This window comes from Klebsiella sp. WP3-W18-ESBL-02 (genome assembly GCF_014168815.1).
Lineage (GTDB): Bacteria > Pseudomonadota > Gammaproteobacteria > Enterobacterales > Enterobacteriaceae > Kluyvera > Kluyvera ascorbata_B.
In genome coordinates this window covers 1,376,734-1,492,076 of sequence record NZ_AP021972.1, presented here as the reverse complement: position 1 = coordinate 1,492,076, position 115,343 = coordinate 1,376,734, and the positions used below count along the sequence as shown (strand labels likewise).

Genomic DNA, 115,343 nt, shown 5'->3' with positions numbered 1-115,343 from the left:
CTGCAGCTGCTGCTGCCGTTCGTTCTTGGCCATCTCTCCCGCCCCTGGACTGCCGCATTTGTCAGCAAACACAAAAAATGGATCGCCAAAACCGACCAGACGTCAATTTTACTGGTGGTTTACTCCGCCTTCAGTGAAGCGGTGGTTAACGGGATCTGGCACAAAGTCGGTCTGGGGTCGCTGCTGTTTATCGTCGTGGTCAGTATCGTGCTGCTGGCGGTGGTGATTCTGATCAATACCGTGGTTGCCCGCCGTCTGGGCTTCAATAAAGCCGATGAAATTACGATTGTTTTCTGCGGTTCGAAAAAGAGTCTGGCCAACGGCATTCCGATGGCCAATATACTCTTCCCGACGTCAATTCTGGGGATGATGGTGCTGCCGCTGATGATCTTCCATCAGATTCAGCTGATGACCTGCGCGGTGCTAGCGCGCCGCTACAAAGCGCAGACTGAAAAACTGCAGGCCAAAGAGCAGGCCCGCGTTTAAGGCTAGCGTTTAAGGGGCTGCACCAGTTGGGTCAGCCCCTCGGTTTTAATCAACAGCGTCAGCTGCATCAGCTCGCCAAGGTGGCCCGCCGGAAACTGATCCTTGCGGGCAAACCACAGCAGATACTCCTCCGGCACGTCGATTAAACGTCGGCCTTTATACTTGCCGAACGGCATCTCGGTGTTGGCAATCTCAATCAGCTGCGCTTTATCCACGTCACACTCCTAGCAGCCGCAGCATTTCCGCTTCATCAATCACCGCGATGCCAAGCTCCTGCGCTTTGGCCAGCTTCGAGCCTGCCGCTTCGCCGGCAATCACCAGGTCGGTTTTCTTCGATACGCTGCCCGCCACCTTCGCGCCCAGCTCGACCAGCCGTGCTTTGGCGTCATCACGGGACATCTGGCTCAGACTGCCGGTCAGCACCACGGTTTTACCTGCAAACGGGCTGTCTATCTCTTCAACGTTGATTGCCACCGGCGCAGGCCAGCTGACGCCTTCTTTCAGCAACTGTTCAATGACTTCGCGGTTGCTCGCTTCGGCAAAGAAGTTAAACACGTGGTTAGCCACCACGACGCCGACGTCCGGCACTTTTTGCAGCTCGTCAATCGACGCGGCCTCCAGCGCATCCAACGTACCAAAATAGGCCGCTAGCCCTGCGGCAGTGGCTTCACCCACTTCACGAATGCCGAGCGCATAGAGGAAACGGGCAAATGTCGTTTGCTTCGCCTTTTCCAGCGCATTCACCACGTTCTGCGCCGACTTGGGCCCCATGCGGTCCAGGCCGGTCAGTTTGCCTGCCGTTAAGGTAAACAGGTCGGCTGGCGTATGGACGTACTCTTTTTCCACCAGTTGATCGATGATTTTATCCCCCATGCCGTCCACGTCGAGAGCGCGGCGAGAGACAAAATGCTTCAGCGACTCTTTGCGCTGCGCACCGCAGATCAGGCCGCCGGTGCAGCGCGCCACCGCTTCCCCCTCTACGCGTTCAACGTCGGAGTGACACACCGGGCAGTGGGTCGGGAAGACAATTTCCTGCGTGTCATCAGGGCGCTCAGAAACCACCACGTTGACCACCTGCGGAATAACGTCCCCAGCGCGACGAATCACCACTTTATCGCCGATACGCAGCCCCAGCCGCGCAATTTCATCAGCGTTGTGCAGCGTGGCGTTGCTGACCAGCACGCCCGCCACCTGGACCGGCTCAAGCCGTGCAACCGGCGTAATCGCGCCGGTGCGCCCGACCTGGAATTCAACGTCGCGAACAAAGGTCATCTGCTCCTGGGCCGGGAACTTGAACGCGACCGCCCAGCGAGGGGCGCGGGCAACGAAGCCCAGCTGTTCCTGAAGCGCCAGCGAGTTGACCTTGATCACCACGCCATCAATATCAAAGCCCAGCGTTGGGCGATCTTCTTCAACTTTATGGTAGTAAGCGAGCACTTCCTCCGGCGAATCGCAGAGCGTCACGCGGTCGCTCACCGGCAGGCCCCACGCTTTAAACTGCATCAGGCGACCCAGATGGGTATCCGGCAGCTCGCCGCCTTCCAGCACGCCGACGCCATAGCAAAAGAAAGTAAGCGGTCGCTTCGCGGTGATGCGCGGGTCCAGCTGGCGCAGCGAACCGGCCGCCGCGTTACGCGGGTTGGCAAACACCTTGCTGCCGGTCCGGCGGGCGTCTTCGTTGATCTTTTCGAACCCGGCCTGCGGCAGGAACACTTCACCACGGACTTCCAGCCGCGCCGGAATGTTGTCGCCGTGCAGCTTCAGCGGGATCGCACGGATGGTACGCACGTTAGAGGTAATGTCCTCCCCGGTAGTGCCATCACCGCGCGTGGCGGCGCTGACCAGCACGCCGTTTTCATAAAGAATGCTCACCGCCAGCCCGTCGAGCTTCAGTTCACAGCACCAGGTCAGCTTGTCGCTGCTGTTGAGGCGGTCCTGCACGCGTTTGTTGAAGGCGAGGAAACTCTCTTCATCAAACACGTTATCCAGCGACAGCATCGGCACTTCATGACGAATCTGGCTAAAGGCGCCCAGCGGCTCAGCGCCGACGCGCTGGGTCGGTGAGTCAGCGGTAACTAACTGCGGATGCTGCGCTTCCAGCTCGCGCAGCTCGCGCATCAGGCGGTCGTACTCGGCGTCCGGTAGCTCCGGCGCATCCAGAACGTGGTACAGATATTCATGATGGCGAAGCGTCGCTCGCAGTTCATTCAGTCGTTGTTCTATAGATTGCATATCACACCATCAATGATAAAAAACCCCCGACAGGCGGGGGTTCAGGAGGGGTTGAAAACGCACGCGCCGAATCAGGCGTTGGCGTCTTTCACTTCGCGAATACGATCCTGATACTCGCGCAGCTTTTGCGGGGTCATCATCCGACGCTGATCGTCGAGCACCACGCCGCCGACTTCATCGGCAATATACTGTGCCGACTGGAGCATCAGCTTGAAGTTTTGCAGCTCATCACCGTAGCCCGGCACCTGCATGAAGATAGTCACGCCTGGCGTTTGCATATCGCTCATGTTGTCCGGATCAAACGTCCCCGGCTTGAGCATATTCGCCAGGCTAAACAGCGCCGGGCCGCTTCCGTCCGGGCTGAGATGGCGATGGAAGATGTTCATATCGCCAAACTTGAATCCGGCCTGTTGAATGCTGTTGAGCAGCAGTTCACCGTTAATGTATGAGCCCTGGTGAGCGGACACGTTCATGACGATGACCGTCTCTTTGCGCTCCGGCTTAACCGGTTCGGCGGGTTCTGGCGCTGGCTGTGCAACCGGTTCTGGCTGCGGCGGCTGCACCGGCTGCGGCTGGGCCGTCGGCGCTGCTACCGGCGCGGCAACGTGCGGCTGCGGAGCAACAGGCTGAGGCTGATGTACCGGCGGCACGGGCTGCGGTTGTTCGACAACCGGCGGGCGCACGGGCTGCTGCACAGGCTGCGTCGGTGGCACCGGAGCGTGCTGAGCAGGCTGATAAGGCTGTTGAACGGGCGGCTGCGGTACCGGCTCTTGCGGACGCACAGGCTGAGGAGCCTGTCGCTCGTAAGGCGGCTGGTACTGGTGTTGAGGCGCGTGACGGGGGGCTTCATGCTCCCCAGCGGCCCCAGGGGCGTGATTAACCTTGTGGACACGAACTTCACCCACGCCTTCAACATTGTCATCAACGTCGTCTTCCGACTCATCGTCGGCATCGCGAGACTTCATACGCTTGATTGGGCGATCGCGGAACATCGAGGAACGCTCTTTACGGCTCGTCCAGAAACCATGAACCAGTAAAGCGAGTATGGCGATCGCGCCAACAATGATTAATATCAGACGCAAATCCTGCATCATTATATTCTCTGTTGTTCTAACACCTTGCCACCACGGCAAACATTTACTCACTAAGAGTATTTGCCCATCACGTCAAGTGCAAGTGTGCACATGACATTCACCGCAGAAAGATGCGTTAAATCGTACTTTTTGCTTGTTTTTCGAACATTTCTTAACTGGTGATTGTCCAACAACTCGCTAATATAGTGTCGTCTTTTCAATGTAGTCAGACAAAGGAGCTTCACCTGACCATGGTTTCATCGTCCACCCCTGCCGCACGCAGCGGCGTTTACTATTTCTCTCAGGGCTGGAAACTGATCGGCTTGCCGGGCATTCGCCGATTCGTCATCTTACCGCTGTTGGTCAATATTGTGCTGATGGGCGGCGCCTTCTGGTGGCTGTTCAGCAAGCTGGAGAGCTGGATCCCCTCGCTGATGGGGCGTATTCCCGACTGGCTGCAGTGGCTGAGCTATCTGCTTTGGCCGGTGATCGTGATTTCAATTCTGCTGGTTTTCGGCTATTTCTTCTCAACCATCGCCAACTGGATAGCCGCGCCGTTTAACGGTCTGCTGGCCGAGCAGTTAGAGGCGCGCTTAACCGGCGCCACCCCGCCGGACACCGGTATTGTCGGTATTATGAAAGACCTGCCCCGCATCATGAAACGCGAATGGCAAAAGCTGGCGTGGTATCTGCCGCGCGCCGTCGTGCTGCTGCTGTACTTTATTCCGGGCATCGGCCAGACGGTCGCGCCGGTGCTGTGGTTCCTGTTCAGCGCCTGGATGCTGGCGATTCAGTACTGCGACTATCCGTTCGATAACCACAAGGTACCGTTTAAAACTATGCGTGAAGCGCTGCGCACCCGTAAGGTCACTAACATGCAGTTTGGCGCGCTGACCAGCCTGTTCACCCTGATCCCGGTGCTTAACCTGGTGATTATTCCGGTGGCGATTTGCGGCGCGACGGCGATGTGGGTGGACTGCTATCGCGATAAACACGCGATGTGGAAATAACCTCACTTTCAGGCGTAATGCTTAACTGACGTTGTAGGCCGGATAAGCGCAGCGCCATCCGGCAACGTGTATGGGCTCTGCCGGATGGCGCTGCGCTTATCCGGCCTGCCGTTTCCCGTTATGCCTTGCCTTATTCCATCACGATAGCCATTATTTCCCTTCAGTATATAGATATGCGAAATCCTTACTTCCGCAGAATCTTTAAGCAGGTATGCTGGTCCAGCACCCCAAATTTCATACAGTTAAGGACAGGCCATGAGTAAGATTTTTGAAGATAACTCCCTGACTATCGGTCATACGCCGCTGGTACGACTGAACCGCATCGGTAACGGGCGCATTCTGGCGAAGGTTGAATCACGTAACCCGAGCTTCAGCGTCAAATGCCGTATCGGTGCCAATATGATTTGGGATGCCGAAAAACGTGGCGTACTGAAACCGGGCGTTGAACTGGTTGAACCGACCAGCGGCAACACTGGGATCGCTCTGGCCTACGTCGCCGCCGCTCGCGGTTACAAACTGACGCTGACCATGCCGGAAACCATGAGTATTGAACGCCGTAAGCTGCTGAAAGCGCTGGGCGCCAATCTGGTGCTGACCGAAGGTGCGAAAGGCATGAAGGGCGCAATCCAGAAAGCGGAAGAGATCGTCGCCAGCAATCCGGAAAAATACCTGTTGTTGCAACAGTTCAGCAACCCGGCGAACCCGGAAATCCACGAAAAAACCACCGGCCCGGAAATCTGGGAAGATACCGACGGCCAGGTTGACGTATTCATTGCAGGCGTCGGCACCGGCGGTACTCTTACCGGCGTCACGCGTTATATTAAAGGCACCAAGGGCAAAACGGATCTCATCTCCGTGGCCGTTGAACCAACCGATTCTCCGGTCATCGCGCAGGCGCTGGCAGGTGAAGAGCTGAAGCCAGGCCCACACAAGATCCAGGGGATCGGCGCGGGCTTCATTCCCGGCAACCTCGATCTGAAACTGATCGACAAAGTGGTCGCCATCACCAATGAAGAAGCCATTTCTACCGCACGTCGTCTGATGGAAGAAGAAGGTATTCTGGCCGGTATCTCTTCCGGTGCTGCCGTTGCCGCCGCGCTGAAACTTCAGGAAGATGAAACCTTTACCAATAAGAATATTGTGGTTATCCTACCGTCTTCGGGTGAACGCTATTTGAGCACCGCGTTATTTGCAGATCTCTTCACCGAGAAAGAACTGCAACAGTAATGCCAGTGCGTTAAAATCGTGTAAAAAAGCACCCAGCCGGGTGCTTTTTTGTGGCGTACGTCAAACTTTTACCCCCCCTGGCATTGCTTCACCTCCTTAGGTCTGGTATTTAACCATCATATTTATTTTGAGCCGCGAAATTATTCATTACAGGTTTTCCTGTGCTGAATCGATTTTATGATTTGGTTCAAATCCTGCTTTCGCGGCATAATGTTTAATGATAAGCGAAACGTCAAAGGCCAGAAGCGTCTGCGTCGGAAGGTTTGTCGCCGATGGTAGCGCTGATTTGTGGACGTCGCTTGAATTGAGTAATACAGGCTAAAGTCTAGCCACCAGGCTAGACTTTAGTTCCACAACACTAAACCTATAAGTTGGGGAAATATAATGTTCCAGCAAGAAGTTACCATTACCGCTCCGAACGGTCTGCATACCCGCCCTGCTGCTCAGTTTGTTAAAGAAGCGAAAGGCTTCACTTCTGAGATCACTGTGACCTCCAACGGCAAAAGCGCTAGCGCGAAAAGCCTGTTCAAACTGCAAACTCTGGGCCTGACTCAGGGTACCGTTGTTACCCTGTCCGCAGAAGGTGAAGACGAGCAGAAAGCAGTTGAGCATCTGGTTAAACTGATGGCTGAACTCGAGTAAGTTCAACGAGTTCTTTTAAATATCAGTCACAAGTAAGGTAGGGTTATGATTTCAGGCATTTTAGCATCCCCGGGTATCGCTTTCGGTAAAGCATTGCTGCTGAAAGAAGATGAAATTGTCATCGACCGGAAGAAAATTTCTGCCGATAAGGTTGAGCAGGAAGTTGAGCGTTTTCTGAGCGGTCGTTCTAAAGCGTCCGCGCAGCTCGAAGCTATCAAAACTAAAGCTGGCGAAACTTTCGGTGAAGAAAAAGAAGCCATCTTCGAAGGGCATATCATGCTGCTCGAAGATGAGGAGCTGGAGCAGGAAATCATAGCCCTGATTAAAGATAAGAACATGACGGCTGATGCAGCTGCGCATGAAGTTATCGAAGGTCAGGCGACTGCCCTGGAAGAACTGGATGATGAATACCTGAAAGAACGTGCGGCTGACGTACGTGACATCGGTAAGCGCCTGCTGCGCAACATCCTGGGTCTGGCGATTATTGACCTGAGCGCGATTCAGGACGAAGTTATCCTGGTTGCCGCAGACCTGACGCCGTCTGAAACCGCACAGCTGAACCTGAAGAAGGTGCTGGGCTTTATCACTGACGTCGGTGGCCGTACTTCCCACACCTCCATCATGGCACGTTCCCTGGAACTGCCGGCAATCGTGGGTACCGGCAGCGTCACCACTCAGGTGAAAAATGGCGACTATCTGATTCTGGATGCCGTAAACAATCTGGTTTACGTCAACCCAACAAACGAAGAAATTGAAAAACTTCGCGCTGTACAGGAACAGGTTGCCTCCGAGAAAGCCGAACTGGCAAAACTGAAAGATCTGCCGGCAATCACCCTTGATGGCCACCAGGTTGAAGTTTGCGCCAACATCGGTACCGTGCGTGATATCGACGGTGCTGAGCGTAACGGCGCGGAAGGCGTAGGCCTGTACCGCACTGAATTCCTGTTCATGGACCGCGATGCGCTGCCGACTGAAGAAGAGCAGTTTGCCGCGTACAAAGCCGTTGCTGAAGCCTGTGGCTCTCAGGCGGTCATCGTCCGCACCATGGACATCGGTGGCGACAAAGAGCTGCCGTACATGAACTTCCCGAAAGAAGAGAACCCGTTCCTGGGCTGGCGTGCCGTGCGTATCGCAATGGATCGTAAAGAGATCCTGCGTGACCAGGTTCGCGCAATCCTGCGTGCTTCTGCTTTCGGTAAGCTGCGTATTATGTTCCCGATGATCATCTCTGTTGAAGAAGTGCGCGCACTGAAGAAAGAGATTGAAATCTACAAAGCGGAACTGCGTAGCGAAGGTAAAGCATTTGACGAATCCATTGAGATCGGTGTGATGGTGGAAACCCCAGCCGCAGCGACCATTGCGCGTCATTTAGCCAAAGAAGTTGATTTCTTTAGTATCGGTACCAATGATTTAACGCAGTATACTCTGGCAGTTGACCGTGGTAATGATATGATTTCACATCTTTACCAGCCGATGTCACCGTCTGTCCTCACTTTGATCAAGCAAGTTATTGATGCTTCTCATGCTGAAGGCAAATGGACTGGCATGTGTGGTGAGCTTGCAGGCGACGAACGTGCTACACTTCTGTTGCTGGGGATGGGTCTGGACGAATTCTCTATGAGCGCCATTTCTATCCCGCGCATTAAGAAGATTATCCGTAACACGAACTTCGAAGATGCGAAGGTATTAGCAGAGCAAGCGCTTGCTCAACCGACCACAGACGAACTGCTGGCGTTGGTGAACAAGTTCATTGAAGAAAAAACAATCTGCTAATCCACGAGACGCGGCCCAAATTACTGCTTAGGAGAAGATCATGGGTTTGTTCGATAAATTGAAATCTCTGGTTTCTGATGACAAAAAAGACACAGGAACAATTGAGATTATTGCACCGCTCTCTGGCGAGATCGTCAACATCGAAGACGTGCCGGACGTAGTGTTTGCTGAGAAAATCGTTGGTGATGGCATTGCTATCAAACCAACCGGCAACAAAATGGTTGCGCCGGTTGACGGCACCATTGGTAAAATCTTTGAAACCAACCACGCTTTCTCTATCGAATCCGATAGCGGCATCGAGCTGTTCGTTCACTTCGGTATCGACACCGTTGAACTGAAAGGTGAAGGTTTCAAACGTATCGCAGAAGAAGGCCAGCGCGTTAAAGTTGGCGACACTGTGATTGAGTTCGATCTGGCCCTGCTGGAAGAGAAAGCGAAGTCTACCCTGACTCCGGTTGTTATCTCCAACATGGACGAGATCAAAGAGCTGACCAAACTTTCTGGCAGCGTAACCGTTGGTGAAACCCCGGTTATCCGCATCAAGAAGTAATGCTTGCTGCATAAAAAATGGCGCCGATTGGCGCCATTTTTTTGTCCGCAGGCCGGAGCGGGCGCTTACGCCACCATCTGGCCACCAGCCGCAGCCTACAGCGCCGAGGTCACCGGGCGAAAACAAGGCTCGTGCATCAGGACTTTCATCCCATCCGGGCCGCTTTCCAGCACCCGACGTTCGGAATCGGACACCCACAGCTCGCACTGATACCCTCCGGTAACGCCGAATACTGCCCGCGCCACGCAAGCATCTTCCAGCGCATCCTTGCCGCTGGTATCAAAATGCCCCACCAGCCGACCATTATGGCGTACAACCAGACGATAGCGCTTCATCACGCCTCCCCTGCCGGTGGCAGAATTAACTCATCGCAGCCGCACGTTTGCGTCCAGCGCATCACTTCCAGAACCCGCTGCGCGGCATCGTGTGCGGCATCAGAAAGCGATTTTTTCTGCACTATGCCGCTGATAAGCTCCGCACAGAACAGATCGCCGGTGCCCTTAAGGTCCGTTTCCAGACGTGGGTGATCGATGACCGCCGTCGATTCCGCCGTCACCACCACTACGGTAATGTTATCGGCCGTCTGGGCCGGCGCGCTGGTGATCACTACCCATTTCAGGCTGTCAGAAAGCAGCGACTGCGCGGCGGCTATCGCCTCGCCCAGCGTGCCGCAAGGCTTACCGCTCAGCATTTCCAGCTCGAATACGTTGGGCGTTAACCCCTGCGCCAGCGGCAGCAGATGAGTGCGATAGGCTTGCGGAATTTCCGCTTTGACGTAGACCCCGCTGTCGACGTCGCCTATCACCGGGTCAACCAGGATGCAGATATCCGGATGGGTGATCTGTACCGTTTTTAGCCACTCCGCCAGCAGTGCAATCTGCTCCGCGCTGCCCATATAGCCGGTGGTGACCGCTTTCAGCTCGCGCAAGGCATCACGTTCATTCAGCGCCTGGAGGTACCCACCGAACCACTCGCCGGGGATAATCCCGCCGTAAAACGTGTCGTAGTGCGGCGTATTGCTAAACAGCACCGTCGGCACGGCGGTCACCCGCAGACCGTGGGCCTTGATCGCCGGGACGGCAATACTGTTGCCGACGCTGCCGTAGACCACCAGAGACTGCACGGCCACGATGTCCGTTTGCAGCGCACGGTGCGTATCGTGGAACAGCACCGACTGTATTTCACTATCCTGCCCCATCTCCTTCTCCTTATGACTCTGGACAGCGGGCTGGCGCCTCACTATTATCGTCATATGCTAAAATTCATTTTGTCATAGGTCAATAATGATCGACGGAAAAAGCGCCAGTGAAATTTTTGACAGTATTCGCCAGCATATCACCAGCGGACAGTTGGCGAAGGGGGAAACGCTGCCGCCCGTGCGTTTCCTGGCGATGCGTCTGGGCGTTAACCGCAATACGGTTGCCGCTGCCTATAAAAGACTGGTGACCTCCGGGCTGGCGCTTAGCCTTGGCCGCAACGGCACGGTGATTAAAGCCACGCCAACGCCGGTAGCGCTGGAAGGTGGCAACCCGCATACCCCGCTCACCGATCTCTCCGGCGGCAATCCTGCAACGGATAAATTACCGGATTTGGGTCGTTATCTATCACACATTAGCCGAACGCCGCGCCTGTATGGCGATGCGCCGGTATCACCCGCGCTGTATGACTGGGCCCAGGGCTGGATGCAAGAGGCGATACCCACGGCGGGCGAAATAGATCTGACCAACGGTGCCGTCGATGCCATCGAACGCCTGCTGAGCGCTCATCTGCTGCCCGGCGATAGCGTCGCCGTGGAAGACCCCTGCTTCCTCAGTAGCATCAGCATGCTACGGTACAGCGGTTTTCACGCCAGCCCGGTTACCATCGACAGCGAAGGGATGCAGGCGGACGCCCTGGAACGTGCGCTCGCCGCCGGCGCTCGCGCAGTGATCCTGACACCACGCGCCCATAACCCCACCGGCTACAGCCTCAGCGCGGCACGAGCCGCCGCTATCCGCCAGGTGCTCAGCCGCTACCCGCAGGCGCTGGTTATCGTCGATGACCACTTTGCGCTTCTTTCGGCAGCCGACTGGCACCCCGTGCTTACGTCGGATACCCGACACTGGGCGGTGATTCGCTCGATGTCCAAAGCGCTGGGTCCGGATCTGCGCCTGGCCTTTGTTGCCAGCGATACGGCCACGTCGGCGAAGCTGCGGCTGCGGCTCAACGCCGGGAGCCAGTGGGTAAGTCATCTGCTACAAGATTTAGTCTACGCCTGCCTGACGGATGAGGCGTTCCCACAACAGCAGGCGCTGGCTCGTCAGTTTTACGCCAGCCAACAACAAAAGCTGGCACGGGCGCTACGCAGCCGTGGCATTGAAAATGCGCCCCCCGGTGATGGTCTGAACCTGTGGCTTCCGCTCCCCGCCGCCAGCCAGACAGCGGCGTTTTCGCTGGCAAAATCAGGCTGGCTGGTGCGTGAAGGCGAGGCGTTTGGCGTCAGTGCCCCTGCGCATGGACTGCGTATTACCATTTCTACACTTAGCGATAACGACATCACCCGACTAGCGGCCGATATTCATCAGGCGCTTAGCCTCTATCAGGAGTAAAACAGTGCGAGTCCATTTTGTTATTCACGAATCGTTTGAATCTGCGGGCGCTTACCTGCCGTGGGCCGAGTCGCGCGGCCATGAGATCAGTTGGACGCACGTCTATAACCATGAGCGCGTCCCCGCCAACGCCGATGGTTTTGACATGCTTGTCGTCTTTGGCGGCCCTCAGTCGCCGCGCACAACGCTCGCCGAATGCGCTTACTTCGATTCCAAAGCCGAACAGCAGCTCATTCGTCAGGCCATTGACGCCGGACGCACGGTGGTCGGCATTTGCCTCGGTTCGCAGCTGATTGGCGAAGCCTTGGGTGCGGCCGTAGGCCAGAGTCCGGAAAAAGAGATTGGTCACTACCCGATAACCCTCACCGAGGCTGCGCTTCAACACCCGCTGTTCAACCATTTCGGTTCGCCGCTCACCGTCGGCCATTGGCACAACGACATGCCGGGGCTGACCGATAGCACGGTCGTTCTGGCCACCAGCGCCGGCTGCCCGCGCCAGATAGTGCAATATACCGATAAGGTGTATGGCTTCCAGTGCCACATGGAGTTTACCGCCGACGCGGTTGAAGGATTGATTCAGCACTCCCAACAGGAGCTGGATGAAGCCAAAGGTAAGCCGTATATCCGTAGCGTCGATGAGATGCGCGCCTATGACTATCGCGAAATGAATGAGAAGCTATGGGGATTTCTTGATAAGTTGACGCAGTAACCCACCACCAATGCGTTAAGGAGAAGACATGCCAGCGTCATCGCTTAAAGCGGTTATCGAAGCCTGCGACCGCGCCATCTCGCAGGAAGACTACGCCACGCTGATGGAATATTACGCCGAGGACGCCACGCTGGTGGTGAAACCCGGCATGATGGTCAGCGGGAAAGAAAACATTCGCAAAGCGTTTATTGCCATCGCCGATTATTTTCAGCATCGACTGACGGTGACGCAGGGCAGAATGGAGATTATCGAAGGTGGCGATAACGCGCTGGTGATCATGGAGACCCGGCTGGATATTGCTCAGGAAAACGGTGAAACAACGCAGGTCACGCGCCGCGCGACCTACGTATTTCGCCAGCAGGCAGGGCGTTGGCTGTGTACGGTAGATAACTCGTACGGCACCGACCTGCTGGACAGCACGGTGACTTAAATCCCCGCCCCCTGGCTGAAGTGTTCTTCACCAAATACCCCGGTAGACAGATAGCGATCGCCGCGATCGCAGATGATCGCTACCACTACCGCACCCGGGTTTTGCTCGGCCACGCGAATCGCGCCCGCCACCGCGCCGCCGGAACTCACGCCGCAGAACACGCCTTCTTTCACCGCCAGCGCGCGCATGGTGTTTTCCGCGTCGTTCTGGTGAATATCCAACACCTGGTCAACCAGGCTGGCGTTAAAAATCCCCGGCATATATTCCGCTGGCCAGCGACGAATACCGGGAATACTGCTGCCCTCTTCCGGCTGCAGGCCAACGATAGTGACCGCTTTTTCCTGTTCACGTAAAAAACGTGACACGCCGGTAATCGTACCGGTGGTGCCCATACTGGAGACAAAATGGCTGATACGCCCTTCCGTCTGCCGCCAGATTTCCGGACCGGTCGTGGTGTAATGCGCGTACGGGTTATCCGGGTTGTTGAACTGATCTAACAGCTTGCCTTCGCCTCGCTGGGCCATGTCCAGCGCTAAATCACGCGCCCCCTCCATGCCCTGCTCCTTGGTGACCAGAATCAGCTCAGCACCGTAGGCACGCATCGCCGCACGGCGTTCCTGGCTCATATTGTCCGGCATCAGCAGCTTCATCTGATAACCTTTCAGCGCGGCGATCATTGCCAGCGCAATGCCGGTGTTGCCGCTCGTTGCCTCAATCAACACGTCGCCCGGCTTAATCTCGCCACGCTTTTCCGCCTCGACAATCATCGACAGCGCGGCCCGATCCTTCACCGACCCGGCGGGATTGTTGCCTTCCAGTTTGACCCAAATTTCACTGCCGTTATCCGGCCCCAGACGTTGTAATTTGACCAGCGGCGTGTTGCCGATCGTTTGTTCTAATGTATTCACTTCTGCTGTCCAATAAAAAGCCCGGCTGCGTTTCGCTTACCGGGCCTGTCAATATTGTTTTGTAGGCCGGGTAAGCGTAGCGCCACCCGGCAAAACCACGTGCGATTAAGCTATCAGGCCGTTTCTGCCAGAGCAAGCGTCTCATGGGACTCAATACGCTGGTCACCATGATAGAGGCGTGCATTCTGCAAGCCCACAAACAGACGATCGCCACGCAGCGGCGCATCGTCCCCGCGCATCACCACCGTTAACGGCTCGTGATACCACCCCAGAGGCTGGACAACTAATTGGGTGTAGTGACCTTTCGGGCTGGCTTCCAGTACCTGAACCGGCAGCGGGGAATCGAGGCTGGTACGGCGGCTCACATCCACTTCCCACGGGCGCAGGAACAGATCTACCGGCCCCTGATAAGACGGCGTATAGCCCAGCGGCCAGCGGTGCGCGCCAACGTGGAACTGCCCGCCGCGAATGGTCCCCTGCAGACGGTTCACTTCGCCCATAAACTCCAGCACGAAGCGGGTGGCGGGCTCGCGCCAAACCTGATCCGGCTCATCGGCCTGTTCGATATTACCCTGGCTCATCACCACCACGCGGTTGGCGACTTCCATCGCTTCTTCCTGATCGTGGGTGACGAAGACGCTGGTGAATTTCAGCTCTTCATGCAGCTGACGCAGCCAGCGACGCAGCTCTTTACGTACCTGCGCATCCAGCGCGCCGAACGGTTCGTCGAGCAGTAAAATCTGTGGCTCCACCGCCAGCGCACGAGCCAGCGCTACGCGCTGTTTTTGTCCGCCAGAAAGCTGTGCCGGATAGCGGTCTGCCAGATGAGCAAGCTGCACCATCTCCAGCAGTTTGGTGACTTTTGCTTTAATGGTCGCGGCGTTTGGACGCTCGCGGCGCGGCAGCACCGTCAGGCCAAAGGCGATGTTGTCGAACACCGTCATATGGCGGAACAGCGCGTAGTGCTGGAATACAAACCCCACTTTACGATCGCGCGCGTGCAGGCGGCTGACGTCGGTGCCGTGGAAGCGAATATGCCCGCTGGTCTGGTGCTCCAGCCCGGCAATAATGCGCAGCAGCGTGGTTTTCCCGGAACCGGACGGCCCCAGCAGTGCGACCATCTCGCCGGAAGGGATATCCAGAGAGATATCATTCAGCACCTGGGTGCGACCAAAAGACTTCTTAATATTGGCAATCTCAATGCTCATGATTTCCCTCCTGTTGCGCGCGTTTTTCCTGATTATGCAAACGCCACTGCAACGCACTCTTTAAAAATAAGGTCAGAATCGCCATCAGGGTCAGCAGCGCCGCGGCGGTAAAAGAACCGACGGTGTTGTAGTCCTGCTCCAGCAGTTCAATCTGTAACGGTAACGACAGGGTCTCGCCGCGAATCGAGCCGGAGACCACCGACACCGCGCCAAACTCACCGATAGCACGAGCGTTGGTCAGCACCACACCGTACAGCAACGCCCAGCGAATATTTGGCAGCGTAACGCGTTTAAACATCTGCCAGCCGGAGGCACCGAGCAACACCGCCGCTTCGTCTTCCTGACTGCCCTGGCTCAGCATTACCGGTACCAATTCACGAACCACGAACGGGCAGGTCACAAAGATGGTGACCAGCACCATGCCCGGCCAGGCAAACATAATTTGCAGGTTATGCGCTTCCAGCCAGCCGCCGAGTGGGCCGTTGGAACCGTAAAACAGCAGATAAACCAAACCCGCGACGACCGGCGAGACGGCAAACGGGATATCCAGCAGCGTCAACAGCAGCTGGCGCCCCGGGAAGTTAAAGCGCGTCACCAACCATGCCAGCAGCACGCCGAACACCAGGTTTACCGGCACGGTAATCAGCGCAATCATCACCGTCAGCCAGATGGCGTGCAGCATGTCCGGGTCGGCCAGGTTTTGCAGCACCGGCATCAGCCCTTTGCTGAACGCCTGGACGAAGATATAGATCATCGGCACCAGCAGGATAAAGGCCGAAACCAGCATCCCGGTACCAATCAGAAACCATTTACCCCAGTTGATGCGGGGTGCGTCATAGCGCTTCAATTGAGTAACTTCCGCCATTAGTGACCTACCACACGTCGACCAAAGCGACTTTGCAAGGTATTGATGGAGAACAGCAGCAGCAGAGAGGCCGCGAGGATAACCGACGCAATCGCGCTCGCCGCTGGATAATCAAACTCCTGCAGGCGAATAAAGATCATCAGCGAGGTCACTTCCGTCTTCCAGGCAATGTTCCCGGCGATAAAAATTACCGCGCCAAACTCGCCAAGGCTGCGGGTGAACGACAGCGCGACGCCCGCCACCAGCGCCGGGGAAAGTTCCGGCAGCACCACTTTACGGAAGCTCTGCCAGCGCGTCGCGCCCAGCGTTTCCGCCGCTTCTTCATATTCAGGGCCTAACTCTTCCAGCACCGGCTGTACGGTACGCACCACGAACGGGATGCTGGTAAACGCCATCGCCACCGCAATGCCGAGCCAGGTGTAGGTCACTTTGATATCAAACTTCGCCAGCCACTCGCCGTAGAAGCCGTTCACCGAGAACAGCGACGCCAGCGTCAGGCCCGCCACCGCCGTTGGCAGCGCAAACGGCAGATCCATCAGCGCGTCCAGCAGCGTACGGCCCGGAAAACGGTAGCGGGTTAACACCCACGCCATCAGCAGGCCGAACACGCCGTTAAAAATCGAGGCCACAAACGCCGACAGCAGCGTCACTTTGTAGGCCGCCACCACCTGCGGGTTGGTAATCACGTCCCAGTACTGCGACCAGCTCATCTGCGCCAGTTGCATCACCAGCGCGCTCAGCGGCAGCAGCAGAATTAAACAAACAAACAGCAGACTGGTGCCAAGGCTCAGGGTAAAGCCCGGCAGCACGCGTCTGGAAGAAACAGCAAACATTACTTACGCCCCGCCGCTAACAGCTTGTCTAACTCACCACCGCTGGCGAAATGCGTTTTCATCACTTCAGGCCAAGCGCCAAATTTGTCTTCCACGCGGAACAGTTCGGTCTGCGGGAATTTGTCTTTCAGCTTGTCCATCACCTGCGGGTTGTTCACGCGGTAGTAGTAGTCGGTGATGATGGTCTGCGCCTGCGGGCTATACAGATAGTTCAGGTAGGCTTTCGCCGCCTTCTCGGTACCGTTGGCCTTAACGTTTTTATCGACCCAGGCGACCGGGAACTCCGCCAGAATGTTGACCTTCGGCACCACCACTTCGAAGCCCTGATCTTCATACTGCTTACGGATGTTGTTCACTTCCGATTCGAAGGTGATCAGCACGTCGCCCAGACCACGCTCCACGAAAGTGGTGGTCGCGCCACGGCCGCCGGTATCAAACACTTCGACATTTTTCAGGAACTGGGTCATAAACTGCTGCGTTTTGGCTTTATCGCCGCCGTCAGCCTGATCCGCCGCGCCCCACGCCGCCAGATAGGTATAGCGCGCGTTACCGGAGGTTTTCGGGTTCGGGAAAATCAGCTTCACGTCCGGGCGCACCAGGTCGTTCCAGCTATGAACATTTTTCGGGTTGCCCTTACGGACCAGGAACGCCATGGTCGAGTAGAACGGCGAGCTGTTGTTCGGTAAACGCGCCTGCCAGTCCGCCGGAATCAGGTTGCCTTTATCATGCAGAATCTGCACATCGGTCACCTGGTTATAAGTTACAACGTCTGCTTTTAAGCCCTGCAAAATAGCCAGCGCCTGCTTGGAAGAACCGGCGTGTGACTGCTTAATCGTCAGCTTGTCACCCGCATTATCCTTCGCCCACTGCTGTTCAAACGGCGTATTCAGGGCGGCGAACAGCTCACGGGAGACGTCGTAAGAGCTGTTTAGCAGCTCCGTCGCCTGTGCTTGTGCCACCAGCAGCATTGAAGCGGCCAGCGCCAGGTATCTTTTTTTCAGTAACGTCATAGCCATTGCGCACCCTATCGTTTGGAGACTCTCTGAGCACCAGTGTATTTATAACGGAGACCAAAGGAGTAACGGTTTTATATACCGTTTGGTGATTTGGAAGTTGAAAAGGGAATAAGGATTTTTAACATGCCAGGAATATCTGGATAACGACTCGCAAAAGCATTATCAACGGCTTGTTCGGGCTGTTAATCCAGGGTCAAATAACCATACATAAACAATGGACATGTGTGACATCATCAGGAGAGTGCCATGAGAATAATCAGCGATAGCGAAGCCCGGCAAAACCTATCCACAACGCTACGGCAAGCGACGGAAGACCGCGCCCCTATTATCATCACCCAACAAAACGGTAAGGCATGCGTGCTGATGTCGCTCGAAGAATACCGTTCGCTGGAAGAAACCGCTTATCTGATGCGATCACCCGCAAATGCCGGACGACTCATGGATGCGATTGAGGAGCTAAAAACTGGAAAAGGTATCCAAAGGGATTTGATGGAGTGAAACTTATCTGGTCAGCACAGGCATGGGACGATTATCTGTACTGGCAAGATACGGATAAGAGCATGATAAAAAAGATAAACGAGCTTATCAGGGAGATTAAACGCACGCCCTTTGTCGGCAAAGGTAAGCCAGAACCGCTGAAATTTGATCTGGCGGGATTTTGGTCCCGCCGGATCACATTAGAGCATCGACTTGTCTACAAACTTGATAACGATGCTCTACTGGTTGCGGCATGCCGGTATCACCATCAGACGGCCCGTTTTATGGCATCTGAAGAGAATGCACCTTACAACGCCACTAACTTATCCAGCGAAGGCGCAAAGTAATACCCACCGGTCACCGGCTTAGTAAAGCGCAGCATCGCATCGCGCTTACCGTCGGTGTCGCCAAACATGCTCAGCAGCTGCTGCTCAATGTTATGCAGACGCGCGCAGTACGCGCAGAAGTACAGGCCGTGGGTACCGCTCGCCGTACCATAAGGCAGGCTCTGACGCACAATTTTCAGCCCTTTGCCGTCTTCTTTCAGGTCAACGCGGGTCAGGTGAGAGGTTTCCGGGCGATCGTCGCCGTCGATCTCTTCGTTGGCTTCTTTGGTACGGCCAATCATCATTTCCTGATCCGGCACGCTCATGCGGTTAAGCTGCTTGAGGTTGTGCTCCCAGCGCTGTACGAACACGTAGCTGCCGCCCGCATCAACGCCGTCTTTAATCACGGCCACTTCGCGGCGCGTTTCTTCACCCGCCGGGTTCTCGGTGCCATCAACGAAACCGCTCAGGTCACGTTCTTCAACCCAGCGGAAACCGTGCACTTCTTCCTGCACGTCCAGGGAATCACCGAACGCCGCCAGTGCAGCCTGAGCAACGGAAAAGTTCACGTCGTGGCGCAGCGACAGAATGTGGATAAGCACATCAAACTGCGTGGAGGGTGCAAGTCCTTTACCGTACGGAGGGAAATCTTTCAGCTCTTCTGCACCTACGCCGCCGCTCAGCTCGCGCCAGGTGTTGTGGCCAAACGCGACAACCGCGCCTAAATGGGCTTCCGGGAATTTATCCTGAAACGCCGCCAGCTTTTCGGCAAAAATTTTGCTGCCGGCACGCAGGGCGTTAACGTCCCCTTTAACATTGGCTTCAATCCAAATCGCCGCGCGGCAATGTTCCGGCAAAATGCCGCTCTGAACCTGAGACATCGCTCCTCCTGAAATAAAATGCCACGACATCGTGGCATAGAAAAACCTTACACATTGTACCCGCTTTTCGACGCAGCGGGTCAATTTGCCGACAAAATTAGCGCCGCCAGATTATTTTTGACAGCGTCCAGTTTTTCAACGCATCGTCCGGCGGCATTAGCCCCTGCGGCCCCTGCCAGGTGCCGGAGAACTGGTAACTAATGTGCTGGCTCTCTTTTGCTTTACATTCCACCACGTTACTCTCGTCGTCAACTGCAGGTGCACAGTTGCCGAAGGCTTTATCGTAAATAGCGTTAAACGCTGCGCCGACCTTCACGCCGTCGGCGGCTTCAACGCTGTCATCCAGGACGTCAACCCGGCTGACGCTGCCGCCATCGCCGTTAATCACCATCGCCAGCTTGTCACCGCGCAGCGCTTCAAAGTAGTGAACAATATTGCCCTGGTGCGCCTTCATGCCGCTTCGAATACGATAGCTGCTGCCCAATGCGTCGCTAATGGCCTGTTCGTTCAGCGCCGTGGTTCCGCTAATCCCGCCCACGCCCTGCTCGGTGATACCGGCCGAAGAGCCAAACCAGTTCCACGGATAGGCCGCCGACCAGTTAACCGACGACAGCGTTGAGCAGCCGGTCAACGCCAGCGGCAGTGCACAGAAGAATAAACGCAGCGATTTCATTGATACTTCCTATAAATTCAAGTCAGGCCTGTTGGAGTCCAGTAAACGCAAAAAGTGCCGTTTAATCTGTGACCTCGCGAAAACAGGCGCGTAAACGGCGATTGCTCAGCAGCCACCATAGGGCATAGATATCCAGCAAAAACAGGCTTAACCCAACGCCGGACAGCGCCTCACCGCTGAGCCACAGCCACGGCTGCCACAGCAGCAGGATAATCTGCGACACGATTAACGCCGGATGCAGACATCGCCATAACCGCGGGTAGACGTGGCGCCGCCCGCTAAGCAGAAACGCCAGTACGGCCGGTACGCCGGGCAGCAGGCCAATCCAGAAAAGCGAGTGGTCAGGATAGAACAGATTGAGCAAGGCATCGCCCTGATCGCGTGAGGCGCCGGCCATCAGGAACAGCACCCACGTCCGCGCCTGTAACAACAGCAGGCACCAGAACAAAAACGGCAGTCGCAGGCGGCCCTGCGGATCGTAGTCGGCGGGCGAGAAATCAGTACTCTTCATCTTCGATCAGACGTTTTCCTAAGCTTTGCACATCGGCATGTTCATAGCCCAGACGCTCGTACATGCCCAGCACGACGTCGTTTTCCTCACGCACCATAATGTGAATTTTCGGGCAGCCGCGGGCAATGAGCTTTTTCTCAAGACGATTGAGCAGCGCGTTAGCAATACCGCGGCCGCGGTATTCCGGGTGAACGCCAAGATAATAAGCTGAACCACGATGACCGTCGTAGCCGCCCATAATGGTACCGACCACTTCACCGTTGACCTCCGCCACCAGGAACAGGCTGACGTCATGGTTTACCTTACGTTCGATATCCATCTCAGGATCGTTCCATGGTCGCAGCAGATCGCATCGCTCCCATAGAGTGATGACCTCTTCAAAGTCCGACTGGCGAAAAACGCGTATCTCCATGGTATTGCCCGCCTTTTCAGGTTCAAAAACAGTGATTATGGCGTGAACGGCCAATTTAGCCAATATCTGGCGCGGCACAGTGAAAAAAATGGCATAATAAGGTACAGACACGTATTGAAATGAAAAGTAAAACAATTCTCATCACGAACTGTCGTAACGAAGATCGCGATACGATATAACATATAGATTCTTGTTTTTACAACTCAGGCCGGAATGAGCACTTTTAAACCATTAAAAATACTGACTTCGCGCCGCCAGGTGCTGAAAGCCGGATTGGCTGCGCTCACGCTGTCAGGGATAGCTTCCCACGCGGCAGCAAAAGACACCACCTTAAAAACCAGCAATGGTCACAGTAAGCCGGCGAAAAAAACATCAAGCCGTCGGCTGGTGATGCTGGATCCAGGCCACGGCGGTATTGATACCGGCGCAATCGGCCATAACGGTTCGAAAGAAAAGCATGTGGTGCTGGCGATTGCCAAAAACGTTCGCGCTATTCTGCAGAAAAACGGCATCGATGCTCGGCTGACCCGCTCGGGCGATACCTTTATTCCGCTGTACGATCGGGTTGAAATCGCCCATAAGCACGGCGCAGATTTGTTTATGTCAATTCACGCAGATGGTTTTACTAACCCCTCTGCCGCAGGCGCGTCGGTCTTCGCCCTCTCCAACCGCGGGGCCAGTAGCGCAATGGCAAAGTATCTGTCGGACCGTGAAAACGCCGCTGATGAGCTGGCGGGCAAGAAGGCCAAAGACAAAGACCATCTTCTGCAGCAGGTGCTGTTCGATCTGGTACAAACCGATACCATCAAAAACAGCCTGACGCTCGGCTCGCACGTGCTGAAGAAAATTAAGCCAGTGCACAAGCTGCACAGCCGCAGCACCGAGCAGGCGGCATTTGTGGTTCTGAAGTCGCCGTCGATTCCCTCCGTGCTGGTCGAAACCTCCTTTATTACCAACCCGGCCGAAGAGAAGCTGCTGGGCACCACGGCATTTCGACAAAAAATCGCCGATGCTATCGCTTCGGGCATCATCAGCTACTTCCACTGGTTCGATAACCAGAAAGCCCACGCGAAGCGACGCTGATGACCATTAACGTCGATCAGGTTAAAGCCTTTCTGCTCGGGCTACAGGACGAGATATGCCGCCAGCTTGCACAGCTCGACGGCGGCGCATTTATCGAAGATAGCTGGCAGCGCGATGCCGGCGGCGGCGGCCGTAGCCGGGTGCTACGCGACGGCGCCGTCTTTGAACAGGCTGGCGTCAATTTCTCCCACGTACATGGCGACGCGATGCCCGCCTCCGCAACGGCGCACCGCCCGGAGCTTGCCGGGCGCAGCTTCGAGGCCATGGGCGTATCGCTGGTCGTTCACCCGCGTAATCCGTATGTGCCGACAAGCCATGCCAACGTGCGTTTCTTTATTGCCGAAAAACCGGGTGCTGAGCCAGTGTGGTGGTTCGGCGGCGGCTTCGATTTAACCCCTTACTACGGTTTTGATGAAGACGCCGTGCACTGGCACACCGTCGCGCGCGACCTGTGCCAGCCGTTTGGCGATGACGTCTATCCGCGTTATAAAAAGTGGTGTGACGACTACTTCTATCTTAAGCACCGCCAAGAGCAGCGCGGCATTGGCGGCCTGTTCTTTGACGATCTGAATACGCCAGACTTTGCCCACTGCTTCGCCTTTATGCAGGCGGTAGGAAACGGCTTTACCGACGCCTACCTGCCCATCGTCGAGCGTCGCAAAGCGATGGCTTATGGCGAGCGCGAACGCGATTTCCAGCTCTACCGCCGCGGGCGCTACGTTGAGTTCAATCTGGTGTGGGACAGAGGTACGCTGTTCGGCCTGCAGACCGGCGGGCGCACGGAGTCCATTCTGATGTCGATGCCGCCGCTGGTGCGCTGGGAGTATAACTATCAGCCGGAAGACGGCAGCCCGGAAGCGGCGCTGAGCGAGTTTATTAAGGTCAAAGACTGGATCTAAGATGAAAAGGCCCCGGAATTCCGGGGCCTTTTATTTTACAGCGGCTGGGTCTGCGCTTCGACCACCGCCAACGCCACCATGTTGACGATACGGCGTACGGAAGCGATCGGCGTCAGGATGTGCACCGGCTTCGACACGCCCATCAGCACCGGCCCAACGGTCACCCCTTCCGAACTGGAGACTCGCAGCAGGTTATAGCTGATACGCGCGGCTTCCATATTCGGCATCACCAGTATATTCGCCGAGCCTTTCAGCGGGCTGTCCGGCATACGGTCGTTGCGGATGCTTTCGACCAGCGCGGCATCGCCGTGCATTTCGCCGTCAATCATCAGCTCCGGCGCGCGCGCCTTCACCAGCTCCAGCGCGTCACGCATTTTGCTGGCCGACGGGCAATCGGAAGAGCCAAAGTTGGAATGCGACAGCAGCGCCACGCGCGGTTCAATACCGAAACGACGCACGCTTTCCGCCGCCATCAGAGCGATTTCAGCGATCTGCTCCGGCGTAGGATCGTTATTGACGTAGGTATCGGCAATAAAGGTGTTGCCGCTCGGCAGCAGCAGCGCGTTCATTGCTCCGGCGGTATGTACGCCGTCACGGTAGCCAAACAGCGGTTTCACGGTGCTGAAGTGCTCATGGTAGTCACCAATGGTGCCGCAGATCATACCGTCGGCTTCCCCGCGCAGTACCATAATCGAGCCGATAGCCGTGGTGTTACTGCGCATCTCGCGCTGCGCCTGTTCCTGAGTGATGCCGCGGCGCTTCATCAGGCTGTAGTATTCCTGCCAGTACTCCTTAAAGCGCGGGTCGGATTCGTTATTGACGATTTCAAAGTCAACGCCCGGTTTAATTTGCAGCCCCAGCTTCTGAATACGCATTTCAATCACGCTCGGGCGGCCAATCAAAATCGGCTTTGCCAGCCCCAGAGTGATCAGCTCCTGCGTCGCGTGCAGCACGCGGGTATCTTCCCCTTCCGCCAGCACGATGCGCTTCGGCTCTTTGCGCGCCTGCGAGAAGATAGGCTTCATAAACAGGTTGGTTTTATAGACGAACTCGCTCAGTTTTTCGATGTAGGCATCGAAATCAGCAATCGGGCGCGTCGCGACGCCAGAGTCCATCGCCGCCTTAGCAACGGCCGGGGCGATCTTCACGATCAGGCGCGGATCGAACGGTTTAGGAATGATGTATTCCGCGCCAAAGCTCAGATCCTGATCGCCGTAGGCGGAAGCCACCACTTCGCTCTGCTCGGCATGGGCCAGCTCGGCGATAGCGTGAACGGCCGCCAGCTTCATCTCTTCGTTGATGGCCGTCGCGCCGACGTCCAGCGCGCCGCGGAAGATGAACGGGAAGCACAGGACGTTGTTAACCTGGTTCGGGTAGTCGGAACGGCCGGTACAGATGATGGCGTCCGGGCGCACTTCTTTGGCCAGCGGCGGCAGTATTTCCGGTTCCGGGTTCGCCAGCGCAAGGATCATCGGCGCGCGGGCCATCTTCTTCACCATCTCCTGGGTCAGCACTTTCGGGCCAGAGCAGCCAAGGAAGATATCCGCGTCGGCAATCACATCGTCCAGCGAGCGTTTGCCATTATCTTTCACCGCATAAGCCGCCTTGGTTTCCGCCATGTTCGGCTCGCGGCCTTCGTAGATAACGCCTTTGGAGTCGCAGACCACAATGTTGTGTTTCTGCATCCCCAGCGCCACCAGCAGGTTCATACAGGCAATCGCTGCGGCGCCAGCGCCGGAAACCACCATGCGAACATCGGAGATATTTTTCTCCACCACGCGCAGGCCGTTAAGAATAGCGGCGGTACTGATAATCGCCGTGCCGTGCTGGTCGTCGTGGAACACCGGAATGTTCATACGTTCGCGCAGCTGCTGCTCAATGTAGAAGCATTCCGGCGCTTTAATGTCTTCGAGGTTGATGCCGCCAAAGGTCGGCTCCAGCGCCGCCACCACGTCGATAAATTTGTCCGGATTAGTCTCATCCACTTCGATATCGAAAACGTCAATACCGGCGAACTTCTTGAACAAAACGCCCTTACCTTCCATCACCGGCTTACCGGCCAGCGCGCCAATATTGCCGAGGCCGAGCACCGCGGTGCCGTTTGACACCACCGCCACCAGGTTGCCACGCGCGGTATATTTGTAGGCCGCCAGCGGGTCTTTTTCAATTTCAAGACACGGTGCGGCAACGCCCGGCGAATAGGCCAGCGCAAGGTCGCGTTGGGTGGCTAACGGCTTGGTGGGAGAGACCTGAATTTTACCTGGAATGGGGAATTCATGGAAATCGAGGGCACTTTGTTTTAATTGGTCGTCCATTTAGGGTTCCTTTCACGTATCGAACTAAAAGGGTGAAGCGCAATTACGTCCTGATGCACTCCCGAAGGGAAGCGCCTAGTATCGCCTGTGGCCGCCCGGTAAACTTTGAAGGCCGCCATACTCTTGCGAACACGCCTGTCTTTGTTATCTATTTATGTCTGACATGTTATCAAGTATCGATAGTAAGATCATGATTTCCAGATATGCTTTTTTGTTATGCCAGCCATAACCTAATGGCTATGGGCAAAGCGTCTGGCCATCTCCTGGCATCATCATGCCTCACCGCGATAATGTTCAGCCATCATCCTGAATAGCTAAATTAATCATTACGTTGATAGGCTAGACGCACGAGGATATAGGGGGAATGCGCCGTCATCAGGCGGCGCAGAGGAAGGGAAAAATGTTAGCCGGAAACCCACTGTGTTGCCCAGGCGTCTGGCCCCTGCCAGTTATCACACTGCGGCTGCGCGGCGTAGCGCACCAGGCGAAAACGCTGGCCGTCGTAGCGCCAGCGCGTTTGTACACCGCAGTCGGCAAGGCCGCGGCCTTTTTCAAGCGTCACCAGCTCGCGGCTTTTTTCGTTGTACGTGAGATTGACCAGCTCAATATCACGCCCTTCGCTGCCGGAAGGCACGAACGGCAGACGCAGGCGAATCGGCGTCGTCACAAACGGTTTTTTTCGCGACACCAGCCAGGCACGGTAGAAGGTGTTATAAGCGCCAGACTCGCAGCTGGTCATGATCAGCGCCTTATCATCGGTCAGCGCCGTTACCCACACTTCACGACGCAGGGGGTCGAGTGAACACTGCACGTTGTTCATCCGCCAGGTGGCAAAATCCAGCAGGTCGTTGTACTCATCATGACCCAACGGCGTCGGCGCGGCATTCACTTTTGCCACCGCCTTAAGCGCCGGCGCGGGCGGCACGCTGAGCGGGGGCTCGTCGCCTTTTCTTACCCACGCGGTTTCATTGCCCACCCGTTTTTGGCGCGCGTCGATAAACAGCAGTGCCGCCTTCAACCCCTGCAATGAAATGACCTGAACGCCCCTCGCCAGGGTCATCGCGTGGGCATCCTGAATCAGCTGCAGGAAAGCATCGATCGTGGCGCTATCGCCGGTCGTCAACAGCTTCGGCTGAACTTTCCAGCGTTCACCATTCAGCTTCAGCGGCTTACCGTCAAGCAGCAACCGCGGTTCAATCGCCGGTACGGTCGCCACCGGATTAACCAGCCCGCCCAGCTCAATGCGCAGCTGCGCATCGGTATGCGCCCCGGCGCTACGGCTTAATGTCATCACCAGCCCATAGTGCAGGCCTACGTTGCGGGTCACGCAGAAATTTTGATTATTGCAGGTGACTAACCAATCGGAGAAAAGCTGCTGCGCCGGCGCCGCCCACGTCGACGACGTCGGGAGCCACCCGATGCAGAAGATAAAAAGGAAAACGCGGTAACGCATGGACGGTACAACCCCAGAAGAAAAAAGCATCAACTTACCAGGGCTATCCTGGATGACGAAGCGGCAACCCTCAATCGGATTTATCGGATTGAGCTACAGGCAAAATTACGCCATCAGGCCGGATGCATGAAGATACTGAAGTAAAATCACCGTCTTACCGTCGCAAATTTCGCCGCTGCGCACCTTTTCCAGCGCCTGGGAAAACGGCAGTTCCAGCACGTCAATATCTTCATCATCGACCCCGCCGCCGGCGTTATCGCGCAGGCGGTCATCGTATTGCGCGATAAAGAAATGGATGATTTCGGTCACGCCGCCCGGCGACATATACAGTTGAAAGACCTTACGTACGTGGCTCACCTGGTAGCCGGTCTCTTCGATGGCCTCTTTGCGGATGCAGGTTTCCGGATCGTCGTCGTCGAGCAGCCCGGCGCAGGCTTCAATCAGCATACCGTCGGCATTGCCGTTCACCCAGGTTGCCACGCGGAACTGGCGCACCAGCACCACGCTCTTTTTTTGGCTGTTGTACAGCAGCACCGTCGCACCGTTGCCGCGATCGTAAACTTCACGCTTATGGCGCACGACCGTACCGTTTTTCTGCGTTAAATCGTAGGTAATATTGCGCAGGACAAAGTAGTTGTCAGAGAGGATTTGATCTTTGATGACGTTGATATTAAGGGACATGTGGGCTCCACGGCGATAACGCTTTCGCGCCATATTACGCCGTGAAGCCCGGGTATCGTCAATGCGCGCGAGTCACTTTTACGCCCAGCCAGTCGAGGATCCCCTGCGCCGCATGGCGCCCTTCCGCCATGGCCGTCACCACCAGGTCGGCCCCGCGCACCGCATCGCCGCCGGCAAAAATTTTGGGGTTCGAGGTCTGATAGCGATAGCGCGAATGCACGTTCGCACGAATGCGTCCCCAGTCGTCCACCTCAACGCCCTGCGCGTTCAGCCATGGCATGCTGTGCGGATGGAAACCAAACGCCATGATCACCGCATCGGCAGGCATCACAAACTCGCTGCCGGGAATGGGTGTCGGGCGGCGACGCCCCTGGCCGTCCGGTTCGCCGAGCTGAGTCCGCAGGAAGCGCACGCCGCACACGCGGCCGCTGGTATCCAGTTCAAGGGTCACGGGCTGGACGTTGAATTCAAACTCGGCCCCCTCTTCCTTAGCGTTTTTGACCTCTTTTTTCGAACCCGGCATGTTGGCTTCATCGCGACGATAGGCGCAGGTCACTTTTTCTGCCCCGTGACGCAGTGCGGTACGCACGCAGTCCATCGCCGTATCACCGCCGCCGAGCACGACCACGTTCAGCCCCTGGGTGTTGATATACGGTTCATCAGGTAACTCGCCGAGCCCCATCACCTGCTTGGTGTTGGCAATCAGGAACGGCAGCGCGTCATACACGCCGGGCGCGTCCTCATTCGGCAAGTTGGCCTTCATGGAACGATAGGTCCCCACGCCGACGAACACTGCGTCGTAGTCATTCAGCAGCGTGTCCAGCGTGATGTCTGCGCCAATCTCGCAGTTCAGCTCAAAGCGGATGCCCATCTCGGTGAAAATTTCACGGCGGCGGGCCATCAGCGATTTATCCAGCTTGAACGCCGGAATGCCAAAAGTCAGCAGGCCGCCGATTTCCGGATGACGATCGAATACCACCGGCTCAACGCCCTGGCGCACCAGAATATCGGCACACGCCAGCCCCGCAGGCCCGGCACCGATAATCGCCACCCGCTTGCCGCTGCTGACAACATTGCCGAGATCCGGCCGCCAGCCTTTGGCCAGCGCGCGATCGGAGATATAGCGTTCAATATTACCGATGGTCACTGCACCGTGTTCGTCACGGATAGTACAAGCCCCCTCGCAGAGTCGGTCCTGCGGGCAAACGCGGCCGGTAATCTCCGGCAGCGGGTTGGTCTGATGCGACAGCTCCACCGCCGCATCGATATCGCCAGCGTTCACCCGCGCAATCCACTGTGGAATATGGTTGTGCAGCGGGCAGGTCCATTCGCAGACGCTGTGCTCGCCGCAGCTCAGGCAGCGCGAGGAGGCCTGCTGAGCCTGATCTTCACGCAGCGGCAAATAGATTTCGCCAAAACCGGTTTTACGTTCCGCCAGGTTGAGTTTATCAGCTTCGCCGCGCGCGGGCGTTTGCGCCATCTGCTGCACCTTGCTGCGCTGCGCGATTGGCGCTACGGCCCGGGTATCGCCATGCCACGGCTGCGCTTCGCGACAGGCCGTCTGCAGACGACGGGTGCGGGCAATCTCAGTTAACTGCTGGCTGGTCATCAGCTGCAGCGCGTCTGCCGGACAGTTTTCCACGCAGGCCGGTCCACCCGGACGTGTCTGACAAAGGTCACATTTGTGCGCGGTGGCTTTGACACGGCCATCGGCTGCGGGCGCCAGGACTATCTGCATGGTGCCAAACGGGCAGGCGACGGCGCAGGATTTACAGCCAATACACTTTGCCTGATCGACCTGGATGGCGTCATCGACCTGACGAATGGCGCCATTCGGGCAGCTGCGGGCGCAGGGGGCGTCCTCACAATGATGGCAGGTCGCAGCGCCACGTTGTTGATTCATTTTGACGACCGTGATGCGCGGCAAAAACTGCGCGACGTCGAGCACATGTTGCTCATCGTTATGCGACATCACACAGGCCACTTCACATGCTCTACATCCAATACATTTTTGGCTATCCACCCGAATAAAACGGTTCATACTCTCTCAGCCTATGGTTATAAAACCTTATATTTATAAGCCCTATTTATTAGCCGAGGAGCTACCGTACAGGCAATGTCCATTTGTCCAGAATTCGCGACTATTTGTCGGTTAGCTGTGGCAGATCAAAAAATTTCATCTTAAATGAAATTACGTTTCATTGGCTTTAAGCCGCTTACGTCATGCTATGCAAAGCTTTCGTAAAAACGGCATGATAATTTACATTATCTCCTTTTTTTCTCCACGATTGCTGAGAGCCTTACGGCTACAGTGTTTCTCGCAATTCTGTACGTAAAAAAAATGAACAACACGAGGTTTGGATCCTGATGGCGAATTTCTTCATCGATCGCCCCATTTTTGCCTGGGTGCTGGCAATTCTGCTATGCCTTACCGGGGCCCTGGCGATTTTTTCTTTACCGGTAGAGCAATACCCCGACCTCGCTCCTCCCAACGTTCGCGTGACGGCGAACTATCCCGGCGCGTCCGCGCAAACGCTGGAGAATACCGTAACGCAGGTTCTCGAGCAGAATATGACCGGCATCGATAACCTGATGTATATGTCATCCCAGAGCAGCGCCACCGGTCAGGCCAGCATTACCCTCAGTTTCGTCGCCGGTACCAACCCGGATGAAGCGGTACAGCAGGTGCAAAACCAGCTACAAACTGCGATGAACAAACTCCCGCAGGCTGTACAAAATCAGGGCGTAACGGTACGTAAAACCGGGGATACCAATATTCTGACCATCGCCTTCGTCTCTACCGATGGCAGCATGGATAAGCAAGATATTTCCGACTATGTCGCCAGTAACATTCAGGATCCGCTTAGCCGCGTCGACGGCGTGGGCGATATTGACGCCTACGGTTCCCAATACTCCATGCGTATTTGGCTCGACCCGGCCAAGCTCAATAGCTATCAGATGACGGCTGCCGACGTTACCAGCGCGATTAAATCCCAGAACGCGCAGATTGCCGTCGGGCAGCTAGGCGGCACGCCGTCGGTTGATAAACAGGCGCTGAACGCAACCATCAACGCCCAGTCGCTGCTGCAAACGCCGCAGCAGTTCCGTAATATCACGCTGCGCGTCAATCAGGACGGTTCAGAAGTGACGCTGGGCGACGTCGCCACCGTCGAAATGGGCGCCGAAAAGTATGACTACCTTAGCCGCTACAACCGTAACCCGGCCTCTGGTCTGGGGATTAAGCTTGCCTCCGGGGCTAACGAAATGGCCACTGCCGAGCGCGTGATTCAGCGTCTGGATGAACTGAAGGCCTACTTCCCGCACGGGCTGGAATACAAAGTCGCTTACGAAACCACCTCCTTCGTGAAGGCGTCGATTAAAGACGTGGTGAAAACGCTGCTGGAAGCCATTCTGCTCGTGTTCCTGGTCATGTATCTGTTCTTACAGAACTTCCGTGCAACGCTGATTCCAACCATCGCCGTGCCGGTGGTGCTGATGGGAACCTTCTCGGTGCTGTACGCCTGTGGCTACAGTATTAACACCCTGACGATGTTCGCCATGGTGCTCGCCATCGGCCTGCTGGTAGATGACGCCATCGTGGTGGTAGAAAACGTTGAGCGTATCATGAGCACCGAAGGGCTCTCGCCAAGGCAGGCCACGCGAAAATCAATGGGCCAGATTCAGGGGGCGCTGGTCGGTATCGCCATGGTGCTGTCGGCCGTGTTTATTCCGATGGCCTTCTTCGGCGGTACCACCGGGGCTATCTATCGCCAGTTTTCCATTACGATCGTTTCGGCCATGGTGCTGTCGGTGCTGGTGGCGATGATCCTTACGCCCGCGTTGTGCGCCACTCTCCTTAAGCCTGTACATAAAGGCGAAACCCACGGCACGAAAGGTTTCTTCGGCTGGTTCAACCGCAGCTTCGACGCCAGCGCGCGTCGCTATGAATCCGGCGTAGCGAAAATTCTGCATCGCAGCGTACGCTGGATGCTGATTTACGTCGTGCTCCTCGGCGGAATGGTGTTCCTGTTCCTGCGTCTGCCCTCTTCTTTCCTGCCGCTGGAAGACCGCGGAATGTTTACCACCTCGGTACAGCTACCCAGCGGTGCAACCCAGCAGCAGACGCTGAAGGTGGTTGAGAAAGTCGAAGACTACTTCTTTAAAAATGAGCCGGACAACGTTACCTCTATCTTTGCGACCATCGGCTCCGGCCCGGGCGGTAACGGCCAGAACGTGGCGCGTATGTTTGTGCGCCTGAAAGATTGGGACCAGCGCGACAGCACTACCGGCACCTCATTTGCCATTATCGAGCGCGCCACCAAAGCGCTGAACAAAATCAAGGAAGCGCGCGTCTACGCCAGTAGCCCACCGGCCATCAGCGGCCTGGGCAGTTCCGCAGGCTTCGATATGGAGCTTCAGGACCACGGCGGCGCCGGACACGACGCGCTGATGGCGGCACGCGACAAGCTGCTTGAGCTGGCGGGCCAGGACCCGCAGCTGACCCGCGTGCGCCATAACGGCCTCGACGACAGCCCGCAGCTGCAAATCGATATCGATCAACGCAAAGCGCAGGCGCTGGGCGTCTCTATCGACGACATCAACGACACGCTGCAAACCGCATGGGGCTCAAGCTACGTGAATGACTTTATGGATCGCGGGCGCGTGAAGAAAGTCTACGTGCAGGCCGCGGCGAAATACCGCATGCTGCCGGACGATATCAACCTGTGGTATGTGCGCAACAGCGCGGGCCAGATGGTGCCCTTCTCCGCCTTCGCCACCTCTCGCTGGGAAACGGGCTCACCGCGTCTGGAACGCTATAACGGCTATTCGGCGGTAGAGATTGTCGGCGAAGCCGCGCCGGGCGTCAGCACCGGTACGGCAATGGATGTCATGGAGAATCTGGTGCAGCAGCTGCCTTCCGGATTTGGCCTGGAATGGACGGCGATGTCTTACCAGGAACGCCTCTCCGGCGCGCAGGCGCCGGCGCTGTACGCTATTTCACTGCTGGTGGTGTTCCTGTGTCTGGCGGCGCTGTATGAAAGCTGGTCGGTGCCATTCTCGGTGATGCTGGTTGTCCCGCTGGGAGTTATCGGCGCGCTGCTGGCCACCTGGATGCGCGGCCTGGAGAACGACGTCTACTTCCAGGTAGGGCTCCTGACCGTCATCGGGCTCTCGGCAAAGAACGCCATCCTGATTGTTGAATTTGCCAACGAAATGAACCAGAAAGGCGAAGACCTGATGTCGGCAACGCTCGAAGCCTGTCGCCAGCGTCTGCGCCCGATTCTGATGACGTCGCTGGCATTTATCTTCGGCGTGCTGCCAATGGCGCTCACCACCGGCGCGGGCTCAGGCGGCCAGCACGCGGTAGGCACCGGCGTAGTTGGCGGGATGATATCCGCCACGGTGCTGGCTATCTTCTTCGTGCCGCTGTTCTTTGTGCTGGTGCGTCGACGCTTCCCGCTGAAAGAAAAGCAGGAATAAGTCCTCAGCCCCTCGCAGGAGGGGGTTCACGCAGCCACAAAAAAAGGCGACACAGGATGTCGCCTTTTATCTTTATGTGATGCTTATACTCTGTACTGCAAACAACACCGTCTTGGTTATTGAAAGAACACAGCGCCTTGTCACTCACATTGCTGAAAATTATTTACGAAGCATCACTTCGATAAAATCTTTCCAGTTCCCCAGTTCACGTTCGATCATAACTACCTCTCTTATTATTATGCGTATTTTACGTACTGTCGTATGACCTGTGAATACGGTTAATCCGATTACTTTAATTGCCGCTGCCAACATTTGTTTACTGCTTGAAGCCACTATGGGCCGGAATGTGGACATTTAATGTGACGGACAGCAATATTCTGAAATAGTTATCGAAGTGTGAATGTTATGATAAAAATTTACGCTATGTCAAAGCAAATCATCTGCGACTTTCTGCGTAATTAGCGCAATAAACTGCATGATTTTTAGCCAATTTGCGGCAGCAAAATTAAAACAGGCAGCCGCCGGAATTCCGTGTATATTCGAGTCCCTAAAACCGGTTGATATAAAGGTGGAACATGACCATCCTCTATGGAATAAAAAACTGCGACACGATAAAAAAAGCCCGTCGTTGGCTGGATGACCACCAGGTTGAATATCGTTTCCACGACTACCGCGTCGACGGTCTGACGCCAGAACTGCTGGCGTCCTTTATTGCCGAACTCGGCTGGCAAGCGCTGCTGAATACGCGCGGTACGACCTGGCGGAAGCTGGACGAGCAGGTTCGTGCGGGGATCGACAACGCCGATGCCGCCGCCGCGCTAATGCTGGAAATGCCGGCAATCATCAAACGCCCATTGCTCTACGCGCCCGCACAGCCTATGCTGCTGGGTTTTAGTGACGCCAGCTATGGTCAGTGGCTCGCGCAGACGCGTTAACGCCGTCGCCCGTTTTGACTTTTTGCAGATAACGAACAATAACGAGGTTTAGTTTATGTCTTGCCCAGTCATTGAGCTGGCTCAGCAGCTTATTCGCCGCCCTTCTCTTAGCCCGGATGACGCGGGCTGTCAGGCATTAATGATTGAACGCCTGCGCGCAATCGGGTTTACCGTTGAACCGATGGATTTTGGCGATACCCAGAACTTCTGGGCATGGCGCGGCAAAGGGGAAACCCTGGCGTTTGCTGGCCACACCGATGTGGTACCCGCCGGCGACGCCGACCGTTGGATTAATCCGCCGTTCGAACCTACGATTCGCGACGGAATGCTGTTTGGTCGCGGCGCGGCCGACATGAAAGGCTCGCTGGCTGCGATGGTGGTTGCCGCCGAACGGTTTGTCGCCCAGCATCCAAACCATCAAGGCCGTCTGGCGTTCCTCATCACCTCCGATGAAGAGGCGAGCGCTACCCACGGTACCGTGAAGGTGGTCGAAGCGCTGATGGCGCGCAACGAGCGCCTGGACTACTGTCTGGTCGGCGAACCCTCCAGCACCGAGGTCGTGGGCGACGTTGTGAAAAACGGCCGTCGCGGCTCGATGACCTGTAACCTGACGATTCACGGCGTGCAGGGCCATGTTGCCTATCCGCACCTTGCCGACAACCCGGTTCACCGCGCCGCGCCGTGGATGAACGAGCTGGTGTCTATCGAATGGGACCAGGGCAATGAATTCTTCCCGCCAACCAGCATGCAGATTGCCAACATCAAGGCGGGTACCGGTAGCAACAACGTGATCCCAGGCGATCTGTTCGTCCAGTTCAACTTCCGCTTCAGCACCGAACTGACCGACGAGATGATCAAAGAACGCGTTATCGCCCTGTTGGAGAAACACCAGCTGCGCTACAGCGTGGACTGGTGGATCTCCGGCCAGCCGTTCCTGACCGCCCGCGGTAAACTGGTTGACGCCGTAGTCAATGCCATTGCGCACTATAATGAAATAGAACCGCAGCTGCTGACCACCGGTGGAACGTCAGATGGCCGCTTTATCGCCCGGATGGGTGCACAGGTTGTTGAACTGGGGCCGGTGAACGCCACCATTCATAAAATCAACGAATGTGTGAACGCCGCCGACCTGCAGATGCTGGCGCGGATGTATCAGCGTATCATGGAACAACTTGTCGCCTGACGGCATAACATAAGAGGTAACGCGCATGGATTGGCTGACAAAATACTGGTGGATTCTGGTGCTGGTGTTTCTGGCGGGGGTCATTATCAACGTGATTAAGGATCTTAGCCGCGTCGATCATAAAAAATTCCTTGCCGATAAGCCGGAACTGCCACCGCATCGCGACTTTAACGATAAGTGGGACGATGACGACGACTGGCCGAAGAAAGACCAGCCGAAGAAATAGTGCAGGATCGTGTAGGCCTGATAAACGTAGCGCCATCAGGCAATCCGCTGCAGATTGCCGGATGGTGGCGTAAACGTCTTCTCCGGCCTACATGTTCTTATAGCATCTCGATAATATCGTCGTCTTTCGGCGTACTGCCGCTCAACGCTTCATCAAAATAGTGCTTCGGCACGGTATAGCGCAGATGGTCGAGCGCAAACTGCATGCTGCGATCGTCAATCGCGTGCCCCAGCTCGTCAACAATATCCAGCGTCACATCGCCACCGGCTGCCAGCAGCGCTTCCTGTCCGCGAACGGCCCAGGCCAGATCGATAACCCTGTCTTCCCCACCGTGAATCAGATGAACGGTGGTGCTGGTATCTGCATGTTGCGGCAGCGTGGCATAACGGCCGTTAAAAGCAATGACGCGTGAGGCGAGTCCCGGCTCGGCTTTGATGCTTTCGAGCGACATAATCGCCCCTTGAGAAAAGCCGATCAGCGCGGTGGCCTGTGGACCGACGCCGCTCTGTTTTTGCCAGTAGCGCACCGTTTCAACAAAGGTCGGCATAATGGCATCAACGCGCGCCTGACGATTGTCTTCGGTCACGCCCTGTACGGAAAACCACTGCCGCCCCGGCGCTGGGCCGCACGGCTCGGCACCGCCGATACTGACGATTAACGCGTCCGGGAACAGCGGCGCAAACCAGCTGCCGATCTCCCCCATTGCCACCGGATTATCGCCCACGCCATGAAACAACAGCAGCAGCTGTTGAGCGGGCTTCGCGGGGCTTTGAACAACAAAATGATCGTGTGTCATGGCTGTCTCCTTGGTTTTGACGGTCAGTTTACGCCGCACCAGAATAATGACCATGCCATTTAACTGAATGAGTCAGTTAAAAAAATTGCAGTTGTAGGATCTGTTCCGACAAACGGTTTGTGCGTTCGCCATCAATAACGCGCATCGCGTGTGCTGCCTCGCGGCGCATTTGCGCCAGCAGCGCCTTACGGCCCTGTACGCCCAGCTGGGCGCAGAGTGCGGCTTCACTCTCTCCCCGCAGTCGCCCACGTAGCGCAGGCATCGCACTCTCGGCCAGCTCGCTCAGCCGATGGAGATTTGCCAGCACCGCCAGCAGAGGGCGATGGGCAAACGCGAAGCCAGCCAGATCCCACCAGTCATCGTCAGTAAGCATAGCGTCTGCGGCATCCGGCAGCGGCAATTTTTCATCCACCCACTGGCTTAGCCAGCGCCATTCACGGCACAGACGCTGATGCTCATGCTGCATCAGCGCCTCCCCCGCCGCCGTCAGCGGCCGCAGGGCCATTGCCGCATAGCAGCCGCTGCTGGCTTCGCGCTGGCTGCCAATACGCACCAGCGTAAAACCACAGCGTTGCCAGAAACGCCACAGCGCGTCGGTATAGCCAAAGCTGACAGACAGGTAATCAATGCCTTTCGCCTCTTGCCATGCCTGGGTCACCAGGCGTTGCCCTATCCCCTCTCTCTGGCGCTGCGGATGTACTGCAATACGGCTGATGCGTCGCCCGATAAGCGTCGCCGCCAACGGACTGCCGCCGTGCGCTGCCAACGACTGTGCCACCAGGTTACCCCGCGGACGGCGAAAACCGGCCCACACGGCGCGGCTCAGCGCCGGCGACAGGCCACCTTCATCCACCAACCACAGCGCGCCTGCCGGGCCGCTGTCGCACTGGGCGCTGATAAAATGCTGCCCCGGTGCATCCATCATGCGTCGGAGATCCAGCGGTGAGGTACGGTAATGGGCACCAGAAAGCAGCTGATACAGCGCACGCGGCAGCGCCGGTGCACTTTGCCATGCCGATTGGGGAACGGCGATTGGCCGTACGTCCCCCTGAAGAGGAGAATTAAATGCATCATCGTCAAAAATCAGCGCCTCGTTAACCACCGCTTCCAGCGGGCATCCTGCGGCCCAGCGGATGGGCTGGCTCAGGGTAAACGCCTGCCGCTGGGGGAATGCAGCGCAAAATTTCAACAAGAAACCGCGCCCGGTGCCTTCATAACCTTGAACGGTGGTCGTCAGCAGTGCGTGCGGGAAACGGGAGATCAGCTTTTGTAACAACGGCGCCGGAATGGCGGCAGCCTCGTCAACCACCAGCCAGTCGGCCTTTTCATCGGAAGCCAACAGCGCATCGGGGGCAATAAAACGAAAGCGCTCGCCGGCAAAGGCGGCAATCACCTCCGCCGAGGCGCGGGATGGCGCCGTCACCAGCGCCGAACCGGCAATCTGGCGAATATGCATCCCGGCCAGCGCCGATTTGCCGCGACCGCGCTCTGCCGTGACCACGGAAACCTGCGCAGTCGCGTTCGCCAGCGCCGACAAAATCGCCAGCTGTTCACCGTCGGGCTGGCCGTTCGCACGTTGCCAGCGCGGGCGCGGCGTCTCGTTTAGCGGCGCAAGCGGCAGCCCCTGACGCCAGATTCGCGCCTGCGGGTTATTCTTTAGCGTGCGGCAAAAATGGTGGACAAAATGCGGCGTGGCAATAGGTTCCGGCGTATCGCTCCAGCGCAGCGAGTCCGCATCGGCACGGGTTGGCCAGAGAGAAAGGTCCGGCACCAGCAGCAACAACCAGCTACCGGCGCGCAGCGTACCGGCCAGCGCGGCAAACGCCGAAACGTCAAACCCCGCGCGGGCGTCAAAAATAGCGTGCTGGAACTCACGTCCCAGCAGCGTGGCGAATTTACCCGGTGGGCAAAAAGGCTCGGCGGCGGCCTGCGGGCCGACCCATAGCACCTCCGGACCGACGGCATTACGAAACGCCGCTGCCCGCTGAGCGCACCAGTCGGGCTCGCCGCTGACCACCAGCAGGCGGCGAATGCCCTCCTGCGCCATTCGCGCGGCCTGCGCGAGCAGCTCATCCATGACGTCCTGCATCGGCTTAGAACGATTTACTGAAGGTGTTGCACTGCGCCGGGTCGCCGCTGTCAAAGCCGCGTTTCAGCCAGGTGTAACGCTGCTGCGACGTCCCGTGGGTGAAGCTGTCCGGCACGATGCGCCCCTGGCTTTGTTGCTGTAGACGGTCGTCGCCGATAGCCTGCGCGGCGTTCAGCGCCTCTTCCAGATCGCCCGCTTCCAGAATCCCTTGCTTCTGCATATTATGGCCCCAGACGCCAGCGAAGCAGTCGGCCTGTAGCTCCATACGTACCGACAGACGGTTTACCTCTGCCTGAGATGCCCCCTGCTGCATCTGACGCACTTTCGGCTCAATACCCAGCAGTTTTTGAATATGGTGACCCACTTCATGAGCAATCACGTAGCCCTGGGCGAAATCACCGCCCGCGCCGAGCTTGCTTTTCATGTCATCGTAGAAAGAAAGGTCGATGTAGACCGTGCTATCGGTCGGGCAGTAAAACGGCCCCATAACCGATTGCCCGGTGCCGCAGCCGGTACGCGTTGCGCCGCGATACATGACCAGGCGCGGCGGCTGATAGGTTTTGCCCATCTCTTTAAACTGCTGCGCCCAGGTGTCTTCGGTGGTGGCCAGAATAACCGAGGTGAACTTAGCCGCTTCATCATCATTCGGGTTGCTGACGCGCTGAGAACTTTGCTGCTGGCTCTGTCCAACCGGCTCGCCGGTCATCAGCCCGGTTAAGTCAACGCCGTAATAGCCCGCGACCAGCACGACAATCAGCAGGATAATGCCGCCCTTGCCGCTTGGAATACGGAAACCTGGACCGCGCCCGGATAACGGGGATTCGGAACTGTTCCGCCGGTCTTCTACATTGTCGCTTTCACGACGGCCTTGCCAACGCATAACTACCTCGATCTTTTTTTATTATGACTGTTACGATCGTAGGCGGTTACGGGCGGGATTACCACTGGAAATGCGTCAGGAAGGGAGATTGTAGTCGGCCCGATAAGCGTAGCGCCATCGGGCACAATAGGCACCTTGCCGGAGTAGCGGCGTCAACGCCTTATCCGGCCTCCGCATGGCGCGAGGCCGGGAGGCATTATGACTTAGTCGAGCTTCACGCCTAAACGGTGTGCCACTTCTTCGTAGGCTTCAATCAGGCCGCCAAGGCTCTGGCGGAAACGGTCTTTATCCATTTTGTCCATGGTCTTTTTGTCCCACAGGCGGCTGCCGTCCGGCGAGAATTCATCGCCCAGCACCACTTCGCCCTTGAACAGACCGAATTCCAGCTTGAAGTCCACGAGGATCAGACCCGCGTCATCGAACAGTTTTTTCAGCACGTCATTCGCTTTGAAGGTCAGTTCCTGCATACGCGCCAGATTCTCTTTGCTCACCCAGCCGAAGGTTTCGCAGTAGGATTCGTTGACCATCGGGTCGTGCATCGCGTCGTTTTTCAGGAACAGGTCAAACAGCGGCGGATTCAGCTCAATGCCTTCTTCAATCCCTAAACGTTTCACCAGCGAGCCGGCGGCACGGTTACGCACAACGCATTCCACCGGCACCATATCCAGCTTTTTCACCAGACATTCGGTATCGGACAACAGCGCTTCCATTTGGGTCGGGATCCCTGCTTCCGCCAGTTTGCTCATAATGAAATGGTTGAACTTGTTGTTCACCATGCCTTTACGATCGAACTGTTCAATGCGGGCGCCGTCCCCTGCTGACGTATCGTTACGGAATTCGAGTACCAACAGATCCGGGTTTTCGGTGCTGTATACGGTTTTCGCTTTACCACGATACAACTCAGCTAGCTTTTGCATCTTTGTCACTCCAGTGATGATTAACCATAAATATTTGTGCTTTTCTGTCTACGCACACGTTTGCGTCACTATACAGAAAAAAGGGCCGGATTGCTCCAGCCCTGTTTAATTACTTGCTAAATGCGGCCTGGAATACGGCGACCAGGGCGTCATTCTGCGACTGCGTCAGCGTATGGCCTTTCGGATCGATGAACTGCAGGCTACTACGGTTGTCCAGATCGCCGACCTGAAGTTTGTAGTCACCGGAGACCAGACCCGGATCGCTGGCACCCAGATCTCTCCAACTGCCGTCAGACAGCGGCTTGTAGGTCACCGCGATGCTGCCCTGAGAACGCGTGCTGTCGGTCACTTTCATGCCCACTTTTTCCAGCGCGCCCGGCAGACGCTGCCAGACCTGGTTGAACGGCGCGCGCACCACCAGCATCGGCAGGCCGGTATCATCGGAAGCGCTCTGCACGTCAAAGGTGGCTCCCGCGGTGCCGCGAGAGGCCTGCGCGTCGCTGGCGTTCTTATCCAGACCGGCGGAGATCACGTTCAGCATTTCGGCGCTGTAGCGCTGCAGAGAAGCACGATCGGCGACCGGTTTACCGGCCTGTTCCAGGTTAACCAGCTTCACCATCACCGCCTGCTGGTAGCCCTGAGGCTGCACGGAGATTTGATAACGACCGCGATACTGCTGGTCTTCGTCCAGACGGTTCCACTCAACCCAGTCGGTTGTCAGCGTCTGGCTAGCATCATCACGCTTGGTAATGGCGTAGTTTTTCGCCTGAATAATGCTGACCACCTGCGGCCACAGTGAACCGCTGCGGCTGTTTTCCACCAGCAGCGTGGCGGTATCGCCCGTAAACTGCGTGCGCGCACCGGCAACCAGCGCCAGCGGCTGAGCCGGTGGGCGGATATCCAGCGCTTTACCGACGGCACCGCTGCCGTTAGCGACAGGAATGTTGTAGTCGCCATTTTCAATCGGCAGGATCATGCCAGCAGGGGCGTGAAGTTCACCTAACGGCGTCGCGTCCAGATAGGACTCATCGCCGCTCACCTGGCGCTTATAGCGCGAGTCGGAACTACAGGCCGCAAGCAGTAAAACCAGCGATACACCCGCAACCTTGGCCAGGCGCGACTTCTGTACTGAGTAAGCCATCAAATCTCCCTAAACTTTACAGCAAACCGGCATGCTTCAGTGCGGATGCCACAACGTCACGACCGTGGTCGGTGATCGGTGTCATCGGCAAGCGCATGGTGTCGGTCGCCACAAGCCCCAATTCCTTACACGCCCATTTCACCGGGATAGGATTGGGTTCGACAAATAATTTATTGTGCAGCGGCATCAAACGCTGGTTGATGATGCGCGCCTGCGCGAACTGCCCTTCGGCGGCCAGCTTGCACATTTCAGCCATATCACGCGCCGCAACGTTCGCCGTTACCGAAATAACGCCGTGCCCGCCAAGCTGCATGAAGTCCAGACCGCTTGCATCATCGCCGCTAAGCAGGATGAAATCGTCTGAAACCAGCTCTTTGATCTGATGAACGCGGCTTAAGTTCCCCGTGGCTTCCTTAATGGCGATAATATTTTTAATTTTCGCCAGGCGACCTACGGTTTCCGGCAGCATATCGCAACCGGTACGTGACGGCACATTATACAGAATTTGCGGCAGGTCAGTATGCTCGGCAATCGCTTTAAAGTGCTGGAACAACCCTTCCTGAGTCGGGCGGTTGTAATAGGGGGTCACGGTCAGGCAGCCAACGACGCCGCTGTCGTTAAAACGCTGGGTCAGGCTAATCGCCTCTGCGGTTGCATTTGCCCCCGTTCCCGCGATAACCGGAATGCGACCATCGGCCAGTTCCAGCGTGGTTAATACCACATCGCCATGCTCTTCGTGGCTCAGCGTGGCTGATTCACCGGTAGTCCCTACCGACACAATCGCCGAGGTTCCGTTGGCGACATGATAATCAATCAGTTTTTTCAGGCTTGAACGGTCGACATTACCTTTTTCATCCATCGGCGTGACAAGCGCTACAATACTTCCCGTGAACATGGGCCATCCTCTGTGCTGACGTGCGGACATGAAACTCAATGGTACGTTTGGTCCTGTAATAAAAGCAAGAGACTCAGGGCCTTCAGAATGTTGTATGCCGGTTTTTTTTATGCTTTCCTAGGATATACCGCACCTTTTTAAAGGAAGAACAGGTTTGACAGCCTCATTACAACACTATCTGGTCATTACGGCCCTGGGCGCGGATCGCCCCGGCATTGTCAATACGATTACCCGTCATGTGAGCAGCTGCGGCTGTAATATCGAAGACAGTCGGTTGGCGATGCTGGGGGATGAATTCACTTTTATTATGCTGCTGTCCGGAACCTGGAACGCCATCACGCTGATTGAGTCCACCCTGCCGCTCAAAGGTGCGGAGCTGGACCTGCTTATCGTGATGAAACGCACCACCGCCAGCCCGCGCCCGGCGATGCCGGCCACCGTATGGGTACAGGTCGAAGTCCCTGATTCGCCGCATATTATTGAGCGTTTTACCGCCCTGTTCGACAGCTGGGAAATGAACATCGCCGAGCTGGTGTCGCGAACCCAGCCGGGCGCCGACGAAGGCGCGGCGCAGCTGTTTATTCAAATTACCGCCCATAGCCCAGCTACGCAAAATGCATCAAATATTGAGCAAGCGTTCAAAGCACTATGTACAGAACTGAAAGCGCAAGGCAGTATAAACGTGATTAATTATTCACAGCATGATGAACAGGATGGAGCTGAGTAATGAACCCACTGAAAGCCGGTGATATCGCACCGAAATTTAGTTTGCCCGATCAAGACGGCGAGCAAGTAAATTTGACCGACTTCCAGGGACAACGTGTTCTGGTCTATTTTTACCCGAAAGCGATGACCCCTGGCTGCACCGTGCAGGCATGCGGCCTTCGCGATAATATGGACGAGCTGAAAAAAGCGGGCGTTGAAGTTCTGGGCATCAGCACCGACAAACCGGAAAAACTCTCCCGCTTCTCAGAAAAAGAGCTGCTGAACTTCACTCTGCTTTCCGATGAAGATCACCAGGTCTGCGAGCAGTTTGGTATCTGGGGCGAAAAAACCTTCATGGGCAAAACCTATGATGGCATTCACCGCATCAGCTTCCTGGTCGATGCGGAAGGGAAAATTGAGCACGTCTTCGACGACTTCAAAACCAGCAATCACCACGACGTGGTACTGAGCTGGCTGCAGGCCAACGCCTGACCCTTTCCCTGACGTGAATGACGTAACCCGGCTGAGCATCGCGACGCCGGGTTTTTTATCGATTATGCCGTTTCGTCTTCTTCCACCACCAGACCGTCCGGCCAGGCGTGAACCACCGCCTTAATCAGCGTTGCCAGCGGTATGGCGAAGAATACGCCCCAGAAGCCCCACAGGCCGCCAAAAATCACCACCGACAGGATAATCACCAGCGGATGCAGGTTCACGGCTTCAGAGAACAGCACCGGCACCAGCAGGTTACCGTCCAGCCCCTGGATAATCAGATACACCGCAAACAGGCTCCAGAACTCGGTGCCCAGACCGAACTGAAACAGCGCGACGCAGACAACCGGGATCGTCACAACAAACGCACCGATGTACGGAATCAACACCGACAGCCCCACCAGCACCGCCAGCAGCAGCGAGTAGTTGAGGCCAAACATCAGGAAACCAAGCCAGGTGGCGACACCTACCACCACCATTTCCAGCACTTTACCGCGAATATAGTTGGTGATTTGCTGGTTCATCTCTTTCCACACCTGCCCCGCCAGCCCACGGTTGCGCGGCAGCACGCGGCGTACGGCGTTGAGCATTTGCTCTTTGTCTTTCACCAGGAAGAAAACCATCAGCGGCACCAGCACCAGATACACGGCCAGGGTCAGCAGCCCCACCAGCGAAGCGACCGAGTATTTCACCACCGAGTCGCCCATGGTCAGCATACGCGTACGCATATTCTCCGCCATCGCGTCGATAATCCCGGCGTCCATCAGCGCCGGGTAGCGGCGCGGCAGCGTGGCGGCAAAATCGGAAAGCTTGTTGAGCATACCGGGCATGTCGCGGATAAGGTAAATCCCCTGCTGCCAGGCGATGGGCATTACCACAAAGGCCATCAGCAGCAGAATGCCAACAAACAGCACCAGCACGACGCTGGTCGCCCAGGTGCGCGACCAGCCCAGCCGCTCTAACCGTACCGTCGGCCACTCCAGCAGGTAGGCAAGCACTATTGCCACCAGCAGCGGCGCCAGCAGGCCGCTGAAGAAAAACAGAATGCAGAAACCGGCGAGCAGAATGACCAGCAGCGCGATGGCCTCCGGGTCGCTGAATCGGCGGCGATACCATTGCATCAACATCTCGAGCATAAATCTATTCCCTGAAGCCTATCGCTTTCATATAGAAGATGAATTGTATCTAAGTGTCACAAAAAAGACTTCGCTTTTTATTTTTATCTCCGCATTCTCGCGATTATCGTTTTCAAGCCGTGAGCAGATAGATACACTCCAAAAGCAGACGGTAATTGAACGTCAGATTATCCTGCTGGTCAAAACAGGCACATCCCACATTACAGGACAGAGGTTATGTTCAGGCAGTTGAAAAAAACGCTGTTGGCATCCCTTATTGCGACACTCACTTTCGGTCAGGTTGCGCCGGCATATGCCGATACAACCGATAATCTACCGGATATGGGTACATCCGCAGGAAGCACGCTCTCCATTGGTCAGGAGATGCAAATGGGGGATTACTATGTTCGACAACTGCGCGGTAGCGCGCCGCTCATCAACGACCCGCTGCTGGTTCAGTACATTAATTCATTGGGCATGCGTCTGGTTTCGCACGCCTTCTCCGTACGTACGCCGTTTCATTTTTATCTGATTAACAACGACGATATCAACGCTTTCGCCTTCTTCGGCGGTAACGTAGTGCTGCACTCCGCGCTGTTCCGCTATTCTGACACCGAAAGTCAGTTGGCATCGGTTATGGCGCACGAAATCTCCCACGTGACCCAACGCCACCTGGCGCGCGCAATGGAAGACCAGAAACGCAACGCCCCGCTAACGTGGGTCGGCGCGCTGGGTTCCATTCTGCTGGCGATGGCCAGCCCACAGGCCGGGATGGCAGCGCTGAGCGGGACTTTAGCGGGCACCCAGCAGGGGATGATCAGCTTTACCCGCCAGAATGAAGAAGAGGCCGATCGTATTGGTATTCAGGTTCTCCAGCGCGCCGGCTTCGACCCGCAGGCCATGCCTGCCTTTATGGAAAAGCTGCTCGATCAGTCGCGCTACTCTTCGCGCCCGCCGGAAATGTTGTTAACTCACCCGCTGCCGGAAAGCCGCTTATCGGACGCGCGCAACCGCGCCAACCAAATGCGCCCGGTGGTGGTTCAGTCTTCCGCCGATTTCTACTTTGCCAAAGCGCGTACGCTCGGCATGTATAACAACGGGCAAAACCAGCTGGGCACCGACCTGCTCGATAACTGGTCAAAGGGCAACATCCGCGAGCAACACGCCGCCCAGTACGGGCGAGCGCTGCTGGCCATGGAAGCCAAAAACTACGCTGAGGCCAGCAAGCTGCTGCAACCGCTGCTGAGCGCCGATCCGCAAAACGCCTGGTTCCTCGATCTGGCGACCGATATCGATCTCGGCCAGAACAAAACGAGTGAAGCCATCAATCGGCTGAAGAACGCTCGCGAGCTGCGCACCAACCCGGTACTGCAGCTCAACCTGGCGAACGCCCTCCTGGAAGGTGGCCAGGCCGCAGAGGCGGCGACGATCCTCAACCGCTACACCTTTAATAACAAAGACGATACCAACGGCTGGGATCTGCTGGCCCAGGCGGAGGCCAAGCTGGGCAACCGCGATCAGGAGCTGGCCGCGCGCGCTGAAAACATGGCGCTGGTGGGCCGACTGGATCAGGCCATTTCCCTGCTCAGCGCCGCCAGCGCGCAGGTGAAATTACGCAGCCTGCAGCAGGCACGCTACGACGCGCGTATCGACCAGCTGCGCCAGCTGCAAGAGCGTTTCCGCCCTTATCAGAAAATGTAACTGGAGAGACGATGACGGATTCAGTCACCCTTTATCATAACCCGCGCTGCTCAAAGAGCCGCGATACCCTGAGCCTGCTGAAGGCCAACGGCATTGACCCTAACGTGGTGCTCTACCTGGAGACACCGCCGGACGCCGCCACGCTACGTGAGCTGATTGCCCTGCTCGGTTTCGCCAGTGCCCGCGATCTGATGCGTCAGAAAGAAGATCTGTACAAGTCGCTGAATCTGGCCGACAGCCACCTGAGCGAAGCGGAGCTAATTCAGGCGATGGTCGACAACCCGAAGCTGATTGAACGCCCGATCGTCGTCAGCAACGGGCAGGCGCGCATTGGGCGCCCACCCGAGCAGGTACTGGAAATCGTGAGCTAACCCCCCTCATGCCGCAGCGCGTCGAGAAACGCCTGCGGCGTCATATTACCGAGTTTTTTCTGCGGCTTGCCCGCGTTAAACAGTTCACACAGCCGCACAACCAGCGCATCCGGCGTAACGGCCCGTACGGCCGGAATGATTTCCGCTAACGGCAGGGTTACCGCCACTGCCTGACGTTTTTCCCCCGCCATCGTCATACTACAGGCAATACCCCGCGCGGCCAGATGCTGGCGCAACGCGACAACATGCGCCTCATTCAGCCATTCGTCGCTTTTAATCTCAACAGATTGTATATCACCCGGAAACGCCGACAGCACGTCATCAAGCCAGTGCGTCACCAGCGGCGCGGACATCCCTGAATAGATGCGCGCCGCGCACCACCCGCTAACCGGCTCCTGCGCCCACAGCACGTGATGATCGCCGTCGTCATCCATATGCAGCGACAGAAAACGATAGTGCAGCGTCAGCATCTGCGGCCTGACGCCCGCCTTGATAGCCTTCTTTCCGCTAAGCCGCTCGGCGCTATTTTTGGGATATGAAGGCGTCAGATAGCGGCTCAGCGTCGCACGCGACAGCGGAATGCCCAGCCCCTCCACCACGATAAACAGCAGGTCATCCAGCGGCGCCTGCAAAATATGCCGCAGAACGTTAATCAATACAATCTGTTCTTGTCTCATTACTTTGTGTACTACAGAAGGTGCCGTACTGCGATCGGCCGTTTGCTCACGGTTTCGCCAGCGGCGCACCGTAGTAACGGAAATACCGAGTTCAAGCGCCAGTTCACGGTCACTTTTCGTTGAATCCTGAAGGTATTTTCTGATCCTCGGCGTAGTCGTTGCGTTGGCATGCAGCTTAATTTCCATGACGCCCTCTGAAAAACAAATAACCAATCATATGAGATTTATATGAATTAAGTCGGCGCATTGTGACCCGTTTCACCTTTCTACACCAGGCTTTCTCCGATAATCCCTCCCGCCGTTTCTATTACATAACACACACAATGTCCGTTAATCTTATACGGAGTTCACAATGAACAATGTTCTGGGATTTTTAGAAGAAAAATTAATGCCGATTGCTGCCAAAACGTCGCAGCAACGTCACCTTGGCGCCATCCGTGGCGCTTACGTCTCCTTTATGCCGTTCATTATCGTCGGCTCCATCCTGCTGGTTATCTCGTCGTTCCCGAATCAGGGTTACCAGCAGTTTATGTCCAGCATGTTTGGCGCTAACTGGAGCGCGATCGTCGAAATTCCGTTTAATGCCGTCTTCTCGACAATGTCGCTGTTTATCAGCTTCCTGGTCGCCTACCGCCTGGCGGAACACTACGGTGATGACAAAATTTCCAGCGGAATCCTGGCACTGGTCTGCTTCCTCATCCTGACGCCGTTTATTAAGGTCGCAGAGAACGGCGGCATCACCGTGATGCCGGTAGAATGGATTGGTACTAAAGGCCTGTTCGTCGCCATGATTGGCTCGTTGCTGTGGACCGAACTGTTCTGCTGGCTGAAGCGTAAAAAGCTGGTCATCAAGATGCCGGAAGGCGTGCCGCCAGCGGTACAGGAATCATTCGCCGCGTTAATCCCGGCGCTGCTGGTCATGATTCTGGTGCTGGCTATCCGCATCGGTTTTGAAAACACCCACTACAACACCATTCACCAGTTCATCTATGAAGTGGTCGCGACGCCGGTTCGCCATTTCGGCACCTCCTACTTCGGCGCACTGATGACGGTATTCAGCATCACTATCCTGTGGTCGGTGGGGATCAACTCCGGTTCGATGGTGAACGGCATCATTCGTCCGCTGTGGATGGAAAACCAGACCGATAATATCGCCGCCATCCAGGCCGGCGTAACGCCGCCGCACATTATTACCGAGCAGTTCTTTGACATGATCTGGATGGGTGGCGCAGGGGCCACGCTGTCGCTGGTCATTGCCATGCTCATTTTTGCCCGCAGCAAAAACATGCGCGAAGTCGCACGCCTGGGCGCGGGGGCCTCTGTTTTCAACATTAACGAGCCGGTGCTGTTTGGTCTGCCGGTCATTATGAACCCCATCATGCTGATTCCGTTCAACCTCGTACCGCTGGTGCTGGTGACCATTCAGTATATGGCCATGAAAATCGGTGCCGTTGCGGTCACCACCGGGGTCTTTATTCCGTGGACGCTGCCGCCGGTCATCAGCGGATTTATCGTTACCGGGCATATTTCCGGCAGCGTGATGCAAATTATTAACCTGCTGATTGGCGCAATGCTGTACCTGCCGTTCATGCGCATCGTCGATAAGCAGTACCGCAATGCGGAAATCAGTGCCGTTGAGGAATCCAGCACGCTAGCAAAACAGGAGTAAGAATATGTGGGGAATTATTGCAACCTGGCGTATGGCGCTGGAAGGGGTAAGTGAATCCGCGTCGGCGCTGGCCGGCGGCAGCGCGGCAACAGCGTCGGTCGTCGATGCCGTCGTCGCGGTGGAAGATTTTCCGTTGTATAAATCCGTTGGCTACGGCGGTCTGCCGACCGAAAACGGCGAGGTGGAGCTGGACGCGGCCTGGATGGACGGCGACACGCTGGCCTTTGGCGCGGTGGGCAACCTGGTCGATATCGCCAACCCGGTAAAAGTGGCGCAGGCGCTGGGTCGCCAGCGCTATAACTCGCTGCTGGTCGGCCAGGGCGCGCGCGAATGGGCGCTGAGCCAGGGCTTTGCCGAGAAAAAAATGCTGACCGAGCGCGCAATGCAGCACTATCGCAAGCGCTGCCGAGAGACGCTGGATAAGGGGCTGAGCCCGTACGACGGCCATGATACCGTCGGCGTTATCGCGCTCGACCAGCGGGGCTCGATGAGCGTCGCCACCTCGACCAGCGGGCTGTTTATGAAAAAACGCGGACGCGTCGGCGATTCCCCGATCATCGGTTCCGGCTTCTACTGCGACAGCCAAATCGGCGCAGCGACCGCTACCGGCGTGGGGGAAGACCTGATGAAAGGCTGCACCAGCTACGAAATCGTTCGCCGGATGGAACAGGGCATGACCCCGCAGCAGGCGGCGGACTCGGTGGTGTACGAACTGGAAGATAAGCTGATGTCGCGCTTTGGCCGCGCAGGCGACCTGTCCGTGGTCTGTATGAACCGTAAGGGTGAGTTCGGTGCGGCTACCAATATAAAAACCTTCTCTTTTGTCGTGGCCACCGCAAGCCAGCCGCTGACCGTGTTCCGCGCCGAGCGCGTCAAAGAGAAAACCCATTATCAGCCGGTGGACGACGCCTGGATGCAGGCCTATGCCGACCGTATCCGCGCCCCCATCGAGGAGTAAGCGATGATTGACTACCGTTTAGTAACGGCGCTGCCCGATAAACTGGAACAGCACCATCTCATTACCTATCCCGAAAGCCCTTTGCTCCAGCAGGGTGCGCTGCGCGACAACCCGCTGATAACTGAAATGGCAGCGCGCGCCGCACAGGGCACACTGGCGGATACCTGCTTCGCCTGCGGGCCATTTTCCCGCATTACGCTCGTACCACATAGCGCCTGGCGCGATAGCCTGACCGATACGCTACTCGGTTACCTGCGACCGCTGTTTGCCGCGCCGGTATGCCGCGAAGTGCTGCTGGACTGCTCGCAGATTGACGATACGGTGCTGGTGAAAACGCTGCGCTTTTTGTTTAACCAACAGCACCGCTTAACGGACCTTGGGCTGAAGAGCGCCACACAACGCGATGTGCGTCTGAGCCACGTCGACGCTTACTGTCCTGAGAGCGAAGTGGGCCGACTTACGCCGCTGTTCCAACAGCAACAGGCGATCGCCAACGGTATGATTGCCGCCCGCCGTCTTGCGGATATCCCCGCCGAACAGTGCACGCCGCAGTATGTGGTCGAAGAAGCCGAACGCCTGTGCGCCGCTTTCCCGGCCCTGCGCTGCGAGGTGCTTGATGATCAGGCAATCGTTGAACAGGGCCTTGGCCTGCTGCACGCGGTTGGTAAGGGCGCAAGCCGCCCGCCTCGCCTGTTGGCTATCCACTACGAAGGCGCAGGCCATGGTCCGGTACGCAGCTACGTGGGTAAAGGCGTCACCTTTGACACCGGCGGACTGTGGCTGAAAGAAGGCGCGGGCATGTATACCATGAAGTACGACATGTGCGGCGCGGCTAACGTCCTCGGGCTGATGCTGAGCATCGCCGAGCTGGCGCTACCGGTTCGGGTCATGGGCGTGCTGGCGCTGGCGGAAAACGCCATCGGCCCCGACGCGATGCAGCCGGGCAGCGTGGCTCGCGCCTGTAACGGCATGACGGTGGAAATCAACAACACCGACGCCGAGGGCCGTCTGGTACTCTCCGATGCGATTGCCTGGGCTAGCCAGCGCCATGCAAAAACACGCTATATCATTGATTTAGCTACGCTGACTGGCGCAGTCGTCAAGGCGCTGGGCTATGAGCTGAGCGGGTTAATGACGCAGGACGCTGCGCTGCGCGCTGCGCTGACCGTTGCCGGGGAACAGAGCGGCGATGAAGTCTGGCCGCTGCCGCTGGACGCAAGGCTGAAAAAACAAACGGAGAGCGCGATTGCCGATCTGTGCAACACGCCAACCAACAATGCGGCCATCAGCGCCTCCGCCGCCTGGCTGCTGCACCACTTCTGCCCGGCGGATATTCCGTGGGCGCATCTCGACGTCAGCGGGACGGCGCTGTGGCGCGAAGGCGGAAAAAGCGTCGCGTCCGGCAGACCGATCCCCCTGCTGATGCAGCATTTGCTCAATGATTTGGCGATGGAAGCGTAACGAAAATCGTCTTCAGGTAGGCCGGATAAGGCAAAGCCGCCATCCGGCAATCTGCTCGGATCCGCCAGATGGCGCTACGCTTATCAGGCCTACGCAGGGCGAGGAAACAATTCGTTCTTTAGAGTTTCAGAATCTCTTTCACAAACGGGATGGTTAGCTTACGTTGGGCGGTAATGGACGCGTGATCGAGCTGATCCAGGGTCTGGAAGAGCGTACGCATTTCTCTGTCCAACCGTTTGAGCATAAAGCGGCACACGTCGTCCGGCATCTCAAAACCGCGCAGGCGCGCGCGCAGCTGTAGCGCCTGTAATTTGTCTTCGTCGGAGAGCGGCTGGAGCTTGTAAATTTGCCCCCAGTCAAGGCGGGACGCCAGATCCGGCAGGCCAAGATTGAGCTGACGCGGCGGGCGATCGCCGGTGATCAGCAGACGCGTATTACCCGATTCCAGAATGCGGTTGTAGAGGTTAAAGATCGCCATTTCCCACGGTTCGTCCCCCGCCACGCACTCGATATTATCGATGCAAACCAGCGAAAGCTGCTCCATCCCTTCCAGCACTTCCGGAACAAACCAGGTGCGCTTGTCCAGCGGAACGTATCCTACCGCATCGCCACGCTGTGAAAGTTCGGCGCAGGCCGCATGCAGCAAATGGCTACGCCCGGCGCCTTCGCGCGCCCAGATATAGATGTATCCGCTATGCTCCTGCCGCAGCACGTTTTGCAGTGCGGCAAGTAAAGAAGGGTTATCGCCCGGGAAGAAACTGGCAAAGGTTTCGTCATCGGGAAGATAAAGTGGCAAAGAGAGCTGTGCCGGTGCGTTCAGAGGAGACCTCAACATGGGCTTACGAAAAAACGGGAAGAGTTTACCACAGAAATAACCGATGAGAGAACCGGGCGGCGATCCCGCCCGGTCGTCGGATCACGACTTCGCTTCGTCGCTGTCCGCTGCGTCCAGCACCACTTCTTCCGGGCGCAGCACGCTGATAAGTTTAAAAATCAGACTCAGACAGATGCCGACGATGGTCGCCAGCGCCATCCCTTTCAGCTCGGCAGCACCGATGTGTACCTTCGCGCCGCTGACGCCAATGATCAGAATAACGGAGGTCAGGATCAGGTTCTGCGCTTTGCTGTAATCGACTTTTGATTCGATCAGCACGCGGATACCGGACGCGCCAATCACCCCGTACAGCAGCAGAGATACGCCGCCCATAACCGGCAGCGGGATAATCTGGATAGCCGCCGCCAGCTTACCGACGCAGGACAGCAGAATGGCAATAATCGCCGCACCGCCGATAACCCAGGTGCTGTACACGCGGGTAATCGCCATCACGCCGATGTTCTCACCGTAGGTGGTGTTCGGGGTAGAGCCGAAGAAGCCGGAAATCACCGTCGACAGGCCGTTAGCAAACATCGAGCGATGCAGACCCGGGTCACGAATCAGATCTTTTTTAACGATGTTCGCCGTCACCACCAGGTGACCAACGTGCTCGGCAATCACCACCAGCGCCGCGGGCAGAATGGTGAAAATGGCAAACCACTCAAAGCGCGGGGTGTAGAAGGTCGGCAGCGCGAACCAGTGTGCCTGGGCGATAGGCGTCGTATCAACCACGCCCATCACGAAGGAGAGCGCGTAGCCCACCAGCACGCCGATCAGAATCGGGATGATCGCCAGGAAACCACGGAACAGCACAGAGCCGAAGACGGTCACGCCCAGCGTAACCATCGAAATAATGATGGTTTTAGTGTCCGCAGACTGGCCGTCCGGCGGCAGCAGGCCCGCCATATTCGCCGCTACGCCCGCCAGCTCCAGACCGATGACGGCAACGATTGCGCCCATCGCCGCCGGCGGGAACATCACGTCCAGCCAGCCGGTACCCGCTTTCTTCACGATGAAAGAAACCAGGCAGAACAGCACGCCGCACATAATAAAGCCGCCCAGCGCGACTTCGTAACCTAACGGCAGCAGCAGCAGAACCGGCGAAATAAAGGCAAAGCTCGAGCCGAGGTAAGCCGGAATTTTACCTTTACAGATAAAGAGATACAGCAGCGTCCCGATACCGTTGAACAGCAGTACCGTCGCCGGGTTAATGTGGAACAGAACAGGCACCAGCACGGTTGCGCCAAACATGGCGAATAAATGCTGCAAGCTAAGCGGGATGGTCTGTAAAAGCGGTGGTCTTTCACTTACCCCAATTGCACGGCGCGTCATTGTGTTTTCCTCTGTGTTATTAGTCAGGTTTTTTTATTCAAAAAAAAGCCGACTATCAAAGTCGGCTCTTTTTATTTTTTCGTTTACTTCGTACCAAAAATCTTATCACCGGCATCGCCGAGGCCCGGAATAATGTATCCGTGCTCGTTCAGCCCCTGGTCGATCGACGCGGTATACAGCTCGATGTCCGGATGCGCTTTTTCCAGCGCCGCGATACCTTCCGGCGCGGCAACCAGTACCAGCACCTTAATGCTGGTGCAACCCGCATTTTTCAGCAGATCGATGGTCGCGATAACAGAGCCGCCGGTCGCCAGCATAGGGTCAACGATCAGCGCCATACGCTCATCAATGTTGGACACCAGCTTCTGGAAATACGGTACTGGCTCAAGCGTTTCTTCATTACGGTAGATACCGACTACGCTGATACGCGCGCTCGGAACGTTTTCCAGTACACCGTCCATCATGCCCAGGCCTGCGCGCAGGATTGGCACAACGGTAATTTTCTTACCCTTAATCTGGTCGATTTCTACCGGGCCGTTCCAGCCTTCGATAGTGACCTTTTCCGTTTCCAGATCGGCGGTGGCTTCATAAGTCAGCAGGCTGCCGACTTCGGAGGCGAGTTCACGGAAGCGTTTGGTACTAATGTCGTTCTCACGCATCAGGCCCAGCTTGTGTTTGACGAGTGGGTGTTTCACTTCCACAATCTTCATTCTCTTTCTCCTTTGAATAGGGCAACCACAAAAAAAATCGCGGGATTATACCGCTTTTTTTCGATTGCGCCATACCTGTGATGATTGACCAGGATCAAGCAAAGCGGCGAATGGGGCCCCACTCAGTATAAGACACAATAAAAATAAACCCCGACAAGCGGGGTTTTATATTTTTAATTCAGTGAGTTAAAGCTCACCACCGTTGGTCGCAATGACCCGTTGGTACCAGGCAAAAGATTTTTTGCGGCTGCGCGCCAGCGTGCCGTTGCCTTCGTTATCTTTATCCACGTAGATAAAGCCGTAGCGCTTTTTCATTTCGCCCGTGCCGGCGGACACCAGGTCAATACAGCCCCACGGGGTGTAGCCCATCAGATCCACGCCATCCTCTACCACCGCTTTTTTCATTTCGGCAATGTGTGCAGAGAGATAGTCGATACGGTACTGGTCGTTTACGGTGCCGTCGCTCTCCAGCACGTCAATCGCGCCAAAACCGTTTTCAACGATAAACAGCGGCAGCTGATAGTGGTCGTAGAACCAGTTCAGCGAGTAGCGCAGGCCTACCGGGTCAATCTGCCAGCCCCAGTCGGACTTCTGCACGTACGGGTTAGAGACCAGGCTGGTCGTTTCGTCATAGTCGAGCTGCGGGTTGTCTTCGGTCGCCTTGGTGGCAAACGACATATAGTAGCTAAAGCCGATGTAGTCGACGCAGCCCTGCGTCAGCGCCTGGCGGTCTTCCTCAGTGATATCCAGCGCAAAGCCGCGGCGCTCGAAGTAGTTCAGCAGATGCTGCGGATATTTACCGCGCACGTGGACGTCGGTGAACCAGTAGCGACGGTGCATGGCGTTCATTGCCATCATCATATCGTTCGGCGCGCAGGTCAGCGGGTAAATCGGGCACATCGCGATCATGCAGCCAATATGCAACGCCGGGTTAATTTCGCGCGCTGCTTTTACCGCTAGCGCACTCGCTACCAGCTCGTAGTGCGCCGCCTGATACATCACCGGCTCGCGGTCCTCGCCCGGTTGGTATTTCAGCCCGGAGTTAGTGAACGGCGCGAAATCTTCGTGGAAGTTTGCCTGGTTATTAATTTCGTTGAACGTCATCCAGTACTTCACTTTGTGCTGGTAACGGGTAAAGACCACTTTGGCAAAGCGAACGAAGAATTCAATCAGCTTACGGTTGCGCCAGCCACCGTATTCGGTCACGAGGTGATACGGCATCTCGAAGTGCGACAAGGTGATAACCGGCTCGATGCCGAGCTTCAGGCACTCATCGAACAGATCGTCGTAAAATTGCAGGCCGGCTTCGTTCGGCGTCAGCTCGTCGCCGTTGGGGAAAATACGCGTCCAGGCAATGGAAGTACGGAAGCATTTGTAGCCCATTTCGGCAAACAGCTGCAGATCCTCTTTATAGCGATGGTAGAAATCGATAGCGTCGTGATTCGGGTAGTTTTTTCCCGGCAGTACGCCGTCGGTAATTTCGCGTGGCACGCCGTGCGCGCCGGCGGTCATCACATCCGCGACGCTGATGCCCTTACCGCCCTCTTTCCAGCCGCCTTCGAGTTGATGTGCCGCTACCGCGCCGCCCCAGAGAAACCCAGCTTTAAATCCAGACATATCTTTCCCTCGTTAATCAGTAAGTTGTCGCTGCGAATGCTGCTGATTGAAATGGTAAACCGCGCCTATCAGCCCGGCGTCGTTGCCGTGGCTGACGGTATCGATGTTGTCGGCAATGCCAAACCAGGCCAGGTGCTCGCGCATCAGCGCCAGAAAACCCGGGCGCTCCACAATGCCGCCGCCGATAAGAATCGTCTGTGGGTCAAACAGATTGACCAGGTTATAGAGCCCCGTTCCGAGATCGTTGAAAAACTCGGCGACCAGGCGCTGACACACGGCGTCACCGGCGTCGAAGCGGTCAAAAATGTCTTCGCCGGTCACCGCCTCCAGCGCCAGGCCAAGGTGCTGCGCATAGCGATGACGAAGCACGCGCAGGGTGCAGTTTTCATTCATCGAGTAGCGGCGAACATCGCGAGCGCCGGGACGCGACGTTTGCATATAGCCAAATTCACCGGCACGAAAGCGCGCGCCGTGCACCAGTTGGTTGTTACAGAAAATGGCCCCGCCGATGCCGGTACCGATGGTCATCACCAGGAAATCGGAAAGCTCAGCCCCTTTTCCCTTCCAGCGTTCAGCCAGCAGCACGCAGTTCGCGTCGTTCTCAATGGCCACGGGCAGCCCGGAGCGTTCCTCCAGCCAGTCTTTGATGGCAAAGCGATCGAAGCGACGAATAGCGCCGCCCATTTCGATATAGCCGGTATGGGGGTTAACGTAGCCCGGCGCGCTGATGGCGATGCCTTCACACTCGGGGTGAGCGGCAATCCAACCTTCCATTGCCGCGAGGATCTGTTCACCGTCGCTGTTGCTGATTGGCTGTTTGCCTTTTTTTAGCAGTTCACCGCTGGCGGTGACCACCCCCATTTTTAACGCCGTACCCCCAATATCAAAAGCAGCAATGTTCATTCCATTCAGTCCCTTCTGGCCATTTTGCTTCGGTTTCCCCCACGGACGCCACAAAAACAGAAACCGGTTTCAGTCACATGATGTGGATTCCGCGTGGCGGATGCAAGGACAAGGCTGTACCCGGTTTCATTTTCGTGAGCAGTATCATATTTGACCGATTTTATCTGCCAAAGTCGGTAAAACCGAGGCACAAAAAATTGGGTGCAGAATAGGCTCGCAAACGTTTGCCTGGACTGATAGAATTGCGCCGATTTTTCTTGCTATCGCAATTGCGTGGAGACTTGCAGTGACCGACAAAACCTCTCTCAGCTATAAAGATGCCGGTGTTGATATTGACGCAGGAAACGCTCTGGTTGACCGTATCAAAGGGGTGGTGAAGAAAACGCGCCGCCCGGAAGTGATGGGTGGGCTAGGCGGTTTTGGCGCCCTGTGCGCGCTGCCGCAAAAATATCGTGAACCGGTGCTGGTTTCCGGCACTGACGGCGTTGGCACGAAGTTACGTTTAGCGATGGATCTGAAGCGTCATGACACCATCGGCATCGACCTGGTCGCCATGTGCGTGAACGACCTGGTCGTTCAAGGCGCTGAGCCGCTGTTCTTCCTCGACTACTACGCGACCGGTAAACTGGACGTTGATACCGCGGCGAGCGTCATCAACGGCATCGCCGAGGGCTGCCTGCAGTCAGGCTGTGCGCTGGTGGGCGGTGAAACCGCCGAGATGCCGGGCATGTACCACGGCGAAGATTACGATGTGGCCGGTTTCTGCGTCGGCGTAGTCGAAAAATCCGAAATTATCGACGGTAGCAAAGTGGCCGACGGCGACGTGCTGATTGCGCTGGGCTCCAGCGGCCCGCACTCTAACGGCTATTCGCTGGTGCGCAAGATTATTGAAGTGAGCGGCTGCAACCCGGACGACACCCAGCTTGAAGGCAAAACGCTGGCCGACCATCTGCTGGCCCCGACCCGTATTTACGTGAAGTCCGTTCTCGAACTGATTGCCAGCGTTGACGTCCACGCGATTGCTCACCTGACCGGCGGCGGCTTCTGGGAGAACATTCCACGCGTTCTGCCGGACAACACGCAGGCCGTGATTGACGAATCCTCCTGGCAATGGCCAGCGGTGTTCAACTGGCTGCAGGATGCCGGTAACGTCAGTCGTCATGAGATGTACCGCACCTTTAACTGCGGCGTTGGCATGGTCATCGCTCTGGCTGCCGATCAGGCGGACAAAGCCATCGCGCTGATGAACGAAAAAGGTGAAAACGCGTGGAAAATCGGCTATATCAAAGCCACAGATTCCGAACAGCGTGTGGTCATTGAGTAAATGAAAAATATCGTGGTGCTGATTTCCGGCAACGGCAGCAACTTACAGGCCATCATTGATGCCTGTGAGCAGAAAAGGATTCATGGCACCATTCGGGCGGTGTTCAGCAACAAGGCCGACGCTTTTGGCCTTGAGCGGGCACGTGAAGCGGGGATCCCGCAGCACGCGCTGGCCGCCAGTCAGTTTGCCAGCCGCGAAGCCTTTGACCGTGAGCTGATGCACGAAATTGACGCCTACGCGCCCGACGTGGTGGTGCTAGCAGGCTACATGCGTATCCTGAGCGCCGACTTCGTTCAGCACTATCAGGGACGGCTGCTTAACATTCACCCTTCCCTGCTGCCGAAATACCCGGGCCTGAATACTCATCGTCAGGCGCTGGAAAACGGCGATGCGGAGCACGGCACCTCGGTACACTTCGTCACCGAAGAGCTTGACGGTGGGCCGGTTATTTTGCAGGCCAAAGTGCCGGTTTTCGACGGCGACGACGAAGCGGAAATCACCTCACGCGTACAGGTTCAGGAACACGCCATCTACCCGATGGTGGTCGGCTGGTTCCTCGATGGCCGCCTGAAAATGCATGACAATCACGCCTGGCTCGACAATGTAAAGCTGCCGCCAGCCGGTTATGCGGCGGAATAAATTCCGTCACGATAGGCCTGATAAGCAGAGCGCCATCAGGCAAGCCGCGAGCACATTGCCGGATGGTGGCGTAAACGTCTTATCCAGCCGACATGGATGACCAAAGAGGGCCTTTATGGCCCTCTTTTTTATGCCCTTCTCCCGCGGAGTCAGTATGCGGAACGGGATAAAAATGCTTACATATCAAAACAGATATGAATATTTTGTTAGGTGAAATAGGATAACTGTCATACTGAGATGACACAGTTGGACATCGCCCGGCAAAGCTAGCAATATAAACAGCAAGACGACTTTGCCGCGTCCCGTGAATTAACCGGAGTGTGAGTAGTAATGGGTCAGGAAAAACTGTACATCGAAAAAGAACTGAGCTGGTTGTCCTTCAACGAGCGCGTCCTTCAGGAAGCGGCAGATAAAAGTAACCCGCTGATTGAGCGCATGCGTTTTCTGGGGATCTACTCCAACAACCTCGACGAATTCTATAAGGTTCGCTTTGCCGAGCTGAAGCGCCGCATCATCATTAGCGAAGAACAGGGTACGACCACGCATTCCCGCCATCTGCTGAGCAAAATCCAGGCCCGGGTGCTGAAGGCCGATCAGGAGTTCGACGGTCTGTACAACGAGCTGCTGCTGGAAATGGCGCGCAACCAAATCTTCCTGATTAACGAACGCCAGCTGTCCGTCAACCAACAGAGCTGGCTGCGCCATTACTTCAAACAGCACCTGCGCCAGCACATCACGCCCATTCTGCTGAACCGCGAAACCGACCTGGTGCAGTTCCTTAAAGATGACTACACCTACCTGGCGGTCGAAATCATTCGCGGCGACGAAATCAACTACGCGCTGCTGGAAATTCCGTCGGACAAAGTTCCACGCTTTGTTAATCTGCCGCCGGAAACCCCACGCCGCCGTAAGCCGATGATCCTGCTGGATAACATTCTGCGCTACTGCCTGGACGATATCTTTAAGGGCTTCTTCGACTACGATGCCCTCAACGCCTACTCCATGAAAATGACCCGTGACGCCGAGTACGACCTGGTGCACGAGATGGAGTCGAGCCTGATGGAGCTCATGTCCTCGAGCCTCAAGCAGCGTCTGACCGCCGAGCCGGTGCGCTTTGTTTATCAGCGTGATATGCCGGACGCCATGGTCGAAATGCTGCGTAAAAAGCTGACGATCTCCCGCTACGATTCCATCGTGCCGGGCGGCCGCTATCATAACTTTAAAGATTTTATCGGCTTCCCGAACGTCGGCAAAGCTAACCTCGTCAACAAGCCGCTGCCGCGCCTGCGTCACGTCTGGTTCGATAAATTCCGCAACGGCTTTGACGCTATCCGCGAGCGCGACGTGCTGCTGTACTATCCGTACCACACGTTCGAGCACGTACTGGAGCTGCTGCGTCAGGCCTCGTTCGACCCCAACGTACTGGCGATTAAAATCAACATCTACCGCGTGGCCAAAGACTCGCGCATTATTGATGCCATGATCCACGCCGCGCACAACGGTAAGAAAGTCACGGTGGTGGTTGAGCTACAGGCTCGCTTCGACGAAGAAGCCAACATCCACTGGGCGAAACGCCTCACCGAAGCGGGCGTGCACGTTATTTTCTCCGCGCCGGGGCTGAAAATTCACGCCAAACTGTTCCTTGTATCACGTAAAGAAGGTGACGACGTGGTGCGCTACGCCCACATCGGCACCGGTAACTTTAACGAAAAAACTGCGCGTATTTATACCGACTACTCGCTGTTGACCGCCGACGCGCGCATCACCAACGAAGTCCGCCGGGTGTTTAACTTTATCGAGAACCCGTATCGCCCAGTCAACTTCGACTATCTGCTGGTGTCGCCGCAGAACTCGCGTCGTCTGCTGTACGAGATGATCGATCGCGAAATTGCCAACGCCCAGAACGGCATGGCGGCCGGGATCACCCTTAAGCTTAACAACCTGGTAGATAAAGGGCTGGTCGATCGCCTGTATGCCGCCTCCAGCACCGGCGTCCAGGTGAACCTGCTGATCCGCGGGATGTGCTCGTTAATTCCCGAACTGGAAGGGATCAGCGAAAATATTCGCGTTATCAGCATTGTCGATCGCTTCCTTGAGCACGATCGCGTCTATATTTTTGAGAACGGCGGCGATAAACGCGTTTATCTCTCTTCCGCTGACTGGATGACCCGTAACATCGACTACCGTATCGAAGTGGCGACGCCGCTGCTCGACCCGCGTCTGAAGCAACGGATCCTCGATATTATTGATATTCTGTTTAGCGACACGGTAAAGGCCCGCTTTATCGATAAAGAACTGAGTAATCGCTATGTTCCGCGCGGCAACCGACGCAAGGTCCGCGCGCAGCAGGCGATTTACGATTACCTCAAATCACTTGAACAACCTGACTAACCTATGCCAATAACAAGCAAAGCACCCCGGCCGCAGGAGTTTGCGGCGGTTGATCTTGGTTCAAACAGTTTTCACATGGTCATCGCGCGCGTGGTCGACGGCGCGATGCAGATCATCGGCCGTCTGAAGCAGCGCGTCCATCTGGCCGATGGTCTGAATGAAAACAACATGCTGAGCGAAGAGGCCATGGAACGCGGGCTGAGCTGCCTGTCGCTGTTCGCCGAGCGCCTGCAGGGCTTCTCCCCGTCCAGCGTGTGTATCGTGGGCACGCACTCGTTACGTCAGGCCGCTAACGCCACCGAGTTCCTCAAGCGGGCGGAAAAAGTTATCCCGTATCCCATCGAGATTATTTCCGGGAACGAAGAAGCGCGTCTGATTTTCATGGGCGTCGAGCACACACAGCCGGAAAAAGGCCGTAAGCTGGTGATTGATATCGGCGGCGGGTCAACCGAACTGGTCATTGGCGAAGATTTCGAGCCTAAGCTGGTAGAAAGCCGCCGCATGGGCTGCGTCAGCTTCGGCCAACAGTTCTTCCTTGCCGGTACCATTAACCGCGAAAACTTCCAGCGCGCACGCCTGGCGGCGGTGCAGAAGCTGGAAACCCTGGCATGGCAATACCGTATTCAAGGCTGGAGCGTCGCGATGGGCGCCTCCGGCACCATTAAGGCCGCGCATGAAGTGCTGGTTGAGATGGGCGAAAAAGACGGGTTTATCACCCCGGAGCGCCTGGAAAGGCTGGTCGAAGAGGTGCTGAAGTTCAAAAACTTCAGCAGCCTGAGCCTGCCGGGGCTGTCCGAAGAGCGTAAAGGCGTCTTCGTGCCGGGCCTGGCGATTCTCTGCGGCGTCTTCGACGCGCTGGCGATAAAAGAGCTGCGTTTATCCGACGGTGCGCTGCGCGAAGGCGTGCTGTACGAAATGGAAGGCCGCTTTCGCCACCAGGACGTGCGTAGCCGCACCGCCCAAAGCCTGGCGAACCAATACAACATCGATCGCGAGCAGGCCCAGCGGGTGCTGGAAACCACCATGCAAATGTACGACCAGTGGCTGGAACAGAACCCCAAGCTGGGCAATCCGCAGCTCAATGCGCTACTGAAGTGGGCTTCCATGCTGCATGAAGTGGGGCTGAATATTAACCACAGCGGCATGCACCGCCATTCGGCCTATATTCTGCAAAACAGTGACTTACCCGGTTTTAATCAGGAACAGCAGTACCTGATGGCGACGCTGGTGCGCTTCCACCGCAAAGCGATTAAGCTCGACGAGCTGCCGCGCTTTACGCTGTTTAAGAAGAAACAGTTCTTGCCGATGATCCAGCTGCTGCGCCTGGGCGTGCTGCTAAACAACCAGCGTCAGGCGACAACGACGCCGCCAACGCTGAAGCTCACGACCGAAGCGAACCACTGGACGCTGTGCTTCCCGTATGACTGGTTTACCCACAACGCGCTGGTCCTGCTCGATCTGGAAAAAGAGCAGGAATACTGGGAAAGCGTTACCGGCTGGCTGTTAAAAATCACCGAGGAGCGAGCCCCCGACGAAACTGTCGCGGCTTGATTCCACGTTTTCGCTTGTCTTCACTGCCGCCAGCTCCTCCAGGGGAGCTGGCTTGCCAATGCTGTACCCCTGCAGATAATCAATGCCCAGCGCAATCGCCGCCTGATGAATAGCGTCGTTTTCCACGTACTCAGCGACTACGCGCATTTTCTTCATCCGCGCCAGATGGCAAATTGACGACACAATCTGGTAGTCCAGACTGCTGGTCGCAATATTGCGAATAAAGCTGCCGTCAATTTTGAGAATATCGGCGCTGATGTGCTTAAGCCGCGCGTAGCTGGCATAGCCCGTACCAAAGTCATCGATCGCCACCCGACAGCCCAGCTCCCGCAGTTCGCTCAGCGTGCGCCGCGCCTGCTCAACGTTGACCAACGAATGGCTTTCGGTGATCTCAAACACCAGCTGCCACGCCTCAATACCGTGCTGTTCCAACAGTTCGGCAACCCGTCGGGCAAACCCCAGCCCGCTCGCCGTGGAGGGCGCAAGATTCAGTGCCAGACGCATCCCCGGGTGACTTTCGCGGTGGCTGGCCATAAAGCGCAGCGTATTCTCCAGCACCCACAGATCGATACGCGACACCATACCAAACTCATGCGCCACCGGCAGGAACAGCGTCGGCGAAATCAGTTCGTCATCGTCCCCCAGCATACGCAGCAGCACTTCGTGATAGTCATCGCCGCGGATGCCGACAATCGGCTGCGCCATCAGGCGAAAGCGATCGTTCTCCAGCGCTTGCTGGACGCGGACCATCATCGCGATTTTATCTTTTAGCTCCTGCTGCAGATGCTGCGCTCCGCGACGCTGAAGGTTTTCCGCACGATCGGTCACCAGCGACAGTTCAGCCACCGTATTCAGTTCTCCCAGCATCAACGAAAGATGCGCCACCGGCGATTGAATGTAGCAGTAGCTGACGCCGATCTGCGGCTGTAACGGCATCCCGTTCCAGCTGTAGCGGAACAGCTTGAGGTGCGCATAGAGATCGTCAATACGCTCTTTGTAAGACTCCGTATGCAGAAGCACCGCCAGCTCACTGCCGTTCAGCTGGTACACACCTTCGCCCGGGCGCAGCACTTCGCTCAGGTACTCCGCCAGGTTTTGTTTGTAGTTGATGCGCAGCATAATGCCGTAATGCCGCGTTAGCATCTCGAGATCCGGCATACGCAGGAAACAGAGCACCGACCACGGCGTGTGACTAATCGCCCGGCTCAGGGCCCGCATATTGGGCAGATTAACCACCGGGTCGATAAAGGCCATCCGTCGTACCCGCTCGTGAATCGCGCGCTGGCGGCTTGAGAGCATCGCCATGTAGGCAATAATAAACGAGAACACCAGGAAGCTGGACGAGGTGATCGCCAGCTGAACGCTGTAGCCCGCGCTGCGCGGCACATAGTGGTAGTGATAGTGAATGGCCACAATCAGCATAATGGTCCAGACCACCGAAATAAAACGGTAGCCAAAACGCATGGAGCCCCAGAGCATGATCGGCAGCAGCAACGAGAGCGTGTAGTTTGTGCTGAAAATGGTGCTGGCGTTGTCCAGCGGTATCATCAGCATGGAAAAAATCCACACAACCGCGCCGCACCATACCGCCATTTCCGGCCACGTGACTTTAGGGTCGAAATCGCGGCGAACCTGAGAAATAAAGCTCCGAAGATAATAAGGGTTACGAATAAGCCTAATCAGCAAATAGCAGAGCGGCACGCCGGTCAAATAGCCCACCAGCAGCGCCTGGTAGTTGATCAGGTTACGCTGCGTAAGCGGTGAGGTCCACTGAGCATCGCTAAGGCTCGGATAGACGCCGATATACAATGTGAACTGTATCAGGAACATAAACAGCGTCGAGGGGACAAACATCTGCCAGAACAGCCGGTGTGCCATTAGCTGCATGTCGCCGTGCGACACCATCTTCCGCCCGCTGTGGAAATAATGGTAACCGCCCCAAGCAATCAGCGTGGGAATCAGAAACTGCAGCGTCAGGCCAATCTCTTCGACAATGTGCAGGTCGCGCGTTAAATACAGCCCCACGCCAGCGATGATACCCGGCAGCGCGCGCCAGCCAAAAAACAGCATCATGCACAACAGAAATGGCAACGGCAGATAATAAAGGTAGGTTTTTCCGCCACCAACATAAGTATACGTATTAGCAAATTTAATTATTGGCAATATCACCAGCGGCAAAATCAGCGGCAGACACCACCAACAATCGCGATATTGCTTATATATTTTACAGAAATTCATAGATGCTCTATAGATACCCCAAATCCAGCTGGGTATTTTCAGACAGGCATCCAACCTGGCTTAAAAAATCCACGAATTGAGATAATTCGCGGGTACGGCGAAGATTCTAGTTGTCGATAGCGAATGCAGCTTGATGTGAATCAAGAAACCGCGTACATGGAAACATTAAATCACGCTTTCTTGGCGCTAATCAGATTCTTAATTTGTTTTTGTGAATACGTATAATATCTTATATAACATTAATTAATGTTTTGCCTGACGGTTTTTTACATATTCCGCAATTGACCCCTGCGCTACTCTGTGCCTTAATGTAACCATCGCCCGTCTATGGGTATGACTAAAGGACCCCTTTGTGAGCCAGGTTACCAGCCTACGAAAACGACACCGATTTAACAGTCGAATGACCCGGATCGTGCTGCTTATCAGTTTTATCTTCTTCTTCGGACGCTTCGTCTACTCTTCCATCGGTGCGTGGCATCACCACCAGGACAAAAAAGAATCCCAGCAGAGCAGCCTTTCGCAGCCGACGCCTGCGGCCCAGAACGACGATCGTTAACCGCCCGTAAGATTCCTTAGCGGATGGCTAAGCCATCGCATTTAACCATCCGCTAAGGGATCTGCACAGTCCTTCGCCCTACGCTGTTTCGCTGCTTATCTCGTTGTGTGCATCATCGTTCGCCCCAGAATGTTTTTTTCTGTTAAGGGTACTTTACTTTTACACATTTGATAAATCAGCAAAAAATGTCAAGTCCATAAATCCGACACAATTAATATCCTACGTGAATATAAATAATTAAATACATCCATCATTTATCTATATTCAGAATATATTTTCTTGCGTGACTTTTTTATAAAGAGACTATCACCCTGCTTTTCATTATGTTTAAACCCGTATCCAAAGAGAAGCCGAATCGGTGAAAAAAGTTATTTTAGGTAGCCGGAAAGTTGCCGTAAAAGAAAATCATTCCGCTCTGCGGATATTACGTCTCGCTTTGCAATAAACGCATTACCTCGACAATCCCCTTGCTGAGAAGCTTATCCTGACGCATCACGATAGCCAGCTGCCGGTGCAACAACGGTGCAAGTGAGCACACGTACAGACCTTCGCGATCGCGGGGCTTATCGACCGCCATACGGGGAATAATGCTGTAGCCGAGACCCGCCACCACCATTCGCTTAATGGCTTCAATGCTGCCAAGCTGCATTACAGGCCGCACCTCGACGCCCGCAAGCCGGAACCAGCCGTCAATCAAATCACGCGTTCCGCTGCCCGCTTCAAAGGCAATCAACGGCAGCGCCCGCAGCACCTCGGGCGTCGCCTCTGCCAGCGGCGCCTGCGAGGAGGCGGCCATAATCAGCACGAATTCCTCACGCTGCGCAGGCATCACCTCCAGACTCCGGCCACCAGCGGGAAGCGTCACCAGCCCGATATCAAGCCGGTTTTCGTCAATTGCGCGCACGATATCCGGCGTATTACCGGTGGTCACTCTCACCGTCAGCTGCGGATAGCGAGCGCGCAGCTGCTGCAACAACGGTGGCAGCAGATGAATACACGCGGTGGCACCGGTGCCCAATGAAACCTCGCCATTTACGCTGTCGCTGCATTCATTAACCGACAGAAGCGCCTCGTTCACCGCGTGTTCAATCCGTTCGCCGTGTTTTAACAGCGCCATCCCCGCCGCCGTCGGCTTGATGCCGCGCCCGGTTCGCTCAATCAGCCTGGCCTGTAAAAACTGTTCAAGCTGGCGCACCTGTAAACTCACCGCGGGCTGCGAAAGCCCCAGCAGGTCGGCAGCGGCAGAAAAGCTACCGCGCTGCACCACCAGACGGAAGGTAGCCAGATTTCCCAGATTCAGCGTCGTCATGCAAAGTTTCTCTTATCAGGGTCATAAACAAAGGGCTCTGCCTGCACAATAGCGCGCGCGTTATGCTGCCAGCAACAGCATCACTCACGAGAAGATAATGAAAACACCTGCCGCACCGTTCTCCGTTACCCTCGCCGCCGGCGTCAATCAGATGATCAACTGGGGAATCTCATTTTATATGCCGGGTACCTTTGCCCGGGCTATTGCTCAGGACACCGGCTGGCCGCCCACGCATATCTACGGCGGGCTCACGCTGGCGATGCTCACGATGGCGCTATTCTCGCCGTGGGTTGCCCGCCTGCTGGCCTATTTTGGCGGCCAGCGCGTGGTGATGGGCGGTACGCTGCTGATTGCCGTGGGCTGCCTGACGATGTCTGTCGTGCATAGCCTGGCCGGCTGGTATTGCGTCTGGTTTATTTCCGGCATCGGGATGCGTCTGGCGCTCTATGACGGCCTGTTCGCCGCACTGGTGAATCTTTACGGCCATCGGGCCAGGCCAACCATCTCTCGCGTAACGCTCGCGGGCGGGCTGGCCTCGGCGCTGTTCTGGCCGCTGGGCAGCGCACTGTTAATTCTGACCGACTGGCGCCATGCGCTGCTGGTTTATAGCCTGCTGGGGCTCATCAGCGCCCTGCTGCTGTGGCGAATGCCAAACCAAACGCTACCGAAGACGCCCGCGCGACAATCCGCATCAATTTCTTCTCAGGACCGGCGAATGGGCCTGCTGTATGCCGTATTGATTGCGCTGGTGACCTTTATTTCCAACGGCACCTCAACCCATCTGCCGGAGTTTATTGCGAGCCACGGTCTTCCCATCACCGTGGGCATACTGTGGGGAATCGGGCAGACCGGCGCACGCTTTCTGGAAGTCGCCTCAGGGTCGGCGCTTACGCCAATCAAACTGACGCTGCTCACCACGCTATTTATCCCGCTGTGCTTTGCCCTCGGTATCAGCAGCACGCATATTGCCTGGGCCGCGGGGGGGTTTATCTTTGGCTATGGGGCGATCAACGGCCTGACCACGGTGTTTAAGGCCACGCTGCCACTTCAGCTTTTCGCCGCCGAAGATTATGCCCGACGCACCGGTGTCCTGCTGATTCCTGCCCAACTGCTGGCCGCCATCTCGCCCTTTGCCTACGCCTGGCTGAACCAGACGATTGGGATTCGCGGCAGCCTTCACGTTTCCACCGTGCTGGCGCTGGTTGTCTTCGCGCTGGCGGTGACCATTGCGCTGTGCCAGACTGCTCACAGCACAAAAACGTGTGATAAATCACCCTATTCCTGATGACCTTTAGCGGGCTGCAAATTGCATAAGAAGAGATGGGTGAGATCTTAGCGGAGTGTCCTTGACCACCGCACAGTCCTCAATATAGATAAGAATCTATGCCTTAAAATTGAACAGAAGGACGGAAGTTATGCTTGAAATTGAATATCGTGAATGGCTAGAGGCCAGAGGAGCCCAAGCGTTATCTGCCCGAAATACTCGAGTTTACGCGATAAAAACGATTGAGAAAAACCTTGCGGCATTAGGTTCCCCATACAACGACCTCAATGAGGCCTATAAAGCGGATGGTTTTGCTCAATTACGTGAACGCATCAAGCAAATTCGTAACAATGCAAAAAACGGTGGCTATGAATATCGCATCTTAATGCCTGAATCAAAAAACCCGCTCAACAGATTAGTCAGTTGGAATAGCTGGCTGGGGCAATACGGTCGATTCCTTAGTGGTGATATTTCCCAAACCGATCGAATATGGGACTATGTCCGTCATCACTACATAGCACCTGCGCGTGAACGCGGTGAGAAGTCTGTGGTAATGGCCACTGATGCTCTCAATAGTGAAATGAATATGAGTATGAGCTGGACAGATATCTGCGAGACATTGGCAAACAGCGAATTCCAGGAGCTAGCGAATGTGCCCGCCCCGCTAATGGATGAAGCCGCAAAAAAAATAACATTTATACTCATGGAAGGAGAGGAAACCGTGTCCCAGGAACCATCAAATCCAACAAACCTCATTCTTTATGGCCCACCGGGTACAGGGAAAACCTATAATACAGCCCGCGAAGCCGTAGCACTTTGCGATGGGACGGCCGACTATCCGTTGACGCCAGAGGGACGAGAGGAATTAATGGACCGCTACAACGAATTGATGGCTGAAAAGCGCATCAGTTTCGTCACCTTCCATCAAAGCTATGATTATGAAACTTTCGTCGAAGGGCTTCGCCCCGAAACTGATGGCGATGAAACCTTATCAACGGGATTTCGACTTGTTCCCGTTCCAGGCATATTCCGGGAAATTTGTGCCCTTGCCGATCAGGCCCGAACCCGAAAGCGCCCCCTTCAACATACATCGGAATTTGATCTAAAAGGTCGTCATTTTTGGAAAATGGCGCAAGGTACGATTGGCTCCGAAGACGATGTCTATGAGGATGCGCAGGCAAATGGCTACATTGCTCTCGGCTGGGGAGGCGCAATAGACTGGAGCGCAGAGAAATTTTCATCCTTCGACGCGATAAAAGATGAATGGCTCAAACAAAATCCAGGCAATCAAACGCCAAGTAACTGGACGCAAACTTACCCCTTCCGTAGCGAAATGAAAGTCGGTGACATTGTCATCGTGCCATATGGAAATACAGCTTTTCGGGCTATCGCTGAAGTGACTGGTGATTATTACTTCGTTCCTTCAGCCGAAGGCTACTATGCGCATCGCCGTCGTGTCCGCTGGCTTTTGACACTCAACGATCCGCTTCCCCTCGACACCATTGTCGAAGGCAAATTTACCATGCGGACGCTGTATTCATTGCCAGCCAGAAGGGTGAACATTGCAGGCTTAAGCAGATTGATCAACGTCAATGAAGAACCCGAGTATAAATCGATCGAGCCAGTAAAGCCGGAGCAGTTTGTCCTGATTATAGATGAAATTAACCGAGCAAATATCTCAAAGGTATTTGGTGAATTAATTACGCTATTGGAACCAGACAAGCGTCTTGGCATGACCAACGCGCTCACCGTAACCCTGCCCTATTCGAAAAAGAAAGACTTTGGTATCCCCGCTAATCTGCATATTATTGGCACAATGAACACCGCCGATCGGTCAATCGCTTTACTCGATACCGCTCTCAGACGCCGATTCAATTTTCGCGAAATGGCTCCCGAAGCAGACCTCCTGGGCGTGGTAGAAAACATCAATCTGCGCGCCGTTCTAACAACAATTAATCGTCGAATCGAATATCTGGTAGATCGTGAACATCGTATAGGCCATGCATTCTTTATGCATTGTAAAACCAAGTTTCAGATTGAAGAAGTCATGCGCAATAAAGTCATACCTCTTTTGCAAGAGTATTTCTTTGACGATTGGAGCCGGATATCAACAGTACTCGGCGATGGATTTATTCAAAATGAATCCATCACACCACCGCCAGGAATTGATGGTGAGAAAATGCTTAGTTGGTCGGTACGTCCGACATTTAAGGAAAATGCCTTTAAGCAACTAGAGGGTCATGCCCAACCGATATCTGACCAGGATTCATTAATGGCGAATGGCAAAGAATAATGACGCACTTGACCGTCCATGAATGGGGCAGCGTTTCTGTTGGTACGCAGGATGAAGGAGAATGCCATACTTTTACTCGCGCTCAGGCCAATCTCCTGCTCGCAGTCGCGCGCGCGCATCCTTTAGCGAATAAGCATGGCACCAACATATTAATCGATCGGCATAGCAAAATTTTTGCAGGCCAGATGGTGGGCGTGATTGCCGCGCCGGGATGCAGCCTGGAGATTTTACCCAAGATAGATAACGAGGCTAACGAATCGGACACCGCAATTCGAAGCCGCCTTATTCGCATGCTCGACGTGGCCCTCGGGCTTAAACTTGGGCACGGGCAAGTTGCAACGATGGCGCGGCAAAACAGTACCCTACTCGATATCCTTATACGTCTGTTCGCCGATCGATTATTAACAGAAGTTAAGCGTGGGCTACCGCACGCTTATATGGCACAAGAAGACGACCTGTCCGCACTGAAGGGGCGGCTCAACGTCACCCGACAATTTACCACTCTTTCCGTGCGGCCTGACCGACTTGCTTGCCGCTACGACACGCTGTCAGCAGATACTGCGCTACTTCGTATTATGAAATCGTGCGTCATCATGCTGCGCAGTTATGCTCACGCAACCGAAACTATCCGTCGACTGAATGAACTACATTATCTGTTTGCAGATATCAGTGATGTATCGCTTAGCCAACTCCCCTGGTCACAGGTCAACATCGACAGGACCAACCGGCGTTGGGGAACGCTTTACGAATTTGCACGCTTATTCCTGAATCGTAGTTGGCAGGCTACTCACCACGACAGACGCGCGCAAACCGGGTTCACGCTACTTTTCCCGATGAACGATCTGTTTGAAAGCTATGTGGCAGCACTCGCCAGGAAGGCTATCCACGGTCGTGACTGGACGCTCTACGCTCAAGGCGGTCGCTTGTTTTGCCTGACTGAAGAGAAAGAAGATGGCAAGGCCTGTTTTCAGACTAAACCCGATCTTCTCATCAAACAAAGCAATAAAAATAGGGTGATCATCGATACGAAATGGAAATGTATCAGGAGCAATATTGACGATCCTAAAAGCGGTGTCTTACAAGCTGATGTCTATCAGATGATGGCTTATGGCCAGATATATGATTGTGCGGAACTTATACTCCTCTACCCCCACCATAATCGGTTGGGCAACCACGAGTTAACGGCCGGCTATAGAATTTTGGCCGGAGAGAAGCGCTTAACGGTTGCAAGCGTTGAACTCGCGCATGATGAAAATACGATTATCAAGCGGTTGTACGATTTAATTTCGGCGGCGTTTTTAAACTGAACGGGTTATCAGGCCATGGTCAGACGTTTAAACAGCAGCTGCTCTTTTGAGAAGACGCGCCTTTCGGCTTTATCCTTCGCTGACAGAGTAATCAACTTCAGCAAAGCAATGGCGTTTTCCCGCTCCTGCTGCTGATCATAAGACTCTATGATATAAGCAGGCACACCATTTTGTGTCACCAGGATGGGTTCTGACAGATCAAGCGTTGCTGCGTTTTTTTAACGTAGCTGATTGTCTCGATTTTCATAATGGGTCCGCCGAATGTCATGCATCGGTTTTAATAGAGACTATATTTAGAACACCAACAAAGATTCACACAACTCCACGTTTCCGGGAAAGCAGATAAATAAAAACCCTCTGTAAAAACAGAGGGTTTAATTTACGTTTACCTGTGCCTGAAAACTCAGGAAGGGTTATCAGCTTATTCCCACTCAATCGTCGCTGGCGGCTTACCGCTGATGTCATACACCACGCGGGAAATGCCGTTCACTTCGTTGATGATACGGTTAGACACCCGGCCTAAGAAGTCATACGGCAGGTGTGCCCAGTGCGCGGTCATAAAGTCGATGGTTTCTACCGCACGCAGGGAAACAACCCAGTCGTATTTGCGGCCATCGCCCATGACGCCAACGGAACGGACCGGCAGGAATACGGTGAACGCCTGGCTGACTTTGTTGTACAGGTCGGCTTTGTGCAGTTCTTCGATGAAGATAGCATCCGCGCGACGCAACAGGTCGCAGTACTCTTTCTTCACTTCGCCCAGCACGCGAACGCCGAGACCCGGCCCCGGGAACGGGTGACGGTACAGCATGTCGTACGGCAGGCCCAGCTCCAGACCAATCTTACGCACTTCGTCTTTGAACAGCTCACGCAGCGGTTCAACCAGACCCATCTTCATCTCTTTCGGCAGGCCGCCGACGTTATGGTGAGATTTGATGACGTGCGCTTTACCGGTAGCGGAAGCGGCAGATTCGATCACGTCAGGGTAGATAGTGCCCTGCGCCAGCCATTTCACGTCTTCCAGCTTCAGCGCTTCTTCGTCGAACACTTCAACGAATACGCGGCCGATGATCTTACGTTTCGCTTCCGGATCGTTCTCGCCTTTCAGCGCATCCAGGAAGCGCTGCTCACCTTCAACGTGAACGATATTCAGGCCGAAGTGGTCACCAAACATATCCATGACCTGCTGTGCTTCGTTCAGGCGCAGCAGACCGTTATCCACGAATACGCAGGTCAGGTTTTTGCCGATCGCACGGTGCAGCAGCATTGCGGTTACGGAGGAATCTACGCCGCCGGACAGGCCGAGGATCACTTTATCGTCGCCAACCTGCTCGCGAATGCGGGCAACGGCATCGTCGATAATTTTAGCCGGGGTCCACAGCGCTTCACACTGGCAGATGTCGCGTACAAAACGCTCCAGCATACGCAGGCCCTGACGGGTATGGGTCACTTCCGGGTGGAACTGCACACCGTAGAAGCGTTTTTCTTCGTGCGCCATAATGGCGAACGGGCAGGTCTCGGTGCTGGCAACGGTGACGAAGCCTTCCGGGATCGCGGTCACTTTGTCGCCGTGGCTCATCCACACGTCGAGCAGCGGTTTACCGTCGGCGGTGAGGGCATCTTCAATACCGCGGATCAGCGCGCTGTCGGTCTGCACTTCAACCTGCGCATAGCCGAACTCACGCTCGGTGGAGCTTTCAACGTGGCCGCCAAGCTGCATCGCCATGGTCTGCATGCCGTAGCACACGCCGAATACCGGAACGCCTGCATTGAACACGTATTCTGGCGCGCGCGGGCTGTTTGCTTCGGTGGTGCTTTCCGGGCCGCCGGAGAGGATGATACCGCTCGGGTTGAACTCACGGATTTGTGCTTCAGTAACATCCCACGCCCACAGTTCACAGTAAACGCCCAGTTCACGTACGCGACGCGCTACCAGCTGGGTGTACTGCGATCCGAAATCGAGAATAAGAATGCGATGTTTATGAATATTGTCTGTCATTTGACGATCATTCCGAGGCAAGTGAAACAAAAACAAAACGCCCGGTTCAGAACCGGGCGCGGAAACTAATCAGGAGCCCAGACGGTAGTTCGGGGACTCTTTGGTGATGGTCACGTCGTGAACGTGGCTTTCCTGGATACCCGCACCGCTGATACGCACGAATTCAGCCTTCGTACGCAGCAGGTCGATGGTACCACAACCGGTCAGACCCATACAGGAGCGCAGGCCGCCCATCTGCTGGTGAATGATCTCTTTCAGGCGGCCTTTATAGGCTACGCGGCCTTCGATACCTTCCGGCACCAGTTTGTCCGCGGCGTTATCGCTCTGGAAGTAACGGTCAGAAGAACCTTTGGACATCGCGCCCAGAGAACCCATACCGCGATAAGACTTATAAGAACGCCCCTGATACAGTTCGATTTCGCCCGGGGATTCTTCGGTACCCGCCAGCATAGAGCCAACCATGACGGCAGCAGCGCCCGCGGCAATCGCTTTCGCGATATCACCGGAGAAACGAATACCGCCGTCGGCGATAACCGGAATACCGGTGCCTTCCAGCGCTTCAACCGCGTCGGAAACGGCAGTGATCTGCGGTACACCGACGCCGGTCACAATACGAGTCGTACAAATGGAACCCGGGCCGATACCGACTTTCACTGCGCTGCAGCCGGCTTCAGCCAGCGCGCGAGCGCCCGCACCGGTCGCCACGTTACCGCCGATAATTTGCAGATCCGGGTATTTCGCACGGGTTTCACGAATGCGCTGCAGCACGCCTTCAGAGTGGCCGTGAGAGGAGTCAATCAGCAGCACGTCAACGCCAGCGGCAACCAGCGCATCAACGCGCTCTTCGTTGCCCGCGCCCGCGCCCACCGCAGCGCCAACGCGCAGACGGCCTTTTTCATCTTTACAGGCGTTCGGTTTACGTTCGGCTTTTTTGAAGTCTTTAACGGTAATCATGCCCAGCAGGTGGAAGCTATCGTCAACCACCAGCGCTTTTTCCACGCGACGTTCGTGCATTTTAGCGAACACCACTTCACGTGATTCACCTTCACGAACGGTAACCAGGCGCTCTTTCGGCGTCATATAAACGCTCACCGGCTGGCTCAGGTCGGTCACGAAGCGCACGTCACGGCCGGTGATGATGCCGACCAGTTCGTTGTCTTCGGTCACAACCGGATAGCCCGCGAAGCCGTTACGCTCGGTCAGCGCTTTAACTTCTTCCAGGGTGGTGGTCGGCAGCACGGTTTGCGGGTCGGTCACGACGCCGGACTCGTGTTTTTTCACGCGGCGAACTTCTTCCGCCTGACGCTCGATGGACATATTTTTGTGGATAAAACCGATGCCGCCTTCCTGTGCCAGGGCAATTGCCAGGCGCGCTTCAGTCACGGTGTCCATTGCCGCAGAGAGCATAGGAATGTTCAGACGAATAGTTTTGGTCAGCTGAGTGCTAAGGTCAGCCGTGTTCGGCAGAACGGTAGAATGAGCGGGAACGAGGAGGACGTCGTCAAACGTCAGGGCTTCTTTTGCGATACGTAGCATGGGCAATATCTCACCTGGGAGGTTATTAAATATTGCCGCGGCATTATACAGAGCGTAAGCGATTGCATCCACACTTTTTTGCATAAAAGGCTTGCACTCACCCGGCAGCAGGTTACTATCGACTGAATAACCTGCTGATTTAGAATTTGATCCCGCTCACATGTTATCTTCTCAAAGCCCCGCAATTTTTACCGTTAGCCGCCTGAATCAGTCGGTGCGCCTGCTGCTCGAACGCGAGATGGGCCAGGTGTGGATAAGCGGCGAGATCTCTAACTTTACCCAGCCCTCTTCCGGCCACTGGTACTTCACTTTAAAAGACGATAACGCCCAGGTACGCTGCGCGATGTTCCGCAACAGCAACCGTCGGGTCACCTTCCGCCCGCAGCACGGGCAGCAGGTACTGGTGCGCGCCAACATTACGCTGTACGAACCGCGCGGCGACTACCAGATTATCGTCGAAAGTATGCAGCCTGCGGGCGAAGGGCTGTTGCAGCAAAAATATGAACAGCTCAAAGCGAAGCTACAGGCCGAAGGCTTGTTCGACCAGCAGTTCAAACAGCCGCTGCCCTCCCCGGCCCACTGCGTCGGGGTCATTACCTCGAAAACCGGCGCGGCGCTGCACGATATTCTCCACGTCCTTAAGCGTCGCGATCCGTCGCTGCCGGTGGTAATTTACCCCACTGCCGTGCAGGGCGACGATGCGCCGGGGCAGATTGTGCGCGCTATTGAGCTGGCAAACGCCCGCGGCGAGTGTGACGTATTAATCGTCGGGCGCGGCGGCGGCTCGCTGGAAGATTTGTGGAGCTTTAACGACGAACGGGTGGCGCGGGCGATTTTCGCCAGCCGCATCCCGGTGGTCAGCGCCGTCGGCCACGAAACCGATGTCACCATCGCCGATTTCGTCGGCGATCTGCGCGCGCCAACGCCGTCGGCGGCGGCGGAAATCGTCAGCCGTAACCAGCAGGAGCTGCTGCGTCAGGTGCAAAATGCGCAGCAGCGTCTGGAAATGGCGATGGATTATTATCTGGCGAATCGCCACCGCCGCTTTACGCAAATTCAGCATCGGCTTCAGCAGCAGCACCCGCAGCTGCGTCTGGCACGCCAGCAAACAACGTTGGAAAGGCTGCGTCAGCGCATGAGCGTCGCGCTGGAAAATCAGATCAAGCAAGCCAATCAGCGCCAGCAGCGCATGCTACAGCGGCTGAACCAGCAGAACCCGCAGCCGCGCATTCATCGCGCGCAGTCACGGGTGCAACAGCTGGAGTATCGACTGGCGGAAAATATTCGCGCGCGGCTAAGCGAGCAGCGCGAGCGCTTTGGCAATGCGGTCACCCATCTGGAAGCCGTCAGCCCGCTGGCTACGCTTGCCCGTGGCTACAGCGTCACGACCGCCAGCGATGGCAAAGTACTGAAGCAAACGAAGCAGGCGAAGGCGGGAGAGATGCTGACTACGCGTCTGGCAGACGGCTGGGTAGAAAGTGAAATCCGCACGGTCACCGCACAGAAGAAAACGCGAGCGCGTAAAAAAGCGTTGTAAGAGGCCGATGATAAGGCCAATGCCTGATGGCGCTTCGCTTATCAGGCCTACCGTCGGGCACAAACGCACGTAGGCCGGGTAAGGCGCAACCGCCGCCAGGCCTAAACGTGCTACCACCGTAAAATTATTCGCCGACCGGCACCCACTCCACCCGCTTTTTCGATATCAGGCCGTGGCCGTTCTGGCAGAAGTAGTCCACCGCGCCGCAGGCTTTCAACACCTCCAACGGTTTGTGGCATTCCGGGCAGCGCGCCTCCAGCGTAAAATCTTTCTCGCAGTGGTCGCAGTGTGCCTGGTTACCCAGCACCTCCAGCGAGGACTGACAGGTTGGGCAGATGAATTCCATGACGACTCCTTAACGCGGTTCTTGTGCCGCTATTTTACCACGACTCACCGCTCAATGTTCCCCGCGTAGCTGCTGCTGGATACGTAAAAGCGTCTCCACTTCCGCCATGCGCCGCTGAGTGAGTTTTGCCACTTCATCCGGCGCGCGGAAAAACAGGCTGCGCTTGCCGAGGATTTGCTCTGCGAGACAGTGCGCATAAATGGCACCCGGTCGCGCCCAGCGCATCACGCGATCGCCATCAATCAGCTCCACGCTTTCACCACCGGGGGCACGGGTCTGACTGATAATACGTCCATCGCGCAGATAAATACGGATCCCTTTGCGCTCAACGCCCGGCCCGGCGTATTTGTTCAGCCATAGGTTAACCGGAATATGGCCCAGCGTGCCTTTGAGGTGCGCCTCCCCTTCCGCCGTTTCGGTATCGCCATACACGATAGGCCGCCCCAGCCGGTCTTTCACCTGTTCCGCCACCAGTTGGATCTCATCGCTACCGCCGAGATAGCGCACCGTCTCACGCATCATCGCCAGCACATGAGTGCCAATGTCGACAATCACGCCGTCAGGGTGGCGTAGCTGGCGGGTATCGGGCTCGCCGGTGGCAAAATTCAGCGCGATCGGCTCACCGGCGGCGTTAAAGCCACTCGGCTCCAGCAGAAAGCCATCAAGGCTGACAATATCGGCCAGCGAGGCGACCGGCGCTCGGCCAATCGCGGCGCCGCGTTCAGGACTCCAGCGGGCGTCCATATTTCCCTGCGCCAGACACAGCGCGCCATCACGGGCCATCCAGTGATCCAACGCCAGCACGCGGCACGCGTTTTCCGGCACCATAAGCAGGCGGCGGAGGTCGGTAAGCTGAGCCAGCGTGGCGGCAATCGGCTTCTCCACCACAATACGCGGAATCGACGAACGCAGCGCCTGTTCGAGCACCGGCAGATGCTGAAGCGAAACGGTGGTAATAAACAACGTATCAATAGGTTGCGCCAGCAGCGCGACAAGAGAATCACAGGGCGTCACGCCCGGCAGCAACCGCTGCGGGTTGCGGTCATAGCCCCAGAGCGCCGTGACGGGCAGCGACAGCGCCTTCAGGGCCGGGAGATACGCCGTCTCAACCACCGCCCCCAGGCCAACAAATCCAATATTCATCGCATCGACTCATGTGCAGGAAAACGAGATAGCGGCATTATGCATGAAGCGCCAGCGCAGAAAATTGTCCGCGATGGCGTATTGCGGTTATCGCACGGCGCACAGGCGCTCAAACCCAGCCGCCAGATCGGTTTTCAGATCGTCCATGTCTTCCAGCCCGACCTGAATACGCAACGTCAGCCCACCAGGCTGCCAGCGCGTGGCGGTGCGGTAGTCCGCGCAGTTGAAGGGAATAATCAGACTTTCAAAACCACCCCATGAATAGCCCATCGCAAAAATACGCATATGATCCAACATGTTTGCCACGCCCGCACGGGTGAACTCCGGCTTCAGCACCAGCGAAAACAGCCCGGTAGAACCGGTGAAATCGCGCTTCCAGAGCTCATGGCCCGGGCATTCAGGCAGCGCCGGGTGCAGCACCCTCATCACTTCCGGCCGCGTTTGCAGCCAGCGCGCCATCTCCAGACCGCGCTGTTCAGCTTCTTTAACGCGCAGATGCAGCGTGCGCAGCCCGCGTAGCGCCAGGAAGCAGTCTTCAGCACCGGGCAGCATCGCCATCAGGTCGTAGGTTTTTCGCAGCTGGGGCCACCAGGCTTCATTCGCCGAGACCAGACCCATCAGCAGATCAGAGTGACCGCCGAGGTACTTCGTTCCCGCCTCAAGCGCGAGGTCGCAGCCGTGCTCGTGGGCACGGAAGAAAATGGGCGTCGCCCAGGTATTGTCGATGATGGTCGCAATCCCCCGCGCTTTCGCCGCCCGCGTCATCGCCGGAACATCCTGAATTTCAAAGCTCTGCGAACCGGGAGACTCAAGGAACAGCGTGGTCGTGTTCGCCCGGAAGAGCGAAGCGATATTGGCCCCGATCAGCGGGTCGTAGTAGGTGGTTTCAATCCCCATTTTTGCCAGCATACCGGCGCAGAAGTTGCGGGTCGGGCGGTACACGCTGTCGGGCATCAGCAGGTGATCGCCTGCTTTCAGCGTGGTCAGCAGCGCCAGAGAAATCGCCCCCAGCCCCGATGGCGACAGCACCGTTCCGGCGGCCCCCGCCAGCGCGCTCCAGGCGTTTTCCAGACTGGCGATGGTCGGCGTTCCCATCGTGCCGTAGCTAAACTCGGCGCGATTATGTTCCAGATCGTCAACCGTCGGGAAAACCACCGTTGAGCCGCGATAAATCGGCGCATTAACAAACCCCGCCTGGCGGGTGGTATCCCGACCAAGCTGAGTGAGCTGCGTACTGATATTTAAATCGGAAGTGGAGCGATGTCCCATAACTTACCTCGTACCGTTCAGCGGCCGTGCCGACGCGAAATAGCGTTACTCGTTACCCCATTGATTGAGGAATTCTGCAATATCATCAATACGCTGTGCTTTAATGCCCGCCGCAACGGCCATCTCCTGCTGCGCCTCTTCGCTGATCTCTTCGTTGTTCATTAAGCGCGTAATAAGCAGCTGGAAATAGTGCGCCAGCGCGTCGCGTTCGTCATCGCCGACGGCCTGAGCGGCTTCGGTCGCATATTCATCGACGATGTCATAAAATTTCAGCGGGATTTCGTTAGTCATAACACAGCTCCTGGAATGAATGCCTGCAAAACGGTGACTATCCTACGTTAAGCGCTACGAGGTCAACGGCCGTTTGCATACTCGCCGCGGATTTACTCCACGTTCACCTTCACTTTCGGTTTTGACAGCAGGATTTTCACAAATTCGGTAAATTTAACCGGCTTATAGAAATAGTATCCCTGCTGGAAGGTAATCTCGTTTTTGTTGAGGTAGTCGAGCTGCGCCTTTGTTTCAACGCCTTCGGCCACAATGCTGAGCGAGAGCTTACGGGCCAGATCCAGCACGCAATCGAGGATCCGCGTCGAATCCGGGTCTTCGTTGACCCGGGCGACAAAACTTTGATCGATTTTAATATAATCAATATGTAAATCATGGAGATATGACAATCCCGAGTACCCGGTACCGAAATCATCCAGGGCGATCACGAAACCCACTTTATGCAACGTATTCAGCGTCTGTATTAACGCTTCATCAACGTGCAGGGGTTCACGCTCGGTCACCTCAAGCACCAGGTTAAGATCCTGACGCAAGAAGCTTTCTTTAAACCGCAGGCACTCGTCGACAAAATCCGGTCGCGAGATATGCGATGCGCTGAAGTTAATGCCGACATGAAAACCTTCCGGCAGCTTGACGGCGATCGCATTCATGTTAGCGACCACCTGCGCCATCAGGCTTTGCGTCAGCGAGACGATCAGCCCGGTTTTCTCTGCCAGGGGAATAAACGATGCCGGGGAGAGATACCCCGCACGCGGATGCTTCCAGCGCGCAAGGACCTCAACGCCGCGCAGCGTCCCCTCCCTGCCGTTCACCACCATATGGTAAAAAGGAACAATTTCGCCGCGGCGAATCGCCCGACGTAGCCGTTCTTCCGGCGTCACGTCTTTATTAAGGTATTTATTGAGGACGTAGGCCGTCACGATGGAAATAAACAGCAGAAATAACAGAATGCCCAGCCCGTGCGCGATCAGCCGTTGCAGACTCCATAGCGGCGGTTGACGGTAGACAATGCTAAAAGGATATTTTTCGGAATTGACCTGCGCGTTATAGGTTAGGTTGCCCGCTAGCGCCGTCACATCATCAGAAACGCCAATCGCGGCATCGTTCACCCTCAGGGCATAGTTGACCCCTTTTAGCGGTACGCTGAGCGCGCTGCGAATATGCCGATCGCTGATGGTCACCAGAATATGGCTATCGTCAAATTGCGTGTTATAGATCAGCACCGGTTGCCCGTTCGCCATGTCGACGGCGGGCGCCAGCAACAAATGGCTTGCCGATAACGGCGGGACCGTCGAGAGCATAATGCGGTTACCCGGTAGCGACGAACACCACACCGCTCCCCGTTTGATAATGACGACGGTACGTAAATGCGGTTCCAGCGCGGCATCAATGCCAAGCCGATACTGGCCATCCAGATCGCATCCCGTCGCCGCGATATTCATCGCCGTTTGAGTCGCCCGTGCCGCTTCATCCAGAATAAGATTGATACTCTTTGCCGCATATTGCGCGCCGCTGAGGCTTTCAGCGCGCGAGGAAAACCAGAGTTGGGTATTCAAAATAAACACTCCGGTCAGAAAAAGACTGACCGCGGCGATTGTGGGCAGAAGTGCGTTGCGCATAGTGACGTCCCGGGCGAAAGAAGCGATTTCCTCCTGCTGACACCTGTTCGCTAACAGCGGCGAATACCAAAATCATGGTTGAAAGAATCGGATATCGCCATCACCCAATCCTATTTAACGCCATGCATGGCTTCAGGCCCGTATCTCAATCCGGTGGGCGTCAAAGGCCGCACGCAGCCGTCGGGCAAAGGCCAGCGCCTGTTCACCATCGCCGTGCAGACAGACCGTCTGCGCCTTTACCTTCGTCCAGATACCGTCACGGCTTTTCACGCGGCCGTTCAGCACCATTTCAAGCGTGCGCGTCACCGCTTCTTCTTCATCCTGAATCAGCGCCCCTGGCTCGTGGCGTGGCACCAGCGAGCCATCAGCCAGATAACCACGGTCGGCGAAGACTTCCTCCCGCGTGGTCAGGCCGTAACGTTCTCCCGCGCGAATGAGCTCGCTGCCCGCTAGCCCTACCAGCATCAGCGCAGAATCGATATCTTTTGTCGCCCTGGCGATGGCGTCGGCAAGCGCCGGTGACGCAGCCGCCTGGTTGTAGAGCATGCCGTGAGGCTTAACGTGAGATATCGTCCCGCCTTGCGCGCGCGTGATGGCCGCCAGCGCGCCAATTTGATACAGCATCTGGGCGTAGACAACGTCAGGCGCTAACAGCATAGCGGTGCGGCCAAAGTTTTCCCGATCGGGAAAACTGGGATGGGCCCCAATGGCCACGCCATACCGCTGCGCCAGCAGCACGCTCTGACGCATCGTCTGCGCATCACCGGCGTGGAAGCCACAGGCAATATTGGCGGACGTAATCAACGGCATCAGCGCACCGTCATTCGCACAGCCTTCGCCGAGATCGGCGTTTAAATCAATCATCATCGTAGAGCCGCTCTTTACCTTTAGCCGGGTGAGAATCGACGCTATCGCTATGCACGTCGATTGCCGTTCGACTATAGCAGATCGCTGCGGTGTGATAATGCCTCATCATCATTTTCCTGGCGACCGCCGTGCGCCCATAAAAAAAGCCCGCTACGCGGGCTTCTTGTGATATTGATTCAACGCTTACTTGCTTTTCTTGATGTGTTTAATCAAGCGCTTACGTTTACGCATCTGGGTCGGCGTCAGCGTATTACGTTTGTTTGCATACGGGTTTTCACCTTCCTTGAACTGAATACGAATAGGCGTACCCATCACATCCAGCGACTTACGGAAGTAGTTCATCAGGTAGCGTTTGTATGAATCCGGCAGATCTTTTACCTGGTTACCGTGAATCACCACGATCGGCGGGTTATAACCACCGGCGTGGGCATACTTCAGCTTCACGCGGCGGCCACGTACCAGCGGCGGCTGATGATCTTCCGCGGCCATGGTCATGATGCGGGTCAGCATCGCGGTACCCACGCGACGGGTCGAGCTGTCATACGCTTCGCGAATAGATTCGAACAGATTACCCACGCCGCTGCCGTGCAGCGCAGAAATAAAGTGCACGCGAGCAAAGTCGATAAAGCCCAGACGGTAGTCGAGGGTTTCTTTCACCTGCTCTTTGACTTCCATGCTCAGGCCGTCCCACTTGTTGACGACGATAACCAGTGAGCGCCCACTATTGAGGATAAAGCCCAGCAGCGACAGATCCTGGTCAGAAATACCTTCCCGCGCATCAATCACCAGCAGACAGACGTTAGCGTCTTCAATGGCCTGCAATGTTTTGATAACCGAGAATTTCTCCACCGTATCGGTGACTTTACCGCGCTTACGCACGCCTGCGGTGTCGATGAGGACGTATTCACGTTCATCGCGCTCCATCGGGATGTAGATACTGTCACGGGTAGTGCCCGGCATGTCGTACACCACCACGCGGTCTTCGCCAAGAATACGGTTAGTTAGCGTTGACTTACCGACGTTCGGGCGGCCCACGATAGCGATTTTAATCGGCAGATCCTGCGGGTTAAAATCGTCTTCCGGCTCTTCAGGCGCTTCGCCGTTCTGCTCAGCCTCAAATTTTGCCCAATATTCGGCGTCTTCATCCACCTCTTCCGGCGGGTTCACGTCGTCAACGAACGGCAGCAGCACCTGCTCCAGCAGGCTGGTCACGCCGCGACCGTGAGAAGCGGCGATCGGGTGAATTTCACCGAGACCCAGCGACCAGAAGTCGGCCACCGCCTGGTCCGGATCGATGCCGTCGGTTTTGTTAGCCACCAGGAAGGTCGGCTTTTCGCGTGAACGCAGGTGTTTAGCGATGCCTTCATCCGCCGGCATCAGCCCCGCACGCGCATCAACCATAAACAGCACGACGTCGGCTTCTTCAATCGCCATCAGCGACTGTTCCGCCATGCGCGTTTCGACGCCTTCTTCCGTGCCGTCGATACCGCCGGTATCGATACAAATAAATTCACGCCCTTCAACTTCAGCACGACCGTACTTACGGTCACGAGTCAGACCCGGGAAATCCGCAACCAGCGCATCACGAGTGCGCGTCAGGCGGTTAAAGAGCGTGGATTTTCCAACATTAGGGCGCCCGACAAGCGCGACCACAGGTACCATGTTAAAGCCTCATATACTCAAAATTTGTGACAATCTGCGTTGCCGGACGATGCATCGTTTACCCGGCCTACTCTGTCTGGGTAGGCCCGATAAGCGAAGCGCCATCGGGCAAGAAATCAGTACTAATAAAAATAGCAAACGGCCCCTGAGCATACAGGAGCCGTCCATCGCTGAATCAACACAGCCGGATTAACGCGTAATGGCGTACACCGTGCCGTCTTTTGCCTGAATCAGCAGTTTACCGTCGGCTGCAACCGGATCCGTCAGGAAGCCTGAGCTGTCAACCTTCTGCTGCGCCTGGAAGCGCCCGTCTTCCGGGTTAACCCAGTGCATGTAGCCTTCGGCATCGCCCACCACCAGGCTGCCGTTATACAGCGCCGGCGAGGTCAGTAAACGGTGCAGCAGATCGCTCTGCGTCCACAGCGTCACGCCGCCGTCGGTGGTCAGCGCCAGAATACGATCGTTCTGATCGACGATGTAGATACGGTTGCCGTCGACGATGAAATCATTCACCGAGCCCAGCTCGCGTTTCCACATGATCTGACCGCTGCGCAGATCCAGCGCCGTCAGGTTACCATTGTAGGCTAAGGCATAAACCACGCCATTGACGATGACCGGCGTGGTGTCCACGTCGCTCAGACGGTCAATTTCCGTGGAGCCGGTGGCCTGAGAAATACGCTGCTGCCAGATCAGCTGACCTTGCTGCATCAGGACCGCGCTCACGCGACCGTTATCACCGCCAACAATCGCCGCGCCGTAAGCTGCAGCCGGTGCAGATTCACCGCGCAGAGACAGCGCTGGCATATCCAGGTTTACCGTCCACTTCACGACGCCGCTGTTTTCATCCAGCGCCTGCAGCTGGCCGTTGCTGGTATGGATCAGCACCAGACCATCGCTCACGGTTGGACGAGAAAGCACTTCGCCCGCCGCGGCGGTCTGCCAGACGATAGAACCGTCGCCCGCATCCAGCGCATAAACCTGCGCTTTTTCGCTGCCGACATAAACGTGGCCGCCGGAAACGGTCAGGCCACCGGAGAGCAGCGCCGGTTTACGAGAGAACCAGCCGTCTTTTTCCGCCAGATTGACGGACCATACTTCTTTGCCATCATCCGCGTTCATCGCTTTCACGATGCCCTTACGGTCAGCGGCATAGACCACGCTATCCGCATAGGCCGGATGCAGGTTGGAGTAGAAATCGCCAATCCCGCTACCCACCGAAACGTCCCAAGCGGTAGACGGAGTAAACTGGTTTTCTACGGTCGGCAGCGGAGACATTTTAACAACGTCTTCTTCGCCGCTAAACAGTGAACAACCACTCAACAGAGTGACAGAAAGCAGTCCAGGCAAAAGTAGTTTACGCAATTGCATCGGGTCCCTCTCAGACGGACAAATTATTAATTTTCATGCGCATCATTTCGCTGAGCGCCGGTGATGCATCGCTTTTAGCGCCTGCTTCCCACGCCGCACGCGCGCCCTGCTTGTCACCTTTACTGAGCAGGATTTCCCCACGTAAATCAGCAACAATTGCCGTCCAGCCTTCACCTTTCACGCCTTCCAGCGTTTTCAGCGCTGCGTCAGGCTGCTTCATTTGCAGCTGAACGCGCGCCAGGCGCAGGTTGATAACGGACTTCAGATTATCATCAGATGCGGCGGCCAGCCCTTGCTGCAGCTGTTTTTCTGCCTGTGCCAGATCGTTTTTATCAACGAAGACCTGCGCCAGCTCCAGGGAAGCAAACGACCCGTAGGTGTTTTTCGCCCCAGCGGCAAATTTCTCCGCTGCGGCCAGCGCTTCCGGTTTCCCTGAACTAAGAGAAGAAACGGCATTTTCATAGGCCATGGACGCGTCCCTGGCCGTGTCTACCTGATGGGAATTCCAGTAACGCCAGCCAACCAGCGCACCGATCCCCAAAATTACCCCAACGGCCAGCGCTTTGCCATTTTCGGCAAAGAAGCTTTTCAGCGCCTCAACCTGATCGTTTTCGTTATTAATTTCCACGCAGCCCTTCTCCTGATAATGATGTCCTGGAGATTAACCCAGAATAGTGCGCAAATGCGCGGCAACGCCTTCCTGCGTTACGGTTGTCTGCTCACCAGAACGCAAATCCTTCACGACAACAGTGGCTTGCTCAACCTCAGACTCACCCAGAACCAGGGCAATACGGGCACCCCATTTATCTGCGCGGGCAAACTGCTTTTTAAAGTTGCCGCCGCCGTGGTTAGTCATCAGCTTCACGCCAGGTAATGCATCACGCACCTGCTCGGCCAGACGCATTGCGGCTGACTGAGTATCGGTGCCTGAGGCTACCAGGTATATATCGACAACAGGATCGGCTTTAAATTCCGGATTAACTGCCTGAACGAGTAAAACAAGACGTTCCAGGCCCATGGCAAAGCCCACGGCAGGGGTTGCGCGACCGCCTAGTTGCTCGACCAGGCCATCGTAGCGGCCGCCGGCACAAACGGTACCCTGCGAACCCAGGCTGTTCGTTACCCACTCGAAAACGGTGCGGTTGTAGTAATCCAGACCGCGAACCAGACGCTGGTTAACGGTGTAGGCGATACCGGCGGCATCCAGCTGCGCGCACAGGCCAGCAAAGTGCTCACGGGACTCATCGTCCAGGTAGTCACCCAGTTTCGGCGCGTTATTCAGCAACGCCTGCACGTCCTGATTTTTTGAATCCAGCACGCGCAGCGGGTTGCTGTACATACGACGTTTGCAGTCTTCATCCAGCACGTCGACGTGTTGCTCGAGGAACGCCACCAGCGCGTCGCGGTAGTTAGCGCGCGCTTCCAGTGAACCGATGGAGTTCAGCTCCAGATTAACGTGCTCGGCCATACCGAGCGCACGCCACCAGCGCGCGGTCAGCATAATCAGCTCCGCGTCAATGTCCGGGCCCTGCAGGCCAAACACTTCGACACCCAGCTGATGGAACTGGCGGTAGCGGCCTTTCTGCGGACGCTCGTGGCGGAACATCGGGCCGATGTACCACAGACGCTGCTCCTGATTGTACAGAAGACCATGTTCGATGCCGGCGCGTACGCAGCCCGCAGTACCTTCCGGACGCAGCGTCAGGCTATCGCCGTTGCGGTCTTCAAAGGTATACATCTCTTTTTCAACCACGTCGGTGACTTCACCGATAGCGCGCTTGAATAACGGGGTCTGCTCTACAATCGGCAAACGGATTTCGCTGTAACCGTAGCTGCCGAGCACCTGCTTGAGTGTGCCTTCAATGCGCTGCCAGATGGCGGTTTCGCCAGGCAGATAATCGTTCATGCCGCGAATGGCTTGAATGTTTTTTGCCACGTTAATTCTCTTTATATATAAAAATGAACCCTCGCGCGGTCAGCGCACGAGAGGTTCAATCATACACGGGAAGCAAGCCGCTTCCCATCTCGTTATTTTTCAACCTGCTGAACGTCGATACGGCGCGTCTCGTCAAGCACCGCGGCTTTCGCGCGGATTCTGGCTTCAAGCTGGCTAATCATATCGTCGTTGTCCAGACGGTCTTTACGCACGCCGTCTTCATACAGGCCGCTCTTTTTGTTGCCGCCCGTCACGCCCAGCGTCGACACCAGCGCTTCGCCAGGGCCATTCACCACGCAGCCGATGATCGAAACGTCCATCGGGGTGATGATGTCTTCCAGCCGCTGCTCGAGCGCGTTGACCGTACCGATCACGTCAAATTCCTGACGAGAGCAGGTCGGGCAGGCGATGAAGTTAATCCCGCGCGCGCGAATGCGCAGCGATTTCAGAATATCGAAACCGACTTTAATTTCTTCAACCGGGTCCGCCGCCAGCGATACGCGCAGCGTGTCACCAATGCCTTCGGACAACAGCAGACCAAGGCCGATTGCGGACTTGACCGCGCCGCTGCGCGCGCCGCCCGCTTCGGTGATCCCGAGGTGCAGCGGTTGATCGATCTGTTTCGCCAGCAGGCGATACGATTCGACGGCAAGGAAAACGTCCGACGCTTTCACGCTGACCTTGAACTGATCGAAGTTCAGTCGATCCAGATGATCGACATGACGCATCGCCGATTCCAGCAGCGCCTGCGGCGTCGGCTCACCGTATTTTTCCTGCAGATCTTTTTCCAGCGAACCGGCGTTAACACCGATGCGGATCGGGATGTTTTTGTCACGCGCGCAGTCAACCACCATGCGAATGCGCTCTTCGTTGCCGATATTGCCCGGGTTAATGCGCAGGCAGTCGACGCCGTATTCCGCAACCTTCAGCGCAATACGGTAGTCAAAGTGGATATCGGCGACCAGCGGGACGTTGACCTGCTGTTTGATAAGTTTGAACGCCTCGGCGGCGTCCATCGTTGGCACGGAAACGCGAACGATGTCTGCGCCAACGCGTTCTAACGCTCTGATTTGATTGACCGTCGCTTCGACATCCGTCGTGCGCGTGTTGGTCATCGACTGGACGGCGATAGGGGCCCCATCGCCGATCGGCACGTTCCCAACGTAAATGCGTGTGGATTTTCTACGTTGAATAGGAGCCTGGTTGTGCATGAAAAATCTCCCGCATTACGCGTCTGTTATTGTGCCGGTGATTGTTCAGCACTCACGGTCAGGCGCGCAACCTGGTTAGTTCTGATAAAGCGGCTCAGATCGACCGGTTTACCCTGGTATTCAATTTGTACCGCAGCCGGTGCGCCAATTTTCAGCTTATAAGGCGCCTGGCCGGTGAGGTTCAGGTTACCACCTTTACGCTGCAGGCCGCTGAACAGTTTTTTACCGGTCGCATCGGTCACTTCCAGCCAGCAGTCGGCGGAGAAGTTCATGACCAGCGCGTTAGCGTCAGCCACCGGCGCGGCAGTTTGTGCCGGATCGGTTGGCAGCGCGCCCGGCGCGGCAGCCTGCGGTGCAGGGGTAGTTTGTGCTGTAGTGGTATCAACATTCGCCTGAGACGGTGACACAACGGCGTTGTTCTGCGCGGCGGCTGTTGCCGTATCGGCTGGAGCCTGAGCGGCGGTATCGGCTGGCGCCGCAGCGCTGGAGCCCTGCACGGCGGCAGTATCGGTCGTAGCCGTAGACGGAGCCGCATCGGCTCCCGTATTCAGCGGAATATTTTGTGAATCGCTGCCGCTCGCCTTCAGCTCAACGGAAGACTGATCGGCCATCGTGGTGATCTCTTCCTGCTGCGCTTTGTGGTTTTGCCACCACCAGGCGACGGTTAAACCCACCACCACAAACAGCACCAGCCAGGTAAAGCTCATCAGCCAGCCGTCGCGTTTTTTGCGACGCTTGCCCAAAGAGAAGCTCTGCATCGGCGCGACCTTGGCAGCGCGCACCGGCGCCTGCTTTTCCATCATCGGCAGCAGTTCTTCTTCTGGAATATGGACCAGACGAGCGTAGGAACGGATATAACCACGCAAGAATGTTGAAGCGAGTTCAGCAGGAGCCTTATCTTCTTCAATATCACGAACGGTGGAAACCTTCAGGCACAAGCGTTCTGCAACGGCTTGCTGGCTGAGTCCGAGTTGTTCACGGGCATTACGCAAACGGACACCCGTAGTTTGTGCTTCTTGTTGATCGTGGTTGGTTTCAGTATTCATTCGCTACAACTGCTGATTCGTGAAATTTAAGGTTCTGATGCGAAGCCTTCTCGCACCGCGAAACATCCGGTCGTGTTACCGAACGGACGGACGGGCCGCCCGTTATGCCCTACTCCAAAACAGCGTCAAAAGCCGTATTCACGCTGTGATTGCAACGCTACATACTGCCTCAATACTTGATGAAACGCACCGTAATTATTAACCAGATCAGTACGTTTCGCCTAATCCTTAAGCACTTGGCTGTGCGTGCGCCATTTCTGGCGCACGCGGCGCGCTATCAGAGCGCTTTGACCTCAATGGTTTCACCCTGCATACGCTTACGCATTGTACGCTTGGTGCGGTCAATCACATCACCGGCAAGCTGACCACAGGCGGCATCAATGTCATCACCGCGGGTCTTACGCACGATGGTGGTAAAGCCATAGCTCATCAGTACTTTACTGAAGCGGTCAATGCGGCTGTTGGAGCTGCGGCCGTACGGTGCGCCCGGGAACGGGTTCCACGGAATCAGGTTGATTTTGCACGGCGTATCTTTCAGCAGTTCAGCCAGCTCATGGGCGTGCTCGGTGCCATCGTTAATATGGTCCAGCATCACGTATTCGATGGTCACGCGGCCCTGGTTGGCGTTGGACTTCGAAATGTAGCCACGAACGGACTCCAGGAACGTCGCGATGTTGTACTTTTTGTTGATCGGTACAATTTCGTCACGGATGGTGTCGTTCGGTGCGTGCAGGGAAATCGCTAGCGCGACGTCAATCATATCGCCCAGCTTATCGAGCGCCGGAACCACGCCTGATGTGGACAGCGTTACGCGACGTTTGGACAGGCCGAAACCGAAGTCATCGAGCATGATTTCCATCGCGGGAACCACGTTAGTCAGGTTCAGCAGCGGTTCGCCCATCCCCATCATCACCACGTTGGTAATCGGACGCACGCCGGTTGCTTTGACCGCACCGACGATTTTCGCCGCGCGCCACACCTGGCCGATAATTTCAGATACGCGCAGGTTGCGGTTGAAGCCCTGCTGGGCCGTAGAGCAGAATTTACACTCTAATGCGCAGCCGACCTGTGAAGAGACGCACAGGGTCGCGCGATCGTCTTCCGGGATATACACGGTTTCAACGCGCTGATCGCCAACGGCAATCGCCCATTTGATGGTGCCGTCAGAAGAACGCTGCTCTTCTACCACTTCCGGAGCGCGAATTTCAGCCACTTCTTTCAGCTTACCGCGCAGGACTTTGTTGATGTCGGTCATCTCATCAAAGTCGTCGCAGCAGTAGTGGTACATCCACTTCATCACCTGATCGGCGCGGAAGGGTTTTTCGCCTAAGTTTTTAAAAAACTCGCGCATCTGCTGACGGTTAAGATCCAGCAGGTTAATTTTTCCATCTTTGTTGGGAACCGCCGGGATGGCGCTCTCAGGCGTGACAATTTGTTCAGACATTTTCTATTCCGGCCTCGTTGTTACACGTTATGGCCCCTGGAGGGTTAATAAAAAGAAGCGCCCCAGGAAAGCGTTCTGCTCGTCCGGGGGCGCTGCATTGTACAAATTCTGGCGCATGGATGCCACGTCTGCACGCGGCATTCACGAAATAAAGTGTAAACGATCCCTTAACGGGTGCGCGGGCACACTTCGCCTTCGCCGAAGAAGAAGGCGATTTCGCGCGCGGCGGATTCAACGGAATCGGAACCGTGGGTGCCGTTCTCGGTGAAGCTGTCCGCGTAGTCAGCGCGCAGGGTGCCTGCCAGCGCGTTTGCCGGGTTGGTGGCACCCAGCAGATCGCGGTGACGCTGAACGGCGTTTTCGCCTTCCAGTACGGAAACCACGATCGGGCCAGAGGTCATGAACTCAACCAGACCGTCGAAGAACGGACGGCCGTCGTGCTCAGCGTAGAAGCCGCGCGCCTGCTCAACGGTCAGGTGCAGCATTTTGGTGCCAACAATCTTAAACCCTGCTGATTCAAAGCGAGAGAAGATGCTGCCAATAACGTTTTTTGCCACCGCGTTTGGCTTGATGATGGAAAAAGTACGTTCAATAGCCATGATTACCTCTAATAATAAAATTTATTTTGTTGTCGTGCATACAGCAGCTGTATTACCTGGCGCGGATTATAATGACCGGATGCGTCGTTGCCTATGGATGAAGGTAACATTTTTTTAAAATAAAACACTTTTAAGCAACACACTTTGTAACAAACCCGGTTTGGTTATTGTGCGCTGCTACTGCCCGATGGCGCTACGCTTATCGGGCTTACGGGTCGATGCCATGTTGTAGGCCGGGTAAGCGCAGCACCAACCGGCAACGTCACTCACTGCAGCGTAAAATTCACCACCGACGTCTGCCCTGCTTCATCCATCACCACCAGTTGATAAGCCGCTGGGTCTGCCAGCGTCAACGTCAGACTATCGCCAGCGCTGGCCTGCGGTTCACCGTTGAGGAACCACCAGCGCCTCCCTTCTCCACCGCTCGCGTGCAGCACGACTCTTGCATTCGACTCACCGGGCAAACGTCGGATCACGGCATCTTCACGAATACCGGACAGCATCAGCGGGGCCATGTTCTGCACTTGACGCGGCGGGCAACGCGTCGACACCGGCGGCAGCCGCGCGGCACGGCGCTCTCCGACGGGCAGCCACGGCTCCAGCGGCAGCGGCCAGACGTCGAGGATCGTTTCACGGGCCCCCGGGCAGTCTGCTGCCACCCGTTTGCCTTCGCCATCAAGCCACATCGGGAAACGAATGCCCTGCATCCCTTCCTGCTCAGGCAGCTGTAACGTCGGCGGCAGGCTATTATCCAGCATCCAGGTCGACAGCCTGCGGCGGCAGTTGGTGTCCCCCGCTGGCAGCGGCTGCCCGGCTGGCCAGCAGATTTCCGCCACGCCAACCGACGCCGGACGCGGATCGCGCGCCTCCTGCTGGCGCGCAGCGCGTGAGGCCAACAGATTGTTGACCTGGTTCAACAGCGGAATGGCGCTGGCGAAACCAAACTGCCCAGCCACCGGCGTACCGTCCGGCCTACCGGTCCAGATGCCGATGCTGTAACGGGCATTAACGCCAATCGCCCATGCGTCGCGATAGCCGTAGCTGGTGCCGGTTTTCCACGCCAGCGGCACCCCCTGCGGCAGCGAGGCATCCGGCAACGGCTGCGCCTCGTTGGCCAGAATGCGGCGGATAATCCACGCCGCGCCCGGCGACAGCAGCGGCCGTTCGACCAGCGGGTCGCTGGCCAGCATCCGCAGTTTGCCCACCCTTCCGTGTCGCGCGAAGGCACTATAGGCGGCGGTGATATCAGCCAGCCGCGCGCCAGCGCCGCCGAGAATGAGCGATAAATTCGGCTCCGCACCGGTCGGCAGAATCAGCGGTAGCCCGGCATTGCGCAGCCGGGCGGCGAACTGCTTCGGCCCGTAAGCGTCCAGCACCTGCACGGCAGGAAGATTCAGCGAGCGCACCAGCGCTTCGCTCATGCTCACCGGGCCGTGGAATCCGCTGTCAAAGTTACCCGGTCGGTAGTCACCCACCCGACGCGGCACATCCTGTAGCAGCGATGCCGGATGAATCAGCGCGCTGTCGAGCGCCATACCGTATAAAAATGGCTTCAGCACCGACCCCGGCGAACGCACTGCGGTCACCATATCGACATGACCAAAGCGGCTATCATCGGTAATATCCGCAGAACCAACCCAGCCTCGCACCTTCATATCGCGGTTATCGACCACCACCATCGCCAGCGAGCTGCGCGGTGCCAGACGCGATTTCCAGTTCATCGCCAGATCTTCCAGCTGCCGCTGCAGCCCGGCATCCAGGGTGGTCACAATTTTTTCCTCACGGCTCCGCGCCAGCATGGCGCGCGCAAACAGCGGCGCCAGCTGCGGCATCTGACGCGGGAACAGCCATACCGGCTCTTCTTTCGCCTCCTTTACCGCAGCGTCAGGCCAGACGCCCTGAGTCAGCATTCGGTCAAGGACTTTATTACGCGCGGCCTGCGCCCGATGAGGCCAGCGGTCCGGACGCAGTCGGCTGGGCGCCTGCGGCAGCACCGCCAGCAGCGCGGCGTCGGCGTAGCTTAATTGCGCAGGCGGTTTTCCGAGATAGGCCCAGCTGGCAGCACCGACGCCCTGAAGCGTGCCGCCGAACGGAGCCCGGTTGAGATAAAGCGTCAGAATATCCCGTTTGGAAAGATGCCATTCCAGTTGGAAGGCGCGCCACAGCTGGCGAAACTTACCGCCAAACGTACGCGGATGCGGGTCCAGCAGCCGCGCCACCTGCATCGTCAGCGTGCTGCCGCCCGACACTACGCGCCCGGCGGAGAGATCCTGCCAGGCCGCGCGGGCAATGGAAAACGGGTTTACGCCGGGATGGTCCCAGAACCAGCGGTCTTCATATTGGATCAGGGCATCCAGGTAGCGTGGCGACACCTCTTCCACGGTCACCGGGTAGCGCCAGATCCCTTCGGCATCGGCAAAACGCCACAGCGGGCTGCCGTCCTCGGCGACCACCACGCGGGCGGGCGTCACTTCATGCAGCGGCAGCGGCCAGCGCTTATCGGCCAGCACCACCGCGCCGCAAAAGAGGACCACCGCCCCGGCCAGCCAGCGCCAGACGAGGCGTTTAAGCCAGGCGACCCGCATGCTATGGGACGACAATCAGCATGTCGTCCGCCGTACCCACCGCGCGCCAGGCCGGAACATACATGGATTCTACCTGCGACGGCGGCACCTGATAGGTACCCGGCATGACCGCGCGAGCCAGATAAACCAGCGTCACCGGCTGGTTAGCGTTGACCGCCACCGCCGCCACAAAGCGGTCGTCACGGAATTCCATGTGCTGGATATCCGCCTGCTGCATCTGGTTGAGCCACTCCTGCACTTCGCTGGCGTTGTCCTGCAGATTGGCACTGCTGTTAGCCAGATTCTGGTTTTCCAGCTCCAGTCCGGCAGGCAGCATATCGACCACCAGCGCATCCGGCACGTTCTGTCCGGCGTTGATATCTAACTTCACCAGCACCAGTTCGCCGCTACGCAGCGAAGAAAGCGATTTGCGCTGACCATCAGTGCCATAGAACTGGCGCTCAATATGCAGCACGTTGCCGCTTGCCGCTGGTGCATTTTGCGGGTAACCGGTGCTGTCGAGTCGCAGCCACAGCGGCTGCTGGCCGCTGTTTGTCACCGTCAGCGCCGCAAGCTGCTCCGCATCCAGATTACGCGTCAGGGCTTTCTCTCCCTGCAACGGCTGACCATCCAGCGAAGTTTGCGCCTGCCAGTTGCCCGGCGCGTCCAGCACGCTTTTCGCCGCCAGGAACAGCGCATTGTTCTCCTGGGTCGACAGCCAGCGTTCGCTGAAAGCCTGCTCAGCGAGGGTTTGCAGTAGCGCATTCTGTGCCGCCGGTAGCAGCTTGTTCTCTTCCAGCAGCGCCAGCATCAGCGCGTTGTCGCGCAGGTCGCTGCCGTAGTCCGCCAGCCAACGCGCCCTGTCAGTACGTTTGGTGGTCAACGCCAGCTGCAGCGCCTGTTCGCTGCGCGGGGCGTCGCCCATCGCTTTCAGCGCAATACCCAGCTGCATCAACGGCAGGCCAGACCCGGCCTGCGCGCGGCGTTCCCAGAGTTCGCGAAGCGCACCGAGCGGCGCTTTTTGCTGACGGGCCAGCACCAGGCCTGCATAGGCCTGAATGGCAAAACGGCTAGCCGCGCTGTCGTCGGTGTAGCGTACGCTCATCAGCCCCGGCTCCTGCAGGTAGCGCAGCATCCGGTTATTGCCCTTATTGATGGCCTCCACCGGTACGCTATAACCCTGCTCCGCAGCGCGGACCAGGAAGTCCATGGCATAAGCAGTCAGCCAGTACTCTTCTGGCCCTTCTTTGTCCCACAGGCCAAATCCGCCGCTCTCTTTTTGCATTTGCAGCAGGCGAGAGATGCCAAGATCCACCGCAGCACGGCGTTTTTCATCGCTGTCTCCGACGATGCCCAACGTTTTTAGCTGTGCGGCGTTGGTATAAAGCTGCGGGAACAGGCCGCTGGCCGTCTGTTCAAGACAGCCGTACGGATAGGCTTTCAATTCGCGGATATAGCGCGCCAGGTTGAGCGGCGGTTTACCGCTTAGCAGCAGTTGGCCCTGCACCGTCGCCGGCGAGAACGCTGCGTTCTGCCCTGACGGTATGCTCCAGCTCTCACCAGGCTGCAGCACCGCGCCGTTATTGACCGTTTGCGCCGGGAACGCCGGGCGCACGCCAATCTTCCACTGCTTATGCAGGTCGGCCAGCGTTTCACCCGGTAGATTCAGGCCCGATACGCTGACATTCACTTCTCCGTCGCCGAAGCCTTCACTGGCGCTCACCGGCACAAACAGCGTGCTGCGCGCACCGGGCTCCAGCGAGACCGCCGCAGGCTGGCCGCTCTTCAGGGTCAGCAGACCGGCGGTGGCAATCTGAACGTTCAGCGTCTGGGGTTTATCCGTCAGGTTGGTCAGATCCAGCGTCAGACGAGCGCTATCGCCGCCCGCCATAAAGCGCGGCGTATTCAGTTCCGCGACGACCGGTGCGGCAACCACTACTTTTTGTTCCGCGCTGCCGAAATCTTCGCTCGTCCATGCCTGTGCCATCACTCTCAGCTCGCCGTTAAAGTCGCCTATTGGCATCGTTATCGAGCCTTCGCCGTTGTCGTCGAGGGTCACCGGCTGCGCCTGTTGGGCGATAATGGTGACGTGGTTAACCGGCGGCTTACCGCCGCGGTTAAGCTCATCGCCGTCACCGCCGAAGCGCAGGCTGGCAAGACGCCCCTGGCCTTCAATCACCTGGCCATAGATATCATAAATATCTGCACCGTAGCGTTTCTGGCCGAAGAAGGCCTGCCACGGGTCCGGCGTGGCGTAGTCGGTAATATTCAGCACGCCGCTGTCAACGGCCGACAGCAACACGTTGACCTGCTTCGGTGCCGCCCCTTCTTTGCGTCCCACCTTCACCTTAACCGTCAGCGGCTGGTTCGGGCGCATTTTCTGCGGGCCCTCCAGCGCAACCTCCAGCCGACGCTGTTCGTCACCGAGCGGCAGATGCAGCACGCCCACCGCCCGCTTTGGCGTAGCGGAGCGCGATTTGTCCCCCGGACGAACCACCAGCGTGCTCAGATAGAGATCGTGTCGGTTCCAGCTTTTGTCGACCGGAATGCTTAGATCCAGCCCCGCGGCGGGGACCTCAATTTCCTGCCACCACAGCGGCCCATCGCTGGATTCCACCATCGCGTAGCCTTTACCCGCCGCCGGGGCGGCAATGTGCAACTTGATGGTATCGCCGGGCCGGTAGTTCGGTTTATCAAGCTTGAGCGTGACGCGATCCGGGCGCGCCGCGCCGCTGCCGTCGCTGTTATCCTGCCAGCTGTAACCGGCCCAGAAACGCACGCTGCTGACCGCATCGTTCGGCGCTTTGACCTCCAGACGATAGGCGCCCCACTCTACCGGGAAACTGACCTTACCGGTTTCATCTGCGCTGAGATCCAGCGTCTCTTCGCCCTCGACCAGATCTTTTTGATCGAAGCGAGACTGCCAGCCGTCGCTTTCCGACCAGTTCCAGTAATAATCACGGCGTTCACGAATCAGCCTGACCTGCAGGCCGGTAACCGCTTTCTTATTACCGCTGGCGTCGCTGTAAACCACGTCAAAGGCCGCCTGGCTGTTTTCATCGACGATCGGCTGATTGACGGTGGTGTCGGTGCGATAGTCATAGACCGCTTTGCTGGCAAACTGCGAGCGGATCCCCGGCAGCTCGGCTGCTGGCCAGATAGCCTGGCTTACCCGGCGGGTGACCGGGCGACCGCCGGACTCAAGCAGGCTGGCCTGGAGGATCACCTGCAGCGGCGAGTGGGTTTCCTGCCACTGGCTGGCGGTGGTCACTTCACCATGGCCTTTGGCATCCAGCGTCAGGTTCATTTCATCCAGGCTGCGGGCGGTATTTTCTTGCGCAATATCGCCAAACTGGAAGCCCGGCAGCGCCGCGACGGCATCGCGCAGCGGGCGTAAAAACAGCTTGCCCTGGAGACTGTTACCGCTGGCTGGCGCGCCGTAGAGGTAGGAACCCACCACGCTGAACGTCACATCGTCAGCAGGAGCCAGCGGTGCGGTTTGCGGCGTCAGGCTCAGCGCCATGCGCTCGGGCATAAAATCTTCAACGTGGAAATCCCACTCACGCGGCTGGTTATCGCCGGTGTTAGCGCGAATATGCCACATCCCCGTGGCGGCACTGCTATCGAGCGGGTAGGTCAATTGATACAGGCCGTTCTGCGGCTGGCTGACGACGCTGCGGATCACCTGCCCGTCCGGCTTGACCACCTCAAGCTTAATCGGCTGATCGGGCAGCGGTTTGCCGTCACTGTCGCGCAGCAGCCCGTTGAGTATCACCGTTTCCCCGGGGCGATAAAGATCGCGCGGGCCAAACATAAAGAACTGCTTACGGTAGCCGGGGTCACCGGCAACGTCGAACTCGGCCAGGTCCAGCGCGGGAAGTTTGAGATCCAGCAGCGTGGTTTGCCCCTCTTTGCGCGCCAGCAGCAGCGCCGCGTCTTTATCCGTCTGGAGGGTCGCATGGCCTTTGGCATCGCTGGTCGCCTGCGCCAGCGTCTGGCCTTTATCGTTAAGCAGGGTCAGTTCTACGGCCGATTGCGCCGCGCCGTTTTCCAGGCTTTGGGTGAAAACGTCCAGCTGGCCGTGATAGCGGTGCAGCGAAACGCCCACATCGCTGAGGGTAAACAGCGTAGCGGCATTGCTGTAGCTGTACTGACCCGCAGGATTCATCACCGCAATATAAACGCCTGACTGCTGTAGCGGCGCAATATCCTTCAGCGGCAGCAGCAGTTTTTCGCGAGTGTTACGCGTGGGGTTGAGATCGAAGCGTCCGGTATAGACCAGGTCCGCCATTTTCAGCAGCTCGTCAGATTCCCAGTTGCTCAGCGAACTGCGATATTCCCACTGGCTGACAAATGCCGCCAGCGACTCCGGCTTCACGCGGAAGAAGTTGACGTCAACGTGCGGCACGTTGAGCACCATCACCGGCAGCCCTTCCACCACTTTGCCGGGCAGCAGCGAGCCGCGGCTGGCAAAACCGACGCTGGGGGCAATATCACGGGTAGTCAGCGTTTTCTCCACGCTGCTGCCGAAGGCGGATTTGTTCAGCGCCGCCAGCTCAGGATCGACGGTCACAATCAGGTCGCGTTTAGGCTCCAGATGGCGCAGACGCAGCTCTTTGAGGTTTGGCGCCAGCTCCCATGCGCCGTCCACTTTGCCGCTCTTTTTGTCGACCAGATGAACGGTTTTGCTGAAATCCTGATCGGGATTTAGCGGAATCGAAAAAGTGAGCACCAGCGTCGCCGCGCCGTCGAGCTGCACTTCAGAGGCATCCAGCAGGGAAAGCGTTTTGCCCTGACTCTGCTGGGCAAGTTTGGCCAGCTGCGCCGCATCCGGTTTATTCGCCGACGCGTGCTCGGCTGCAGCCGGGGCCGCCGCCGAGGCGGGCTTATCATCGTTGTTATTGTCGCATCCCGCCAGGGTAAACGTCATTGCCAGCGCCAGCGCTAGCGTAGCCAAACGAAAGGGTTTCATCCTGGAACCTCTGACTGGTGAAGTCTGTTTGAGTCGTTGATTCAGTATTATGCCCCAGACCCGAGTTTGCCAGTAGCCAGACCGCTCGCAAAATTGACGACCATTTTTCATCACAAACGGGATGTTACGGCGATCACAGCACCGAACGTCACCTGTGACGTTACGCGTACTTTGTTTTTAAAACAATAAGATAGCTAGATTCCTCTCGCACTCTGCTGTTACCTTTTGCCGGTCGTCACCTCTTACTCTACGCGGTTCAATAATTGGAGATCGGAATGAAAAGAGCCGTTAATGCCCTACAAAATTTTGGCAAATCTCTCTACGGCCCGGTGCTCATATTGCCAATCGTCGGTCTGTTTATCGCCTTCGGTAACGTGCTGGGTAACGGTAGCCTCGCCGAGTACATTCACGTTCTCGGTTACCCTGCCGTTCAGCATCTTGGCCAGCTGATCGCCAAATCCGCCGTGTCGCTGCTGGTCAACCTGGCGATGATCTTCGCCGTCGGCATTCCCATTGGCCTTGCCGCCCGCGATAAAGGTTACGCGGCGCTGCTGGGCCTGGTCACCTTTATCGTTTTTATCAACGCCATGAATGTGACGCTCCAGCTACAGGGCGAACTGGCACCTGCCGATCTTATGCGCACCGCCGGGCAAAGCATGGTGCTCGGCGTACAGGTGCTGGAGATGGGCGTGTTTGCCGGGATCCTCACCGGTGCGCTCACCGGCTACCTGTATAACCGCTATTCCGGCGTACAGTTTTCCGGGGCGATGGCTATCTACTCCGGGCACTGCTTCGTCACCATTATCATTTTGCCGGTTGCCATACTTCTCGGCGTGATCATGAGCGAACTCTGGCCGTGGGCGCAGCACGGCATCAGCGCGCTGGCGTTGGCGATTAAAGGCTCCGGCCCGTTCGGCGTAGCCATTTATGGCTTCCTTGAGCGCATTCTGGTGCCAACCGGCCTGCATCATCTGGTTTATACCCCGTTCCTGTACACCGAGCTTGGGGGTTCACAGGAAGTATGCGGCACGCTGTATCAGGGCGCGCGCAATATCTATTTCGCCGAAATGGCCTGCCCGAAGGTCACGCAACTGAGCAGCACGGTAGTGTGGGACGCGCGTGGCATCAGCAAAATGTTCGGCCTGCCCGCCGCGGCGCTGGCAATGTACGTCACGGCCAAACCGGAGCGTAAAGCGGCGGCGAAAGCCATTCTGATCCCGGCGGCGCTAACGTCCATGCTGGTCGGCGTCACGGAACCGCTGGAATTTTCATTCCTGTTCGTCGCGCCGCTGCTGTTCGTGGTGCACGCGGTGCTGACCGGCATTGGCATGATGCTGTTCTCACTGCTCGGCGTCCATGCGATCGGCGCGAACGGCATCATCGACTTTGTGCTCTACAACCTGCCGCTGGGCACCACCAAAGCGAACTGGCCAATGTATATCGCGGTGGGGCTCACGATGTCCGCACTCTATTTCCTTATCTTCCGCTTCCTGATTCTGCGTTTTGATATGAAAACGCCGGGCCGCGAAGAGGAAGACCAACAGACCCGGCTCTACAGCAAGCAGGAGTACCAGGCTAAGGGCAACAACGACGGGCTGGGAACCCTCATCATCGAAGGATTAGGCGGGCGCGACAACATTGAGGTGGTGGATAACTGTTACACCCGGCTGCGCGTCACGGTCAAAGATGTAGCGCAAATTAACGAACCGCAGCTTAAAGCAACAGGTGCGAAAGGCATTATTAAACAAGGCAATAACGTTCAGGTGGTCTACGGGCTGCATGTCAAAAAAATGCGAGAAGCCGTTGAGATGTTTCTCTGAAGGAGGCTATAACATGTTGAAATCCCCATTTATTCTGGCTATCGCCGGCGGCGGCAGCACCTATACCCCGGGCATTGTGAAGAGCCTGATGGTGCGCTTAAGCGACTTCCCGCTGGCGGAAATTCGCCTCTACGACATTGATGAAGCGCGGCAAAACACTCTCGCGCCGGTGGTAGAAAAGGTGATACGCGACCACAGCCAGAGCATCAAATTTACCGTCACCACCTGCCCGGAAACGGCCTTCAGCGGCGCACACTTTGTGTTTGCGCAGATGCGCGTTGGTCAATACAAGATGCGTGAGCTGGATGAAAAAATCCCGCTGCGCCACGGCGTGGTGGGTCAGGAGACCTGCGGCCCGGGCGGCCTGGCCTACGGCCTGCGTACCATTCTGCCGATGGTTGAATTGATTGACCTGGTTGAGCGCCATGCAGACCCGAAAGCGTGGATAGTCAACTACTCTAACCCGGCGGCCATCGTTGCCGAAGGCATCCGCCGTCTGCGCCCACAGGCGCGGGTATTAAATATCTGCGATATGCCGGTGGCGGCCATGCGCAATATGGGAGCCATTCTCGGCGTCGATCGCCACAGGCTCGACGTCGACTATTTTGGTCTCAATCATTTCGGCTGGTTTACCCAGGTGCGTGTCGATGGCGAAGACAAGCTGCCAGAGCTGCGACGCCACGTGGCGAAGTTCGGCCTGCTAACCGAAGATGCCGCGCAAACTGACCCGCAGCATGCCGATCCATCATGGGTGAAGACCTGGCGTAATATTAAACCGATGATGGACTGCTTCCCGGAATATCTGCCGAACCCGTATTTGCAGTACTACCTGATGCCCAACCAAATCGTCGAGCACCAGAATCCGGACTATACCCGCGCCAATGAAGTGATGGATGGCCGCGAGAAAAAACTGTTCGCGGCGGCGGTTGAGTATCAGCAAACCGGGATTCTGCCTGATGCCTTCCACGTCGGCGTGCACGGCGAGTTTATCGTTGAGGTTGCCCGATCTCTGGCCTTTGATTTACGTCAGCGTCATCTGGTGATTGTGGAAAACCAGGGGGCGATCGCCAATCTACCGGACGATGCGATGGTGGAAGTGCCCGCGTATATCACCGCGAACGGCCCGGAGCCGGTGCGCATGGGTAACGTCCCGCTGTTCCACCAGACGCTGCTGATGCAGCAGCTGGCTTCGGAACAGCTATTGGTGGAAGCCACGCTGGAAGGAAGTTATGAGAAAGCGCTGCAGGCTTTCACCCTCAACCGGACCGTGCCAACCATAGAACACGCGCGGGCTATTCTTGATGAGATGATTGCTGCCAACCAGGATTACTGGCCGCAGCTGCAGCACGCCTGGCAAAATGGTGAAGCAACGCGCTAATAACACGATGGTCGCTTGTCGGTGTGATAAAAAACACCGACAATTCCTTTCTGATTTATCAATGGAGGGTACTATGACCACTTCGTTTTTTGTCGCCGCCGACTGGCTGGCTGAGCATGTTGATGACCCGCAGGTACAAATTATCGATGCCCGTATGGCACCGCCGGGGCAAGAACACCGTGACTTAAACGCCGAATACCGCGCCGGGCATCTGCCGGGTGCCGTTTTCTTTGATATCGAAGCCCTCTCCGATCACACTTCCCCCCTGCCCCATATGCTGCCAAGGCCGGAGGCCTTCGCCGTCGCCATGCGTGAACTGGGCGTCAGCCGTGATAAACATCTGGTTATCTATGATGAAGGCAATCTCTTCTCCGCACCGCGCGCGTGGTGGATGCTGCGTACCTTCGGCGCCGAGCGAGTGTCTATTCTGGCCGGCGGGCTCGCCGGCTGGCAGCGCGATGAACTGCTGCTGGAGCACGGTGACGTCAACGTTGCGGAAGGCGAGTTTGAGGCCAAATTTGCCCCGCATGCGGTTAAGCGACTGACCGACGTTCTGCTGGCAAGCCACGAAGGCTCCGCGCAAATCGTCGATGCTCGCCCGGCACCGCGCTTTAACGCCGAGGTTGATGAGCCCCGTCCGGGCCTGCGCCGTGGCCATATTCCCGGTGCGCGCAACGTGCCGTGGGGCGATCTGGTGGTGGACGGCGAGCTGAAAACAACCGATGAGCTGGAAACCCTCTTTGCACGACAAGGGGTCGATTTCAACCGGCCGATTATCGTCAGCTGCGGCTCCGGCGTGACGGCGGCAGTGGTCGCCCTGGCGCTGGCGACCCTTGAGGCGCCTGACGTCACCCTGTACGACGGTTCATGGAGCGAATGGGGCGCGCGCGCCGATCTGCCGATCGAGCCCGCGCAGTAATGGATAACCGCCTGGCACCGCTGTTAATGCGCGGCGAAGCGTTAACGCGCGCAGAGTACCGGGTATTAGCCCACCTGACGGCGCATCCGTTACTGGTGGGCAAGATTACGGTTCGTCAGCTGGCGCAGGCGACGTTTGTCTCCACTGCCACCATCATGCGGTTGTGTCAGAAGCTAGGGTTTAGCGGCTACAGCGAGTTTATCTGGCACTGTAAAAACCTGCTGGCGGAAACGCCGCATATTGCGACACAGCAAACGCAAGCCAGCGCGGATCTTCCCGCGCTGTTCAACCGCTTTATGGCTAACTACCAGCAGTCATTCCAGTGGGCAACGGCGGAGAAACGGCAGCAGTTTACCCGTCTTTTACGCGAGCAGGAGAGCTTCTTTCTGTACGGCGCGGGGTTTTCCTATCTGTTTGCCGAGTATCTGACTAAAAAGCTGCAGGTATTGGGTAAAACGGCGTTTATCTCCGGCCCGGGCGACAGCCGCAACATTTTTCTGAGCAACGCCGCGCGCTACCAGGTCTTTATTGCCGTTTCACGCAGCGGAGAAACCGAACAGGTACTGGATAAAGCACGTATTGCCCGTAACGTCGGTATGACCGTTGTCGCCTTCACCCGCGCCTCGGCCAACCCGCTGGCGCAGCTAGCCGACCTGCATTTCGCGCTTTACGATGAAGCCGTGCATTTCGCGGCCGAAGCGGCAGATATCACCTCATTCGAGTCAAACCTGGTGCTAATGATGGATTTACTGCTGCTTGAGGCGACGGGGTAATCAGGGGTTCTTCAGGCACAAAAAAACCGCCTGTCACAGCGGTTTCTTTGTGCTGGTCCGGTTCGCGGCCTTTCCAGCAAGCTACATTGCTAAAGCAATGCAGGCACACCATAGTGGCATAATAGTCGCTTTAAAATAGGACAAAGTCAAGATGGTAACAAAGGTGACTATTTAACTATTGGTGTATAATCCATCCCGGCCCTTTCCGCCGTCTCGCAAACGGGCGCTGGCTTCAGGAGAGGATATCCCACGGCCGTAAATGCAGGCACACCATAGCGCTTGCTATCGCGGCGTTATCGCCGGCGGTGCTGCCGTGATGCGGTCTTCGCATGGACCGCGCAATGAAAGGACGATACGTGTGTATCGTGCTGATTGTTTCTGCCGCCTTGTTGCTTCACGCCGACAGCAATCGGAGCCACTCCGGTAACGCCGTCAGCATGAGGCTCAACGCGCAGGGCAAGTAAGCCAGGATGCCGCCCCTCGGGGCGGCCTTCCTGTGTTCAGATAATCCGGTTCTGCTTAAAGTCACGCAGGAAGCTGCCCCAGCGTTTTTCGTAGAACGGCGTGATGTGCGCCAGCATAAAGTGGCTGATGCCCTTTTCGCCTTCCACTACCTCACAAATATCAATCGGTTCATCACCGGGTAAGGTATCGGTCGCCACGCTGCCCGCTGCGTGGATAATGGCTTCAATATCCCCTTCCGCTTCAATGCCAATCAGCAGATTCGGCTGCTCATCCGCATGCTCCTTGATAGAACACAGGAACGCGCGTTTGACCGTTTTCAGGGTTTTAAACAGCGTAGTCAGCGACTCGACCATCTGCGCCGGCGGTTCAGCCACTTCGGAAAGCAACAGCGCGCTGCCGCCTTCCAGCACTTCCTGAGTGCTCAGCGGGTTGCCCTCTTCACCTATCAGGAGACTGATTTCGCGCGGGGTGAACTCTTTACCGGTCGGCAGTTTGGCGTTCAGATACAGCGTCTCGCCGAGAGTCATTTCAAACAGCGAGCGCACCGGCATGACGACAAACGCCTGTTCGGTGGTAACGGCCTGCTTCAGCGCTTCCAGCGAGGTAAAGAACGGAATCACCGACGTGCCGTCGTCTTTTTCCCAGTGCTGTAATTCTAAGGCGCTGTCGTCAACAACCTGCTGGTCGCCAACCGCGCTGCCGGGAACCCAGACAGTGGATTCCAGTAAGGTACGGAAAAAGGCTGGGCGATGAGCGGGTTCTGTCGCCGCTTGTTCCAGCAGCGTTTCGAGTTCATTTTTGGTTTCAGACATAAGGCTACAAATTCAATGGTTACTGTAGGGCGGGCAAGCGAAGCGCCCCCGCCAGTATTTTGCCGGATGGCGCTACGCTTATCCGGCCTACGCGGTCAACAGATTCGCGATAGTCCGCACGCCCAGCCCGGTTGCACCCGCCGACCACTGCTCAACGGCCGCTTTACGGTAGGTGGCGGAACAGTCGATGTGCAGCCAACCTTCGTGATAGTTCTCTACGAAGTGGGACAGGAAGCCCGCCGCGGTGCTTGCACCCGCCGGGTACGCCGCGCTGCCGGTGTTGTTCAGTTCAGCAAAGTTAGACGGCAGCTGGTTGCGGTGGAACTCCGCCAGCGGCAAACGCCAGAAGGCTTCGTTTTCCGCACTGGCGCTTGCCAGCAGGCGGTTAGCCAGTTTGTCATCAAAGCTGAACAACGCGTGGTAATCGTTACCCAGCGCGGTTTTGGCCGCCCCGGTCAGGGTTGCCGCGTCGATGATAAGCTCAGGCTTCTGCGCGCTAGCGTCAATCAGGCCATCGGCCAGCACCAGGCGGCCTTCCGCATCGGTGTTCATCACTTCCACGTTTTTACCATTACGGTAGTGGATGATATCGCCAAGTTTGAAGGCGTTGCCGCTAATCAGGTTATCCGCACAGCACAGGTACAGTTTTACGCGCTTGTTCAGGCCACGGGTAATCGCCAGCGCCAGCGCACCGGTGACGGTTGCCGCACCGCCCATATCGGACTTCATGGAGTCCATGAACGCACTCTGTTTAATGCTGTAACCGCCGGAGTCGAAGGTAATGCCTTTACCCACCAGGCAGGCGTAAACCGGTGCTTCTTTATCGCCCGTTGGGTTGTAGTCCAGCGCCAGCAGCACCGGCGGACGCTCGGAACCACGACCCACTGTGTGCAGACCCACATAACCCTGCTCGCGCAGATCTTCACCTTTGGTGATACGGTAAGAGACGTTATCACACGCCACGCCGCACAGCAGATCCACCGCGCGCTGCGCCAGTTGCTCCGGGCCGAGTTCTTCCGCCGGGGCGTTGATGGTGTCACGCACCCAGTCGATATAGGTCAAACGGTTGTCCAGTTCCTGGCGCTGTGCGTCGTCCAGCTCAGGCCATTCTACCTGACGGGTGCCTTTTGGCCCTTTGTAGCCCGCCCAGAATGCCCAGCAGCGCTCGACGTCCCAGCCCTCACCCGCCAGGGCCACATGTTTGATGCCCATGCCGTCAATTTTGCGCGCCGCGCGCTGGATAAGGCCCGCGTCATCGCGGCCGGTCAGGTGCAGGGAAATACCTTCATCATTAATGCTATAGGCCGCTTTGTCGCCCCAGCGCGCATCGGCTGGCTGGGTAGACAGGGTAATTTTCATCGCTTCTGTCATTTTATTTATCCTTATTAGCAAACGGGCCGCCGAATGGCAGCCCGTTAAATATTGTCTTAAGCGCAGCTATTCAGCTTCATCCAACCAGACTAGCAGAATTGCCTCAAGAATTTTTTCATTTGATGCCTGTGGATCGTCATCAAAATCTTCGAGGTCGCAAATCCACTGATGCATGTCGGTGAAACGCACCGTTTTCGGATCGGTATCCGGGTAGGTGTCGTAAAGCGCTTCGCCGATCTCGCGGCTGTCGGTCCACTTCAGTCCCATACTATCCCCTATTAGTGCTCGCGCGCGTGGTTAATTGTGTAACGCGGAATTTCGACTACCAGATCTTCATCGGTGACGCGGGCCTGGCAGCTCAGACGGCTGTCGGGCTCCAGACCCCATGCTTTATCCAGCATGTCGTCTTCGTCTTCGGTGCTCTCTGGCAGAGAGTCGAAACCTTCACGCACGATGCAGTGGCAGGTGGTGCAGGCACAGGATTTTTCGCAGGCGTGTTCAATCTCGATACCGCTACGCAGCGCAGCATCCAGAATAGTTTCACCGGTCTCAGCTTCCACAACGATGCCATCCGGACACAGGTCCTGATGTGGCAAAAAAACAATCTTTGGCATATTAAACCTCGTCCACGGATTGGCCTTTCAGCGCGACACGGACAGATTGGTCCATACGGCGAGCGGCGAATTCCTGGGTTTGTTTGTCAACGTTTTTAATGGCTTGTTCTATGGCATCAGTGTCATTGCCCTCGGCAACCGCACTCAGAACGGCGGCAGCCTCGTCAATCTCCTGACGCTCTGCGGCGCTTAACAGCGCGGCATCAGCGGCCAGCGCGCTGTGCAGGCTTTCCAGCACGCGAGCGGCTTCCACTTTCTGCTCTGCCAGCATACGCGCTTTCACGTCCTGCTCGGCATAGCTCATGGAATCCTGAATCATGGTGGCGATTTCGCCATCGGTCAGGCCGTAGGACGGCTTCACCTGAATAGACGACTCAACGCCGGTGGATTTTTCCATGGCGGTGACGCTCAGCAGGCCGTCGGCGTCCACCTGGAAGGTCACGCGAATGTGCGCACCGCCAGCCGGCAGCGCCGGGATACCGCGCAGCGCAAAGCGCGCCAGTGAACGGCAGTCCTGCACCAGTTCGCGCTCACCCTGCATCACGTGGATGGACATCGCGGTCTGGCCGTCTTTAAAGGTGGTGAACTCCTGCGCTCGCGCCACCGGAATGGTGGTGTTACGCGGGATAACCTTCTCTACCAGGCCACCCATGGTTTCGAGGCCGAGAGAGAGCGGGATCACGTCGAGCAGCAGCATTTCGCTGTCCGGCTTGTTGCCGACCAGAATATCGGCCTGAATCGCCGCACCAATCGCGACGACTTTATCCGGGTCAATCGAGGTAAGCGGCGTACGGCCGAAGAATTCGCCAACGCGCTCGCGCACTAACGGCACGCGGGTAGAACCGCCGACCATCACCACTTCCAGCACCTCTTCGGCTTCCACGCCCGCGTCTTTCAGCGCGCGGCGGCAAGCCATCAGCGTACGCTTCACCAGCGCGGAAATCAGGTCGTTAAACTGTTCGCGGGTCACTTCACCTTTCCAGCCAGCGACCTCAACGGTCACGCGGTCGGCATCGCTCAGGGCGATTTTGGCGGCGATGGCGGCGTCAAGCAGCTCGCGCTGTACGCGGTTGTCGCTGCGATCGGCAATGCCCGCCTGTTCGCGGATATGGTCGGCCAACAGGTGGTCGAAATCATCGCCGCCCAGCGCGGAATCGCCGCCGGTGGCCAGCACTTCAAACACGCCGCGGCTCAGGCGCAGAATAGAAATATCGAAAGTACCGCCGCCCAGATCGTAGACGGCAATCACCCCTTCCTGACCAGAATCGAGGCCGTAGGCAATCGCCGCGGCGGTCGGTTCGTTCAGCAGACGCAGCACGTGCAGGCCCGCCAGACGCGCGGCGTCTTTGGTGCCCTGACGCTGTGCATCGTCGAAGTAAGCTGGAACGGTAATCACCACGCCATCAAGCTCGCCTTCAAGCGTTTCGGTGGCACGAGCCGCCAGCGCTTTGAGGATATCGGCCGAGACGCGGATCGGGTTCAGTACACCGGCCTTGGTCACCAGCATCGGCAGGCCGTTTTCGCTTGCCTGGAACTGGTACGGCAGGTGTGGGTAACGCGCCTGGATATCCGCCAGCGAGCGGCCCATCATGCGTTTTACGGAGCTAATGGTGTTAGCGGGATCTTGCGCGGCGTTGCTGCGCGCATCATAACCGACCACGTGCCCCTGCTCCTGGTAGTGCACAACGGAAGGCAGCAGGTGACGCCCCTGATTGTCGGCCAGCGTTTCTGCCTGACCGCTACGCACGGTAGCCACCAGGGAATTGGTGGTGCCTAAGTCAATGCCCACCGCCAGACGACGCTGGTGCGGTGCGGCGCTCAGACCCGGCTCACTAATTTGTAATAAGGCCATGTTAAGCTTCCAGAATCAAAAATCGAGCAGCTTTTCTTCGAGTAATTCAGCGCTGCTTTGGAGTTTATCGAGAAAACGCAGTTTACGGACGGTATCCGCCGCCGCGTCCCACGTCTGTGAATCAAGTTCCGCCACCATCTGCTGCTGGCGTTGGCTGTACATCGATTTGATGCGCTTGAGAAGCCCTTCCAGACGATCGGTGTCTTTCGCCTGTTCAATCTCGTCGAGCTCTTCGCGCAGCTCCAGCTGTTCCATCAGGAACGCGGTATCGCGTACGGTGTGCTGTTCACTGGCAAGATCGAAACCGTGGAGGGAGAGCAAATATTCGGCGCGCGTCAGCGGGTGACGCAGCGTTTGCCAGGCCTGATTGATGGTCGCAGAACGCTGGACCGCCGCAAGCTGTTCAGCTGCGCTGGCGCTAGCAAAACGGTCGGGGTGATTCTGACGCTGCAGGTCCTGGAAGCGTGCCGCGAGGGCCTGAGTGTCTACGTGATAACCGGCTGACAATCCAAAGAGAGTAAAGTAATCCATGACGATCTCAGGGTTAACTATTTAAAACAAACCCCACGCACAGCGGTGAAACTATGGTGGGGTTGGCAGGACTCAAATCTAGACGTTAAAGCTTTCGCCGCAACCGCACTCGTCTTTCACATTCGGGTTAGTAAATTTAAACCCTTCGTTCAGACCTTCTTTCACGAAGTCGAGCTGCGTGCCATCAAGAAATTGCAGGCTCTTGCCGTCGATGACCACCTTCACGCCTTTGTCTTCGAATACGGTGTCTTCTGCCGCCGGCTCGTCAACAAATTCCAGTACATAGGCCATACCTGAACAACCGGACGTTCTGACGCCCAGGCGCAGACCAAACCCTTTACCGCGGTTTGCCAGGAAGGTATTGACTCGCGCTGCTGCACTGTCGCTTAAGGTAATCGACATAAAAACCTCAACTCTTAATTATTTTGCTTCACGTTTGCTTTTGTAATCCGCAATGGCGGCTTTAATCGCGTCTTCTGCCAGAATAGAACAGTGAATTTTCACTGGTGGCAGTTCAAGCTCGTCTGCGATATCGGTATTTTTAATCGCCTGTGCTTCGTCCAGGGATTTCCCTTTTACCCACTCGGTCACGAGGGAGCTGGAAGCAATGGCAGAACCGCAGCCGTAGGTCTTGAAACGCGCGTCTTCAATGATACCTTCATTGTTGACTTTAATCTGCAACTTCATCACGTCGCCGCAGGCCGGTGCACCGACCATGCCGCTGCCGACGCTGTCGTCGCTGTTATCGAAAGAACCGACGTTACGCGGGTTCTCATAGTGATCGATGACTTTTTCGCTGTATGCCATGGTGAATTCTCCTTATGGGTACCGATTAATGATGTGACCATTCAATGCTGTTCAGATCCACGCCCTGTTTGAACATTTCCCACAGCGGGGAAAGGTCGCGCAGACGGCCGATGGAGTTGCGAACCAGATTGATGGTGTAGTCAATCTCTTCTTCGGTAGTGAAACGACCTAAAGAGAAACGAATGGAGCTGTGCGCCAGCTCATCGGTCATGCCCAGCGCGCGCAGCACGTAGGATGGCTCAAGGCTTGCGGAAGTACAGGCAGAACCGGAGGAAACCGCCAGGTCTTTCAGCGCCATAATCAGCGATTCGCCTTCAACAAAGTTGAAGCTGACGTTGAGAATGTTCGGTGCGCCCTGCTCGAGATCGCCGTTCAGGTAAACTTCTTCCATATCCTTCACGCCGTTCCACAGACGGTTACGCAGACCGCGCAGACGCGCCATCTCGGTTTCCATCTCTTCTTTGGCGATGCGGTACGCTTCGCCCATGCCGACGATCTGGTGAACAGGCAGGGTGCCGGAACGCATACCGCGCTCGTGACCGCCGCCGTGCATCTGCGCTTCGATACGGATACGCGGTTTACGACGCACATACAGCGCGCCGATACCTTTCGGGCCGTAGATTTTATGGCCGGAGAAGGACATCAGGTCCACTTTCAGCTGGCTCAGGTCGATAGGCAGTTTGCCCACGCTCTGGGTCGCATCAACGTGATAGACGATGCCACGCGCACGGCACATTTCGCCGATGGTCGCGATATCCTGCACTACGCCGATTTCGTTGTTAACGTGCATGATGGAAACCAGAATGGTGTCGTCACGCATCGCCGCTTCGAGTTCTTTCAGGTCGATAATGCCGTTGCGCTGCGGGGCGAGGTAGGTGACTTCAAACCCTTCGCGCTCCAGCTGACGACAGGTGTCCAGCACGGCTTTGTGTTCGGTTTTGCTGGTGATGATGTGCTTGCCTTTTTTCTGATAAAAGTTGGCTGCACCTTTAATCGCCAGGTTGTCAGATTCCGTCGCACCAGAGGTAAAGACGATTTCACGCGGGTCGGCGCCCACGAGGTCGGCAATCTGGTTACGGGCGATATCTACCGCCTCTTCAGCCTGCCAGCCGAAACGGTGTGAACGCGAGGCCGGGTTACCAAAGGTCCCGTCCAGGGTCAGAAACTGCATCATTTTCTCGGCAACACGCGGGTCCACCGGCGTGGTTGCGGAGTAGTCGAGATAAATCGGTAATTTCATTGCTCTTTAACTCCGTACATCACTCAATGCAAGGAGTCAGGCAACCGGCTGGATGTACGACCGCGTTGACGGGAGGGTGTCCCGGCCTGACTCTGAAATCTCATTTTTATCTATAGCCGGCCCTACGGCGTGCGCCTTTCGCGGCACACGGCAGGACAGGTGGATTATGCGCGTAACTTAACGTCGATAGCGTCCTGGACGCGGGTCGTGCGGGAGGTGTCGTGCGAATGCTGACGACCGGACACGTCCAGAACTTCCTGGTTGTTCACCAGTTCACCCAGGGTGATATTGTTCAGGAAACCGGTCAGACGGTCGCTCAGATCGCGCCAGAGTGCGTGGGTCAAACATTTATCGCCGCCCTGGCAGCCACCTTTCCCCTGACAGCGGGTGGCGTCAACGGACTCGTCCACTGCGCTAATCACTTCACCCACTGCGATGTGGTTTGCTTCTTTACCCAGCAGATAACCGCCGCCAGGTCCGCGTACGCTGGATACTAAGCCATTTTTACGCAGACGGGAAAACAGCTGCTCCAGGTAGGAGAGCGAAATTCCCTGACGTTCAGAAATATCAGCCAACGGCACCGGGCCCGCTTCGGAGTTGAGTGCAACGTCCAGCATCGCGGTCACGGCGTAACGCCCTTTAGATGTCAGTCTCATGTCTTACTTAACCTCAAACTCGCCCCTGCCCGGGGTTTTAATAATTGTGTGGGTATTGCATAGCAGGGCCAAGTCTGACATTCCCGACTAAATCAGTCAACTATTTACTTGAGTAATTTAGTCAGGTATTTGGCGTTCCGTGCGGTATTGATTTGCCGGATGGCGCTTCGCTTATCCGGCCTACAGGCTGCACGATTTGTAGGCCGGATAAGCGAAGCGCCATCCGGCATTAACGCGGTTACTTGCCTTTATTCTGCTGTTCAATCGACGCCAGAATCCCACGCAGGATGTTCAGCTCCTGGCTTTCCGGACGGGCGCGGGTAAACAGACGACGCAGCTTATTCATCACCTGCCCCGGGTGGTTCTCACGGATAAAGCCGGTCGACAGCAGCGTCTGCTCGAGGTGGCCGTAGAATCGCTCAAGATCGTCTACCAGCGGGTACGGCGTCTCTTCGTGTTCCACTTTCGCTTCGCCGCTTTCCTGTGCCGCCAGCCAGGCCATGCGCACTTCGTAGGCAATAACCTGCACCGCCATCGCCAGGTTCAGCGAGCTGTACTCAGGGTTCGCGGCAATGGCTACGTGATAGTGGCATTTCTGCAGCTCGTCGTTAGTCAAGCCCACACGTTCGCGGCCAAACACCAGCGCTACCGGCGCATGCTCGGCTTCAGACACGCTTTTCAGGCCGCATTCGCGCGGATCGAGCATCGGCCACGGCAGCGTGCGGGAGCGCGCGCTGGTCCCAACGACCAGGCTACAGCCGGCCAGCGCTTCATCGAGGGTATCGACGATTTGCGCATTGCCGATCACATCACTCGCACCGGCCGCCAGGGCGATGGCCTGAGAGTCCGGTTTTACCAGCGGGTTGACCAGCCACAGGTTCGTTAAACCCATGGTTTTCATAGCACGGGCAACGGAGCCCATGTTGCCGGTGTGGGAGGTTTCGACCAGCACGATTCGGATATTTTGCAGCATTGTCATTCTTCGTCTAAAGATTATTCGTCCATATTACCATAAAGCTGAGACAGAATCCGAATTCGCTGCTATGATATGCGCCGTTTTCCCGTTCTTTAACATCCAGTGAGAGTAACCTGATGCATCCGATGCTGAACATCGCCGTGCGCGCAGCGCGCAAGGCGGGTAACCTGATTGCCAAAAACTACGAAACGCCAGAAGCTGTTGAAGCGAGCCAGAAAGGCAGCAATGATTTCGTGACCAACGTAGATAAAGCAGCCGAAGCTGTCATTATCGACACCATTCGCAAATCTTACCCGCAACACACCATTATCACCGAAGAAAGCGGTGAACATGTTGGCGAAGATCTGGATGTTCAATGGGTTATCGATCCGCTGGATGGCACCACCAACTTCATCAAACGTCTGCCACACTTCTCTGTTTCTATCGCCGTACGCATTAAAGGCCGTACCGAAGTCGCCGTGGTTTACGATCCAATGCGCAACGAACTGTTCACCGCCACCCGCGGCCAGGGCGCACAGCTCAACGGTTACCGTCTGCGCGGCAGCAATGCTCGCGACCTGGATGGCACCATCATCGCCACCGGTTTCCCGTTCAAAGCCAAGCAGCACGCGACCGCTTACATGAACATCCTCGGCAAAATGTTTACCGAATGCGCGGACTTCCGTCGTTCCGGTTCCGCTGCGCTGGATCTGGCCTACCTGGCCGCCGCGCGCGTTGACGGCTACTTCGAAATCGGCCTGAAACCGTGGGACTTCGCCGCAGGCGAGCTGATCGCACGTGAAGCAGGCGCGCTGGTCTGCGACTTCGTTGGCGGCCACAACTACATGATGACCGGCAACATCGTTGCGGGTAACCCGCGCGTCGTGAAAGCGATGCTGGCGAACATGCGCGATGAGCTGAGCGAAGCGCTGAAGCGCTAAGTCAGCCATGCCCGGTGGCGCTTCGCTTACCGGGCATCAGAGATCGGCCGGATAAGGCGTCGCCGCCATCCGGCTTTTAAAATGGCCTGAGCCCTCTGCCTACCGGCACCGCACTCATCCACATCACCACCGCCGCCGTCAGTAAAACCACGCCCCCCGCTAATGCCAGCGTCGTCCAGCCAATCTGCCGCCACAGCGCCGGCGTTTTATGGCCACTGAGCTTCACCGCCAGCGTGCGAAAACCGTGTACCAATAGCGCCAGCGACGAGATAGTCAACGATGTTCCGGCCGCCATGGCCAGCGCCGAAGCCACACCCCAGGCAAAGACGCCAATCACCTTACTGAACAGCAGAACCATAATGGCGCCAGAGCACGGACGCATCCCCATCGACAAAATAATCATCAGCCGGGCACGCCAGTCATCCCCCTGCTCAAGCTGCTGAGGGTCGGGCAGATGCTGATGCCCGCAGCCACAGTTCTCGTGGTGGACATGATGCGACGTGAAGGCGGTAAATTTAGGTTTACGCAGCAGCACGCGCAGCTTCTTCAGCGCCCGCCAGCACAGCAGCAGCCCCAGAACGCCCACCAGCGCATAGCTCCCCTTCTCCAGCCAGAAACTGCTGAGATGCAGCTGCCGCGCCGGAAGCCGTAATACGGTGAGCACAATAACCACCAACGCTATCGCCACGACCCCTTGTAATAATGAGGAGGCAAGCGTCAGGCCAATGCTTGATTTGAGTTTTGACGGGTGTGTCGCCAGCCAGGTGGTGATCACCACTTTGCCATGCCCTGGCCCCAGCGCATGCAGCACGCCATAGATAAAGCTGAACAGCAGCAATGTGCCACCGGCCTGAGTCGGATTTGCCGCGACCGCTTTCAGCAGGCTGCTCATCTGCTGGTTCACTTCGCGCTGCCAGACCACGCTTTTCAACATCACCTGCGGCCAGGCCTGCCACAGCCACAGCAGCCCGACGGCGGCGGCAAGTAAAAACAGCGCCAGCGGCCAGAGCTGAGCCCAATGACGCGCCGGGCGTCGGTTAACGGAAATCACTGACATTGTACGGTGACCTTCTGCGCAAACTGTTTACCCAGCTCCATATCCTCTTCCGGCGCATCTTCTTTATCCAGCGACTGGGCGTAGGAGAGCATTTCTTCATTAGGCTGCGGCGTGTGGACCGTCACCCGACAGGCGCCTTTGACATCGGCGGCAAACGCAACATCGCTGTCTTTTTCGTAATGCATATCAACATAGTACGTTGGATCGAACGTCGAAAACGTATAGGTCTGCCCGGCCAGCGGCTGCGGCGTAGCCAGCGGCAGCGTAAACGTCAGCACCGCCTGATGCTCCTGGCGCGCCAGACCATAGTCGGTGGGTAGATTCTCAAACTTAACCTTTTTACCGTTATGCCAGAATTCGGTGAAATAGTGCTGCCCGAGGACGTTCGCCATGACCTCCGCCGCCAGCTTTTTCCACACCTCATCGCCCGGTTTTGCGTTACCTGCGTCATACAGCAGGTCAGCCGAGGTCAGTTCATCCATCAC

Annotated in this window: 104 protein-coding genes and 2 pseudogenes (2 of these 106 only partly in view); 39 read left to right on the top strand and 67 right to left on the bottom strand. The window is 56.6% G+C overall.

Annotation, left to right across the window (positions count from 1 at the left end):
• On the top strand, window positions 1-486 hold the final stretch of the coding sequence (locus H7R56_RS07115; protein WP_106924182.1) for a bile acid:sodium symporter family protein. Its footprint begins 504 nt before the window's first position; only the last 486 of its 990 coding nucleotides appear in the window; the start codon falls outside the window, past its left edge; it ends in the stop codon at window positions 484-486.
• A gap of 2 nt (window positions 487-488) precedes the next feature.
• On the opposite strand, the gene H7R56_RS07110 is transcribed toward H7R56_RS07115, so the two are convergent.
• The 3 genes from H7R56_RS07110 to zipA form a co-directional block, all read right to left on the bottom strand.
• On the bottom strand, window positions 489-701 hold the full coding sequence (locus H7R56_RS07110) for a DUF3820 family protein (RefSeq protein ID WP_106924181.1): 213 nt from the start codon (window positions 699-701) through the stop codon (window positions 489-491).
• A 1-nt stretch (window position 702) separates the two neighbouring features.
• A complete protein-coding gene (ligA, locus tag H7R56_RS07105) occupies window positions 703-2,718 on the bottom strand; it encodes an NAD-dependent DNA ligase LigA (RefSeq protein WP_106924180.1) in 2,016 nt (671 codons plus the stop codon).
• Window positions 2,719-2,789: 71 nt separating this feature from the next.
• On the bottom strand, window positions 2,790-3,812 hold the full coding sequence (zipA, locus tag H7R56_RS07100) for a cell division protein ZipA (RefSeq protein ID WP_106924179.1): 1,023 nt from the start codon (window positions 3,810-3,812) through the stop codon (window positions 2,790-2,792).
• A gap of 230 nt (window positions 3,813-4,042) precedes the next feature.
• Here zipA and cysZ point away from each other — a divergent pair, with 230 nt between their 5' ends.
• The 5 genes from cysZ (at window position 4,043) to crr (ending at window position 8,993) form a co-directional block, all read left to right on the top strand.
• Window positions 4,043-4,801, top strand: a complete 759-nt coding sequence (gene cysZ / locus H7R56_RS07095) for a sulfate transporter CysZ (RefSeq protein WP_182928560.1) — start codon at window positions 4,043-4,045, stop codon at window positions 4,799-4,801.
• A gap of 255 nt (window positions 4,802-5,056) precedes the next feature.
• Entirely contained in the window at window positions 5,057-6,028 is a 972-nt protein-coding gene (gene cysK / locus H7R56_RS07090; protein WP_106924178.1) for a cysteine synthase A, read from the top strand.
• A gap of 384 nt (window positions 6,029-6,412) precedes the next feature.
• On the top strand, window positions 6,413-6,670 hold the full coding sequence (ptsH, locus tag H7R56_RS07085) for a phosphocarrier protein Hpr (RefSeq protein WP_002913505.1): 258 nt from the start codon (window positions 6,413-6,415) through the stop codon (window positions 6,668-6,670).
• 45 nt (window positions 6,671-6,715) lie between these two features.
• Complete coding sequence (ptsI, locus tag H7R56_RS07080; protein ID WP_106924177.1) at window positions 6,716-8,443, top strand: phosphoenolpyruvate-protein phosphotransferase PtsI; 1,728 nt, start codon at window positions 6,716-6,718, stop codon at window positions 8,441-8,443.
• Window positions 8,444-8,483: 40 nt separating this feature from the next.
• Window positions 8,484-8,993, top strand: a complete 510-nt coding sequence (gene crr / locus H7R56_RS07075; RefSeq protein ID WP_052282364.1) for a PTS glucose transporter subunit IIA — start codon at window positions 8,484-8,486, stop codon at window positions 8,991-8,993.
• 95 nt (window positions 8,994-9,088) lie between these two features.
• Here crr and H7R56_RS07070 read toward each other — a convergent pair whose 3' ends face one another.
• Together H7R56_RS07070 and pdxK are read right to left on the bottom strand one after the other, a co-directional pair.
• Window positions 9,089-9,328, bottom strand: a complete 240-nt coding sequence (locus H7R56_RS07070; RefSeq protein WP_106924176.1) for a cytoplasmic protein — start codon at window positions 9,326-9,328, stop codon at window positions 9,089-9,091.
• Entirely contained in the window at window positions 9,328-10,191 is an 864-nt protein-coding gene (gene pdxK / locus H7R56_RS07065) for a pyridoxine/pyridoxal/pyridoxamine kinase (RefSeq protein WP_106924175.1), read from the bottom strand. Before pdxK ends, H7R56_RS07070 begins: the two co-directional genes overlap by 1 nt.
• Before the next feature lie 85 nt (window positions 10,192-10,276).
• Here pdxK and ptsJ point away from each other — a divergent pair, with 85 nt between their 5' ends.
• From ptsJ to H7R56_RS07050, 3 genes are read left to right on the top strand one after another with little or no spacing between them, the layout of a single operon-like run.
• Window positions 10,277-11,581, top strand: coding sequence for a MocR-like B6 salvage transcription factor PtsJ (gene ptsJ, locus H7R56_RS07060; protein WP_106924174.1), 1,305 nt, complete (start codon window positions 10,277-10,279; stop codon window positions 11,579-11,581).
• A 4-nt stretch (window positions 11,582-11,585) separates the two neighbouring features.
• Complete coding sequence (locus H7R56_RS07055) at window positions 11,586-12,290, top strand: type 1 glutamine amidotransferase (RefSeq protein WP_106924173.1); 705 nt, start codon at window positions 11,586-11,588, stop codon at window positions 12,288-12,290.
• Window positions 12,291-12,318: 28 nt separating this feature from the next.
• Window positions 12,319-12,720, top strand: coding sequence for a YybH family protein (locus H7R56_RS07050; RefSeq protein ID WP_106924172.1), 402 nt, complete (start codon window positions 12,319-12,321; stop codon window positions 12,718-12,720).
• Here H7R56_RS07050 and cysM read toward each other — a convergent pair.
• The 5 genes from cysM to H7R56_RS07025 form a co-directional block, all read right to left on the bottom strand.
• Complete coding sequence (gene cysM, locus H7R56_RS07045; protein ID WP_106924171.1) at window positions 12,717-13,628, bottom strand: cysteine synthase CysM; 912 nt, start codon at window positions 13,626-13,628, stop codon at window positions 12,717-12,719. The two genes, H7R56_RS07050 and cysM, sit on opposite strands and share 4 nt — an antisense overlap.
• 113 nt (window positions 13,629-13,741) lie before the next feature.
• Complete coding sequence (cysA, locus tag H7R56_RS07040; RefSeq protein ID WP_106924169.1) at window positions 13,742-14,836, bottom strand: sulfate/thiosulfate ABC transporter ATP-binding protein CysA; 1,095 nt, start codon at window positions 14,834-14,836, stop codon at window positions 13,742-13,744.
• A complete protein-coding gene (cysW, locus tag H7R56_RS07035) occupies window positions 14,826-15,701 on the bottom strand; it encodes a sulfate/thiosulfate ABC transporter permease CysW (RefSeq protein ID WP_106924168.1) in 876 nt (291 codons plus the stop codon). The genes cysA and cysW overlap by 11 nt, the downstream gene beginning before the upstream one ends.
• Window positions 15,701-16,534 carry a sulfate/thiosulfate ABC transporter permease CysT gene (gene cysT, locus H7R56_RS07030; protein ID WP_035897290.1) on the bottom strand — a complete coding sequence of 278 codons (834 nt, stop codon included), beginning with the start codon at window positions 16,532-16,534 and terminating at the stop codon, window positions 15,701-15,703. The genes cysW and cysT overlap by 1 nt, the downstream gene beginning before the upstream one ends.
• On the bottom strand, window positions 16,534-17,550 hold the full coding sequence (locus tag H7R56_RS07025; RefSeq protein WP_106924167.1) for a sulfate ABC transporter substrate-binding protein: 1,017 nt from the start codon (window positions 17,548-17,550) through the stop codon (window positions 16,534-16,536). The genes cysT and H7R56_RS07025 overlap by 1 nt, the downstream gene beginning before the upstream one ends.
• 246 nt (window positions 17,551-17,796) lie before the next feature.
• On the opposite strand from H7R56_RS07025, the gene yefM reads away from it, so the two are divergent.
• Both yefM and H7R56_RS07015 read left to right on the top strand, forming a co-directional pair.
• A complete protein-coding gene (yefM, locus tag H7R56_RS07020) occupies window positions 17,797-18,048 on the top strand; it encodes a YoeB-YefM toxin-antitoxin system antitoxin YefM (RefSeq protein ID WP_106924166.1) in 252 nt (83 codons plus the stop codon).
• A pseudogene (locus H7R56_RS07015) lies at window positions 18,045-18,296 on the top strand (Txe/YoeB family addiction module toxin); the annotation flags it as partial. The gene yefM and the pseudogene H7R56_RS07015, both read left to right, overlap by 4 nt.
• A gap of 38 nt (window positions 18,297-18,334) precedes the next feature.
• Here the strand turns inward: H7R56_RS07015 and H7R56_RS07010 are convergent.
• The 4 genes from H7R56_RS07010 to H7R56_RS06995 form a co-directional block, all read right to left on the bottom strand.
• Entirely contained in the window at window positions 18,335-19,234 is a 900-nt protein-coding gene (locus tag H7R56_RS07010) for a Dyp-type peroxidase (RefSeq protein ID WP_106924164.1), read from the bottom strand.
• Between the two features lie 97 nt (window positions 19,235-19,331).
• Window positions 19,332-19,907, bottom strand: coding sequence for an RpoE-regulated lipoprotein (locus H7R56_RS07005; protein ID WP_106924163.1), 576 nt, complete (start codon window positions 19,905-19,907; stop codon window positions 19,332-19,334).
• Window positions 19,908-19,968: 61 nt separating this feature from the next.
• Window positions 19,969-20,418, bottom strand: a complete 450-nt coding sequence (locus H7R56_RS07000; RefSeq protein WP_106924162.1) for a DUF2919 domain-containing protein — start codon at window positions 20,416-20,418, stop codon at window positions 19,969-19,971.
• Entirely contained in the window at window positions 20,405-20,830 is a 426-nt protein-coding gene (locus H7R56_RS06995; protein ID WP_181357945.1) for a GNAT family acetyltransferase, read from the bottom strand. The genes H7R56_RS07000 and H7R56_RS06995 overlap by 14 nt, the downstream gene beginning before the upstream one ends.
• Window positions 20,831-21,043: 213 nt before the next feature.
• Here H7R56_RS06995 and amiA point away from each other — a divergent pair, with 213 nt between their 5' ends.
• A complete protein-coding gene (amiA, locus tag H7R56_RS06990) occupies window positions 21,044-21,913 on the top strand; it encodes an N-acetylmuramoyl-L-alanine amidase AmiA (protein WP_106924160.1) in 870 nt (289 codons plus the stop codon).
• Entirely contained in the window at window positions 21,913-22,812 is a 900-nt protein-coding gene (gene hemF, locus H7R56_RS06985) for an oxygen-dependent coproporphyrinogen oxidase (protein ID WP_106924159.1), read from the top strand. Before amiA ends, hemF begins: the two co-directional genes overlap by 1 nt.
• A gap of 35 nt (window positions 22,813-22,847) precedes the next feature.
• Here hemF and maeB read toward each other — a convergent pair whose 3' ends face one another.
• The 4 genes from maeB to aegA form a co-directional block, all read right to left on the bottom strand.
• A complete protein-coding gene (maeB, locus tag H7R56_RS06980) occupies window positions 22,848-25,127 on the bottom strand; it encodes an NADP-dependent oxaloacetate-decarboxylating malate dehydrogenase (RefSeq protein ID WP_106924158.1) in 2,280 nt (759 codons plus the stop codon).
• A gap of 403 nt (window positions 25,128-25,530) precedes the next feature.
• On the bottom strand, window positions 25,531-26,580 hold the full coding sequence (locus tag H7R56_RS06975) for a DUF1176 domain-containing protein (protein WP_106924157.1): 1,050 nt from the start codon (window positions 26,578-26,580) through the stop codon (window positions 25,531-25,533).
• A gap of 105 nt (window positions 26,581-26,685) precedes the next feature.
• Window positions 26,686-27,261 (bottom strand): GDP-mannose pyrophosphatase NudK, encoded by a 576-nt coding sequence (gene nudK, locus H7R56_RS06970; protein ID WP_106924156.1) that lies wholly within the window; start codon window positions 27,259-27,261, stop codon window positions 26,686-26,688.
• A 58-nt stretch (window positions 27,262-27,319) separates the two neighbouring features.
• Window positions 27,320-29,302 carry a formate-dependent uric acid utilization protein AegA gene (gene aegA / locus H7R56_RS06965; RefSeq protein ID WP_106924155.1) on the bottom strand — a complete coding sequence of 661 codons (1,983 nt, stop codon included), beginning with the start codon at window positions 29,300-29,302 and terminating at the stop codon, window positions 27,320-27,322.
• 326 nt (window positions 29,303-29,628) lie between these two features.
• On the opposite strand from aegA, the gene acrD reads away from it, so the two are divergent.
• Window positions 29,629-32,742 (top strand): multidrug efflux RND transporter permease AcrD, encoded by a 3,114-nt coding sequence (gene acrD / locus H7R56_RS06960; protein ID WP_106924154.1) that lies wholly within the window; start codon window positions 29,629-29,631, stop codon window positions 32,740-32,742.
• 159 nt (window positions 32,743-32,901) lie between these two features.
• Here the strand turns inward: acrD and ypfM are convergent, their stop codons facing one another.
• Window positions 32,902-32,961 carry a protein YpfM gene (gene ypfM, locus H7R56_RS06955; protein ID WP_001386977.1) on the bottom strand — a complete coding sequence of 20 codons (60 nt, stop codon included), beginning with the start codon at window positions 32,959-32,961 and terminating at the stop codon, window positions 32,902-32,904.
• Window positions 32,962-33,317: 356 nt separating this feature from the next.
• On the opposite strand from ypfM, the gene H7R56_RS06950 reads away from it, so the two are divergent.
• From H7R56_RS06950 to H7R56_RS06940, 3 genes are read left to right on the top strand one after another with little or no spacing between them, the layout of a single operon-like run.
• Window positions 33,318-33,677 carry an ArsC family reductase gene (locus H7R56_RS06950; protein WP_106924153.1) on the top strand — a complete coding sequence of 120 codons (360 nt, stop codon included), beginning with the start codon at window positions 33,318-33,320 and terminating at the stop codon, window positions 33,675-33,677.
• Between the two features lie 55 nt (window positions 33,678-33,732).
• Complete coding sequence (gene dapE / locus H7R56_RS06945; RefSeq protein WP_106924152.1) at window positions 33,733-34,860, top strand: succinyl-diaminopimelate desuccinylase; 1,128 nt, start codon at window positions 33,733-33,735, stop codon at window positions 34,858-34,860.
• A 25-nt stretch (window positions 34,861-34,885) separates the two neighbouring features.
• Complete coding sequence (locus H7R56_RS06940) at window positions 34,886-35,086, top strand: YpfN family protein (protein ID WP_106924151.1); 201 nt, start codon at window positions 34,886-34,888, stop codon at window positions 35,084-35,086.
• A 97-nt stretch (window positions 35,087-35,183) separates the two neighbouring features.
• Here H7R56_RS06940 and ypfH read toward each other — a convergent pair whose 3' ends face one another.
• From ypfH to dapA, 6 genes are all read right to left on the bottom strand, one after another.
• Window positions 35,184-35,882, bottom strand: a complete 699-nt coding sequence (gene ypfH / locus H7R56_RS06935; protein WP_106924436.1) for an esterase — start codon at window positions 35,880-35,882, stop codon at window positions 35,184-35,186.
• Window positions 35,883-35,958: 76 nt separating this feature from the next.
• Window positions 35,959-37,959, bottom strand: coding sequence for a tRNA(Met) cytidine acetyltransferase TmcA (locus H7R56_RS06930; protein ID WP_308811465.1), 2,001 nt, complete (start codon window positions 37,957-37,959; stop codon window positions 35,959-35,961).
• Between the two features lie 16 nt (window positions 37,960-37,975).
• The gene (locus H7R56_RS06925) at window positions 37,976-38,851 is read right to left on the bottom strand and encodes a KPN_02809 family neutral zinc metallopeptidase (RefSeq protein ID WP_106924149.1); all 876 of its coding nucleotides are present in this window, start codon (window positions 38,849-38,851) and stop codon (window positions 37,976-37,978) included.
• A 203-nt stretch (window positions 38,852-39,054) separates the two neighbouring features.
• On the bottom strand, window positions 39,055-39,768 hold the full coding sequence (gene purC, locus H7R56_RS06920; protein WP_035891480.1) for a phosphoribosylaminoimidazolesuccinocarboxamide synthase: 714 nt from the start codon (window positions 39,766-39,768) through the stop codon (window positions 39,055-39,057).
• Between the two features lie 109 nt (window positions 39,769-39,877).
• Complete coding sequence (gene bamC / locus H7R56_RS06915; protein WP_106924148.1) at window positions 39,878-40,909, bottom strand: outer membrane protein assembly factor BamC; 1,032 nt, start codon at window positions 40,907-40,909, stop codon at window positions 39,878-39,880.
• A 16-nt stretch (window positions 40,910-40,925) separates the two neighbouring features.
• Window positions 40,926-41,804: a 4-hydroxy-tetrahydrodipicolinate synthase gene (dapA, locus tag H7R56_RS06910; RefSeq protein ID WP_106924147.1), complete on the bottom strand. Its 879-nt coding sequence runs from the start codon at window positions 41,802-41,804 to the stop codon at window positions 40,926-40,928.
• Window positions 41,805-41,958: 154 nt separating this feature from the next.
• On the opposite strand from dapA, the gene H7R56_RS06905 reads away from it, so the two are divergent.
• The gene (locus tag H7R56_RS06905) at window positions 41,959-42,531 is read left to right on the top strand and encodes a glycine cleavage system transcriptional repressor (protein ID WP_181357944.1); all 573 of its coding nucleotides are present in this window, start codon (window positions 41,959-41,961) and stop codon (window positions 42,529-42,531) included.
• Window positions 42,531-43,001: a thioredoxin-dependent thiol peroxidase gene (bcp, locus tag H7R56_RS06900; RefSeq protein ID WP_106924145.1), complete on the top strand. Its 471-nt coding sequence runs from the start codon at window positions 42,531-42,533 to the stop codon at window positions 42,999-43,001. The genes H7R56_RS06905 and bcp overlap by 1 nt, the downstream gene beginning before the upstream one ends.
• A gap of 62 nt (window positions 43,002-43,063) precedes the next feature.
• Here the strand turns inward: bcp and H7R56_RS06895 are convergent, their stop codons facing one another.
• The gene (locus H7R56_RS06895) at window positions 43,064-44,137 is read right to left on the bottom strand and encodes an AI-2E family transporter (protein WP_106924144.1); all 1,074 of its coding nucleotides are present in this window, start codon (window positions 44,135-44,137) and stop codon (window positions 43,064-43,066) included.
• Window positions 44,138-44,353: 216 nt separating this feature from the next.
• On the opposite strand from H7R56_RS06895, the gene bepA reads away from it, so the two are divergent.
• Both bepA and arsC read left to right on the top strand, forming a co-directional pair.
• Window positions 44,354-45,817, top strand: coding sequence for a beta-barrel assembly-enhancing protease (gene bepA / locus H7R56_RS06890; protein WP_106924143.1), 1,464 nt, complete (start codon window positions 44,354-44,356; stop codon window positions 45,815-45,817).
• An 11-nt stretch (window positions 45,818-45,828) separates the two neighbouring features.
• Window positions 45,829-46,188 (top strand): arsenate reductase (glutaredoxin), encoded by a 360-nt coding sequence (gene arsC / locus H7R56_RS06885; protein ID WP_106924142.1) that lies wholly within the window; start codon window positions 45,829-45,831, stop codon window positions 46,186-46,188.
• On the opposite strand, the gene H7R56_RS06880 is transcribed toward arsC, so the two are convergent.
• On the bottom strand, window positions 46,185-47,051 hold the full coding sequence (locus H7R56_RS06880) for a hypothetical protein (protein WP_106924141.1): 867 nt from the start codon (window positions 47,049-47,051) through the stop codon (window positions 46,185-46,187). The genes arsC and H7R56_RS06880 overlap by 4 nt on opposite strands.
• A gap of 166 nt (window positions 47,052-47,217) precedes the next feature.
• On the opposite strand from H7R56_RS06880, the gene H7R56_RS06875 reads away from it, so the two are divergent.
• From H7R56_RS06875 to H7R56_RS06865, 3 genes are read left to right on the top strand one after another with little or no spacing between them, the layout of a single operon-like run.
• Window positions 47,218-48,534: a PTS sugar transporter subunit IIC gene (locus H7R56_RS06875; protein WP_106924140.1), complete on the top strand. Its 1,317-nt coding sequence runs from the start codon at window positions 47,218-47,220 to the stop codon at window positions 48,532-48,534.
• Window positions 48,535-48,538: 4 nt separating this feature from the next.
• Entirely contained in the window at window positions 48,539-49,492 is a 954-nt protein-coding gene (locus tag H7R56_RS06870; RefSeq protein ID WP_106924139.1) for a N(4)-(beta-N-acetylglucosaminyl)-L-asparaginase, read from the top strand.
• A 3-nt stretch (window positions 49,493-49,495) separates the two neighbouring features.
• Window positions 49,496-50,953 carry a leucyl aminopeptidase family protein gene (locus H7R56_RS06865; RefSeq protein WP_106924138.1) on the top strand — a complete coding sequence of 486 codons (1,458 nt, stop codon included), beginning with the start codon at window positions 49,496-49,498 and terminating at the stop codon, window positions 50,951-50,953.
• Between the two features lie 118 nt (window positions 50,954-51,071).
• Here H7R56_RS06865 and H7R56_RS06860 read toward each other — a convergent pair whose 3' ends face one another.
• The 5 genes from H7R56_RS06860 to bglK form a co-directional block, all read right to left on the bottom strand.
• Window positions 51,072-51,773, bottom strand: a complete 702-nt coding sequence (locus H7R56_RS06860) for a DnaA inactivator Hda (protein ID WP_074398749.1) — start codon at window positions 51,771-51,773, stop codon at window positions 51,072-51,074.
• A gap of 96 nt (window positions 51,774-51,869) precedes the next feature.
• Entirely contained in the window at window positions 51,870-53,159 is a 1,290-nt protein-coding gene (gene uraA / locus H7R56_RS06855) for a uracil permease (RefSeq protein WP_106924136.1), read from the bottom strand.
• A gap of 83 nt (window positions 53,160-53,242) precedes the next feature.
• Window positions 53,243-53,869 carry a uracil phosphoribosyltransferase gene (upp, locus tag H7R56_RS06850; RefSeq protein WP_106924135.1) on the bottom strand — a complete coding sequence of 209 codons (627 nt, stop codon included), beginning with the start codon at window positions 53,867-53,869 and terminating at the stop codon, window positions 53,243-53,245.
• Window positions 53,870-54,055: 186 nt separating this feature from the next.
• On the bottom strand, window positions 54,056-55,486 hold the full coding sequence (locus tag H7R56_RS06845; protein WP_106924134.1) for a 6-phospho-beta-glucosidase: 1,431 nt from the start codon (window positions 55,484-55,486) through the stop codon (window positions 54,056-54,058).
• 12 nt (window positions 55,487-55,498) lie between these two features.
• Entirely contained in the window at window positions 55,499-56,389 is an 891-nt protein-coding gene (gene bglK, locus H7R56_RS06840; protein ID WP_106924133.1) for a beta-glucoside kinase BglK, read from the bottom strand.
• Between the two features lie 286 nt (window positions 56,390-56,675).
• Between bglK and purM the strand changes: the two genes are divergently transcribed.
• The 4 genes from purM (at window position 56,676) to ppx (ending at window position 62,294) form a co-directional block, all read left to right on the top strand.
• Window positions 56,676-57,713, top strand: coding sequence for a phosphoribosylformylglycinamidine cyclo-ligase (gene purM, locus H7R56_RS06835; RefSeq protein ID WP_106924131.1), 1,038 nt, complete (start codon window positions 56,676-56,678; stop codon window positions 57,711-57,713).
• On the top strand, window positions 57,714-58,352 hold the full coding sequence (gene purN, locus H7R56_RS06830; protein WP_106924130.1) for a phosphoribosylglycinamide formyltransferase: 639 nt from the start codon (window positions 57,714-57,716) through the stop codon (window positions 58,350-58,352).
• Window positions 58,353-58,682: 330 nt separating this feature from the next.
• Window positions 58,683-60,743 (top strand): polyphosphate kinase 1, encoded by a 2,061-nt coding sequence (gene ppk1, locus H7R56_RS06825; RefSeq protein ID WP_106924129.1) that lies wholly within the window; start codon window positions 58,683-58,685, stop codon window positions 60,741-60,743.
• 3 nt (window positions 60,744-60,746) lie between these two features.
• On the top strand, window positions 60,747-62,294 hold the full coding sequence (gene ppx, locus H7R56_RS06820; RefSeq protein ID WP_106924128.1) for an exopolyphosphatase: 1,548 nt from the start codon (window positions 60,747-60,749) through the stop codon (window positions 62,292-62,294).
• Here ppx and H7R56_RS06815 read toward each other — a convergent pair.
• Window positions 62,247-64,532, bottom strand: coding sequence for a sensor domain-containing phosphodiesterase (locus H7R56_RS06815; protein WP_106924127.1), 2,286 nt, complete (start codon window positions 64,530-64,532; stop codon window positions 62,247-62,249). The genes ppx and H7R56_RS06815 overlap by 48 nt on opposite strands.
• A gap of 352 nt (window positions 64,533-64,884) precedes the next feature.
• On the opposite strand from H7R56_RS06815, the gene H7R56_RS06810 reads away from it, so the two are divergent.
• Window positions 64,885-65,088, top strand: a complete 204-nt coding sequence (locus H7R56_RS06810; protein WP_106924126.1) for a YfgG family protein — start codon at window positions 64,885-64,887, stop codon at window positions 65,086-65,088.
• A gap of 424 nt (window positions 65,089-65,512) precedes the next feature.
• On the opposite strand, the gene H7R56_RS06805 is transcribed toward H7R56_RS06810, so the two are convergent.
• On the bottom strand, window positions 65,513-66,397 hold the full coding sequence (locus H7R56_RS06805) for a LysR family transcriptional regulator (RefSeq protein ID WP_106924125.1): 885 nt from the start codon (window positions 66,395-66,397) through the stop codon (window positions 65,513-65,515).
• A 97-nt stretch (window positions 66,398-66,494) separates the two neighbouring features.
• Here H7R56_RS06805 and H7R56_RS06800 point away from each other — a divergent pair, with 97 nt between their 5' ends.
• The 3 genes from H7R56_RS06800 (at window position 66,495) to H7R56_RS06790 (ending at window position 71,261) form a co-directional block, all read left to right on the top strand.
• Window positions 66,495-67,682 (top strand): MFS transporter, encoded by a 1,188-nt coding sequence (locus H7R56_RS06800; protein ID WP_106924124.1) that lies wholly within the window; start codon window positions 66,495-66,497, stop codon window positions 67,680-67,682.
• A gap of 130 nt (window positions 67,683-67,812) precedes the next feature.
• Entirely contained in the window at window positions 67,813-69,954 is a 2,142-nt protein-coding gene (locus tag H7R56_RS06795; RefSeq protein WP_106924123.1) for an AAA family ATPase, read from the top strand.
• Window positions 69,954-71,261, top strand: coding sequence for an McrC family protein (locus tag H7R56_RS06790; protein WP_106924122.1), 1,308 nt, complete (start codon window positions 69,954-69,956; stop codon window positions 71,259-71,261). The genes H7R56_RS06795 and H7R56_RS06790 overlap by 1 nt, the downstream gene beginning before the upstream one ends.
• An 8-nt stretch (window positions 71,262-71,269) precedes the next feature.
• On the opposite strand, the pseudogene H7R56_RS06785 reads toward H7R56_RS06790, so the two are convergent.
• The 3 genes and pseudogenes from H7R56_RS06785 to guaB all read right to left on the bottom strand — a co-directional run bounded on the left by H7R56_RS06785 (window position 71,270) and on the right by guaB (window position 74,796).
• Window positions 71,270-71,508 (bottom strand): annotated as a pseudogene (locus tag H7R56_RS06785) (type II toxin-antitoxin system Phd/YefM family antitoxin).
• A 174-nt stretch (window positions 71,509-71,682) separates the two neighbouring features.
• Entirely contained in the window at window positions 71,683-73,260 is a 1,578-nt protein-coding gene (guaA, locus tag H7R56_RS06780) for a glutamine-hydrolyzing GMP synthase (RefSeq protein WP_106924121.1), read from the bottom strand.
• A gap of 69 nt (window positions 73,261-73,329) precedes the next feature.
• Entirely contained in the window at window positions 73,330-74,796 is a 1,467-nt protein-coding gene (guaB, locus tag H7R56_RS06775) for an IMP dehydrogenase (protein WP_106924120.1), read from the bottom strand.
• A gap of 160 nt (window positions 74,797-74,956) precedes the next feature.
• On the opposite strand from guaB, the gene xseA reads away from it, so the two are divergent.
• The gene (gene xseA, locus H7R56_RS06770; RefSeq protein WP_106924119.1) at window positions 74,957-76,333 is read left to right on the top strand and encodes an exodeoxyribonuclease VII large subunit; all 1,377 of its coding nucleotides are present in this window, start codon (window positions 74,957-74,959) and stop codon (window positions 76,331-76,333) included.
• 124 nt (window positions 76,334-76,457) lie between these two features.
• On the opposite strand, the gene H7R56_RS06765 is transcribed toward xseA, so the two are convergent.
• The 17 genes from H7R56_RS06765 to H7R56_RS06690 all read right to left on the bottom strand — a co-directional run bounded on the left by H7R56_RS06765 (window position 76,458) and on the right by H7R56_RS06690 (window position 98,667).
• Window positions 76,458-76,679 carry a zinc ribbon domain-containing protein gene (locus H7R56_RS06765; protein WP_106924118.1) on the bottom strand — a complete coding sequence of 74 codons (222 nt, stop codon included), beginning with the start codon at window positions 76,677-76,679 and terminating at the stop codon, window positions 76,458-76,460.
• Window positions 76,680-76,730: 51 nt separating this feature from the next.
• Complete coding sequence (locus H7R56_RS06760) at window positions 76,731-77,822, bottom strand: Gfo/Idh/MocA family oxidoreductase (RefSeq protein ID WP_106924117.1); 1,092 nt, start codon at window positions 77,820-77,822, stop codon at window positions 76,731-76,733.
• 87 nt (window positions 77,823-77,909) lie between these two features.
• Window positions 77,910-79,091, bottom strand: coding sequence for a cystathionine beta-lyase (gene metC / locus H7R56_RS06755; protein WP_106924116.1), 1,182 nt, complete (start codon window positions 79,089-79,091; stop codon window positions 77,910-77,912).
• Window positions 79,092-79,136: 45 nt separating this feature from the next.
• Window positions 79,137-79,382, bottom strand: coding sequence for a DUF2543 family protein (locus H7R56_RS06750; RefSeq protein ID WP_106924115.1), 246 nt, complete (start codon window positions 79,380-79,382; stop codon window positions 79,137-79,139).
• Between the two features lie 92 nt (window positions 79,383-79,474).
• Window positions 79,475-80,998, bottom strand: coding sequence for an EAL domain-containing protein (locus H7R56_RS06745; RefSeq protein ID WP_106924114.1), 1,524 nt, complete (start codon window positions 80,996-80,998; stop codon window positions 79,475-79,477).
• A gap of 132 nt (window positions 80,999-81,130) precedes the next feature.
• A complete protein-coding gene (gene pxpA, locus H7R56_RS06740) occupies window positions 81,131-81,865 on the bottom strand; it encodes a 5-oxoprolinase subunit PxpA (RefSeq protein WP_106924113.1) in 735 nt (244 codons plus the stop codon).
• On the bottom strand, window positions 81,855-81,977 hold the full coding sequence (locus H7R56_RS27850; RefSeq protein ID WP_264991542.1) for a hypothetical protein: 123 nt from the start codon (window positions 81,975-81,977) through the stop codon (window positions 81,855-81,857). The genes pxpA and H7R56_RS27850 overlap by 11 nt, the downstream gene beginning before the upstream one ends.
• 71 nt (window positions 81,978-82,048) lie before the next feature.
• Window positions 82,049-83,527, bottom strand: a complete 1,479-nt coding sequence (der, locus tag H7R56_RS06735; RefSeq protein WP_106924104.1) for a ribosome biogenesis GTPase Der — start codon at window positions 83,525-83,527, stop codon at window positions 82,049-82,051.
• Window positions 83,528-83,716: 189 nt separating this feature from the next.
• The gene (gene bamB, locus H7R56_RS06730; RefSeq protein ID WP_106924103.1) at window positions 83,717-84,895 is read right to left on the bottom strand and encodes an outer membrane protein assembly factor BamB; all 1,179 of its coding nucleotides are present in this window, start codon (window positions 84,893-84,895) and stop codon (window positions 83,717-83,719) included.
• A gap of 10 nt (window positions 84,896-84,905) precedes the next feature.
• Complete coding sequence (locus H7R56_RS06725; RefSeq protein ID WP_106924102.1) at window positions 84,906-85,523, bottom strand: YfgM family protein; 618 nt, start codon at window positions 85,521-85,523, stop codon at window positions 84,906-84,908.
• A 33-nt stretch (window positions 85,524-85,556) separates the two neighbouring features.
• Window positions 85,557-86,831 carry a histidine--tRNA ligase gene (gene hisS, locus H7R56_RS06720; protein ID WP_106924101.1) on the bottom strand — a complete coding sequence of 425 codons (1,275 nt, stop codon included), beginning with the start codon at window positions 86,829-86,831 and terminating at the stop codon, window positions 85,557-85,559.
• A 92-nt stretch (window positions 86,832-86,923) separates the two neighbouring features.
• Window positions 86,924-88,042, bottom strand: a complete 1,119-nt coding sequence (gene ispG, locus H7R56_RS06715; protein WP_106924100.1) for a flavodoxin-dependent (E)-4-hydroxy-3-methylbut-2-enyl-diphosphate synthase — start codon at window positions 88,040-88,042, stop codon at window positions 86,924-86,926.
• 26 nt (window positions 88,043-88,068) lie between these two features.
• Window positions 88,069-89,088, bottom strand: coding sequence for a cytoskeleton protein RodZ (rodZ, locus tag H7R56_RS06710; protein WP_106924099.1), 1,020 nt, complete (start codon window positions 89,086-89,088; stop codon window positions 88,069-88,071).
• Between the two features lie 277 nt (window positions 89,089-89,365).
• Window positions 89,366-90,532, bottom strand: a complete 1,167-nt coding sequence (locus H7R56_RS06705) for a dual-specificity RNA methyltransferase RlmN (protein ID WP_106924098.1) — start codon at window positions 90,530-90,532, stop codon at window positions 89,366-89,368.
• A gap of 167 nt (window positions 90,533-90,699) precedes the next feature.
• Entirely contained in the window at window positions 90,700-91,131 is a 432-nt protein-coding gene (gene ndk / locus H7R56_RS06700) for a nucleoside-diphosphate kinase (protein WP_106924097.1), read from the bottom strand.
• Between the two features lie 266 nt (window positions 91,132-91,397).
• Window positions 91,398-93,716 (bottom strand): peptidoglycan glycosyltransferase PbpC, encoded by a 2,319-nt coding sequence (pbpC, locus tag H7R56_RS06695; protein WP_106924095.1) that lies wholly within the window; start codon window positions 93,714-93,716, stop codon window positions 91,398-91,400.
• Window position 93,717: 1 nt separating this feature from the next.
• Window positions 93,718-98,667 carry an alpha-2-macroglobulin family protein gene (locus H7R56_RS06690; protein WP_106924094.1) on the bottom strand — a complete coding sequence of 1,650 codons (4,950 nt, stop codon included), beginning with the start codon at window positions 98,665-98,667 and terminating at the stop codon, window positions 93,718-93,720.
• 275 nt (window positions 98,668-98,942) lie between these two features.
• Here H7R56_RS06690 and H7R56_RS06685 point away from each other — a divergent pair, with 275 nt between their 5' ends.
• From H7R56_RS06685 to timP, 5 genes are all read left to right on the top strand, one after another.
• Window positions 98,943-100,487 (top strand): PTS transporter subunit EIIC, encoded by a 1,545-nt coding sequence (locus H7R56_RS06685; RefSeq protein ID WP_106924093.1) that lies wholly within the window; start codon window positions 98,943-98,945, stop codon window positions 100,485-100,487.
• 13 nt (window positions 100,488-100,500) lie between these two features.
• A complete protein-coding gene (locus H7R56_RS06680; protein WP_106924092.1) occupies window positions 100,501-101,865 on the top strand; it encodes a 6-phospho-alpha-glucosidase in 1,365 nt (454 codons plus the stop codon).
• Window positions 101,866-101,938: 73 nt separating this feature from the next.
• Entirely contained in the window at window positions 101,939-102,784 is an 846-nt protein-coding gene (sseA, locus tag H7R56_RS06675; protein ID WP_106924091.1) for a 3-mercaptopyruvate sulfurtransferase, read from the top strand.
• Entirely contained in the window at window positions 102,784-103,557 is a 774-nt protein-coding gene (locus H7R56_RS06670; protein ID WP_106924090.1) for a MurR/RpiR family transcriptional regulator, read from the top strand. Before sseA ends, H7R56_RS06670 begins: the two co-directional genes overlap by 1 nt.
• 341 nt (window positions 103,558-103,898) lie before the next feature.
• Entirely contained in the window at window positions 103,899-104,021 is a 123-nt protein-coding gene (timP, locus tag H7R56_RS27845; protein WP_258182274.1) for a small toxic inner membrane protein TimP, read from the top strand.
• Window positions 104,022-104,057: 36 nt separating this feature from the next.
• Here the strand turns inward: timP and sseB are convergent, their stop codons facing one another.
• The 11 genes from sseB to trmJ all read right to left on the bottom strand — a co-directional run bounded on the left by sseB (window position 104,058) and on the right by trmJ (window position 112,878).
• Entirely contained in the window at window positions 104,058-104,834 is a 777-nt protein-coding gene (gene sseB, locus H7R56_RS06665; RefSeq protein ID WP_106924089.1) for an enhanced serine sensitivity protein SseB, read from the bottom strand.
• Window positions 104,835-104,921: 87 nt separating this feature from the next.
• Window positions 104,922-106,205 carry an aminopeptidase PepB gene (gene pepB, locus H7R56_RS06660; protein WP_106924088.1) on the bottom strand — a complete coding sequence of 428 codons (1,284 nt, stop codon included), beginning with the start codon at window positions 106,203-106,205 and terminating at the stop codon, window positions 104,922-104,924.
• Window positions 106,206-106,271: 66 nt separating this feature from the next.
• Window positions 106,272-106,472: a Fe-S cluster assembly protein IscX gene (iscX, locus tag H7R56_RS06655; RefSeq protein ID WP_106924087.1), complete on the bottom strand. Its 201-nt coding sequence runs from the start codon at window positions 106,470-106,472 to the stop codon at window positions 106,272-106,274.
• Window positions 106,473-106,483: 11 nt separating this feature from the next.
• On the bottom strand, window positions 106,484-106,819 hold the full coding sequence (gene fdx, locus H7R56_RS06650) for an ISC system 2Fe-2S type ferredoxin (RefSeq protein ID WP_035891374.1): 336 nt from the start codon (window positions 106,817-106,819) through the stop codon (window positions 106,484-106,486).
• A gap of 1 nt (window position 106,820) precedes the next feature.
• A complete protein-coding gene (gene hscA, locus H7R56_RS06645) occupies window positions 106,821-108,671 on the bottom strand; it encodes a Fe-S protein assembly chaperone HscA (RefSeq protein WP_106924086.1) in 1,851 nt (616 codons plus the stop codon).
• 15 nt (window positions 108,672-108,686) lie between these two features.
• Window positions 108,687-109,202 (bottom strand): co-chaperone HscB, encoded by a 516-nt coding sequence (gene hscB, locus H7R56_RS06640; RefSeq protein WP_106924085.1) that lies wholly within the window; start codon window positions 109,200-109,202, stop codon window positions 108,687-108,689.
• A 78-nt stretch (window positions 109,203-109,280) separates the two neighbouring features.
• Window positions 109,281-109,604: an iron-sulfur cluster assembly protein IscA gene (gene iscA / locus H7R56_RS06635; RefSeq protein WP_004104506.1), complete on the bottom strand. Its 324-nt coding sequence runs from the start codon at window positions 109,602-109,604 to the stop codon at window positions 109,281-109,283.
• Window positions 109,605-109,622: 18 nt separating this feature from the next.
• Entirely contained in the window at window positions 109,623-110,009 is a 387-nt protein-coding gene (gene iscU, locus H7R56_RS06630; RefSeq protein WP_004866383.1) for a Fe-S cluster assembly scaffold IscU, read from the bottom strand.
• A 25-nt stretch (window positions 110,010-110,034) separates the two neighbouring features.
• Window positions 110,035-111,249 carry a cysteine desulfurase gene (iscS, locus tag H7R56_RS06625; protein ID WP_106924084.1) on the bottom strand — a complete coding sequence of 405 codons (1,215 nt, stop codon included), beginning with the start codon at window positions 111,247-111,249 and terminating at the stop codon, window positions 110,035-110,037.
• Between the two features lie 164 nt (window positions 111,250-111,413).
• A complete protein-coding gene (gene iscR / locus H7R56_RS06620) occupies window positions 111,414-111,905 on the bottom strand; it encodes a Fe-S cluster assembly transcriptional regulator IscR (RefSeq protein ID WP_064543514.1) in 492 nt (163 codons plus the stop codon).
• Window positions 111,906-112,143: 238 nt separating this feature from the next.
• Entirely contained in the window at window positions 112,144-112,878 is a 735-nt protein-coding gene (trmJ, locus tag H7R56_RS06615) for a tRNA (cytosine(32)/uridine(32)-2'-O)-methyltransferase TrmJ (RefSeq protein WP_106924083.1), read from the bottom strand.
• Between the two features lie 119 nt (window positions 112,879-112,997).
• Here trmJ and suhB point away from each other — a divergent pair, with 119 nt between their 5' ends.
• Window positions 112,998-113,801 carry an inositol-1-monophosphatase gene (gene suhB / locus H7R56_RS06610; RefSeq protein ID WP_106924082.1) on the top strand — a complete coding sequence of 268 codons (804 nt, stop codon included), beginning with the start codon at window positions 112,998-113,000 and terminating at the stop codon, window positions 113,799-113,801.
• 76 nt (window positions 113,802-113,877) lie between these two features.
• Here the strand turns inward: suhB and H7R56_RS06605 are convergent, their stop codons facing one another.
• Window positions 113,878-114,858, bottom strand: coding sequence for a nickel/cobalt transporter (locus H7R56_RS06605; protein ID WP_106924081.1), 981 nt, complete (start codon window positions 114,856-114,858; stop codon window positions 113,878-113,880).
• A protein-coding gene (locus H7R56_RS06600; RefSeq protein ID WP_106924435.1) for a DUF1007 family protein crosses the window boundary here: on the bottom strand, window positions 114,849-115,343 show its 3' portion. The gene runs 144 nt beyond the window's last position; the window shows 495 of its 639 coding nt (coding positions 145-639); its start codon lies off the right edge, out of view; its stop codon occupies window positions 114,849-114,851. Before H7R56_RS06600 ends, H7R56_RS06605 begins: the two co-directional genes overlap by 10 nt.

Excerpts from the sequence above, each read along its gene's own strand:
- ligA (WP_106924180.1), bottom strand. The coding sequence starts at position 2,718 with ATGCAATCTATAGAACAACGACTGAATGAACTGCGAGCGACGCTTCGC.
- zipA (WP_106924179.1), bottom strand. The coding sequence starts at position 3,812 with ATGATGCAGGATTTGCGTCTGATATTAATCATTGTTGGCGCGATCGCC.
- cysZ (WP_182928560.1), top strand. The coding sequence starts at position 4,043 with ATGGTTTCATCGTCCACCCCTGCCGCACGCAGCGGCGTTTACTATTTC.
- cysK (WP_106924178.1), top strand. The coding sequence starts at position 5,057 with ATGAGTAAGATTTTTGAAGATAACTCCCTGACTATCGGTCATACGCCG.
- ptsH (WP_002913505.1), top strand. The coding sequence starts at position 6,413 with ATGTTCCAGCAAGAAGTTACCATTACCGCTCCGAACGGTCTGCATACC.
- ptsI (WP_106924177.1), top strand. The coding sequence starts at position 6,716 with ATGATTTCAGGCATTTTAGCATCCCCGGGTATCGCTTTCGGTAAAGCA.
- crr (WP_052282364.1), top strand. The coding sequence starts at position 8,484 with ATGGGTTTGTTCGATAAATTGAAATCTCTGGTTTCTGATGACAAAAAA.
- H7R56_RS07070 (WP_106924176.1), bottom strand. The coding sequence starts at position 9,328 with ATGAAGCGCTATCGTCTGGTTGTACGCCATAATGGTCGGCTGGTGGGG.
- pdxK (WP_106924175.1), bottom strand. The coding sequence starts at position 10,191 with ATGGGGCAGGATAGTGAAATACAGTCGGTGCTGTTCCACGATACGCAC.
- ptsJ (WP_106924174.1), top strand. The coding sequence starts at position 10,277 with ATGATCGACGGAAAAAGCGCCAGTGAAATTTTTGACAGTATTCGCCAG.
- H7R56_RS07050 (WP_106924172.1), top strand. The coding sequence starts at position 12,319 with ATGCCAGCGTCATCGCTTAAAGCGGTTATCGAAGCCTGCGACCGCGCC.
- cysA (WP_106924169.1), bottom strand. The coding sequence starts at position 14,836 with ATGAGCATTGAGATTGCCAATATTAAGAAGTCTTTTGGTCGCACCCAG.
- cysW (WP_106924168.1), bottom strand. The coding sequence starts at position 15,701 with ATGGCGGAAGTTACTCAATTGAAGCGCTATGACGCACCCCGCATCAAC.
- cysT (WP_035897290.1), bottom strand. The coding sequence starts at position 16,534 with ATGTTTGCTGTTTCTTCCAGACGCGTGCTGCCGGGCTTTACCCTGAGC.
- H7R56_RS07025 (WP_106924167.1), bottom strand. The coding sequence starts at position 17,550 with ATGGCTATGACGTTACTGAAAAAAAGATACCTGGCGCTGGCCGCTTCA.
- yefM (WP_106924166.1), top strand. The coding sequence starts at position 17,797 with ATGAGAATAATCAGCGATAGCGAAGCCCGGCAAAACCTATCCACAACG.
- H7R56_RS07010 (WP_106924164.1), bottom strand. The coding sequence starts at position 19,234 with ATGTCTCAGGTTCAGAGCGGCATTTTGCCGGAACATTGCCGCGCGGCG.
- H7R56_RS07005 (WP_106924163.1), bottom strand. The coding sequence starts at position 19,907 with ATGAAATCGCTGCGTTTATTCTTCTGTGCACTGCCGCTGGCGTTGACC.
- H7R56_RS07000 (WP_106924162.1), bottom strand. The coding sequence starts at position 20,418 with ATGAAGAGTACTGATTTCTCGCCCGCCGACTACGATCCGCAGGGCCGC.
- H7R56_RS06995 (WP_181357945.1), bottom strand. The coding sequence starts at position 20,830 with ATGGAGATACGCGTTTTTCGCCAGTCGGACTTTGAAGAGGTCATCACT.
- amiA (WP_106924160.1), top strand. The coding sequence starts at position 21,044 with ATGAGCACTTTTAAACCATTAAAAATACTGACTTCGCGCCGCCAGGTG.
- hemF (WP_106924159.1), top strand. The coding sequence starts at position 21,913 with ATGACCATTAACGTCGATCAGGTTAAAGCCTTTCTGCTCGGGCTACAG.
- maeB (WP_106924158.1), bottom strand. The coding sequence starts at position 25,127 with ATGGACGACCAATTAAAACAAAGTGCCCTCGATTTCCATGAATTCCCC.
- H7R56_RS06975 (WP_106924157.1), bottom strand. The coding sequence starts at position 26,580 with ATGCGTTACCGCGTTTTCCTTTTTATCTTCTGCATCGGGTGGCTCCCG.
- nudK (WP_106924156.1), bottom strand. The coding sequence starts at position 27,261 with ATGTCCCTTAATATCAACGTCATCAAAGATCAAATCCTCTCTGACAAC.
- aegA (WP_106924155.1), bottom strand. The coding sequence starts at position 29,302 with ATGAACCGTTTTATTCGGGTGGATAGCCAAAAATGTATTGGATGTAGA.
- acrD (WP_106924154.1), top strand. The coding sequence starts at position 29,629 with ATGGCGAATTTCTTCATCGATCGCCCCATTTTTGCCTGGGTGCTGGCA.
- H7R56_RS06950 (WP_106924153.1), top strand. The coding sequence starts at position 33,318 with ATGACCATCCTCTATGGAATAAAAAACTGCGACACGATAAAAAAAGCC.
- dapE (WP_106924152.1), top strand. The coding sequence starts at position 33,733 with ATGTCTTGCCCAGTCATTGAGCTGGCTCAGCAGCTTATTCGCCGCCCT.
- H7R56_RS06940 (WP_106924151.1), top strand. The coding sequence starts at position 34,886 with ATGGATTGGCTGACAAAATACTGGTGGATTCTGGTGCTGGTGTTTCTG.
- ypfH (WP_106924436.1), bottom strand. The coding sequence starts at position 35,882 with ATGACACACGATCATTTTGTTGTTCAAAGCCCCGCGAAGCCCGCTCAA.
- H7R56_RS06930 (WP_308811465.1), bottom strand. The coding sequence starts at position 37,959 with ATGGATGAGCTGCTCGCGCAGGCCGCGCGAATGGCGCAGGAGGGCATT.
- H7R56_RS06925 (WP_106924149.1), bottom strand. The coding sequence starts at position 38,851 with ATGCGTTGGCAAGGCCGTCGTGAAAGCGACAATGTAGAAGACCGGCGG.
- purC (WP_035891480.1), bottom strand. The coding sequence starts at position 39,768 with ATGCAAAAGCTAGCTGAGTTGTATCGTGGTAAAGCGAAAACCGTATAC.
- bamC (WP_106924148.1), bottom strand. The coding sequence starts at position 40,909 with ATGGCTTACTCAGTACAGAAGTCGCGCCTGGCCAAGGTTGCGGGTGTA.
- dapA (WP_106924147.1), bottom strand. The coding sequence starts at position 41,804 with ATGTTCACGGGAAGTATTGTAGCGCTTGTCACGCCGATGGATGAAAAA.
- bcp (WP_106924145.1), top strand. The coding sequence starts at position 42,531 with ATGAACCCACTGAAAGCCGGTGATATCGCACCGAAATTTAGTTTGCCC.
- H7R56_RS06895 (WP_106924144.1), bottom strand. The coding sequence starts at position 44,137 with ATGCTCGAGATGTTGATGCAATGGTATCGCCGCCGATTCAGCGACCCG.
- bepA (WP_106924143.1), top strand. The coding sequence starts at position 44,354 with ATGTTCAGGCAGTTGAAAAAAACGCTGTTGGCATCCCTTATTGCGACA.
- arsC (WP_106924142.1), top strand. The coding sequence starts at position 45,829 with ATGACGGATTCAGTCACCCTTTATCATAACCCGCGCTGCTCAAAGAGC.
- H7R56_RS06880 (WP_106924141.1), bottom strand. The coding sequence starts at position 47,051 with ATGGAAATTAAGCTGCATGCCAACGCAACGACTACGCCGAGGATCAGA.
- H7R56_RS06875 (WP_106924140.1), top strand. The coding sequence starts at position 47,218 with ATGAACAATGTTCTGGGATTTTTAGAAGAAAAATTAATGCCGATTGCT.
- H7R56_RS06870 (WP_106924139.1), top strand. The coding sequence starts at position 48,539 with ATGTGGGGAATTATTGCAACCTGGCGTATGGCGCTGGAAGGGGTAAGT.
- H7R56_RS06865 (WP_106924138.1), top strand. The coding sequence starts at position 49,496 with ATGATTGACTACCGTTTAGTAACGGCGCTGCCCGATAAACTGGAACAG.
- uraA (WP_106924136.1), bottom strand. The coding sequence starts at position 53,159 with ATGACGCGCCGTGCAATTGGGGTAAGTGAAAGACCACCGCTTTTACAG.
- upp (WP_106924135.1), bottom strand. The coding sequence starts at position 53,869 with ATGAAGATTGTGGAAGTGAAACACCCACTCGTCAAACACAAGCTGGGC.
- H7R56_RS06845 (WP_106924134.1), bottom strand. The coding sequence starts at position 55,486 with ATGTCTGGATTTAAAGCTGGGTTTCTCTGGGGCGGCGCGGTAGCGGCA.
- bglK (WP_106924133.1), bottom strand. The coding sequence starts at position 56,389 with ATGAACATTGCTGCTTTTGATATTGGGGGTACGGCGTTAAAAATGGGG.
- purN (WP_106924130.1), top strand. The coding sequence starts at position 57,714 with ATGAAAAATATCGTGGTGCTGATTTCCGGCAACGGCAGCAACTTACAG.
- ppk1 (WP_106924129.1), top strand. The coding sequence starts at position 58,683 with ATGGGTCAGGAAAAACTGTACATCGAAAAAGAACTGAGCTGGTTGTCC.
- ppx (WP_106924128.1), top strand. The coding sequence starts at position 60,747 with ATGCCAATAACAAGCAAAGCACCCCGGCCGCAGGAGTTTGCGGCGGTT.
- H7R56_RS06815 (WP_106924127.1), bottom strand. The coding sequence starts at position 64,532 with ATGAATTTCTGTAAAATATATAAGCAATATCGCGATTGTTGGTGGTGT.
- H7R56_RS06805 (WP_106924125.1), bottom strand. The coding sequence starts at position 66,397 with ATGACGACGCTGAATCTGGGAAATCTGGCTACCTTCCGTCTGGTGGTG.
- H7R56_RS06800 (WP_106924124.1), top strand. The coding sequence starts at position 66,495 with ATGAAAACACCTGCCGCACCGTTCTCCGTTACCCTCGCCGCCGGCGTC.
- H7R56_RS06795 (WP_106924123.1), top strand. The coding sequence starts at position 67,813 with ATGCTTGAAATTGAATATCGTGAATGGCTAGAGGCCAGAGGAGCCCAA.
- H7R56_RS06790 (WP_106924122.1), top strand. The coding sequence starts at position 69,954 with ATGACGCACTTGACCGTCCATGAATGGGGCAGCGTTTCTGTTGGTACG.
- guaA (WP_106924121.1), bottom strand. The coding sequence starts at position 73,260 with ATGACAGACAATATTCATAAACATCGCATTCTTATTCTCGATTTCGGA.
- guaB (WP_106924120.1), bottom strand. The coding sequence starts at position 74,796 with ATGCTACGTATCGCAAAAGAAGCCCTGACGTTTGACGACGTCCTCCTC.
- xseA (WP_106924119.1), top strand. The coding sequence starts at position 74,957 with ATGTTATCTTCTCAAAGCCCCGCAATTTTTACCGTTAGCCGCCTGAAT.
- H7R56_RS06765 (WP_106924118.1), bottom strand. The coding sequence starts at position 76,679 with ATGGAATTCATCTGCCCAACCTGTCAGTCCTCGCTGGAGGTGCTGGGT.
- H7R56_RS06760 (WP_106924117.1), bottom strand. The coding sequence starts at position 77,822 with ATGAATATTGGATTTGTTGGCCTGGGGGCGGTGGTTGAGACGGCGTAT.
- metC (WP_106924116.1), bottom strand. The coding sequence starts at position 79,091 with ATGGGACATCGCTCCACTTCCGATTTAAATATCAGTACGCAGCTCACT.
- H7R56_RS06750 (WP_106924115.1), bottom strand. The coding sequence starts at position 79,382 with ATGACTAACGAAATCCCGCTGAAATTTTATGACATCGTCGATGAATAT.
- H7R56_RS06745 (WP_106924114.1), bottom strand. The coding sequence starts at position 80,998 with ATGCGCAACGCACTTCTGCCCACAATCGCCGCGGTCAGTCTTTTTCTG.
- pxpA (WP_106924113.1), bottom strand. The coding sequence starts at position 81,865 with ATGATGATTGATTTAAACGCCGATCTCGGCGAAGGCTGTGCGAATGAC.
- H7R56_RS27850 (WP_264991542.1), bottom strand. The coding sequence starts at position 81,977 with ATGATGATGAGGCATTATCACACCGCAGCGATCTGCTATAGTCGAACG.
- der (WP_106924104.1), bottom strand. The coding sequence starts at position 83,527 with ATGGTACCTGTGGTCGCGCTTGTCGGGCGCCCTAATGTTGGAAAATCC.
- bamB (WP_106924103.1), bottom strand. The coding sequence starts at position 84,895 with ATGCAATTGCGTAAACTACTTTTGCCTGGACTGCTTTCTGTCACTCTG.
- ispG (WP_106924100.1), bottom strand. The coding sequence starts at position 88,042 with ATGCACAACCAGGCTCCTATTCAACGTAGAAAATCCACACGCATTTAC.
- rodZ (WP_106924099.1), bottom strand. The coding sequence starts at position 89,088 with ATGAATACTGAAACCAACCACGATCAACAAGAAGCACAAACTACGGGT.
- H7R56_RS06705 (WP_106924098.1), bottom strand. The coding sequence starts at position 90,532 with ATGTCTGAACAAATTGTCACGCCTGAGAGCGCCATCCCGGCGGTTCCC.
- ndk (WP_106924097.1), bottom strand. The coding sequence starts at position 91,131 with ATGGCTATTGAACGTACTTTTTCCATCATCAAGCCAAACGCGGTGGCA.
- pbpC (WP_106924095.1), bottom strand. The coding sequence starts at position 93,716 with ATGCGGGTCGCCTGGCTTAAACGCCTCGTCTGGCGCTGGCTGGCCGGG.
- H7R56_RS06690 (WP_106924094.1), bottom strand. The coding sequence starts at position 98,667 with ATGAAACCCTTTCGTTTGGCTACGCTAGCGCTGGCGCTGGCAATGACG.
- H7R56_RS06685 (WP_106924093.1), top strand. The coding sequence starts at position 98,943 with ATGAAAAGAGCCGTTAATGCCCTACAAAATTTTGGCAAATCTCTCTAC.
- H7R56_RS06680 (WP_106924092.1), top strand. The coding sequence starts at position 100,501 with ATGTTGAAATCCCCATTTATTCTGGCTATCGCCGGCGGCGGCAGCACC.
- sseA (WP_106924091.1), top strand. The coding sequence starts at position 101,939 with ATGACCACTTCGTTTTTTGTCGCCGCCGACTGGCTGGCTGAGCATGTT.
- H7R56_RS06670 (WP_106924090.1), top strand. The coding sequence starts at position 102,784 with ATGGATAACCGCCTGGCACCGCTGTTAATGCGCGGCGAAGCGTTAACG.
- timP (WP_258182274.1), top strand. The coding sequence starts at position 103,899 with ATGAAAGGACGATACGTGTGTATCGTGCTGATTGTTTCTGCCGCCTTG.
- sseB (WP_106924089.1), bottom strand. The coding sequence starts at position 104,834 with ATGTCTGAAACCAAAAATGAACTCGAAACGCTGCTGGAACAAGCGGCG.
- pepB (WP_106924088.1), bottom strand. The coding sequence starts at position 106,205 with ATGACAGAAGCGATGAAAATTACCCTGTCTACCCAGCCAGCCGATGCG.
- iscX (WP_106924087.1), bottom strand. The coding sequence starts at position 106,472 with ATGGGACTGAAGTGGACCGACAGCCGCGAGATCGGCGAAGCGCTTTAC.
- fdx (WP_035891374.1), bottom strand. The coding sequence starts at position 106,819 with ATGCCAAAGATTGTTTTTTTGCCACATCAGGACCTGTGTCCGGATGGC.
- hscA (WP_106924086.1), bottom strand. The coding sequence starts at position 108,671 with ATGGCCTTATTACAAATTAGTGAGCCGGGTCTGAGCGCCGCACCGCAC.
- hscB (WP_106924085.1), bottom strand. The coding sequence starts at position 109,202 with ATGGATTACTTTACTCTCTTTGGATTGTCAGCCGGTTATCACGTAGAC.
- iscA (WP_004104506.1), bottom strand. The coding sequence starts at position 109,604 with ATGTCGATTACCTTAAGCGACAGTGCAGCAGCGCGAGTCAATACCTTC.
- iscU (WP_004866383.1), bottom strand. The coding sequence starts at position 110,009 with ATGGCATACAGCGAAAAAGTCATCGATCACTATGAGAACCCGCGTAAC.
- iscS (WP_106924084.1), bottom strand. The coding sequence starts at position 111,249 with ATGAAATTACCGATTTATCTCGACTACTCCGCAACCACGCCGGTGGAC.
- iscR (WP_064543514.1), bottom strand. The coding sequence starts at position 111,905 with ATGAGACTGACATCTAAAGGGCGTTACGCCGTGACCGCGATGCTGGAC.
- trmJ (WP_106924083.1), bottom strand. The coding sequence starts at position 112,878 with ATGCTGCAAAATATCCGAATCGTGCTGGTCGAAACCTCCCACACCGGC.
- suhB (WP_106924082.1), top strand. The coding sequence starts at position 112,998 with ATGCATCCGATGCTGAACATCGCCGTGCGCGCAGCGCGCAAGGCGGGT.
- H7R56_RS06605 (WP_106924081.1), bottom strand. The coding sequence starts at position 114,858 with ATGTCAGTGATTTCCGTTAACCGACGCCCGGCGCGTCATTGGGCTCAG.